The organism is Paenibacillus sp. DMB20 (assembly GCF_000987955.1).
Classification (GTDB): Bacteria; Bacillota; Bacilli; order Paenibacillales; family Paenibacillaceae; genus Paenibacillus_AQ.
In genome coordinates this window covers 57,672-161,818 of the sequence record NZ_LAZU01000018.1, presented here as the reverse complement: position 1 = coordinate 161,818, position 104,147 = coordinate 57,672, and the positions used below count along the sequence as shown (strand labels likewise).

Sequence of the window (104,147 nt, the reverse complement as noted above, 5' to 3'; positions counted from 1 at the left end):
GCCCGCGGCCGGGTTCGCGCCTGCGGCTGGCCCTCCAGCACACGGCGTCAGCAGGCGGCGGAGCCGTCCCTGCAGCTCCTGGTGCTCCTGAAGCCCCGGCAGCCGGCATTCCTTTGGCCTGGCCGGCCTGCAGAGCGTGGCCGAGCTGCTCCTCCAGCGATTGCAGCAGCTGATGAAGCTGCGGTCCGAATACCGCCTGCTGCAAACCTCTCAGACTTTCCGGCGTGATGGGGAGACCCCGGTGAAAAGCGATGGCGGCGGCTTCCGCCCATTCCGCTGCCGGGATCTGAGGCGGTTTCAGGGCCAGGGCCTCTTTGAACTGCGCTAAGCTTTCTTTGGTTAACGGGACCCCGGCGGCCTGCATGGCCCGAATCATTTCCCGGTTTTCCTTGGTATCCGGCAGTCCCGCGAACTCGAGCACTTCGGCCATCGAAGACAGGGACAGCGTCTGGCCCGGCGAAAGACTGAGCGGCTTCAAGACCGGCGTTCCCCCCTCTTCGGGCGGCTGCACTTGAAGCAGTGCCGTCTCGCCTGGCCGCAGCGGCGTTTCCAGCTTCGCTTTCACCTGCACTCCCTGGATTTGCACCACCGCTTCCTGACCGTCTTCCGATACGTTCATGACGACACCGCGAACGACCTGACCCGGTTTCATATCCAACGTTTTGGCGTCTCCCGGTTTTTGTTCTCCCAGAAGTCCGCGAATCAACGATCCGATGTTCACGCTTTGTCCTCCAAACGTCCTTTTTCCTTATATATCGGCAGCAGCCCGCCTTTTCTCAAGGCGGGCTGCAATGAAACTAGAACAGGGACAGCTGCTCTGCCTCCATATTTTTCAGAAAGCTTTTCCGGTGCATGGCGCTAGGTCCATGAATCAACAGCTGTTCCCGGTGGTATTTGGTCGCATAACCTTTATGTACGGCGATCCCGTATTCGGGATAGCGGGCTTCCCATGTCCCTTCGCATAACCGGTCGCGGGTCACTTTGGCGACGATCGAAGCGGCGGCGATGGACTGGCTGTTCGCATCCCCTTTAATAATAGCCAGCTGCGGAATATCGCAATCCACCTTTTCGGCATCCACCAGCAAAAATTGCGGGGTCACCGCCAGCCGTTCAAGCGCCATCTTCATCGCCAGCCGGGCGGCCTGCTTGATGTTGATCCGGTCAATTTCTGCCGCATCCACTTGTCCAACGCCTACGGCAAGCGCTTTTTCCATAATAAGATCGTATAAGGCATCCCGCTTCTTGGCGCTCAGCTTTTTGGAATCGTTAATTCCTTCAATGACCAAGCCTTGCGGCAGTATTACCGCCGCAGCCACCACATCCCCGAACAGGCAGCCGCGCCCAACCTCGTCGATGCCTGCAATATGTATGTAACGCTCTCCGTATTCCCGTTCGTACATTAATAAATCCGTCATATGAAATACTCCTCGATCCCCGTAACGCAAGGCTTTGCCTAGACTCGTTGTACAGCAAACCCATCCCGTATATTAATCTATCGCAAATAAAATGATAACATGACTCTACTAGATTAACATACCTTTCAGGAGGGCGTCATCCTTTATTGGACCTTTCATGAAGGTTCTAGAAGTATATGGGATAAGGCTACCTGCCTCCTCGCCAGCCTTGGGGATAACAACATGCTGCCGTTCGGGATAAACGTGCCTTCTATGCCATATACTATCACTCTATATTCAGCCATCTAAAGGTAATCCACGGGAGAGCTCGGATAATGAAACCGCAAAAATCCTTTCCCGGTCTGGAATAACCAAATCGAGCCTATTGTTTTGACTCTTCTTCCCAAAACAAAAGAAAAACAACCGTCTTTCCGGCAATAGACCGGAGACGGTTGCTCATTTCAATTCCATATAGTTCTTTACCGGACAGGCAACGCTATGCCAACGTTACGGCCCATGGGGTCAATACGGCGCTTCCATCGAGAAGCGGCCCATCTTCCCGGCACGAAGCTCGCGCAAAAAAATACCGGACGCTTTCTCCAAATCTACGCGCCCGCCGCTCACGATACAGCCGCGCTTGCGGCCGATGTCTTCCATGACGGCGACGATTTCGTCCGGATTTTCATAATCCGTCGGACGTTCCTTCAGGTCAAAACGCTCACTCATCGCTTCCCAGTAATACTGGGAGAAATATTTCACGGCAAAAAAAGCAATATCCTCAACGTTCAATATTTCTTCTTTAATCGCTCCGGTTACGGCAAGACGGTAGCCCACGTTCTGGTCCTCAAACTTGGGCCATAGGATGCCAGGCGTATCCAGCAGCTCCATTTCGCCGCCCGTGACCTTGATCCACTGCTGTCCCTTGGTGACCCCCGGGCGATCTCCCGTTGCCGCAATGTTGCGGCCCGCCAAACGGTTAATGAGCGTGGATTTTCCCACGTTAGGTATACCTACGATAAGCACGCGCATGGCACGAGGATTCATGCCCTTGGCAATTTGCTTGTCGATTTTCTCCTTCAGCAGAAGCTTCACTTGGGCCGGAATATCTTTAACTCCCGTACCCGTCGAGGCGTCTACAGGAAAGGCAGGATGCCCCTGCTCCTTAAAATAAGCCAGCCACTGGCGCGTTACCTCGGGATCGGCCAAATCCGCCTTGTTCATGATAATCAGGCGCGGCTTTCCCTGAAGGATATCATCGATCATCGGATTGCGGCTTGAGAGCGGCAATCTGGCATCGATCAACTCAATGACCGCATCGATCAGCTTTAGCTTCTCCTGTATTTGACGGCGTGCTTTTGTCATATGTCCCGGAAACCATTGTATCGTCAACGTCGTCACCTCACTAAATTGCAAGCTTTCGTTATTTCTGTTATTCCCCGCTAGTGATCAATCAAACCAATGTCCTTCAGCGGCCAGAATATGAGGTCCGCCCGTCCGACGATATCCTCCAGCGGAACATAGCCGATCATCCGGCTGTCCGTGCTGTTGGAACGGTTATCTCCGAGCACGAAAACATGCCCTTCGGGCACCTTGCCGTCCGGAACTTGAGCGTTCGGGAAATTGGTGTTATTGTACAGTCTGTCATCGGCATGTGCTTCATCGACGGCTTTCTGTATGTAGGTTTCGTTCACAGGTTCCCCGTTCACGATCACTTTATCGCCCTCAACCTGGACGGTGTCGCCCGCTACGGCTATAACGCGCTTGATAAAGTCCCTTCCCTCGGAAGGCACGTGGAATACGACAACCTCTCCGCGCTGCGGTTTGCGGATATCGTATAAAATCTCGTTGACGATAAGCTTCTGCCCCGTCACGAAATTAGGCTGCATGGACGGGCCTTGTACGATAAACGGTTTAAAGAGAAGCCAGCGAATGAGAACCACGAGAATTAATGCAATAAGAAGGGCTTTCAGCCATTCAACCAACTCGTTCTTTTTCTTCTTGGCCGGTTTTTCAGCTTCTACCGGATCGACTGCCTCCTGATGAGTATCCTGCTGCATAATTCACCGTCCTCTCTCCTGTGATATGTCCTGCTTTTATCGTTTTTTTGGATATACAAAAGGGGCTTGTATATGCGCACAAGCCCCTTTTACCGTCAGTTGATTAACGACGAATTTCTTTAATTCTCGCTGCTTTACCGCGCAGTTCACGAAGATAATAAAGCTTCGCACGACGCACTTTACCACGGCGAGCCACTTCGATTTTCTCGATTTTAGGCGAGTTGATTGGGAAAGTTCTTTCCACACCAACACCGTAGGACATTTTACGAACGGTAAAAGTCTCACTGATTCCGCCACCGCGACGTTTAATTACAACACCTTCGAACAACTGGATACGCTCACGAGATCCCTCGATAACCTTAACGTGCACTTTCAAAGTGTCGCCAGGACGAAAGCTCGGAATATCCTTGCGAAGCTGTTCTTGAGTAATCGCTTGTACGATATTCATCTAGGACTCCCTCCTCTCACACAGGCGTTCTTGCCTCTTCCGGAAAAACCTCTTGTTTTCCATCATTATCCGCAGCGGACCACCGTATTCACAACAAAAGAAATTTTAACACAACTACCGGGCGAAGGCAAGTTATTTGTTCTACCAAAAGCTGAAGATGTTTTGACCGAAACCTTGATGGGAATCAAGAGACGTCCAGCAAAAAACCACTCTTCCGTGTTTGTCAAAAAAACAAGGGAAAGTGGTCATAAAACCTTGCGTCCAGCCTCATTATGTATTGCGAAAAAACCATTGGATGGTTAGATCTTGTGCTGGTCGGAGTAACAGGATTTGAACCTGCGACCTCACCCACCCCAAGGGTGCGCGCTACCAGACTGCGCCATACCCCGACACTGAACCCGCTGGAAAACCGCATAATAACGGGGATTTTCGGCCATTGTACGGAAGCCCATCCGCTATTTTTGCGCCATCCAATATCGTATTCGAGGATATTATACGACATAGCCGCGCACCCTTGCAATACTTTGAGCGCGCACCCCTGCTAAAAATTTCAGCCGTTTTAGCACGGGGAATCGGCGATAAATCAGTATTTTCAACGCGTTGGTTACGGCGATTGAACCCGCGCACCCTTGCTTAGAAAACGCAAAAAAAAAAACGCAGCCCTAACGGACATGTATCCGCTAAAGCTGCGCCTAAATCCATTCATAATATACATTCATCTTATCAATAATGCTATAATTATACAAAAATAAACTAATATTTTCCGGAGGGTCATATGAATTATACTTGTCCTCATTGTAATCGAGACACTACCATTACTGATTCCGATCGTATTGTTGATTATGTCAACTTACGCATCGAAAGCGGCGGTTTAGCAAAGCAATTTGAAATTCAGTATATCGTTTGTCCAAACGTTAACTGTAATAAATATACCTTAACAGCTTCTCTCTACGACGCTACACTAGAACATTATGGTTATTATGCACCGACAGGAGAAGCCCTTTTTATGTGGAATCTTGTGCCCAGCGCCAACATAAAAGTATTTCCTGACTACATACCGCAGCCAATTATTGCGGATTACAATGAGGCATGTCTAATAAAAGAGTTAAGCCCAAAAGCCTCTGCCACACTAGCTAGAAGATGCCTTCAAGGAATGATACGTAACTTTTGGAGTATAAACAAAAAGAGCCTTTATGAAGAAATCAATGCTATTCAGGATAAAGTGGACCAACTGACTTGGGAAGCGATAGATGCTGTTCGTTCAATAGGCAATATTGGAGCGCATATGCAGAAAGATATCAACTGCATGATTGATGTCCATCCAGGAGAAGCTCAGCTCTTAATCGATCTAATTGAAACTCTCCTTAAGGAATGGTATGTCAATAGACATGAAAGGGAGCAAAAAATGCAAGCTATAATTGAGCTAAGTAAGCAGAAAAGCGCTCTAAAGGCTGGGCAGACAGAATAAAACGCAAAAGCGCTCACCCACGGATTTAACTCCGCAAGTAAGCGCTATTTTTTATTCCTCGCTATCCTTCTTCGTTTTGCCTACGTCCGCTGAGTCCGCATCTCCGTTCGCTATGCTCCCTGCGTCAGCTACACCCTCCGCCAGCATGTACGCAACGCACGCGCCAACCGCCCCGATAACGCCCGTTACTTGCAGCGTTACATTCTCGCCAGCACCTCCGGCCGCCAGTACGCTCGTAGCCAGCGCAGCCAACAACGCCCAAAAACTTCCGCGAAGACAATTTCCGTTTCCAATCGATTTTGTTTCCGTTCATATTACTTCGCCTCCTTCGTAGTAATCGTCGCCAGTTTCGCCTTGTTGTCCCACGTAATCGATGCGCCAATCCGTTCGCTTATGTCGCGCAAAGGAACGTACACCGATCCGTCGATAATAACGCCATCTTTCGCCGGCTTACCGTCCACCTTAACCGCTGCTTTTTCGTGCTTCATCTCGGGTTCGTCCGCCTTTCCTTCATTTAATTTCGCAGCAACCCGCGCTTTGAACGCGAACCAACCGGTCCAGGCGCCGCCATCGTACATTAGGCGCGGACATATTTTACCGGACCAGTCGTAATGCCGGCGCAATCGGTCGACGCCCCATCCGCGCTCTTTTAACATTTGCGCAACCAGTTCGACCGCGTTATCGAGCGTCTTGGCATAATTGCCACTCTCGCATATTTCAACGCCAATCGACGTGCGGTTTCCGCTAGTGCTCCCGCTACCGTCGCCGGCGTGCCATGCGTTTTCATTCAACGGTATACATTCGACGGCCTCGCGCTCATCCACGCCGATGTGAAACGAAGCCTGGCGCGTATTCGTCGGATTCGTCAGCCACGCGCGTTCGCCGGCCGCTGATGATTTCGGATTCCCCGTATTGTGAATCGTAATCGTGGACGCGTTCATCGCGTAACCTGGCCGCCGGTTACATGCGGTTGATTTCGGTATATGGTCCTTACGATAATTCATTTGCCTCATTCCTTTCCGCCGGGAAACCGGTCTTTAATATCGCGAAGTTCCGTTATAATTACGTCATATTTATCGCTAAATTTATCGAGAAGGTCCTGTAGCCGCCCCTCGCGTTCCTTATTCGTCTTCATGACGTAAATAAGGAGCCAAACGAATCCGACTGCGAATGGCCCCTGCGTTATGAAGTATTTAACTAGATCCATTTCCGCCATATAGCGGCCTCCCTTGCGTTAAATCTGAACGGCGTCTCCGCTCTCGTTGATTTCGTAGCCTTTTTCATGTAACGCTAGTCTAACAGGCTCTTTGTCCTTTTCGGGAACACTCGCAAATGTCCGCATAGCGTCGATGATAACGTTAGCGTAAACGCGGTGAATAAATTTAACCTCGATCGTTGCCATTACGCTCCAACTCCTCCCGCAAGCATTTCGTATAATTCAAGTGTTGCGCTGTTAGCTTCCGCAATCTTAGCGTCCTGTGCCGCTTGGCTTTCATGTAATTCGATGGCGGCCGCCTGCGCTTCGGATAGTTGCGCCTTTAATTGCGCAACTTGTTCCGAAAGCGGTTGAAGTGTTGGTGGCGGTACTTCGGGGTTATTAGGGTCTCGATAAGTAAACAATAGCTTTTTGGTCTTAGGGTCTACTTGAAAAGAAGAGGCCTCCATAAAATCTTCCATGTACTGACCATATTCCAACTGGAGGACGCCATAGGTTGACCTGTCCCTATCACGTAAGAGTGGGTAATTTTTAATCGTATCCTCAACGGTTCGAACAGGGAAATGTTCAGGATATTCCTGGGCGGGTGTATGCATCAGGACGCGCCCGGTGTCGACCTCGTAGAAGATCATCATACCGATTTTTATCACGGTCCCATCCTCCTAATTAAGTGCAATAATTTCATAGTGATTCCCTACCCTTACGCCGTTATCGTATCCGACCCCATATACAAGAGCATTACCGGGTAGGGTGGTGTTTTTTGGACCATAGACAGCATAACCAGTCACGGGCTCCCAACGCAGGGTATTAGGATTTAGCCAAATGTAAGGGCTCGCTGTATGATCACTCGGCACCATACTTGCCCACATAGGTAAACCGTCGGGGTACCCCTCACGATCTCGCCATATCCGTATCAGGCCAGGATTGAATCCTTCAGGGATTGGTATTATGAGAGCACCGATATTCAGATCAGCCATACCGTAGCCTTTAATGAATGGTCTACCCTCGACTAACGTTCCGATCAAACCCGCAACATTAACCCCGGACCGCAAGTTATTCGCAGTAAGCCCTGGAACTGCGGCCGTTACCCAAGATGCACCGTCATAGTAGCCGTGCGGTGGGCGAATAAAGAAGCGATCACCCGGCCAGACAGTCGGTTCAAGCCCTGGCATATGATTGTTCTCGGCACTTCGGTTAGGCATCTGGCCCGTGAATGGCCCGTTCGCATTCGATGCCGTCTTCCCGGCCAGTACATCCGCCGCCGTCGCGTTCCCGGTCGCACGGATCACCGCCGAAATCTTCGGAATCAGTTGCGCCCATGATTCGCTAGTGGATGCCGGTACCCCAATAGAGTTGAGCGCGGCAACCACATTCGCTTTCTGCTCAACTCCAAGCTGCTTTCCCGCAAGAGCTTCATCGTACGCCGTCTTTACCGCATTTGCCGTCGCCGCCTCGGATACCGACGTACTCGTCACGGTATCGTTAAGCTTGACGATACCCTTTTGCGTTGTCGACGCATCGGGCGGCTGAGTCACGCCTAATTGGTCGGCCGGTACCTTTCCATTCGCGTCAAGCATAGCCAAGCCGTTCGCCACGCCAACCTTTGCGTCAATTGCTTGCGCTAAAGCATTCTCGTCACGCACACGTCCGCGACCATCGAATCGTCAATTAGCGGCAGCCCTAGTTTTGCTGTATTCGCCATACTACGCTATCCCCCGATTCTTTAAATCTTTATACGTTATTCCGAGCGCCTTCAATTCGCCGTACGTCAATCCGCTCGCCTTTAGTTCGCCGTACGTATAAAAACGGAATACGTACTCGATCGCAAGGTGCGCCGGCGTAATATCGCGAACAGCCGCCCGCAACTCCGCCATTTGTTCCGGAACCCCGAGCGTACTCACAAACGTAATCACGATCGTATATTCCGCCGCTTTATTCGTGACCGCAACCTCTCCGTTCGAGTACGCGGACGCAACGTTTTCGATTAATTCCGCCGTTACCGTGCCGACACCGCGCAGCTTTGAGAGTAAGACCTCGCGCCGCTGTTCGTACGTTTTGCCCGGCTCGGCCGTAATTCCAAATATACGCTCCCACCGCGCTAGTCCCCACGTTGCCGTCTCGATAAAAAACTGCGCCAGTACGTCGTCAATGCTGGCGTTAAGTCGCGCCATCTCTTCCGCCTCGCGGTCGAGTATATTCGTAGCGACCGGCATTTCTTCGTAATAGAGAGGCACGGAGTCCCGCATATCACGCGCTATTTCTTCGGCTGTTCTCACGTAACGGTCACCGTCCCTAGTACCGCAACCTCACCGTCCGCAATCGCGACATTCGAAAAGCTGCCGTTAACCGTCAAATTTTCGTAGTCAATAACAGGCGGAATATCGAGGATTACGTTAGCGATCCGTGTAGCACGGACGAGTGGGTCCGAGAAGGCGAGTGAACGCAGGTATTCGCGTACGCCCGTCTCTACCTGCGCCTTGACTTCTTCCGTCGTAGCCCCCGGCGCGAGTGTCACTTTAACCGCAACGTTGATCGGGACCTCTATCGCGCCCGCCACCGTTGCGATTGCGCCAACAGGTGCGACCCCCTGCCCGGTTCCATCTTGCGTTGGATCAATATACGCCTGAACCGCGTCAACAATAACGGAGTCTGGCGCGGTCTTCTCGTCGTCCAGAAGAACGATTTTAACCGTTCCCGGCCCGTTCCATATCGGATATACCTTTGCGTCACTAACGCCGGGAACCTCTAACGCCCATTGGCGGTAATGATTCGCATTGCCTGACGTTGCCGGCCGCCTTGCTCGTTCGAAGTATCGCGCCAACAAGGACGCATCCGACTCCGCATCGACTCCACCCTCGAAATATGACGCGTTGGTTAATGTAAGAATGCCGGCCAAGTCGCCGATAACCGTTGATATCGCGCCCGCCCCGACATTACCGTTTGAGCCACCTGACTGCGCTTCGGCCGCAGCTATTACGGAGCCTTCCGCGCCTGTTCCGGCGATAGTAACCTCCGCCTTGGTTACGAAATAGACCGGGCTCTCCCCGCCAGTACTAACGACCATTCCTGCGGGAATTACCGTTCCGACCGGTCCGCTAAATGTCACGGAACCGACCGCCTTTACCGCAGGCTTGCGGGTTAACCCGTATTCACGCGCAAGCATATCGAGATAGAGACCGTAAGTCGTGTCCGCAAAGCCGGCGTTAAGTACGTTGTCGAGTTCGATATAGGCACGCTCAAACTCGATTGCAGCCGGCGCCGTTAAGTCGTAAGTTACCGAGCCCTGCCGTTTGTCAATATCCGGAGGTGACGCGCCTAGCATCCGTTCGTGGACCGCTGCTTGCGTTTGATCTTCGTACGCCATTAAATCGTCACCTCCATCGGGATAATTTCGTCGTTTATCTCAACGTAAAAAGACACGTAAAGGCGGTCGCCCTCACGCGTCAATTCGAAATCATATACGTCATCAATCCGGTCATCATAAATTAAAGCTTCTTCGATAACCCGTGGTATTTCCGTTTCCAGTAAATCAAGTGTCGCGCTCGATCCGATCAAGTCATCGAGTTCGCAGCCGTAATCGTCGTCGTAAATAACGAACCGGAATCGCGCTGTCTTAATCGCTTTAACGATGAACTGTTTGATCGAATCCAGACCGTCAACATACCCGCCGAGGACGCCGTTATCAAAGTCAAGCGCGTACGTTTTAAGCGGTTGTTCTTCCGCTAGGTCGTTAATTACTTCCGTCTCAATATCGACGGGCTCCAAAGGACTAAGCGCCATTTTCCGCGCCTCCCATCCGATCGAGAATCACGTAACCTTGGCCACTATTGTATGACGCAACGACAACGCGGTCGCCTTTCGCCAGGGCCGCGCCAAACTTAACGTCCGCATCTGTTATAGTAAAATCCGTTATCTTATGTGTGTGGCCCGGGTCGCCGGCCTGCGTCGTCGTAAGCGATATTTTACCGCCACTTATCGTTGCTTTACGAGTGTGTTCCGTTAAGTGTTCGCAAACTACGAAATCGTCTTCGTCAAGTTCGAGCGGCATGTTATTGATCTTAATGCGGAGGGGCGACGCTGATGTTACCGTTGCAAATTCGATATCGACGTCGCGATTATAGCCGACCGCCTTGACGACCGCTTTAAACTGGCTAAACCCATTTCCTTCGATTAGCTCCGGTTTCATACTACGCGCCTCCTTCCGTTCTTTTGCGTATGGTTTCGATAAACATATCCGTAGCACTTTGTTGTTTTTTTCTTTTTGCCTTTTCCTTGTTTTTTCTTCTTCTTTTTCTTTCTTCTTCGCGGCTTCTTTTTTCTCCGGACTTTCCTCATACTCCAATTTCGGCAGATCATCCGTTTTTGAAATCGTAACTTCCATTCGGTGCGCACCGCCCTGGAACGTGTGAGTGTCCGCGTTAACATAAAAACCGCCGACCAAATCCGTCATCGATTCAAAACGCGTAGACGGCTGTCCCTGCGACGACTTCCGTATTGCCAAGCGCCTCGACCGATACCTCTTCGGATACTTTCGAGAGTTCCTTTAAGCGCTGTTTCGCAAGCTGCTCAATGGCTGATTGCGTCTTATCGCTATCTGCCTGCTCAACATGCTGCATAAGCCCGTACTTCTGAATCGCCGCGCCATTCTTTGCCGTCGCAGTCAGCGGCTTTTTATCGTCCCCGCCGATAACCTTCACGGCCGTTCGCATATCGTCAATTGACCGCGATCGGTTTGCGTTAATAATATTGACGCCATCTTCAAGTATCCACCGCACGAGAGCGTCCTTTTTCTCACGTAGATAAAGCTTGCCTTCGCGCGAATAGACGGTAAACTTACGGCCGTTTTGCTTGCGCGTTTGGGTGAGCGCGGTCACGACCATGTCCCATAACGTCATGTTGCGCAGGATTAGCTTTGGAATGACGTAACCGGTCGACGCAATATCGCCGGCCGCAATGTCAAACGCCTTACATATTTCTTTGACGATAGCGCCCGCTGTCATTCCGACGAATTTGCGTGTATCAGCGTTTTTAGTGAGGTACACATTCTCGTCATAGGCGATTACGGTTGCGTCGCCGCGATCATTGATCGTATAGTCGAAAATGATTCCGCGAAACAGGCCGACATTGTCTGCGTAGAAGCGAACCTCTTTGCCAACGTCAATATCGATCGCCTGCTCTTCACCATCGACCGTATTAGACAGTGTCAGTTTCAACGTGCGATGTGGCTGCGCAACCTCTCCGGACCATACCGCTACCTTAACCAACGGCTCAATATAGTACTTTCCGTCGTAAAGAACGCGAATTTCTGTTGCCATTACGGAATCACCAACTTTATGCCGGGCTTTAGCACATTAGGGTTCGGCCCGACCACCTTCTTGTTGGCGTTATAAATCTTGCGCCAGTTATTGCCGTCACCGTATACCTTCGCGCTAATCTTAAATAGTGAGTCGCCGGACTTGACCGAGTAGGATGACGGAACTTCACGCGTATTCGGACGTTGAGCAGCCGCCTGCAATTTCGGTAACGTAGCGCCACCACTTCCGGACTTTTTACCCCCGTCACCCTTCTTTTCGATTTTTTAAGAACGTGTACTCTTTGAGATCAAGCGTATAGTAAATGTCACCGGGCTCGCCGCCCCGTTCTTCATACTCAAAATTGCGGATCGTAACGGCGATGTTAATCGGTGTGTTCGTGACGATGTAACGGACCGGCTTGCCTGACCGTTGCCACCGCTCTATTGTTTTCACGTATTCCCACGGGTCTTTGAGTTTGGAATACTGGCAGAAGGAGGCGTTGTAATCGCGGGGGAACAGTGAGGACAGCGAAAACTCTTTCTGCCGTCCGTTGCCTATAATAGTGTACTCGCCTAGTTTGGCGACTTCGATATCCTCGAAACCGTTCGAGGATACGACGGAGATTGAGTCCGGATTTACCGGTAACCACATTTCTTCCGTGCGGTTGTTAAACTTAAGCCAAAACTGCGGCTTCTCTCGTACCATAGATTCGCCTCCTTACTGCGCCATTTCGTACGCTAATTGTTTCGCAATCTTTTCGATATCGGCTTCTTCACGTACGTAGAAATTATTACCGCTAATAACGACCGGCCGAGCGGACCCGCCACCATTAGCGCCCGGCTCACCGCGATAACGCTTTGCCTCTTCGCGCGTCAATACTTCCTCTCCCTTATGGAGGCGCGCGACCATTCCGTTGTATGGCACGTTATTAATTCCGCCATTAAAGCCGAATGCGCCTTTTACATCGTCCCATAACGTATTCTTTGGTGCCGGGGCTTGCATGGTAGCCTCGCCGCCGAACATCGGAACATTGGGTCCGTTCTTGGTGTTGTGTTCTGACATCGCCGTGTTAAAGTCCACTAGGCGTTGGGATTGCTCGTCCCTTGCGCCAGGTACGAGTGACTTTACTGAATCAGGCAATCGGAACGAGGCGACGATACCCTTAACGATGCCTTCCCCGATAGCAACGCCGAGCTTAATGGCAGCGTCGACCACTGGTCCTGAGTTACCGAGAACGGTTGCGATTACGTCTGTGACATTCTTTGCGATCATCTCAAATTTTGCTTTCCCGCCAGCATCATACCAAGCTTTAAAGTCATTCATAAGCGTGTTAAAAATGAACTTTATTTTAGCTGGGATATCGGGTAGCTTTTGAAACTCCGGATTATCGATAAAGTGCGTTTTAACGTAGTTTTTAGCGCCGTCAACCATCTTCTGTACTCCCGCAACAATCTGCGGTGTATACTTTTCCACAAAATCAGCCGCAGCATTAGCGAGGTCCTTAACAATAGGCAATAGCGGCATCATGCCCGCAATTTGCAACGTCTCAATGGCGCCACTAAACTGTTCTACCGCTCCGGCTGCGTTGTCCATCTTCTTACGCGCCACATCGAGCGCCGTAACTTTCGACATCTCCTCGCGAAACTCTGCTACGCCCTCCGCGCCTTCTTTAAAGAGGATCGTCGCAGCCCGTACCGCGTCCGTTCCGAACATCAGCTTGAGCGCGTGCTGACGCTCCTGATTCGTCAGTTTCGATAAGGATTTGCGCAGCGTTCCGGCGATTTCGTCGAGTGACTTAATATTGCCGGCCGCATCGAAGAACTTGTTAGAACCGTCGGCCGTAACGAGTCCGAGAGCCCGGAATAGTCCGATTTGTTCTTTCGTGACTGGCTGCAATGTTTGGAGCATCGTTTTCAGCGATGTACCTGCGTCCGATCCCTTAAGTCCGCGATTCGCAAACAAGCCGAGCGCGACGTTGGTATCCTTGAAGTTCATGCCGAGGCCAGCCGCAACTGCCGACGTCATCGAAAGGGAATAGCGCAATTCCTCAACGCTCGTCGCGGACGCGTTCGCAGTACCCGCGAGAATGTTCGCAGCCTGGGCCGCCGTCATTCCGTCTTCCTTAAACGCATTAAGCGCGGTCGACATGATTTCCGCAGCCGAAGCGAGGTCCAGTTCGCCAGCTGTCGCGAGGTTAAGCGCAGCCTCAAGACCACCCGCCTGTACCGTGGCCGGCGTTAATCCCGCCTTAAGCAATTCTTCGATACCTTGCGCAGCTTCTAGCGCGTTATATTTCGTATTGGCGCCCATCTGTAGTGCAAGCGCCTGCATTTTCGCCATCTCTGCGTTAGTCGCGCCAGTTAGCGCCGCAATCGTCGACATTTGCGCCTCAAAGTCCATCGCCTTACCCAGCGATTTACCTCCGACATATGCCGCCGTTCCGAGCGCAGCGATGCCGCCAAATAAGGCGCCTTTACCGAGGCCAGCGCCTAAATTCCGGAATACATTTTTCGCCTTGCTGCCGAGTGAGTTCATTGCGCGATAGGCGCCTTTACTGGCGCGCTCAACTCCGTTAAGTTCGCGCGACACTTTTCCGGCTCCGGCTGATACGGCGGACTGTGCGCGACTAAGTTGTGCGTTTGCATTCGAGTACATGGTGGTCGCACGTTTGGCCTGTTCGGTCGCTCTGCTGAGTTGTTCCTGACTCTTACGGACTCGGTCTATTGTTCTTGAAGCGCCGTCATCTTTAAGCTTAATACGCCCAATGAGGTCAAAAGACAATTAACGTCGACCTCCTTTCTGCGCACGATTACGTTGCCTTTCGCCTTGTTTCCGTACTTCCGCCTCTTCCTCAAGCACAAGTAAGTCGGAAGCGTACATAAATATCTGGTGGCGCCTTTCTTTCGCGTAAACTTCGTCAGGCGGGATGTGGTGTCGCTGATAGATCACGTGAAGCAAATACGGAACACCGCCCGCCTTGATTAGTTTTTTGCGTCTTCGATCAGTTCGTCCTCGTTACCGAAGCCGGACAAGTCCAGAACTGCTTGTAGCACCTTCGCCATTTCCCCAGGCAACAGCGCCTTCGATACGCAGTCAACCTCGTCAGTCGCGCCATAATGATCTTTAAGCGCCTTGTCGTTAAAGTTCGGATCGACGCAACCTTTTGCGACAACCATTCCGTTAAAAATATCGTTATCCGTTTGCTTGGCGCCCTTGCCATCGATAACCGTCGCCCGTTCGTTAATCTTGCGTAGTTCCTCGTTACTCAGCGCTTTAACCGTAAAGTGCGTATTCAAGCGCTTGATATAAATTTCTTTCGTCAATTCGAGCGTTGCGCCGAGTAGTGCTTCCAAACCTTTAGCCATGCGTTATCCCTCCGAATTAAATAAGAGCCGGGCGCAATTGTCCGGCTCTCGTATATTTGCGTTAATTAGTTCGGTCTAATTCCGTCAAGTACGTCGTATCCACTAAACACAAACGTATATTCCTGCTCCACGATCGATCCTACCTCGAAATTAATTACCGGAATATTGTCGAATGTGACGTTTTTCAAGCGCACGCGATAGGCCCCGAAGGATTCGGGGTCGTCTAGTTTTACAACAAGCTCCGTAACAAACGGCGAACTGGTGTCATCCGTGACCTGCTTCATCTTTTCGACCCATACGGACGTTACCATATAGCCGCCGATGCTGCCCGAGCCTTTTAGAGTCGTGGTCTTATTGCCTAGCCAACGTGTGCCGGCCGTTCGGATTTCCTCCATGCCGATTTCTATATTTGCCTCGACCGAAGTGACGTTCGACAGCCATTCGCCGTCCTCGTCATAGAGAAATCCGTAGTTGCCGCTAATTACGCGTTTTGCGTCCATTGCTCCTTGTGTCATCTATTTCACCGCCTCTTAAATGTTAACTGTCAAGAAGATGCGCTCGATGCTATCGGTTTCCGTGTAGCTGATTACCAGGAACACGGAATCGCCCACGCTCGGCCGCGATGGGTCCAGCGCAACAACCGGCGAACTCAAAACGCCCTCGTTTTCCAACGTCTCAAGGTACGCCGTTATCGCAACAATAAGCGTCGCCTGACCATCCGCGTTGTTGTTGAGCTTGCCGATATAATGGTCGGTCGCCGTCCGCGAGATATCGGTCGCAATCGCCTGCCTGGCGCGAACACTGCGGATTTTTTGACCGGACGTGGTGACGCCGCTCATAATCTTGACCTTGGCGCCGTCGTGAACGAGAATTAATGATCCGGCCTTGATTGCTGCGCTAATTTGCGCACGGGTCATGCGCTTGTTAACGTCCTCCAACGGCATTGGATCGAACGTGACTGACTCGTTAATCGGCGTGCCTGCGATGTCGCCCGCGATAAATGGCGCGTACTCCGCGGACGTGAACACCTTGCTGCCGACAGAGCCACCGACGGTTAAGTTGACGATATTGTCGTCTTTATTGAGCGTAGTCCGGGCGTCACCTGCCGCTGGGTCTGCGTCGGTTGTTGCGTCACCACCAATAACCACGATAAAGTGCTTACCTTCGTCACGATTACGCTTAACCCACGTCTTGGTCGCTGCCTGTTGATCAACGTTATACTCGCCGTCAAACACAAACACGTTAAACTCTCGCGAATCAAATGCGTCGCGCATGTCCACATAGTCTTGTTCTGCGGGAGTTGCCGGCATTGTGTAGACGAGGACTTCTTTTGCACCGCCTTGGAGCGCAAGTAAGATCGATTCTATATTCGTGATTCCGAACAGGTCCGTAGCTTCTTTTTCCGTCTCAACCGTGTAGAACGTCTTGGCTGTCGCGGTGGACGCGTACGTCAGCAACGGAATAGCGACGACGCCGCGTGCGCCTCCGTTGATTTGGGCGGCCGCTGCTCGTTTGAAGTTGATATAAATGCCGGGAATGTCTGGTAGCGCGGTAGGGTCCCAACTTCCTGCCATGTGAAAACCTCCTTTGGGTAATAAAAAGAGCGCCCCCATTTCGGGACGCCCGTTACATTCGTCGTATATTAACGTGATTAATTTTTGGATATTCCGGCTGAATCCGCGCCTCACGTACGCTAGTGTCCAGCACGCCGATAATCACGAATAGGCCGTTTTCCGTCTTGGCCGGTGGAGATATCGAAAAAGCATTAATGCGAATAGGACCGATTAACTCCGTTTGATACACCGCCGTACTGAGCTTATCCATATTCGCCAGCACCGTATCCGGCCGCTTATCGACATGAACGATTTGGTACGCGCGGTCAACCCGATAGTGGTAGCGCGTCTCTGTCTCCCGATCCTCGTCAATCATGCGGACATAATACGAATTAGGCGGAGGTTGCGCCGGTACGTCTTGTTTGCCGGTAGTCGCGGTCGGGAATAGCGCCTTGATATACGCTTCAATCGCAACAATGTCGTTTATTACGCTCAATTACGCCAGTCCCTTCCGCTTGATTTCCGCCTCGATTGCGTCCTCAATTAACCGCTTGTATTTGGTTTCGTTTTTCCTTAGTGGATACTCAAGGAATTTCTTCACCGTTCCGGGATGTCTAAGCTTGCCCCCGCCTGCGTCATTCTCGTGAATGTAATAGGCATAGTTAAACCGTCCTGACCTCGTTACCTCGATTGCGTTCGCACTAATTTCACCGACGATCTCGCCGTCCTTTATTTTTAAAGGCTCCTGCTGTATGTGCCGGCGAAGTGTTCCCTTATCGAGGGGCGCAACGTCTCGAGATTCGGCCTGCCAGTGGTCGAGTGCGTCATGCATTCCGGTTTTAGCACCTTGGATGATGGCGTCTTCTGCTTCTTCAAGGCGGCCAATAAACTTCGCGATATCGAAGTCTAGTGATATCCCCATTAAACGAACACCTCCGTAAGAATCGCCTTTCCGTTTAAAAAAACGTTTAGGCTGTATGGCGATCGGTTTCCGCTTGACCTGGACACCTAATTCATTCGTGTACAAAATTGTGTCGTCGTGTGAAACATCCGCCAACTTATCGAGGTAAATCGTCATACTTGAAACAGCTTCCTCCCCGTAGACGTTCTTTACAACGCGCGTTTCTTCGGATACTCTCGCCTTAAGAATTACGCTCTCTCCTGGGATAAGGATGCCCCAGCCGTCACGGTATTCCGGCTTCGTGACCGTGATTGTCTGTTTTAAAGGAATCAGCGCCATTACATCGTCACCCACTTCGCCACTTTTCGCCCGAGTTTCACGCCATTCGCCGCGCCGATAATATCCAGCGCTGACTCCGGAATCCACGCCTCTACGCCCGACTTCGCCCAGTCCTTGAACGTAAAGTTAGCGACCCCAGTTACGCCGAATGCCGCAATTCCTTGCTGTTGCAGCCTATTCGTATCGTTAAACGCAATCGCTAGTTCGTTAGCAAACTCGTATACCGCCGCGTCAGGTATCGCATATGTCGGATATTTGTTCGTGAGTGTACGCTCGGCGACGTTTAATATTCGTTGTTTTTTCGCTGCGTCACACTCTACCCAGTCCTCAATATCGATACAATTCGCGTTAATGTATTCGTCCGCTAACGTTATGCTTGCCATTATCGCCACTTGCTCCACCTCCGTTATTTACCGGAGGTTTTGCGCCGGGTTGGCGGCTTATCCTCCGTTTTCGTTTCGGTTCCTTCTGGCGACTCAACCTTCGGAGATGCCGTCTTCGGTTGGTCAATTCGTTTTGCATCCGCCATAGTATCAAGTACCGCGATTACCTCTACGTCATCGGTCGATAAGGTTCCGCTCGAAAAGGCGTGCCTCTCACCGTCGACGTAAAAGGAGAGTTCGCGGTACTTCGATTGAAATACCGCCATTTACTCGTCCTCCTTCCGATTACTTCGCGCCTTTGATGCGGGCGTGTGCGGCCTCTTGCAAAAATTCCAGCGTATATTCACCGACAATTTGTCCTTGGAAATAGTCGCCTTTTTTTGCCGAGGTATTCGTGGCCGAAATCACGACCTTGAAGAGGACGAAGGAAGGCGCGGTTCTTGTCCAAGATGACAATTTCATCTGCGCTCAAATTATCATTAATGGAAACCGGAATCTCACCGAAATCTGTGATCAAACGGTTAACGACTGTACCGCGCTTATCGTCACCGTTATTAATGCGCACCAGGTTGTCACTAAATTTACCAACAACGCGCTTCTGTTTAGCTGGTACGATGATTTCGTAATTTCCACCCGTTGTAAATCCGCCGGCAGTGTAAATAGACTGAAGCGAGTCGTTAAGTACGTCCATTGTTAGATCCTTACCAGCAAGATCAGTAACATTTGTTTGAATCATGCTGCGGATTCCGCCCATTTGGCGGACAACTCCATTCTCATAACGGACACCACCGATATACGCCTTTTCAAGTTGAAGCGCCAGTTCCAGCAGTTTTTTCGCTTTTTCATATTCATATAAATCGTCGATCCCGTAATTGGCTACCGCCGCCGCCGTACCGGAAATATCAACGGTTTCGTCGAAAATCTGCGTAAGGTTGGACTTTCTTACGCGCGGCTTGTAACGTCCGGATCTAGCGTCGGCTCCTTCGGAACCGGCAACATATTGAACTTCAATCACGGCGTTTGCTGTAATATCCGCCGCAGTCGTACCGGCATACCCACGCATTACCGCGAGCTTTTTGCTTACGGGATCAACGCCAGTTACGAGGATAAGCTCTTCGCCTACCTTAACGACTTGGTCAGCTCGGAAAGGCTCAACGTCGGCAACTGATAGGGTAGTTACACCGGCAGCGGCCGCCTCCGTAATTTTGGACTCGTTACCAAACATAGAATCTTCAAACCAAACATGCTCGACCTGTGTTACTGGATTACTGAATCCAAGCATAGAAATGAGGGGCGTCTGATAAGCGTTCAGAAGCAGAAGTTGATCTGTTACTGACTCGCGTTTACCAATAAGTTCGCCAGACAAAATTTTAGACATCTAAAAACCTCCGTAATGTGTTTTTGTGTAAAACAAAAGACGCCCGATAATCGGTACGTCTTCGCTTACATTCCAAGTTCTCGTTTTAACTTCGCGTATGCCGCTTGATCTTCAAGCCGACCACTCTTACGCGCCTTTTCTGCCGCATCCGCAAGCAGCTGTTCCTTCGATTTGTCCGTCGGGTCCGCGCCTCCACTCGCACCGCCGATCTGCTTGGGTTGCGTTTTCTCGGTCAGGTATGGGTGTGTCTCGACAAGCGCCTTAACTGCCTCCTCAACGCCTTGTGCATTTCCGTCTTCATCGACGGTAACACCACTCAAGTCCGCCAATTTCAGCGCAGCGCTCAGCCGATCGGCCGGAATGTTGCCCTCGCGTGCCAACGTTTTTAAATTCCGCATTGATTAGGCGTTGGTTAGCGGCGGTTAGCACCCTATCGCGATCGGCCTTCGCATCTTCCGCGGCTTGAAGTGCGGCAGCTTTCTCCGCCTTCAAGCGCTCCGTTTCCGACAACTTCGCTTTCTCACGTTCTGCTTCCGCCTCTTCAAGCGCGGTCAGCTTCGCTTTGATATCATCGTAATCCTCACGGCCCTTTCGATCTCGCGCGAGTCTCTTCGCTACAATTTCGTCGAGTTCCGCCTGAGTAAAAGTCCTTTCTGGTTCCGGATTAGGTTCCGGATTAGTAGGCGTCGGATTTGGGTTCTCCTCCGCAAAAAGTTGCAGATTCAACGGATATCTAAAGCGAATAGTTTCTTTACTCATCGATACTTCCTCCCGTTTAAGGTCCGTCGACCATATCTTTTGAACCGTAGAGTTTAACGTCATTCCACGTCTGGACAAAACAAAAACACCTAGATGGCGTTAACAGGATCGCGCACTGGTGTTATTACATGGCGACAGCGTGGATGGAAGATTTGCCTACGTGGTAAGTCTCCAATATACGGGTAATCTCCGGGGGCGTCCGGAGTCAGCTTTATTATCCGCCCCTCCCATAGTCGGCAATCATCGGCCGCGCCGTGCCTCGATATCCGGCCGTACATTGCTCCGCGTCCAATCGCTTCGTTCATCGTTGCCTCGCGGTTTGTCTCCGCCAGTTTCGTCCGCGTCACCATTTCAACGTAGACTTCCGGCTTCCATCGGTGGCCGGCTGCGTCGATAATACCGCTATTAACGGAGTCACCGAGCTTTTTCCGCAGTCCGTCGAGAATATCGCGGCTTATAGTTCGCCGGCCGTTAACGCCTTTCGCGAGATTGGCACGCATGGATTCCGCTGTTACTTGTCGGACGGCCGAACGAACACGCCTTTCAACGTTTTTCGTGACCGCCAGTAAGTCTGCCTGCGTGTCCGCCACCGTCGCTGCAACCATTTCGCGATTAATCCGGCTAAACTTCTCGATCTTCTCCGCGTCTTCTACGTCGAGAGATACGAGCGCTGATAATACGCCCTCACGAGCAGCTTTCGGCACGTTTTCGGCAACCCATGCGGCCGATTCTTCGTTAAGGCTCGCAAGTATTTTCGTTACTTCAACGAGGGCCGCTGCTGACTTAGCGCGCGATATGTTCGAGATGTCAATGCGGTCAAGTTCCGCGTATATCGCTTTGACCGCGTCTTTATAAGCACGGACTAACTTTTCGATTTCGCGATCATGGTTCACGCGACTTCACCGCCTGGGCTGCGGTTAAAAATAGTTCCATCAACGACCCCGTTTGCACGAGTCTCGTCTGCGTCAATACGTTTGATACGTTCCTCCGCTGCGGCGTCGTCCACGCCGTCTAGTTCCTTGATTGCGTCGAGTACGGAAGATGTCGGCTTGCCGCCGGTCCGAATGCTCGCCACTTCTGCGGCTTCTTTCGGGTCTTGCGGTATGCCGTCGCGCCAGTTAATCCGCGGATATACTGGTTCATAGGGCTCGAATCCATCTACGTCCTTATTGGCGTAGTTTTCGAGTTGCATTGCGGTCCATATTGCGTCACGAAGAGCGCGGTCAACATGCGTGCGAATTCGGTTAACCTTCGCCAATATCGGCATGAAGCGCGCTTTGATAGCTCCCCCGTCCGTGTGAGATGTGCCGGTTCCACCTTTATCGTTGGCGAGAGTTGTTCCGAATAACCACTGTGGTGTTTCGGACATTTGGTAAACGAGGCCAAGTAGGATGTCCAATTCTTTAAACGCACCCTCAAGCTGGGAATCCCACGTCATATATCCCGGCGTTACGTCGTCCTTTTCCATGGGGATATACTTACCGCCGAAACGCGCTGTGGCCTCGCCGTCTCCGTCAATGTCCGGCCCGTACGCCGTCGGATCGCTATGTTTCCAAAGGATATAGTCAATCTGCGCAAGCCGTTCGTTAATCGCGCTCAATACGCTTTCCAACTTTTCAACGCCGTTAATGCCTTCCCATCGGTCATCTACGCTTTTGTACGGGATATGGTGGACGAGCAAACGGTCGGTTCCGGTAGGTACGATATCCTCATCGCGTCCGGTAGCGACTTTTTTCGCCAATCGTATACGTATCAACAGGGACGCCCCATTCGGTATCGACACCGCGATCCTCCAGTTTGTAGCGTTCATAGACGATGTAACCGGGAATGTGGCGTTCGACATTTAGGTACGGCACCACTGATACAGGGTTACCGGTCAGCCAGCGTATAACCTTTCCGCCCGGTTCAACAATCCAATCAATCCATGCGATATTGATCGCTTTAAACTTTTTCCGCGAGCCTTTCGATAGTTCCGGGAAAACAATATTCGCCGGTACCGCCTCGATAATCGGCTCAAGCGGAGCATCCGGCGCATCCAGACCGAGCGCTTCCGTTTCGCTGACATCGGCGCGCGCAGCATAATACGTCTTGATAAACGAGTCGCCACGGTAGCCGCCGCCGATAACGAGTTCATGCGTCATTTGCGTCAAGTCGTTTTCCTCGACGATCGAGTCCAACCGTTCCTGTTCACGTGAATCAGATCCTTTTCCGGATTCGAACGTTGGCGGCTCGCCGGTCAGCAGGTCCGCCGGCTTCGTAAGCAAAATGTCCATCAGGTTAACTGCGATAAATAGCGTCTTGAGCTGCGCGGCGTGCGGCGTATCTTTGAGCAGCGATGACGCGCGGTCGTAGATTTCCGGATGGCGGCCGTCAAATATGATGCGTCCGCGTTTGTATCGAGCAAGCCGCGGAATGTGCGCCGGGGGCGGATAAATAGCCCCAGGTTGAAACAACTTTTTAGACGTTTCCCAACCCGTACTAACAACACCACTAGGTTCCGTCAGTTCCTCAGATAGCAGTTTTCTCGTCAAGTATGCATCCTCCTTTCATGATGGCTATGCCCATGCGGGCTTTTTGCGCAATTTCTTTCGACTGGTTCTTGCAATGCTAACCGCCATTTCGAGCGCATCCGGCAAGTCATCGTGAGACCCGGATGGGTACATTTCGAATTGTTCAAGCAATAACGCGTGTTTACTCGAAAACTGAATCTCACCGCTCTCGATATCCGGCAGCATGGCCTCGATCCGCAAGTCTTTGCGCGACCGCTGGTGTATTTCCTTAACGCGAGTCTGCGCCGGGTAGCCCGAAGCCCGGAGCGCATCTTTCAGTTGCATAACAAAGAATTCCTGCGCCGCCTGCGCCTCGGCTGCGATCGCGTTCGGCTGATAACGGAGTGCCTTTTCGACGATTACACGCAAAAAAGCGTCCGGCTTAATTCGCTCACCGAACGCGTCAATTACGTATTTTGTTCCGCTCTCTTTGTGGCGTGCGATTACAACGATTGCGGAATAGTCGCCGCGTGTTTTCCCCATCGCAAAGTCAACGCCCATGTAGATGTCGAACATTTCGGTCGGTAGTGGATACTGCGTCAGCAATTCACGCAAAAGGCCCGAGTTCCAGTACGTAAAGGTTTCCGGATTAAAGATCATCGACTCCTCGTCAACCGGATTATTCATATACTCCGTATTAAACGCTTTGGAACCGTTGTCCCATTTCCACGTCATCAGCTTCCATATCGGCTGCGCTTCCGGCCACAATACGACGGCGCCGCGGTCCATTTCCTCGCGGTTGGCTTCGTAAAGGGCGATCGCGTCATTAACACGTTCCTCTTTCGGCCGGTCCGGGTCTTTGTAAACCAGTCGGCACGCTTCCCACAAGTCCATCCGCTCGGGCCATTCGATAATCGCGCGGTAGACTCGCGACTTGAAGTCCGACCGGTTATACAGGACGTCAACAAGAAGAGCCTCATGATGAACCGTCGTTCCCATATAGATAAACGCCGTTTTCTTTCCGCGCGGATCGCCGAGTGGTACGACCGTCTGCGAGAACCAGTCCTTTAGCTTCTTGCGCAGTTCAGGCGTGGCCGCGTTCGACTTGATGTCTTCGAGGTCGTCGCAGATGATAAGGTCCGGCCGTACGCCGTTCCAGTTCCGCCCCCGAAGTGCCTGGCCGGTCGATGCCGCCTCTACCTTCGTTAGCAGCTTCTTCGTGCCGTCTTCGCGCGGTTCCCAGGCGATGAACTCCGAACTGTTATCCTTTACATTCTCCTGTTGTTTCGGCGACAATAACGGGCCGAAGTCAGCGCGCAGTTTCGCGTTGCTCTTAAGTTGCATTGCAATCCAATCGAGGTTAGCGCTAGACACCGCTGGCGTCTCCGATATGATGATTTCGTATTTGCGTTTTCGGTAGCAAATTTCGCGGATCGGAAAGGCCTTAGAAAGATACGTCGACTTGGCGTGAGAGCGCGGCGCTGCTTCCGCCACTTTATCGTTCGTGTGCACGTTTGACACATTGTCCATGAGTGCGCATATTTCCTTGTGAAACTCCGGCGCTTCTTCGTAACACGTAATATCAAAACCGTCCCAATTTCCGTCATTGCCGGGGTTCCGCGATTCCGAAAAGTACTCAAGCGCAAATTCGATTAGGTTCGTTTCGCAGCGGTGTATTCGCGTCAAACGTTCATACTCCGCAAGTTGTGCGTCAATCTCAGCGGTATCGTCCGGCGAGAGAGCGCTGATATCTACGCCTTCAAGTACGTCCAACAACGTCGCTATTTCGTTGATTTTCTCTTCGCGTTCATGTCGCGTTAGCCATTTTCCGTTAACCCAGGCGATAAGTGTGCGCCCTCCTTTCCGTGATTTTACCGAGAAATTAGCGTCTAACTGCGCCAGACGACCGTTTATATTCCGGAAGCACAAAAAACGCCTAAATCAACGGTCAGATTTGGCGTTAGGTATGCGCTTGCGTTTCCGGTTCGAAAAGTCAAAAGTTATTTTTGATACGCGGATTGTAGATACGCCTGAAAACGCCCCCTCGTGATACCCCCTTGGGGGTCTCGCTTCACCGCGTTAAAGCCACGGGGTGATTACGAAATTTCACCGTCTTAGTACCAATCCGTAACCATTACGCTATGCACCGATTATGCACGGACATATGTACAAAATCCTGATTTTGGACATTACCCCTATCCGCAAACCCGCGCCACTACTACGTTTATTCCGAGTGCATAAAACGGCCGTATTCATCGCATATACATTCCCAGCACAGAACACGAATAAACCGCGCCACTACGCTATTCTCCGTTTCTAGCGCTGGTAATTTATACACGTATTTCCCACGCCTGCCCTACCGTTTATGCACCGCCTATACAACGTACATTCGTTCGTATAAGTCGCGATGTAACGCTGTGTTCCGTTAAAGGATTGGAAAATTTCGGGGGGCGGTGCGCGCCGGAAGCCGCTCGTTGATAAAACGGCTCACAAGTCGGAGTTAGTCGCCCTCACCACGCAAATCCCTACCTATATAATGCGCCTATTCCGTATCCCCCGACTTCTGCGCCTTAAACGCCTCAAGTCGCTGCCTCAACGCATCAATGTCAGTGCCTCCGCTATCCTTCGTCTCAACCTCGACCTTCTCCGTAAGCAGACCGTTAATCTGTAGCGCAAGCTTCGCCATGGCCGCGTTACCGTCCCGTATAGCAATGTCCGCCAGTGACTCGATAAGCTCCGGTAGTTTATCCTGGCTATTACGTATCATCTGGCGCTTTAACTCCGCCTCAAATGCGGGATTCTTCTTCCATTCGAATATAGTCGCTCGATGTACGCCAATCTTCTCCGCAAGTTGATCGTAGGTAAGTCCGCCTTTCTTCGGTAAAGCCATATACGCGATAGCATCGTATTGTTCTTGCGTCAGTGATCTCGCCATCTTCGACCCTCCTTATAAAAATAGCGCCTTTCACCCGTTCAGGTACAACGGATCAAAGGCGCTTATATTACATTTCTTTTACTGTAATTCATTGCGGGATCGGTTACTCGTAATCGTTTATGTCAACATTACGCGGCTACCACTTCTCCGTATTCCCATTGCGCAAACACCGCTGCAATCTTTTCCGTTGCTGCCTCGATGTGTTCGTCCACTGACTTTTGCGTTATCCCCATAATCTCCGACACTCTCGCTTGCGTTAAGTCAGCGCCATAAATCAACATGATTGTCTCCGCCTGACGTTCGGTTAGATCGGCGATAGTTATGGCGGAATCTAAGTCCAGCAGAATGTCAGATGCGGACACGTCCCCGTAAAATCTACGTTCAGCAATGTGGTGTCTGTCCTTTAGTAACGCTCTAACGCCAGCGCTGCTATGAAGTGCGTATTTAGCCTCATACTCTCGCGCCTGCTTTTCCAAATCCGTTTTAACTACGCCCATACTATCGCGCCTCCCTGATATATTGGTATAATCTGCGCAAAATATAGAGCGATGGTTAGCGATCCATATTAGCGCAAGGTTACGGGATAGACGAAAAATACGCCCTATAGCGTTATAGAACGTCCTTACTCGCCTACATGAAATAACTACTTGAATAATCATCATGAAGTACCTACTCAGCCAAAGGCTTCGTACTCACATCCTTGCGGATGCTCGTTATCGCGAGTGAAATATTTAATTAATCTTATTTGGTCCGCGAGGTTCAATGAGCGAAGCGAATTTAACCGACGCGGTAATCTTTTGTTTCTCTTTTACGTATTTCTCTCTTAATTCTTTCTATCTTTACCGTGTGTCCAGAACATACTAACCATAGTGTGTCCTGCGCATACTACCGGTAGTGTGCCCTGCACATACTACGCGACCTTTTCTCCTCTTCTCCGTGGCTTGTACACGGCAAAGTCAGGTTTTACAATAACGCCGTCCTCATCGACTATATATCCATCATTAGTTATCCGCGGGCAGTACGACGGAAAGTACCACTTGAATCGGCGTGTCCCTTCGTAATGGTTCGCTGTTCGAATTATCCCGTTGGTATCGAGAATATCCGCAAGTAATTTTACGCGCGGCCGGTCAATCCGTAGGGTCGACATTATTGCCTCGTAGGACAAGAAACACGCCCCGAATCGATCGTTACACGAACCATCTTCCCGCGTATGATTACCGTCAATATACGATTGCAGAAGGAAGTAGAACGCTACAATGTCTCGAATTTCCGGTTTACGCCTTGATCCAGCAAAGACTACGTCATATGCTTCGGAAATTATACGCGGAAATACTTTGCGAATAAGCTCACGATTGTACACCTCGTAACCTCCGGGGCTGTCTAGCAGCGTCCCTTTGTCTCCCGGTAGAGGTTTTCTTGCCGTTTCAACTCCATTTGTCATTTAATTTCCTCCATTCGTTAAGTTGAACTCTGCAATTGCCTCCTGTAGTTCCGGCGTATTCTTGAAAAAGAACACGTTTCGGCCTGGATATCTGTGGTTTTCTCCTATACCCTTAAGCACAAAACCACGCATCATTAAGTGGCCGGCCATCTTTTGCGAGAGCACTACGAAGTGGTTGTTCACGCTACCTCACCCCTTAACTCGTATAGATTAATAGTCTGGCGCCATGGGTTTATGTCGCGTCGCTCGCCTTTCTCCGTAATGACGTGATCCTGATGGATCGCTACTACCTTTTGCAACGAAGTTTTCCGTACCATCATGCTCAAGCTCGTTATCGGAACGCTCCGAATTATCTCTTCGGCTGCCTTCTTCGTCCTGGCGAATACCAGCCGATAACCGTCGAATTGAGTCTCGTAACAGTAGCAGCGCCTGCCTGTTCCAACGAGGCTAACCGTTTGGATTGCATCGAGTACTTCCGTTACAATGTCGCAAACATCATCGCGGGTAAGCCCGTAAACACGTTTCGGATGGGTCTCGCGGCTAAGTTCGATCGCCATTTTGACGATAAACTTTTCGAATGATTCCGCGGAGAGGCTGTGCATCGTAGCAAAGTCAACTTTACGTTTAAGGAACGATTCAGCGTGTAGATAGAAAGTTCGTATATCCGCCACAATATCAGACCCCCATTTGTTAGAGTTTGAAAAGAAAAGCCTACGCTTACCGCGCAGGCACTTCTCAATTATTTATTTTCGTATATGTCATCCTCGCTAAAAATAATCATTCCGCCCTTACGCCGGCCTGTTACCTCCGAGACCATGTCGATAGAGTCATCATATTCTGCGATTTCCCTGCTTCGACGAAGGCTCAGTTCGAGTTCGGAAAGAATCGGATAGTCTCGCGGATCATATCCGGCAAACACCCAAACGTTAAGCCTTTCGCGTTCGAACTTCGGAATATTTTCGCCTGTAACGTACTTATAATAGCCGGATAGATCGTTCGCAGCCGTATGTTTCTCCGCCATTTGCAGGGAAACAACCGTTAATCTATCTATAATTCGCGTCAACATTAACCGATTGTCAGCGCCCACAGTGAATGCGTCTTTCCAAAAATATCCGTTATCCCAAATATCGCGGAGTCCGCCGTTTTCCCGTACAAACGTATTTGCCTGATCTACATGTACCTGAACTACTGCTCCCATTTGTTATCGACCCCTTTGAATTTTGATTATGTAGCCGGTGGACCCCGGCTTCCCTTCCTTACATCTACCTTATATGCAATAATAGGAACGTTTTATAGAGTCCTTTCTCGAATTTTTTCGAAAGTTTTTCGGAGGCTACTCTCCTCAACGTCCAATTTTTTCGCAATGTACCGGAATTTCAAACGATAAGCACCCATTTCGTCAACGCGGTATTCGCCCATTTCCCCGCATCCTGTATCCTGCAGAACTACTTCGTATGCACGTTGCGCGTAGCTACGCTGTGTCTTCGTCAATCGATCGAGTAGTGCGGGCACTTCCGCATCTTTAACACGCCGGTCAAGAACGATACTCCACGCATGAGGCGGCTGAGGGTCGACGTACACGTTGTAAAAGGTTCCATCTTCATAGCGTCTGCCGAGTCGCTTTGTCCCGTTGTAATCTACAAGTAAACGCGTGTACTCCGTCTGAAATGCCCGATTGATATAGCTAACGACTGCGCGCTTTTTTCGGAATGGATCTACGCGGTTTAATGCATGCTCTAGAGCTGGGGTTATTACATGTTTGAGGAGCTGAATAAAATCTAAGTATCCCTCGATGTCGTAGCACAGGGCCTCAAACGCATCCCCTAAATAATCCCGAACAATTCCGGCATTAGCAACCAACGTCTTTAAATCCGGCTCTGCGAAAATGTCGATACCTAGCGCGCTCATAATTGCCCTGCGATATTCCAGAAGTGCAGTTCGTTCGTATCCCAGTGCTTTTAGTTCTGCTTTACAGGCCTTGCCTATCCTATCAGCGATAAAAGTTGTCGGGTCCTTTTCGTTTGGTGCCGACTCTAGGCGGAAGTGACCTAGTATTTCATCTATGATCTCTCGATTACCTTCAGCCTGGTACCGTGCAACCTTTGTTTTGAATTCCTCGCGTAACAAGCCGCTCCCCCTCCCATTTAATAAGGGGGCCGTTAAGGCCCCGTTTCTCTATTACGCATTAATCCGCAGGTTCACCGTAATTTCCTTCGATTTCCTGGGCGCAATAACCACCGTATTATTGCCGATCCCAGCGTCTTGGTTCGCTTGAATGCCGCGCTCTGTTAACGTTTGGTGGATCAATAGTCGCCCAGCCTGCGTCCATCGCGTGTGCAAGACGGTTTTGGTGCCGCCGGTTTCAAGCGGTATCGGGTGCGTGACGGATTTCGTGAGGCCCCGACGGTGATATCTTGCGCATAGTATCCACTGGCCGCCGGACCTCTTCTGTATTCCCGCCTCCTTTAATATCTGATTTAAGCGCTGGGCCGTCAGGCCGTAGTCGGCCGCGATTTGCGAAATATTCAACGTATCCTCTGAGCGCAGGATTTCGTCGAGATACGTAAGGCGCTCCGCTTGTTCTTCGACTTTTTTCGGCGAGAAGGAGTCGTTCGGCTTCGACTCGGTCCCGTTCCTTTCGCTCTTCGATCCAACGCTCGGCACGCGCTACTGGGTCGTCAATCATATAGGAAGGAGCCGAAAGCGACTGTAGTTGCTCGCGCATTCGTTTGAACTCCTCCAAAAAACGGACCTTCATTTTCATAGCGGACGGCGTGATGTATGACATGGCAATAATAGCGAAACCATCCTCAGTCATTTCGTATTTTCGGTATGATTGGCCGTTTTGAGGGTGCGTGTAGTGGGTGTGCCCAAAGTTGGACCTACCCCACTCCCCCTCCCCTGCTTCTTCTAACTTTGCAAGCTGACTGTCGATATCTCTCATCACATGCTTGTGTTCCTTCGCGAACACCTCCGCTACAGTCAGACTGTCCGTTACTGCTCGTCCGTTACTGATAAAAACCAACTGCGTCAACTAACATCGCCCCTTTTTGTTATTAATTCGTCATCTATGTTAACGGCCGAAGCCGGTGCGTCTCGGTCAAAGTGTGTCACATGATACATCGTCATCATGAAAGACAAACTGTTGACGGAACACTCGATCCATGAGACCATCGTCGAACTCCCCTGTTGTCTCGTTGTATATCTTTTGGCTTCTCCTTGCGATCTCATCTTCCGGCCAAGCAGGGCGTTTCCCGTCCGAAAACATCGCTTCGGCTAATCTATCCGTTCTCTGATAAATCTCCCAACGAGCCGGCGCTTCGGGGTCATTCTCCGCCCCCTTTAGCATTCTGTCACGGAGGAAATCAATGTCGCCTGGCTCTAGGCTCTCTATTCTAAGATCGTATTGAAGACAGTAACCGTGGGCCGTAACGGAGAAACTTTCGTATTTTTCGATGTGCACAGCCCAGTGCCCGGTAAATACCGCGATGATCGCCGCCAAGAACCGTTCACGTAGAGCGTCGACCATTCCGGCCACATCACTCACAGTTACCTTACCTTTCGCGGATTTAATTGAGTTCAGGATAGCTTTTTGAAAAAAGTCAAAGGCCGTTTTCTCATCCCCCTTAAAACAGCGTTTTCCGCACAGCCGGTCAATTAAGGCCTCTATTTTGAGTATCTGAACGGCGTGGCCGCTCGATATAACTCCTTCTGCAATTAGGTCCTGCACCTCTGGAATTAGCTTTAGCAACCTTAATTTCGTCGTCACGTAAGTCCGACTCTTGTTGACTTTTTTTGGCGATAGCGTCATGCGTCAGCCCGAGTTCTACATAACGTTGGAATGCGCGAGCCTCCTCCATCTCCGTTAGTTGCTCCCGCTGAATGTTTTCGATAACCGCCAAGTGAAAGGCATCTTCATCGCTTAACTCGCGGACATCAGCCCGTATTGTACCGAGCCCAGCAATCACATGTGCTCGATATCTACGCTCACCCTGAACGATCTCAAAATTTCCGGCTTTGGGGCGGACTAATATCGGAGACTGTAATCCATCCGCCTTAATTGATTCCGCTAGCTGGCGCAGGGATTCTTCATCGAAATGCTTGCGGGGCTGATCCGGATTGACGACAATACTTTCTAAAATTAGCTCTTTGGTCACGATCGATCTCTCCTTTTGGTCAATTAACCTGCGTATTCTTTAAACTGCCGGGCTTTTAATTCCGCGGCTCCTTCGAGATAGCTGTCGTAAAACAATCCGGTCGGACTTTTTCATATGTACCCTCCGTTTCGTTTCCCTATTGTATTATCTACGGTAAATTCGGCGACTGCACACTTTAGGCAGAAATTTATTTTTGCCTTACTATATATGCTCCCTCACACTCCGTACTTACACACTTTTCGCCTCCTTACGCCTTCACAGTTATATACAAAGCTAGTTAACCAGGTTGCGCACCTTTTCACTCTCATTTACATAGACAATTCGCAAGTCCTCCCTCGCACACTTTTCCGCAAATTTCCGCCATTACTAACCTAGATGCCGGCTGATTTAAAAGTGTACACTTTGGTGCGAAATTTTTTTCGTCCTACATTAATCTAGAAAGCTACTTGGACAGTCTGCACACTTTTGCACGTGACTATGACCGCCTCCTTTCGTTTTCGATGTATTATCTACCGTTCCGGAGATTTCCGTACACTTTGGCGAAAATTTTTCCGCTTTCACATACATCAATGCCGGCCGACCGGATTTCGCACACTTATTTTCCTTCGTCACCTGCGCGAGCTGTTCCGTCATATACTTCAACGACAGCCGATCCGATTTCGCACACCCTAGCGAATTTTTGACGTTCATTAACTTAGACGGATGCCGATAGAAAACCGCGCACCTCCCGACCTTATTCTTCACCTTGTATGTTCCCACAGACTACTAATCCACGTGCTTGTGTTTCCGTCTCGCCTGATTATGACCGCCTCCTTTCTGCCTTACACTCCATATGTTCCCGTCCGACCAATTTCCGTACACTTTGGCGAAAATCTTTTCGTCTATATTTACATAGACACCGGTCATCTTGATACTTCACAACTTTTCGATTAATTTTTCTAAAAAATAAGCGACACCTCACTTTAATATAGAAAGCTTGGCCGGCGTTCTTCACATTTCACATGCCTAGACGGACGAGTTTCAAAGCTTTACACTAAAAAATCCTCTTCTTATATGATACGGACACAAAAATCTTGTTTTGGGACATTTATTTATAAAAAATAATGAAACCTCGTACATATGTTCGCGTATTAGATAATATAAAAGGACGACCGGTACCTGATCGTCCCAAAGTTTCATACGCGGAGAGCGTACCTGAATGCGGAGCCTATCCCGCCGCCCATCCGCAAGCTATATCGATAAACGCGGTTTTGAAATGTTGGCCGCACTTCATTCCGCAGGAGTAAGAACCGGCCGATAGTTGGCGCTACCGACCGGAGATACCGCCTGAAACCGTATTCGCGGCGGCAAAGGCCCGCATGGCGATTCTTAACCGCTGGCTAGGCGGCAAGATACGGGCATTGAAGCGGTCCGCATGGCGATCCCTACCGACTGCAACCGGTAGAGTACGGATGTAGGTCACGTTTGGAGCCGCGACCGGTCTAAGTGAATCTAGCGGATTCGTAATGCGCGCACCCCTCCACTCGTCAGCCGCTGCAACGGCCGGCATCATCGGGGAACCGGTCAAATACCGAGATAACGGCGGTGTACGGCCGCCTTATACGCCATCAGGCGCGCATGACGATTGGCTGGCGGCTTCTTGGCGGATCTGCCGACAAAGTAGTCATAGCGGCTGCGTCCGTATTGATTCGCCTTGCGGGCGTAGTATTGGATGCGGTCGATTAACGGTTTCATTACGACAACACCTCCCGCAGGATAAGGCCGAGGAGCCAAGCTAATCCTTTAATAATGGCGCGCTGTGTCTTGCGACTGGTGCGGCGGGATACGGAACGACTACTAAGCGGATAGGACGGCGCTGTATGCATTGGTTGCGGCCCCCTTTCTAATAAAGCCGAGTTCGTCTAGCTGTGCCTCAGTAACGTCCATACATCCGTCCGTCGCCCGCTGGTCCACGCCTGTTATGCGGCAGAAGGCGGCCGGCACGATTGCGATAGTCTGGCCGAGACTTAGCGCGTTGACCTCGAAGTTAGCAGCGTATACCCGGCCGTACTCGTCGTAAACACGGCGCAAAGTATAGCGGATTTGATAGCGGTTCTTGTCCATGATTTCCGCGATGATGCCGAGTCCTTCAAGCTGGCGCTCCGTAGCTTCAACGGTGCCGGCGCATACCTTCCGATTCATTTGCGGGAATACTGCGTAGAATAGCCGGGACGGGATAAAGCGGCGTTGACCGGAAAGGGAAACTTCGTAAAATCCGCGGCGGGATGTGCGTTCGAATGCGATGGTTTGCGTGGGGACAATTATTTTTTTCGTTCATATTTGGAACCTCCAATATATTATTTGCACACTGTAGTGAACATTTAGCTGACCTCAGTATACACACCACAATGTGCGTCGTCAATAGTGTAATTGATATTTTTTACACTCTAACTTATAATTTTCTTATTGAATGGAGGGCCAATATGGGAATCAAAGTTCATCTATCGCGAATAATGGGAGAGAAAAGGATAAAGATTTCCGAACTCGCTAGTATGACCGGACTACATCGGAATGGGCTAACCAAGCTTTATAACGAGGATACGGACGGCATTAAGTTTGATACGCTCGAAAAACTTTGCCGTGCCTTAGGATGTTCGGTTGAGGACCTTATCGAATACATAGAGGATGAAAACGAATGAGGAACTTAAAGGGAACCATCGCAGGGATTATCGTGCTTGCTGCCTTATTTATTGTAATTTACCTTTTCGCTGTTGGACCGTCATGAATATAGAGCGCGAATGCTACTATCTTTCGCAAGACGTCCATTTCTTCGCGGCCGCCCTGTCTCAGGCGCTAATTTCCGTTTGGGAAGAAGATCCGGCCGGAGTATATATCGAAGCTGAACGCGGCTATGTTGACCGGTACACGCCGAACAGCGTCCGCATTCGGAACGAAAAGACCGGCGCTCATACGTGCTACAGCCGCGATGCAGCGATGTTTCAGCGCTTATAAACGAAAAGGCCCCGCCGGCATAACGCCAGTAGGGCCGTTTTTATTTCGTATGTGTCACGTGACACTGCCGCAAATCAAAGCCGGCTTAACGTTCGACGACCGACGAACATGAAAAAAAAAACGCCTAACTGTCGCCAAATATTAGCGGCAAATTAGGCGTTTTCTGTTCGGTGGAGATGTACGCATCGTCAGATGAGAAAACGCAGCTCTCCCGCTTACAGATCGGTAAGAACTGCGTCTTCATCGGTTATTTATTTCGGTCAATCAGTGATATGACGATTTTAAGTATCTCAAAAATTATGAACGCGGTTAAGGTTGCGGCCCCAAGCATAAGCGAGAGAGTGTTATGATCCATATTAATCCTTCGCTCCTTCCCTTAATGAATTAAAAAACACTCTCCCCGATCAAGGAAAAGTGCAGTATGGTCATTAAGTGAAAAGGACTTTGCCCCATTCCTAACCATACACATACTAACCCTTGATAGGGGTTAAAGATGTGTAGGCAGGTTTTCTGACTCGGATCACTTTAGCGGCAATGAAGCCGTCTGCAAGCTGCATATTAATGTAGAAGTGTCCTTACAGTGGCGGGACCGTGATGGATTTTCACCAATCTTCCCTATTAAGTCTAAAGGAATTATCTCATCCTAAGACGCCTAAACAAAGAGTATTTTCTTATACAAATTATATCCCGTTGGTACTTGTTTGTAAATAATCACGGGCGGACTTTAGTAATTAGCCGCAGTTTAAGTACTTAAATTGCGCAGACCTATCCGTAGCGTTCGGGCCTGCGCTTCTTGTCTGATTTAAACTGCTCATCGCCTCAAAATTAAACGACCTGCTCGATTATGGCGATTTGTTTGTTTACAAAATTTAGGAAGGAGCGAATAATTATTCCCCTCACTTCTTCATATGTTGAGGTTATTTCGTATAAACGTCGTTCGCGTTTATCTTTCTTGAATTCCTTCAATTTAAGGTCATTTAACATACTTGAACGGATGTCCTCCTTGTCCGTTGGGGTACTAGAAAATGAAAATTCATAATAAATCCCTTCATGCACGTATTTATTCCTGACCTCGCTAAATATCCTCGCAATATACCCAAGATCTAATTTACCATCGTACCCGCGATCATCTGCGATTGATCTAGCAAATCCTTCTTTAAGTAATTTCTTATCTTGTTGATTTTGTAAACTCCTCGAAAAAGAACTTAATTCTCCCGAGTCTGTTTACTTTCTCTATATCTTCATCGGGGTTCAAAAGATGGAATATTGCTTCAATGCATATTACAAAATGGGCCATCTGAATTCCATGACCGCCTCTTCCGATTGCAGCAGCCTCCCCTATTGAAATAAGTCGATGGACATTGTTGATTATCCTTCTAGGCAAGGGGTTGCTCATTTCATAACACTTTTCTATAAAATTTCTTGTTTCTTTGTTATCTGGAAAAAATGGCTCATAAAATTTGGTCAATTCATCCTCGACATTTGTCCGCATAGTACCGCCCCCATGATTATCAACTTATTTTAAGTGACAACGTCATTGAAATATACAACCTAAATTTTACCATACTTGGTGTTATAATTGGTGAAAACAGCCGAGATAAACGCGTACAAACGGGTCGCCGGCGAAGCTATTTTCGAAATCGGTCGCCGCCTCAAGTCCGTTCGTGACGCTAAATCAGATAGCGCGGATGAAAAAGAACGAAATCTTGCACATCAGCGTGAAGAAGCTGGCGGTTGGATACGGTGGCTTGAGGAACACGTAGACTTTTCGCGAGGACATGCAGACCGTTACATTAAGGTTTGTGAACGAATCGACCCGGACGTCTTGTCGACAAGACACACCCTCGACGCTCTGTACCATATGTCCACGCTCCCTCCCGAAGAACGAACGCGCGGCCACACGCTGAAATCTGGCGCCGTTAAAACTCCGAACGAAATGACCGTACGTGAATTACGTGAAGTCAAGGCGGCACTCAAGGCGGAAAGGGAGGCGCGCTCAAAAGCGGAGCAATGTATTATCAGACAAATGACAAAGATTTCATATTGAAGTTTATTATTTTAATGTATAATATTGATAGATTCCTTATCTTGGGAGTGTATTCATGGACAAAGAAGCAGAGGAGCAAAATTCACTGAATTTAGAAAGTTGTAATGTTATACTTGATACCGCAAAAACTATATACAACGAAGAATATGACAGATTTAAACAGATAGAAACGAAGACTGGGGTAACTATAGGTTTTGTCGGTGTTTTGTTTGGTTTCTTTCTCAATTACTTAATCTCCGCAAAACTCAATAGTAACGATGTCGGCTACTTAATTTACGCTTTCGGGCTAAGATTTATTATTATAGTTCTCTTGACGGTGAGCGCATTAAAGTTCATAAGTGCTATTAAGGTGGGAGAATTTGATCAAATTAATATTGACAATGTTGTTGATACAAACCTTGCTAAGGAGCCTCCCGAAAGTCTGACATTATCTGTTGCAGCTACTTATCAAGACGTTATTCAAAAAAAATGAAGAAAAAAATCAATAAAAAAGACAGATAATTACAATAAGGGACTTAAATTTATGGTATACGGTTTTTTACTTTTCTTAGTACACTTCTTTATAGAGGAGACAATAAAACATGTCTAATTCAAATGGTACTAACGGTAATTTTTCAAGTAATTCATCCAACAAACCACCAAGTTTAGGAACAAGACCTGTTAAGAGGGAAGCATTCTCTACTGGAAACAACAGTCACCCGCCAAAACCTCCTAGTAATCCTAAAAAGTAACAAAAATGCGCAGGTTTTGCGGATTTCCTCCGAAACCTGCGTTTCTTTATATTCGGACGGTGATATAGAGAAATTAGCGCAAGCTAACCTGCGGATAAACGTTTATTCCCATACACCATTAGAACGCCTAATTCTCCGCTCAGATTCGCTAAAACAACGAAAAAAAGCGCCCGACCTACGCGAATGGTGCCGCGTTCGGCTTCACTTCGAGCATGTCCGCGAACTCATAGCCGCTTTGAGTAGTTTGAAGAGTTGCCGACGTCGGCAAGTTTGGGAAAGCGAAATTACTTGAACTTATTACTCTCCCATCCGATGTTGATCGCGGTAAGTTTGTTTCCGAGTCGTACACGATCCCGTATAAGGCGCCACTAAAGCGGTAGACGAAATGACCGTTAGAGAATTGCGCGAGGTTAAAGCGGCACTAAAGGCGGAAAGAGAGGCGCGAGCTAATCTCTTTGTTCGTCGGAAATTCCGACAATTTGTCAGTATAGCGTAACTTCTTACAATTTTTGAACAAGCTATGTTCGTTTTAGTAAAAATTACCGCGATATCAGCGCCTCTAACCTTCGGACGACCGTTAGTACTCCCACGCAATCAGAACGCCTAATTTGTCGATACTATATCTTCAACTCTGATCCACTGCCAATCCCCCGGTGCAATCGCCAGTTTGATCTCTCGTCGAAATGTATGAATTGTAGTTACGATCCCTCTCAGTTCCGTATCTTCATTTTCATCAAACAGCCGTATCGTAATTTTCCGATGATCATGAAATGACTCAGCTAATGCATTTTCAATCAATTCAATCTCCTGAACATCTAGGGACGGTCTACTCTTCCGCCCCTCTTCGTTTTGCTGACGATTTATTGCCTCCTTGTGTTCCGGAAGCATCATACGACTGGATTCCCAAAGGCCGTTACCTTCCAATTTTTTTCTCGTTGTTGTCATTTATAATGCCCTCCTATCTTAGCCGATCGATCGAGCGCCTGACCGGCTGCCGTTTTGGAAACCGCCCTAATTACGATTGAATCCCCATACTTGCGTTTTAGGGCATCGGTTGCACGTTCAAGCGCCATCTGCCTCTCGCGGCCAAGGTCAAACAACGACAACTGGTATTCATTATCAGGAGTAAGCTGCGTCAAGCTGATCCCTACCCGACGGATTGGCAGGCCGTCCCAATGCTGCTCTAGCAGTTTGCAGGCCCACCGAAACACCTGATTGGTGATGTTAGAAGGGTCCTCCATCTTCATTTGCCGCGAGAACCCCGTGGGGTGATCGAAGTCTGCCCCCATACAACCGACCGATACAACATGACCGGCAAAACCAAGTGACCTGCAGCGCTGGCAAACCAACTCCGTGAGTTCCAGCAGTACCACCTTGATTTCTTCCAAAGTCCCGTAATCACGAGGCAAGGTCATCATGTGGCCGACAGATTTAGGAGCGACTTGGTGCGTTCCCGGCCGTACTGGACTATCGTCGATACCGTTAGCGATACGCCAGTACATTTCCGCCTGGATATCCGAATTTTTTTCCGAACTTCCTCCGCATCATTTGTTTCAGTTTTGCAAGGGGTGTCTGAGCTACGCTGCCGATCGTCGGCAAACCCATCACGGTAAAATGACGCGTCATCCGGCTGCCGGCCATAAACATGTCGCTGACGGGTCGTTTCCAGAGTGTGTCGGGAAGCATCTCTTTGGTCAGGGTGTATATGCCAGACGGGTTTTTCTTGGCGTAGTTATCACAGGCCGTCTTGGCAAGAATTTTGGTTTCAGCAATGCCAAAACGCGCGTATACTCCCGTCGCTTCTAGGATGTGATCTTGTATCATAAGAGCGAGTTTCTCGGGCGTACAGTCAAATAGATGCAATGATCCGGTCACGTCCAAAAATTGTTCGTCGATGCTATAGGGCTCAACCAAATCGGTATAACTTTTGTAAATCTCAGTTATCTGCATGGAGACGTCAATGTACTTTTGCATACGGGGTTTGATTACAACGAGCTCTGGACACTTGGCAAGTGCTTCCCCTAACCTCTCAGCTGTTGTAATCCCTTTTGCCTTCGCGAGAGGGCATGCCGCCAGCACAATACCGGAACGTCTTTCCGGATCCCCGGCAACAACTAAAGGACGATCTTTATACTCTGGATGATCCGCTTTTTCTACAGAAGCATAAAAAGACTGGCAGTCGCCTAACATGACAACCCGTTTTGCTGGTTTCATGATAAACACCCCTTGTCTTCAATTCGTAGTCCCAAATATGTGTAGGACCTCTGTTCGATTTCTGCCTCGATCAGTCCCCATAGCATTGACAGCTTATGGCGGTACCCCCTACATAAAAATTCAACCTCAATTCCGAGCTTCGTCCTTCGATCTTCATAAACTTTCAATCCCCGATCACGCATATCACGACGTACTTGTGCCAAATCACTCAAAGCAGCTGCCTGCAATTGATCGATTATAACACTGGTCAGCTCTGTCGTCCTTAAGTCTGCCCTGCAAAGGACCTCCCGATCGCGCTCTAACACATCAAGCAATAGGGGCAATAAGGTGTAGTCCTTCACCAGTTTTGTTTCATTCGGATTTAATCCAAACATAATCACTCCACCTCAATGGGAACGTTTGTTTGTATTATATGCGAACAATTGTTCTTTTATCAATGTGAAAAATTCCCTCCTTAATTCAATATAAATTTGCATATATAGACATTATTGTTTAGACAGCACTTAGTTTAATTCGTATTATGTTTTTGGAAACTCAATTTAAGGGAGATGTACATATGAAGAAGTTTTTTTATGTCTGTTTTATTGTCACTATTCTTGGTTCTTAGCTTCACCAGTAATATTTATGCAGCAAGCATTGGACAGCCCTTAACCAGTCCAGAAGAAGGTTGGAAAAGATATGACGATTCCAATAAAGCAATTGAATACATTGGGGACTGGAATACCCAAATCAATTCTTCATTTTATCAAGGATCAATGCGTTATACACAAACTTATAGTGGGACTAAAATAAAATTCGGGTTTGTTGGTTCCAAAATCAGATACATAGGAGTGGGTCACCCTTCACATTCAACACAATTAGTAATTACGATAGATGGGGTAAGTGAATCGTTTAGTCAAAGAACTAGCGGTGTTACTTATCAACCTCTTGAGTATGAAAAAACAAATTTAGATTTTGGTTATCATACTGTGGAAATAGTGTCTAAAAAATGGTTATGGGCCAAGATTAGATGCTATTGATATTGATGATTCTGGATATTTAGTTGAACCTAATGCTCCACTAAAGCTCAATGCTTCCTCAGGAGATAGCCAAGTAACTCTGAATTGGGATCAAGTGAAGAACGCAGAAAGCTATATTGTTAAGTACGGAACTGAATCAGGTAATTACACCCAAAAAGCCACTGTGACTAAAGACGTATACGGTAAATTCGAAATTCGAGGCCTTACGAATGGTACCACTTACTATTTTGTCGTAGGTTCAGTTATTAATGGAGTAGAATCTGGTTATTCAAATGAAGTAGCCGCAACACCACAAGCAGCTACTCAACCAAAGCCTGAGCCAGAACCGACAGGTAATCGTGCAATTTTGGTTGTTACATTGATTGACGGTATTGAAAAAGAATATGATCTCCCGATGAGTGAAGTGAACGCCTTTATCAACTGGTACGATTCAAAAGATGCAGGAACAGGTCCATCAAAATATGCTATCAATAAACACAGTAATAATAAGGGCCCCTTCAGTAAGCGAACTGATTTCGTTCTATTTGATAAGATTTTAACTTTTGAAGTGAATGAATACTCGGCTGCCTCTACTTCCAAACAATAAAAGCTTGATTAATTCATTGGAAAAGACCACTCTGGCTCAAGCCTCGGTGGTCTTTTCGTCGCACCATGTCGCCAATGTTGCTAGCCTCGCAGCCCTGGTCCGTGTAAATAGTTGGCGTTAAAGCTACCAACATATACCGCCTCTATCCCGCATAGCCTAGCGCTATAATCGGTATAGAGGTGTTTTTATGTTCATCGATCCGATGTTACTCGCAACAGCGCAATCCCCGTTTTCGGACTCGCGCTATATATTCGAACCTAAAATCGACGGTCATCGTTTGATCTTCTCTCAACAAAACGGCATCGTCCGCCTATACACGCGCCATAACAACGACTGTACGCGCCAATACCCGGAGATCGCGGGCGTTCTGTTCCCGCATGACATCGTACTCGACGGCGAAATCGCATGCGTCGATCCGGCGACCGGCACGTCCGACTTTGAGTCAGTTATGGCGCGATTTCAGGCGAAGAAGGCGGATAAGATTGCGGCATTGTCCGTTACTCAACCGGCCACGTTCGTCATTTTTGACGTGCTGCAATATAACGGTAAAGACCTGCGGCGGCTGCCGCTAATGGAACGCAAAGAAATACTCGCGCAGATCCCGTTGACGTCCGCTAGCTTCGGCATTGTACCGTTTATCAATGGCGCTGGCGAAGCGTTATTTACGCAGATACAAGCGTGCGGCATGGAAGGCGTTGTCGGCAAGCGGAAAAATAGCGCGTATGAGACGGGCCGCCGATCGGATGCCTGGCGCAAGGTGATTAACTGGTCGTACGCGGACGTATTTATTACCGGCTACCGTAAAAAGGAGTTCGGATGGCTGGCGGGCATTTACGACAACGCAAAAATACGCCCAGCCGGTATAATCGAGCTAGGCGCGAATCCTACGCATAAAAAGGCGTTTTATAACGTTGTTAAGCCGTTAATTACCGGCGAGGACCGTAATTTTGTGTATGTTGAGCCGCGGATTCGTGCGCGCGTGAAAATGCGGAATTGGACGCGGTCAGGGATGCTGCGGAGTCCGGTGTTTACGGAGTTTATTGTTTAGGTCCAGACTGGCTTGTAACTATAAGCAGCAACTACAGAAATTCTGACCAAATTGTGTAATTTCCCAGGCTGACTTCCTCACCTCAACCCTTGTAGCTGCGCCGCTTGGTTGGGAAGAGTACATTACACGCAGGTCTCTTACTAACTGGTGTTCTTCAAGTGAGCGATAGAACAGATTATTATTAAAGCTACGATTGATATCTATATAAATTAGACCCAGTCTTACCAAGTTATCAATTGAAGCAGAATAACTTAAGTAATTATCTTTATTTAACCCAGGAAGAGGGAAGAAATTATGTACTATAGGTACGTGCCCTCCCTGACCATCAAGTACGTTGAGTACGATCGACCCGCAACCTATACTATTCCTGTTGTTCGATAGAAAATGTAAAGTTCTTGCGTCTAAGGGAGATAATTGCTTAATGACTTCAACAAAGGAAGGATGCGCGACTTCTATATGGCCCTTATTCATGGAAGCCGCGATTAATTTTGCGAACATTTTTCTCAATTCCTCGTGTTCAATGTAATACTTTGCTGCCTCAAGTGCTGGGCCTGCGATGTTCAATTCAGGCTCAATCACATCACACGAGGGAACCTTAGCCAACTCTTTTTCAATATTTTCTTTGAAAATCTTTATCTCGGTTTCCTTTTTTTATTTTAGCTTTAAGGAGAGGAGAGAACACTAAATAGAAAAGGTTCCCAAAGCCTTCTCCAATTTGCTTTGCTGTGGGCTCTAATGACGCTTGAGTTATTTCCGCTGGAACCTTTATGCTCTTGCTTAAATCATCGAGAAAATTTGACATTCTAAATCCACTCCCTGTCAACTCGCATATTTAAACGTACAACTCACGCGAAGATAACGCTTGTCCCCGATCTTGACGCTATTCTCCGTTATTTCTTCGATTCTCCCGGCGCCAATCAACTCGCCACCTACGAAAACAACGATAGGCGACCGATCCAATTTCGCGGTGTAGAGGTGGATATCGGAGGATAACGTCTTCATAAAACGACTCATTTCGTTTCACCTCGCGCTTTTTCACGTTCTTAACCGAAATTTTACCATACTCCGCAAAAATTGTCCGTATTTTAAGACCGCTAATCGTTAAGTAATTAGCGGTCCTTGGTTTACTCTATTAACTTGTTTAGCGGGCTTGCTTTTACGTGGTCTGCCTTAAGATCCTCATCTGCCAGTGCTACGTATCGCTTAGTCATTGTAATATCCACATGACCGAGGGTTTTTTGAAGACTAAAGGCAGAGGCACCGCCGCGTATAAATTCAAGCGCGAAAGCGTGTCGTAGGGCGTAAGGTGTGATGTGAACGCCAACTTTTTTACTGTGACGTTCAAGACGATCACCCCATGTATGACGATTTAATTTATTTCCTGACTCTGTACTGAATACAGGGACTTTATTTGCCCATGATCGTGGACGCATCCTTATAAATCGCTTCAACGCATCTACTGTAACAGGGGATATGTTTAATGTACGTGAAACTCGTGTCTTTGCTGCGCCATCTGGTATTCGTAACCATCCAGAAATTAGATTAAAGTCGTTAGGTCGTAGTGCAAGTGCCTCTGAAGGCCGTATACCAGTATCCAAAGTCAGAAGAATTAACGTATAATCTCGCATTCCTGTAAATGTATTCTGATCTGGTACTTTCAGAAGTTCTTGGAGTGTTTCTATGCTGATTGCAACGATACGAGACCCTTCTTTTTCGTTTTTTTAATCTTAGCAAGTGGATTCTTTTTGAGATACCCTTTTTCAACACACCAATTAAAAAATGTCCTCAAATAAGTTAATCGACTATTAAACGTGGCGGGAGCAATATCTTTCTGCCTAAGGTGGTCTTGGACGGCTTCCTCCAACTTAAAATAAGATTCCCAAGCATCTGGATACCTTTTAAAAAGTAATTCGACTGAGCGAACATAGTCGTCATGTGTACTTTCACTAATGCCATTGAGTAGCTTAAATCTAAGGAATTCCTCTAAAACGTTCCGCCAATGCCTGCTAGTTATTTGTGTTGTTCTTCTGTGTCTCAGCATCTAAAATCTCCTTATGTTTTTTCTAATATTATACTAAATACGAAAAAAATACGAACAAATATACGCAGTGAACGATGAAATTCACGTAATATCACTCGCTAAACGCGGCTCAGATTCGCTAAAGCAACGTAAAAAAAGCGCTCGATCTAACGGGATGATATCCGCTGATCGAGCGCTTTTATTTAACCTAACCTAATGCTAACCGGTATTCCGTTGAAGAGGATGTACAAAAGGACTGCCGCGATAACTATTCCGAAAAATATGCCGGTCATTGTGTCTGCCGTCCCTACCGGTTCCGGCTCGTCCAGTTTATTCGGATCTTCCATAGCTGCGCCTCCGTTCCGTTTTTCCTAAATTGTACCATAAGCGTAATTTAACGAAAAAACACGATTTATTTCGCGTAAAATAGCGCCCAACCAACGGAATGAATGCCACTGATAAGGCACTACTTCTACTGCTTACGCTTTTTCTGAAGATTGCTGATGACGTTATTCATTGGCGAAAATTCATCATGCTTTTCTTTGATAGATTTTTGTGAAAGATGAGTATAACGTGAGACCATACGCAAATCAGAGTGACCCATAATCTCCGCCAGATAGCGCTCTGTTCCGCCGTTTTCCAAAAACAGCGTAGCCGACGTATGCCGAAATAGGTGCGGGTGTATCCGGATGTTAATTCCGACTTTTTCTGCGTAATTCTTCAAACGATCCCGAAAACGATCATCACGCAAAGGACCGCCGTAGTTTGTTAAAAACACGTATTCCGAGTCAAACTCCTCGCATTCCTTTATCAATTCTTGTATAAGTCGCATCGTCCGTCTTTGAAGCGGAACGGTTCGTCCCCTTCTCGATTTGGCCACAATTTCATTAATGTAAATTGAATCATGATCAAAATCCACGTCTGATCTTTTTAGCGACAGTACTTCGTTAATACGGCAGAATGAATCGATGAGTACGTTTATTATGACGTAATCGCGAAAGCCGGCGTATGTCTTTTGATTAGGTGCCGCCATCAGCTGCTTCATCTCTTCAACGCTCATAATGGTTATTTGCTTCTCTGGTTCCTTGACTTTTCTAATCCTCGCGGAAGGATTCCGATCAATAATTCCTTCTTCCTCCAAGAAGTTGAACATTGTTTTTAACGTCTTCATTTTCGTGTTTACCGTTACCGGCGAAAGACCGACCGTCATGTCCCGTTCATGTTTGTGCGGATGACCGTCCCACTTGCGTTTGCTATGTAGTAGCCATGCAACGTACTTGCGGAGCAAATCCGGCGTTACTGCGGTAATCGTCCTCTCTACGTCTACCTCAGTCATGTATGCACAAAAATAACGATAACTCTCGTTGTATAATTCTAGTGTGCGGGGCGATCTCCCTTCCGCAACTTTTGCCGCGTAGAATATATCGAATAACTCATCCAGCGACTTATCCGCGCCTCTCTCATTGCGGCCGTTTTTATACCGTTTGCCCATCCGATTGTCCAAATAAAAAACGCCTCCTTTCGTAAAATTGAATACGATAAGGAGACGCAAACCCTTCGACTTTTTAGGCGCGCACACATGCGTTACATTGTGCGGAAAGCCCATCGTTAAAAACGTTGATATAGCGCGGTTTATAGCGGATATTTTACGTGAGGAAACCCCAAGGGTGCGCGCTACCAGACTGCGCCATACCCCGACACTGCTTCAGACTAAAATTGCGTCAAGACAACGTATTGCCTGCGTTAGCTACAACGTTTATCCTGCGCCTAACTCTCGTTCAACGTTATTATAACGGATAGGCGCGCACCCATGCAAGAGTTAAGCGCGCGCACTACTGCAGAGATTTTAGAAGCAACTCTGTCGTGGATTTTCCGCTGCAAGCACGCCCCGATGTTTCAAGCTATTCACTGGTTTACTTCAATCCCTCTTTCCCATACGCTCTATTCCTTGACGCTCCCTACGGTCATCCCTTTGACGAAGTATTTTTGCAGGAATGGATAAACCACCATAATCGGCAGCGCACCCATGAAAATTTGGGCCGTGCGCAGCGTTTTCTCGCTCAGGTTTTCCATTGCCTTGATCTGCTCGATCGAAATGGAGGTCAGCTGGGAATTAATTGACATGATCAGGGTGGACAGATAGGTTTGAAGCGGGTATTTTTCGGGCGAATTCAAGTACAGGATTCCATCGAACCAGGCATTCCAATGTCCCACGATGGTAAACAGTCCAATGGTTGCGATGGACGGCAGGGATACCGGCAGGTAAATGGACCATAACACCCTCCAGTGTCCCGCACCGTCAATCGTTGCCGCTTCATCCAGTTCCTTCGGAATGGTTCTGAAAAAATTCAGCATCAGCACCATGTTCCATACATTCAGCGCACCGGGCAGAATCAGCGCCCAAATGGAATCGATCAAGCCCGTATTCTTCACGATAATATAGGTGGGGATCAACCCGCCGCCGAAAAACATCGTGATGGCAAAAAACCACACATACGGCGTTCTGTACTTAAACTGGCTGTTGGATTTCGAAAGCGGGAATGCGGTAATGAACACAAGAAACATATTTACGACGGTCCCCAGCACCACCCGTTCAACGGACACCCACAGCGAGCGGAAAAATTCAACCTTTTCGCCCAGGTATCTATAGGCATCCAGATTAAAGCCGACCGGCCAAAGCTTCACCTCGCCGGCCATGGCGGCCGTATTCGAGCTGAGCGAAATGGAGAGCAAGTGGATGAACGGGATGATGCCGAGCAGGGTGATTGCGGTGAGCAGCAGCGTATTCATTATCACGAAAAGCCTTCTGCTGATTGTTGGTCTGTGCATCTTTCTACCTCCAGCCTAAAAGATCCGGTAATTGTTATATTTGTAAGCCGCATAGTAGGTCACGGACACGAGAACCAGCGAAATCACGGATTTAAAAAAGTCCGACGGCGGCGGCTGGTCCAAATTGTTGGCTAAACATTCCGAGCCGGTAGACGAAGGTATCGATCACGTCCGCACCCGCGTAAACCGTTGGATTATACATGATCAGGATTTGCTCGAAACCTGCATTCAGGATTCCGCCGAGGCTTAACACGCCAAGCAGGATCAAAATGGGGGCCATCCCCGGAAGCGTAACATGGAGCATTTGCTTCCATCTTCCTGCACCGTCAACCTCGGCCGCCTCGTATAATGTCGAGTTAATGCCCGTAATGGCGGCAAGCATGACGATCATGTTATAACCCATCCCTTTCCAGACGTCCGACCCGATCACGATCCCGCGGAACCATTGATTATCCAGCATGAACATGACGGGCTCCATGCCCAAAGCGCCGAGCAGCCCGTTGACCGGCCCGTTCAAGGAGAACAGCTCGATGATCACGCCGCCAAGAACCGTCCAGGAGAGAAAGAACGGCAGGAAGATGGCGGATTGTATGAAACGCGAGAACCATCTTCTGGCGACCTCGTTAAGCAGCAATGCCAGGATCAGGGGAACGAGCAAGAACAGCACCATTTTGGAAATGGAGATAATAATCGTATTTAAGAGTACCTGCTTAAAATCCGGCAGTTCGAACACATACCGAAAATTATCAAATCCGACAAACTCGGAGTTGAAAAAACCTGAAAAGCGGCTCGAATTGCTGGAAAGCCATCACAAGGCCGGCCATGGGGCCATAGGCATAAATCAGCGTGACGATGATTCCGGGCAGCAGCATCAAATGCAGCGGATATTCTTTTTTTAAGCGTTTTCATGGCTGAACCTCCGTTTATTTTAAAACGGGAGGGATTTGCCGATTTTCCAGGCTCATCCTCCCCCGTTTCGTTTCAATTCCCAAAAAAATTATTTCGCAGCCTGCGTGCTGTACCAATCATTGACCTCTTGGGTAATTTTGTCGCCGCCCAGGGTTTTCCAGCTTTCCGCGAACTTATCGAATTCATCCAGAGGAGCGCCCATAATAATCTTGGTAAAGGTCTCCTGCATCAGCTTGTCCAGCTGCGATCCTTTTTCCACTTGGGTTTCCGTAGGCAGGCCATAAAATTCGTTGTTCACAAACGCTTGGCTCTCTTTGATCTGACGAGTCATGCCCCATCCGCCGTCTTTCGCCGCACGGCTGAAATACTGCCCCCAGTTTACCCCTTTGGTAGCATTCGCCGTATTGCCCGCAAGGTAATCCTTGGTTGCTTTGAACACGTCGGCCACGTTCTTGTAATTTTCGTCATCCAGCGTGATTTCCGTCTGATTCGCATCCAGCGCCTTGTTGACTTCCGTAAAGATCGTATCGATTTGGGCTGGGTTATAAATCCGCGGGTTGAACCAATTGTAGACATATCCTTTTTCGGCTTTATTCTGGTCCATGTATTTCTTGTTGCCCATTTCTATATAGAAGTTGATCATTTTAATCGCCGCTTCCGGATTTTTCGATTTCTGGTTTACGGCGAAAATCTTGCTGCTCCGGATTTTGGGAACCAGCGACTTGCCGGGTCCGTCCACACCGGGGATCTGAACCGCAATCCAATCCGCCTTCGGATCCTTGTCGACGTTCAGGTTCAACGGCCAGTTCGGATACCACCATTCGCCGTAGGAAATGCCGACTTTGCCTGCCGTGATGTCTTCAACCGACTTGTTCTCATCCTTCAGCGCAAATTCTTTATCCAGAATGCCGTCCTTGTACCAGGATTGCAGTTTGCCGAGCGCCGTTTTGACTTCCGGTTGAATGATGCCCGGAATCAGCTTGCCGCCGCTGTCCTTAATCCAGGCCGTCTGATTGTCGCCGATGGACGGATAAGCGCCGAACCCGTTGAAGAAGCCTCTCAGATCAAAGCCCCAGAAGAACAGATTCTTTTGCATCGCAATGCCGTAGGTGTCGTTTACGCCGTTTTGATCCGGGTCATTTTGCACAAAAGCCTTGGCGACCTTCTCCAGATCATCCATCGTTTTTGGCGGCTCCAGCTTCAGGTTGTCAAGCCAGTCCTTCCGTATCCATAGAAGCTGCGTTGACAGGAAAGGATCCTCGAATGCCGGAATCCCTAATTGCTTGCCCTCCGAATTAAACGTCTTCATGGCAAAACCGCCGTCGGACTCCATATACTTCTTAAGCGTCGGAGATGCGTAATCGTTATAGGCTTGCGTAAGATCGGCCAGCATATCCTGTTTCTTCAGTTTCTCGAAATTTTTCGGGTCCAGCTCGATGATATCCGGCAGATCGGCGGATGCCATGGCTAATGAGAATTTCTGCTCGAACTGGCTCGACGGAACCGTCCATTTGTATTTGACTTCAATATTCAACATATCTTTTAAATCTTTGAGATACGCATTCTGTTCGGGCGTTATGCCCTTAGGCGTCCGCGGATCTTCGGGCGGATTGTAGCCGAGCACCTCCGTTACCGTTACCGTTTCCGGGTATTTGCCCAGCGGTTCGGGTGGTGCAGCGGTTTGGTTCTCCTCCTGGGAAGAGGTCTGGGGAGTTGAGCCGGCAGGCTCGTTTCCTTGACTTGAACAGGCGGATAATACCGATAGCGTCATCGCGGCAATCAAAATCATTTTCCATGGTTTGAGTCGTTTCATGTTGAAGGCCTTCCCCCTTTTGCGTACCGTAATCGTGTTAACCGTGCTTCATGCATTCATTATAAATCCCAAGGGAAAGCGCTAACAATTTTGAGTTTTTTACATTGCTATCACTTTTTTTTACTTATATGGAGTTCCGGTATTCCTGAGGGGAAACGCCCATTTTTTTTCTTGAAAAATGTAGTGAAATAAGAATGCGAATCAAAACCGACCCGGGCGGCAATCTCGTTCAACTTCAGGTTGGTATGCAGCATCAGATGAAGTGCGGCTTCCAGTTTTTTCGTCTGAATAAATTCCAGCAGATTATGGCCCGTCATCTGTTTGTAGTACCGTGAGAGGTAAGACGGGTTAAAATGCACCTCATCCGCTATCGCGGTCAGGGAGACATCGCCCGATAAATGCTTCTGGATGTACCTATGTATCTGATCGATTACCATTGATTTCATCTCATCCTGCTGCATTCGGCCGTGCTGAACCAAAGCCTCTTCATATTTGACGGCCTGTTCAATGTCAACGATGACCATGCACTGGCCAAGTTCGGCCCTGCGCTGCAGGATGGACAGCAGAGTTTCATACTGCCGCCGGATCGAATCCCACCGTCCCTTCAGGTTATGGGATATCCCGAAGGATACGGAAACCCCGAGCAACTCCTCGCACTCGTTTTGTACAAGCTCCAGAATTCCTTTTATATAGGCCGCTATCCCTTTCCAATCCAGCTCCGACTCCGGACCATTATCCTGAAAACGGCCGAGCAGCTCCGAATCGGGTTGAAGCAGCCATATCAAAGAATGATGTTCATATACAACATGCTCATTGACAAACGAGGAGGGCAGATAATTTTGAAACGTCCCTTGAACCGACTGGACCGCTTCCTTGGTCATGACCTCCAAGTTATCGATCCGGCCGACCAGAAAGAAGGAAGGCTGGTCAACATGGATACGGAAGTTCAACTCCTCATAACGGGACTCGGACAAAAGAGTTGGAACCGGCTCACCGTTCAGCATCCTCTCTACAAGCTCGTTTTTCAAAAAGCGCTCGGCGATTTGAAAATGTTTCTTTGCCTTCTCTTCCTGAATTCGGCGGCGGTTCTCCTCATCAAGCTTGCAGGAAGCCTCTTTCACCGCCTGAAAGATCGGCTCGATGCCTTCCGTTTTCAGGATATAATTGTCTGCATTTTTGCGCAGGGCCTCATGCACAAATTCAAATTCGCTGTAGCCGGTAAGAAAAATAATCCTGCACAGCGGCCAATAGTATGTGATTTCGTCAACGAGCTGCAGACCGTTCTTTTGGGGCATGCGGATGTCGCTGACAAGAATGTCCAGCTTCATTTTCCTGGCGATCTCAAGCGCCTCCCTCGCGGAATAGGCTTTGCATACATCAAGTTCAAACTGCGGATTCTCCTGAAAAAGCTGAACCAGGCCGTTGGTTATAGCCGGTTCGTCGTCTACGATTAACAGTCGATACATGGGTTATGCCTCCTCTTTTCCAGTAAAAACGATCAGATCTATCCTTAATCCGCCATAAGAGCTCCGCGAGGCGAATAGCCCGCTGCCTGGCCCGTATTTAAGCTGAAGCCTGTTATTGACATTGATTAGTCCCGTTTTTTCAATATGCTTGGAAGGGGTTGCGAGCTTTTCGCGCAAATGTTCGATCTTCGCATCGGTTGCCAGATTTCCGTTATCCTCCACGGTGACCCGCAATCCGCCATCCCGGTACTCCGCATGAATATAGATCATCCCTTCCCGGGCATCATCTTCGAAAGCATGTTCGAAGATATTTTCGACAATGGGTTGAATGATCAGCCGCGGTACGGTAATGGCCGGGGGGATATCCGCGATTTCCCCGTATTCATAAGCAATCCGGTTCGAAAAACGGATGCACTGAATATCGCAGTAATCCAGCGCATGACGGTATTCTTTATAAAACGGAACCTGATCCGCGCCGCTTCTGGTGATATATTGGTAATAACTCGCCAGCTTTTGCGAAAGCTCCGCGGCACCGTCCGCGTCTCCGACCTTGCACATCATGTAAATGTTGAAGAAGCTGTTATACAAAAAATGCGGATTGATCTGGGATTGCAGCTGCTTGAGCTGGGAGTGCTGCAATGCTATTTTTTGCTCATAGTTTTCCTCGATCGAATTCTTCAATTTAAGCGCCATATTGTTAAAGCTGTTGAACACATAATGAAACTCATCCTTTGATTTGGATTCGATCATGATATTCAGATTATCGGTTTCGAGCATATGAAACGCCTTGACCAGTTTGGATAAAGGCCTGTGGATCATGAGATTGACCGAGAAGGAATACAGAATCATGACGATAAGGGCTATGAAAAACAATGCGTAAAACCAAGTCGTGAATTGGCTTAGGGGACGGGTGATTTCATTCTGGTTCACGTACATGATGAGCGATAAATTCAGTGAACCGACTTCATTTTGGATAATATAATAGCTGATGCCCTTCATTTTTTTTGATCATTGGCGTATCGGAGTCATGCATTTCCTCTCCCTCGGCAAGGCCCAGAATTCCGGCGGATTCTCCCGGTTCCCGCGCTGTCGTCAACACGGTGCCCCATTCTTCATTGCCCAGCAATACTTCAGATTCCGGATACAGCTTTGCGATTTCGGTTAATGCTTCCAGCAGCCTCGGCTTGGAGATCTCAATGTATGACCAGATGCTACCGTTATTTTCGGTTTCAATGAAAAAGATCCGGTCGCCGCTTCTGTAAAAGGAGGGTTTGGGCGTAGCCGACATAAGCGACGATATCAGCCTCATTTCATCGTTTGGTATATTGGTAACGCCCGAAACCGTGGAGATGGTTTTGCCGATATTTTCAACGTAAACGCCGGCATTCACCACATATTCGCTCGATACCGTTAGCATGGTCAGCCGGTCCCTGGCCTGCTCTATCAGTTCCACCTCTTCGTAATTCTCCAGCATGCCGCCGCGGAAGCTGAGTTTCTGAAGATCCTTGTCGTTCAACAGCTGCAGCTGCAAATTCCGAATAAAATACATTTCTTTATCCAGCTGTTTGGAGTAAAACGACGCGCCTGCCAAAGACGAGTTCAGAATGGCATGTTTGGTCGTGGACATCCCCTTGTAATTAAGCCAAATATTCATGGAAATGAGAGGAAGCAATAATAAGACGAACACAACGACGATTTTTTGATACACGAACCACCGGGATGCTTTTCCCGCAGCATGAAGTTTCATGTTCTCCCCCCCAGATTAACCCCCATATTGGTACAGGTTCCACTATCATCAAGTATAGTGATTAACAAAAAAAAGAATCATCCCTAAGGAAGATTCTTTTTTTGGGGCTTGCCCTGGAATTTAAGAAGGTACAAGCCCTTGGATTGCGCATTTCTTAACTATCACAAATAGATTACCGATTATAGTACATTTCCAGCTCATTGATCGCGAAATTGCCCCATTTCAGGTTCGCTCCGCCCACTTTCAACCTGAACTTGGCAGCGGTCGTCGGGTCGAAATCAACCGTTTGGGTTTCGTTCGTCTGGTCGCCGTACTTCCAAACCCATTGGATGCCTGTCTTTAACGGTACCCAGTCCGTGCCGTTAAAGTACTCCAGATCAAGCGTGGTGATGCCTTGGCCCGTTCCGAATCTTGTTACGATTTTCAATTGATTGGCGGTTACAGGCTTCGTTCCAAAATCAAGCGTGACATAGTTCGGAAAGGTTACGCCCTTGTCCACGCTGGACCAGGCTCTGTCGTAGGAGCCGTCAGTCAGCCATTTGATGGAGCTGGTGGACAAGGTTGCAACCGATGCCGTTGCGGTTGCGAGCGGCGCCAGATTTCCCGGAGCGGGTCCCGGCGGCGTCGGCATCGGCGTGATCGGCGCCGGCGTATAGGTGATCGGGGTTTTACCGGTGGCGGGAGGTACGGTTCCCTGATACTCAAACGCTCCGATATCCGGATCCCCGTTATACAGCGGATTGCCGAAGTAATCCCTTCCTCCGTTATCGGCAATCGGAACCCCCGCGCCAATCAGCGGAGAATCGCTTTGAAGCCGGTAGCCGTCAACCGTATCCATTCCGGTTCCTCCGCTGCCCGGATTCACGAATTTCGGATTTGCCGTCACCTTATGGGCATCGGCGCTAACCAACGTTTTGCCGCCGAAATAGGCGTTATTGTCAAAGGTTTGGCCCGTTAGCGTCCAGCCTCTGTCCCCGACGCTGTAGTACGCGTTGTTATAATTTTTGATATTCTTCGGACTGCCGGAGGCTTTGGTGAAGTAATCGCTCATCACCGGATTCCCGGAAGCAGCCCCGACATAAATGGTGTTGTTGTAATTCAGCACCGTATCGATGGAGCCGCTGTAGCGGAAAATACGGGCCCTGTCATTTTGGCTGATGTTATATCTTACAATCGTATTGATCGTGTTATAGGTGTCATTAACATAGAGCATGAAACCGCCGGCATTATCATGGCTGTAATTGTATTGGACCAGGGAGCCCAGATTGCCGGCATCCACATCGAAGCCCGTACCGTCTTCCGAACCGTTGCGGCTGGCAAACGATTCATTATACTGGACTACGTTGTTGTCGGCATAAGCCCACCAGATGGAAGCATTGGTCGCCAAATAAGTGGCTTCCTGAACGGTATTATGCTCCACCACCGCGCCATCCGTTACATTCCAGGCGATGCCGCCGGTTGCCGCGCGAACTACGGTATTGTTTGAGATCTTTACGCCGGTTGACGGCGTCCAAGCCCCGTACGGTTTGGGCACCCATTCCCACAAATCGCCCATGCCGTATCGAACGATGCAGTTGGAGCCGATGTAAATTCCATACGCGTCCACATCGGTTAACGTATTGCCGTCAATGAGCACATCGTTAAAAGCGCTTGGCACCCATGAACCCACGGAGTCGAAAATGATCCCTCCGGACCGGGTCGTATACACGCCATCGACATCATGGACGTCAAGATTTTTGATATGGATATGGTTCAGAATTCCGCCTTCCTCATTCAGGATGTAGACGCCTCGCCGCTCTCCGCGGGCACCCTTCCAATCTCTCGTAAACGGCTCGGACGATGGGTTCGTCACTTCCAGATTGTTAATTTCCCAGTACTGCTGATTCTTTAAAAAGACCGTTTGGAGTTCCGAGGTCACGCCGGAGATAAGCGGTTTGTTCCCTGTCCCGTACATGTCGATGACGATTGGGCTGCCCTCGGCCCCAGACCCCTTGGGCCACAGCTGTCCCTGCCAGGTCCCACCTGCTTTGAACAAAATGCGATCTCCCGGGGCAAAGGTCGTCGCGTTCACCTTCCCCAGCGATTTCCACGCTGCATCCGGGTTCGTTCCCGAATTGTTGTCGTTCCCGCCGGCATGATCCACGTAATACGTAGTCCCTGCGACGGTTTCGGCCTTGACCGGCACCGCGCTGACCGTGAGGCCCGAGATCAAAACGAGGGACGTCATCATGCCGATTACTTTTCTCGCTGTCCTCTTAAACATGCGTTTATCCTCCTTTTAAAGGAATGTTTGACGGAATTCGGAGTTATCCCCGGACCGCCTTTATGTAATGGCTCCACATTTTTTTGTGAAGCGCTTACAAAAAATGCCGGATACCTCGACTATTCATGGGCCGTCCAGGATCGATACAGCGATTCATTGACTTCGACATGGGCTTGGTCCATTTTTTTTCGTACCCAAACTTCATATTCGCTATCGATATAATCCTTGAGCACCTGCTCTTCTATCTCCGGATAAGGGGCGTACATGGAGCCCGGCTCGGTTTTCTCCGTACATTTCATTAAATACAAGCTTCCGTTCTCCTCAATGATGCCGCTTGTTTCGCCTGTTCTCATCTTCTCCGCAGCCCTGGCGACAGGGCTTCTGGAATTGTGCCGGGAATTTCCCAGATGGAACACAAGCTCCTGCTGAGCCTCTTGATCCGAATAGATTTTGGCGATATCGCTGAAAGTGGCCCCTGATTCCAGTTCGGCGTATGCCTCTTCCAACTGCTTTTTAGCCTGAACTTTTTTCGATGGATCGGCATTGCGATCGGAATCCAAAAAAGAAATGGACATGCTGACTACCTTTACGACGCCCGGAGTCTGGTACAGCTCATCCTTATGCAACTCGTAAAATGCTTTGAGCGCCCGTTCGTCCGGCTTCGATTCGTCATCAAGCTGCATTTTTTGCTTCACGGCCGTCGTGGCGTTAGTCATGATGTACTCAAAATACGTATTTTCGTTGTATCGGACCGGTCCATAAATCACCTGCCGGTTAGCGACCGCTTTGGCCCTGCGAGCATTTTCCTGTTGAAGCTGCTTCAAGAACTCTGGATAGCCGATATGCTTCAAAATACCTTGGTCCATGGCAATCCACTGTCTGACCTTAATTCTCACGCTGTCATCCAATGCCTTTTTCTTTAACGCGTCCAGAGGGACTTCTCCGCCATAAGCGGTTGTCCAGAACCCGGATGTCTGTTCCGCGCCGTATTTTTCATGGAAATAATTCAATATTCCGGACTTGTTCCTTTGCGCTGCCCTACTGAATTCCGGCAGCGTGATCGGGATTCCATCGACGGTCGCGATCACGTCATATGTCTGTTCATCTGCCTGAAGCTTTCCCTTGATCAACGCGGCAGTCGTGCAGATCGACAGCACAAAAAAGCCGGCAATGACCCATTTATATTTCGAACGTGGACGTCCAGCTTGCTTCATAACCTGCAGCACCTCCTGAACAAATCGATGTATTTCGGCATTTGCTTTGTCGGTTGTTCAAATTATAGACCTGATTTCAAAGCCAAGACAATTTCAAATCATTTACTTTGGCTTTCAATATTTTTACACGATTTGGATATGGCCCGTTGTTAAAAGAAAAATGACTCCGAATCCGTCAGGAGTCATTTTCCCTAATTAGTATCGAACAACGATTACCCTCTATCCTCGGTTAGGCCACCACATCCGATTTTCGCAGCCGACGGATGGCTGCCGCGCTGATTGCCGCCATGTAAAGCAGATTCATCACGTAAAATGTTAGATGATCACCCGGAGTGAGGCCCTCCTGACTGAGCACCCCCATTCCGGTGGTTAACAGCGAATTCGGAAAAAACAAGGAGAGTTTCGCCACGTACATTCCCAACCCCAAAAATGCAGCGCATAGGCTGATTCCAACCGGTGCCGCAAAGCTGCGGATCCGCATGGAAAGCGCCAGTTGAAAAACGCTGATGGCAAGGGCCGCTATCCAGCCGCGAAATAACCATCCGGGTAATTCCGGGGGAAGCGCAGCAGACAGGCCTGTTAGTTTACCACCAAGGAAATACAGCAAAAAAAAAGAATCCTTGCACAAATATGAGAAGCGTGCCGGCCACCATCAGTTTGGCTATGAAAATATACGCTGCGGGTACAGGGGCGGTCATGACCATATTCCAGTTTTTGTTGGCATGCTCCAGCCTGCACAGAAACGCATTGCAAATGGCGATGAGAATCGGAAGAAAAAACTCCCCGTAAAACAGGCCGACCTGCGACCACAAGCTGTACCATTCCTTTTGCAGAGCCCCCTGATTCATGGCGAAATTCGCGCACCCGATGAACACGCTGACCAGCGGCAAAATCATCAGTATCATCCATATGCGGGAGTGGCGGAGCTTCAGCCATTCCGCAGAAACGCAATGTCTTAACATCTTCATTCCTCCTATACTTCCTGTCTGGATACATGCAGGCTGCCAGCCGCATAAATCGCAAATCCAGCCGCGATCAGCATCCCCGTCACGGGCAGGGCTTCACCCCAATCGCGTACGATGAGCTGCATTTCTTCGCTTGCATACTTTTGCGTAATCGGGCTTAAGCCCGTATAGTAAGTCCACGCAAAAAATCTCCTTACCGTCGCCGGGAACAAATCGCCCACCAACCCGATAAAACCGCCAAGCATGCCAAGACAGAGCGCAAAAGCCTGATTTTTGACGGCCATGGACATCCATTGCTGCAATGCGATAACGACCATATTGGTCACCGCAACGCCTATGAGAAAACGAACCAGAAGGAAGATTGGAACAGGCTCAATAAAATCATTCATGACTCCAAAGGCAGCAATGGCAAGCACTTGCAGCAAGCACGCACACAGCATGATTAAACAGGCACATATATATTTTGCCGCGTAAAGCTGCCCTCGCCTCACGGAAGCCGACAACAGCAGCTTCCATGTATTCCCCTTATGCTCCATATCGCAAATGCGGGATACGACAATCGCTGAAAGAATGGGCAAAAACAATCCGTTCATCGAAGATAGCATGACAATGACCGGCTCCCATCCGGCTCGGCCGGGATGGCGGGAAAACGACATGCCGGCTGCAGCAAACGCCCAAACGATTTCTGCGCAAAGGAACAAAACCGTCATCAGAAGCAGGCGTTTGCGGCGCAGTTTATAAAATTCAAGGCGAATCATTCTCATTACAGGCTGTTCTCCTTTCCTGTAATCGCGAGGAATATGCTCTCCAAATTCCGCTTATGTTCTTCGATCCGCAGCACATCGATATGGGCTCCCGTCAAATCTCTGTTGGCCTGCGCTACCTGCGAATCCGTGAGATGTTCAAACACCAGGCAATCCTTTTGTAGTATGGGAAAAAGGCCTTTTCGAACAAGCACTTCATGTGCCGAAGCGTTGTTCCTCGTCCTGATCCTAATGGTAGGTTGGCTTTTGCGCTGCAGCTCCTCCATGCTCCCCTGGAACAGCATTTTTCCGTTGTTGATAATGCCTACCGAAGTTGCCATCTGTTCAATTTCTGAAAGAAGATGACTGGACAGCAGGACCGTCATTCCATAACGCTGCGGCAAAGACCGAATCAGTTCCCGGATTTCGCCGATCCCGGCAGGGTCAAGGCCGTTAGTCGGTTCATCCAGGACAAGGAGCTTCGGAGACGCAACCAATGCCATGGCAATGCCCAAACGCTGCTTCATGCCAAGGGAATACAACGCAACTTTTTTATCCTTGTGATTTTCAAGCCGGACGATTTTCAGGGCTTCCAACACATTTCGATCGGGAACATCGCGAAGCCGCTGGACGATGCGCATATTTTCCAACCCCGTCAGATGTCCGTAATAGGAAGGCGATTCAATGAGCGAACCGATTTTTTTTTAGAATGGAACGACGGTTGGTTTCCAAGTCTTTTCCAAAGACCGTTATTTTGCCATCCGTAGGCTTGACCAGTCCCAAAAGCATTTTCAAGGTGGTGGATTTGCCGGCCCCGTTCGGGCCTAGGAAACCGTAGATGGCCCCTTCGTCAACGGATAAATTTACCTGGTTTACAGAGAAAGCGTCCCCGTAACGTTTAGAAAGATTGTGGGCAGAAACGATTTGGTTCATACTTTTTAGCTCCCATCTATATGGCATTTGCCTGATATGACCAAAATTATTGCAGCCGGGTCTTTCGCCAACCTGACGCTAACCTTAAGCCAGCCTTAAATCATGAAACACGACCGGATTTATAGGTGAAATAAGATGAAAAATTGGTATATTGGTAATGGGTGATTTGAATATGGAAGAATTGAAAAATAAAAAAGCTGCTCATTGTGGATGATGAGCAAGATATAAGGGATATGGTGGATGGATTTCTGCGCAAGGAGGGGTTTACTCGCATCTATCATGCAGCCGACTGCGCGGAGACATTAGAGATTTGCCGGTCGGTAAAGCCCGACATTGCTATCCTCGATGTCATGCTGCCGGATGGGGACGGATTTTCCTTACTGCCTTCCCTGCGTCAAATATCAAATATGCCGATCCTTTTTCTGTCAGCGAGAGGAGAGGATGAAGACCGCATATTGGGGCTGGGACTTGGCGCGGATGACTACATTGTAAAACCGTTTTTGCCGCGGGAGCTCGTTTTGCGTTTGAAGGCCGTCCTGCGCAGGGTTTATTCTCCGCCAAATCAGGAAAAGCGCCCGGCCTTCCGTTTGGGAACGCGCTATATTGATTTGGAAAGCGGCATCATAAAAAAGTGAAGAGGGCGAATGTCCTATGACGGCAAAGGAGCATACGCTGCTTTCCAAGTTTTATGAAAACCGGAACCGCATTGTAACCAATGATGCCCTTTGCCAGGCCACATGGGGAGATGATTATTACGGATACGAAAATACGCTGATGGTGCACATCCGCCGCATCCGCGAGAAAATCGAGCCGAATCCCTCCAATCCGGCATTTTTATTAACCGTCCGGGGATTGGGATACAAGCTGATCGTGAAGGAGGATTAAGGTGGAAGGGACGGTACGCATCTTAAAAGCGCTTTGTCAGCTCAACCATGCTCATCTCCATTTTTCTGCTTGTCCTCAATTTTATCGTGCTGTCTGTCTGGATCGGAAAAGGAGTGAACGAAGGAAAATCTCCGTCCTTTGTAGTACGAAGCGTCGCAGAGGGATTGCATCGTTCGTCCCATGCCTATTCCTTGAACGCCTCATCCCAAAAGCTGCTGGATGAACATCGGGCATGGGCGATGCTGATTGGCGAACAAGGTCGGGTGACATGGAATTACAAGCTGCCGAGTGAACTGGAACAAACTTATTCGCTGACGGATGCGGCCAAGTTTTCCCGCAGCTACTTGAGGGACTATCCGGTTTTTATTTGGGAGCATAGCGAAGGATTGGTGGTTGTCGGGTACCCGAAAGGAACCCTTGCCAAATACGAGCATGTCCTTTCGGTAGGATTGGTGGAAAACCTGCCGTTAAAAGCATTGATTCTGCTGGCGGGAAACATTGCATTGGCCTTGTTTTTGTCCTTGTTGATCGGTTCCAAGCTGATCCGCTCCATCCGTCCGCTGACGCATGGCATACAAGCCCTGGCTGAAGACAAAGAAGTATTTGTAGAGCCGAAGGGAATATTGGCCAACCTTGCACTAAGCATCAATCACGCATCCGCATTGCTGAAACGGAAAAACAATGCCTTAAAAAGCAGGGATGAAGCCCGATTGAACTGGATTGCCGGCATTTCGCACGACATCCGCACGCCCCTTTCCATGGTGCTGGGCCACGCAAGCGATTTAGAAGAAAATGACGCCGTGCCTTCAGATCAGCGGCGTCAGGCGGGAATCGTCCGGAAGCAGGCAGAAAAGCTGCGCTCTTTGGTCCATGACTTGAACCTGGTCTCCATGTTGGAATATGACATGCAGCCGCTCGGCAAGAAACCCGTCCGGCTGTCGGCATTGGCAAGACAAGCCGCGTCCGAACTGCTGAATAACGGCTTGGACGAACGGTTCACGCTGGATGTGGCGATTTTGGATGAAAGATCAAAAGTGAACGGGGATGAACGGCTGCTGCTGCGCGCCATGACCAATATGGTGCAAAATAGCATTTTTCACAATCCGGACGGCTGCCGAATCCGTTTGCAAACCTCCTTTGACGAAAGCCGTCATATCTGCCGTTTTACGGTATCCGATAACGGTAAAGGAATCTCCCGAAGCGAACTTCCCGATTTGCTTGAACTTCCTTATTCATCCAAAAGAAAACACCCGCGCCAAAACGGGCACGGGTTGGGGCTGCCGATGGCAGCGCGAATTGCAAAAGCGCATCACGGTTGCTTGGTTTTATCCAGCGATGCCGGACAAGGTTTTCACGCGAATATCGAATTGCCTGTGATCGAGCCGGAATGAACCTGCCATATATGTTTAAAACGCCTTCTACGGATATACAACCGCAGAAGGCGTCCAATTTTCCGGATGGAAACGGTGTTGTGAACCCCAGCATCAACTGAGAATTATTAACGGGGTTGGCTTGTCGCGTCTATTAGTTTAGGGGTTTCTCGGACGGGTTGGGATTCGTTCCTTGACGGCTGCTATAGTAATCTAAAATATCGTCTACCGTTCGAAATGTAACCTCATCTTCCTGTTCGTTAAAACGTTTATAGGGGTGATCGCTTTGAGTGTTCTTCATGTGTAAATCCTCCTTACAATCCTTCATTTAACCCGTTATATTATTACCCGTTTGCTATCGATTTGTACCTGCTTTTTAAAAAAAAATTGGACACCTTGCCCGCAAAACGGATGTGCCTTCCATATTCGTAAGCGCTTTCATTATTTCGGAGAGCCGTGCGTCGGCTCTTTGGCTTTCACACGAATTTCATGAATCGAGTTTGCCATTGTCGTCTTTACGCGCCGCTCTCAGCTTATCCAAGAACATCCGGTCCTTTTGGGACAGTTCCAGGCTGTCCAGCAGTTCCGGTCGCCGCTCCCAGGTCCGCTTCAGCGCCTGCTCCCGCCGCCACACGTCAATGTTCGCATGATGCCCGCTCAGCAGAATATCCGGCACCTTCCAGCTGCGGAATTCCGCGGGACGCGTGTAGTGGGGATATTCCAGCAGCCCGGTACTGAACGAATCCGTTACCGCGGATGTTTCATTGCCAAGAACACCGGGGAGCAGCCTTACGACGGAATCAATAATGACCATCGCGGGCAGTTCTCCGCCCGTAAGCACATAATCTCCGATCGACAGCTCATCCGTAACCAGAAACTCGCGAATCCGCTCGTCGTAGCCCTCATAATGGCCGCAAATGAATACCAGGTGCTCTTCCTTCGACAGCTCCTCGGCCTTCTTCTGCGTAAATGTTTCTCCTTGAGGGCACATCAGAATGACGCGCGGCGCTTTGGTTTCGGCGTGAGCCGTTTCGCCTGCGTCCAGACCGGCCTGAGCCGTGGCGATTTCCATACCTTCAGGTGTCCGGGTATCTGAAGCCGTGTCGGCATCCGCGGCAGTCTCTGCAGGCCTTTCGCCTTGCCCCGCCTGCGTTACACCCGGATTAAGCAAATCCTCAACGGCGGCAAAAATCGGATCGGGCTTCAGCACCATGCCTCCGCCGCCGCCATATGGCGTATCGTCCACCTGGCCGTGCTTGTTTCCGGCGTACTGCCGGAAATTAACCGCATTCAGCGAGACGATGCCTTTCTCGGCGGCCTTCCCCAAAATGCTGGAATGGAAGACCCCGTCAAACATTTCAGGAAACAGTGTCAACACATCCACCTTCATGCTACAACAACCCTTCCATCAGATGAACGCGTACGATTTTCGCCTCTTTATCCACGTCCAGGATGACATCCGGAATCGAAGGCAGCAAAACCTCTTTTCCCTTCGGTGTTTTAACCACCCATACGTCGTTTGCCCCCGGCGTCAAAATCTCCGTGATCGTCCCAAGCTCTTGGGCAGGCTCGTCGTCCGTAACAACCCGGCACCCGATAATTTCATGGAAATAATATTCGTTATCCGGCAGTTCCTCCTGAAGATCCTCACTGATTTTCAAAAGACTTTCCTTATATTTCTCCGCATCGTTTATGCTTGCGATTTCTTTCAGCTTTATGATGTACATATTTTTATGAAGACGGGACGACTCCACCGTCACGGGAATCGGGGCGCCTCCTTTGGTCAGAACGATAAACAACGGGCTGTTTTTGGCAAAACGCTGTTCTGCAAAATCCGTATGCGGCATCACCTTGATTTCGCCGCGAATGCCGTGCGTGTTCACAATTTTTCCTACGGTAATCAACTTCTGGGACATGGTCTTCCTCCTGCATCAAACGTAATAAGCACCAGCTTGCATTTCTAGCCTAACGGTTTTCTTCAGCATGTACGAAAAAGGGCTAGGACATGCATCCTAACCCCCTTTCGTATATCTTTAAGAAAAAGTCTCTTAAGAATATGCTTTTTCGATAATCTTAAGAAATGATGTCAACGGTCACCCGTTTATCCATTTTGACTGCCGCCGATGTGACGACCGTGCGCAGCGATTTGGCGATACGCCCCTGCTTGCCTATGACCTTCCCGACATCGTCAGGATGCACGTGCAGCTCATACACAATCAGATGCTCCTTCTCCACCGTCTTCACGGTCACATCTTCCGGATGATCCACCAAAGCCTTAGCGATAACACGAACTAATTCTTCCATAGATGACCCTCGCGATCAGTCTTATTTCTGATTCTTAAGCTCGTGGAACTTCTTCATCACGCCCGCCTTGCTAAGCAAGTTGCGAACAGTGTCGGATGCTTGAGCACCGTTTTGAAGCCATTTGAGCGCTTTTTCTTCATCGATTTTAACTTCAGCCGGTTGAGCAACCGGATTGTAATAACCGATTTCCTCGATAAAGCGGCCGTCACGCGGAGAACGGGAATCCGATACCACCACGCGGTAGAAAGGGGCTTTGTGAGCACCCATGCGTTTCAGACGAATACGTACTGCCATTGAAAAATTCACCTCCTTCAAAAAATGTCAAACCTATCTAAAGCTTAGCGGAAAGGAAATTTCATTCCCTTGCCAGCCAGACCTTTTAACTGCTTCAAGGCTTTGTTCTTGCCGCCTTTCGGCCCCATCATATCGGAGAACTGCTTCATCACGCGGCGCATTTCATCAAACTGCTTGATGAGACGGTTAACCTCGGCCAGCGAGGTTCCGCTGCCGGCCGCAATCCGCTTCCGCCGGTTATGGTTGATGATGTCCGGCTGCTGCTTCTCTTCCGTGGTCATCGACTGCACGATGGCCTCGATCCGGCTCATCTGCTTCTCGTCCACCTTGAGATCTTTAGCCTGCTTCATCTTGCCCATGCCCGGGATCATGTCCATCAGCTGATCCAATGGACCGAGCTTTTTCACCTGATCCATCTGCTCCAGGAAATCCTCGAACGTAAATTCCGCATTGCGCATCTTCCGTTCCATTTCCTTGGCTTTCTCGGCATCGATATTCGACTGGGCCTTCTCGATCAAGGACAGCATATCGCCCATCCCGAGAATACGGGAGGCCATGCGTTCCGGATGAAACGGCTCCAGGGCATCGATCTTCTCGCCAAGCGCGGCAAACTTGATCGGACAGCCGGTGACGGCCTTGACCGACAATGCCGCACCCCCGCGGGTGTCGCCGTCCAGCTTCGTTAACACGACCCCGGTCAGCTGCAGCTGTTGATTGAAGCTCTCCGCCACATTGACCGCGTCCTGGCCTGTCATGGCATCGACCACAAGCAGAACTTCATCCGGCTTCACTTCGCTGTGAATCTGCTTCAGTTCCTCCATCAGCTCTTCATCGACATGAAGGCGTCCGGCCGTATCGATAATGACATAGTCATGGTTGTTGTCCTTGGCATGCTGCAATCCCTGCTTCGCGATCTCCACCGGGCTTGTCTTATCCCCCAGGGAGAAAACGGGAACCTTGATCTGCTCCCCCAATACCTGGAGCTGCTTGATCGCCGCCGGGCGGTAAATGTCTCCCGCTACGAGCAGCGGCCGGCTGTTCTGCTTCTGCAAAAGCTTGGCGAGCTTGCCGGAGGTCGTCGTTTTACCCGCCCCCTGCAGGCCAGCCATCATGATGACCGTCGGAGGCTTGGTGCTCTTTGCGAGTTTGGCCTGGCTTCCGCCCATCAATTCCGTCAATTCCTTGTTGACGATATCGATGATGACCATTCCCGGCGTGAAGCTGTCCATCACTTCCTTGCCGACGGCTTTCTCTTTGACTTTGGCCACAAACTCTTTTACCACTTTGAAGTTGACGTCGGCTTCAAGAAGCGCCAGGCGAACCTCGCGCATGGCTTCCGTTACATCTTCTTCGGACACCTTGCCTTTGCCGCGAAGCTTGCTGAACACGTTCTGCAGCCTGCTGGTCAATCCTTCAAACGCCATATTCGCCACCTCCGTCCTGCTTTATTAATCCCATATCATTAATTGATTCAACTTGTCGTTTATTAATTTCCTGTCTTGGTCCTTCCCGACGCTGCCGTCCACAAGACTGCGCAGCTCTTCGATCCGGCGAAGCCGCTCCTCGTGCTTTTTCAAAAGCCCCAGCTTTTCCTCGTAGATTTCGAGGGCCTGTTCGGCGCGCTTGATATGCTCATACACGGCCTGGCGGCTGATTTCAAACTCGGTCGCGATTTCCCCCAGGGAAAAATCCTCATGAAAGTAGTGCTTTAAAAAACGTCTGCTGCTTCTCGGTAAGCAGTTGTTCATAGAAATCGAACAGCAGATTGATCCGGTTCGTTTTCTCGAGCCGGTTGTCCTGACTCATTTTAAGGCACCCCCTCGTCAAGGGAAAACACTTTACAGTTCACTTGACGAACCTTATCATACAAAAAACAATGAAGGATGTCAAGCATTTATCCTTGTCATCCTTCATCAGTCAAACGGGCAGACAAATCAACCCGGTTTGCTCCCACTCGCCTCGGTTAACCGATGGGAAGCAAGTAAAGCAGTACGGCGAAAAAGTGAAGCACGCTGCCCGCCAAAACGAATAAATGCCAAATGGCGTGGTGGAACGGAAATGCCCTCCATACGTAGAAAATCGTCCCGATCGTATACAGCAGGCCTCCGCCAACCAACAGGTTCATTCCTTGAGGAGCCACGACCGAAGTCAGCGGGTTCCAAGCAATGACGATAAGCCACCCCATCGCGATATAAAATACGGTCGACATAAACAGGAATCGTTTCACGAAAAAACGCTTTGAAAATGCAGCCGAACAGGGCGATTCCCCAGATAATGCCGAACAGGGTCCAGCCCAGGGTGCCGCGGATCGCGACAAGCAAAAACGGCGTGTAAGTCCCCGCGATGAACAGATAGATGGAGGAATGGTCGAGAAACTCAAAGATATCCTTCGCTTTGCCTTCCTTGAAGCTGTGGACCAGGGTGGAGTTCAAATACAGCAGCAGCATCGTCGTACCGTAAATGGTAAAGCTCACCACATGCCATGCCGTTCCTTCCAGACTCGAAAAAACGATCAGCAGCACAAGGGCGGCCACGCTGAGAGCGGCCCCGATCCCGTGGGTAACGGCATTGGCTATCTCTTCACGGCGGGGGTAGGTATGCGTATTCGCCATAATCCAAATCCTTTCGTCCTAATCTTTATCATTATTATAAGCCCTCGGCGAATCCAAATCCAGCGAGCGCAAGAACCTGATCCAGCAGCTCCCTATGCTGAACCGAAACGCACACGACCGGCCGGTATCCCGGCGCTTTCTCCGATTCTTTGATCAAAGGGGCCATCTCAATGGCTTCCGGCCTGGTTCCGAAAATAAACAGCGCCTTTCTCTCATCCATTCCTACCATTCCTTAAGAAGTCATATATTTTATGGATACGCTAGTTTCAAAGAATGGCCTGGTTATTGCGGTATAACGGAAAAAATTCAATCTTTTTTTTCAAAAAGGTTCATCCATCCAGTTCTATGAAGCTATCAATGCATATACTGCTGACAGAACGAGGAAAGGAGGAACAGCCATTGGCCGTCATTATTTATCCGAAAACCATGAACTGGTCTTATATGAAGCAGCGTCCGCAGCAGTTGATGACACAGCTGGGCGCCCTGGGACATCAGGTGTATTTTGAAAACCTGGCCCCGCTCGACCGGGAGTTCCGCGAAGTCGAAAAAAAACGTGTACGCGTTCACGGATATCAAAACATTTCTCTACCGTAAACTCCCCCGGCTCCGCAAGGAACATCCCGTCGTGGTCTGGACCACCTGGTCCAAGCTTCGCACCCGGATTCAGACCCTGTACAGCCCGGATGCCGTCATCTATGATTGCTGCGATGAATTTCCCCACTGGGCCAAATTCGAACCGAAAATGATTGAGGCCTCCGATCACCTTGTCTGCACCGCAGAGGTTATCCGCTCAAGACTAAATCTGGCCCATCCCGATAAACCGCTGACCCTTATTCCGAACGGCGCGGATCCGTCTTTTTTTTGAGCTCCCCGAACAAGGCAGACCCTCCGACCTTCCGGCCGGCCCGGTCGCGGCTTATATCGGCGCTTGGGCTTACTGGGTGGATCACGAGCTGTTTGCCAAATGCGCAGCCGCTTTTCCGCAGGTACTGTTCGTTTCGATTGGCGCTCCCTACGGAAGCACCGGCGACTACAGGCATTTGCCAAACGTCCATGTCCTGGGCGAGAAGCCTCACGGGGAATTAAAAGCGTACCTGAAACATGTGGACGTAGCATTGATTCCTTTTCAATACCACCCGATTACCCTGGCCACCAACCCGGTTAAAGCTTACGAATACATGGCTGCCGGCGTAAGGGTCCTGTCCACGGCGCTTCCGGAATGCATACGGATGGAGCCTCATGTCACCACCGCCACCACCCATGATGAATTTGTTGCCAAGCTTGCCGGCATGCTGGCGACGCCGGACGATGACGACAAGAAAAAGGCACGCGTGGAATATGCCCGGCAAAACCGCTGGATCGAACGCGGAATGCAGGCGGATCAAGTCATTCGGAGCGTGCTCGCCGCCAAAGGGATGAATTCCCTTTGAGCGCCGTTAAAGTCTTGCGGGTTCGGCCGTCCGGCTTCAGCCCGGACGACGTCATCCGCTACCGCGACGAAGTTTTGCAGGGCGCGAGGCAAGCGGCGGGGGAGTGGGTTTACTGGCCTTTGGGCTCTATCCCTCCCTGCAAAGGACCGCTCCCGGGGAATGCAGAGCTAAACCGTACAGCTCCGGCGGCGGTAGACTGCATTCATGCTGGCGGCATTCCATGCCTCTGGAGGAGAGAGCGGCTGATCCGCCGTCTGGCGAACTGGAACGGCCGGCTGCCTGCGGCACGGTTTCTGCCGTTTGATCTGGCTGCCGGGCAAGGACTCACTACTCATGCCGAAGAGCAAAAAACAACCGCTTCTTCTCCGGCAGAGCTCCCGGATCTCGGAACGGTTCGCAAAATCTCGCCGCCGGGCAGCCGCGGCTTTCATGAGGCCGAACTGGCCCATATATCTCCGGTCCTTTTCAGGACTCCCTGCGGCGGACCGCTTTCCGAAGCTTGCGATGAATGGAGCCGTTCGGAGAGCCCGGGAGCTTCCACGCCCAAGGTCTCCGTCCTGGTCAGTGTTTACAACATGCAAAACACGCTGGGCTGGACCATCCGTTCGGTGCTGGCCCAAACGTATCGAAATTGGGAACTGTGGATCGGCGATGATGCGTCAGACGACGGCACGGTTCGGGAAGCGCTGTTTGCGAGAGACCAAAGGGTTCATGTTCTCGAGGGAAACGCCAACCGGGGGAAAGCCTGCATGATGAACCGTTTGCTGGAGCAGGCGACAGGGCGTTACATTATGGAGCTTGACGGGGATGACTGGCTCCCTCCCGACGCGATCGGGAAGTTGGTAGCGGCCATGGAAGCCGCACCCTTGGCCGGAATCGGGACGGGCCATTACGGCTGTTGGTTTCGGAGCCGCCAGTTGGGCTGCAGCTGGAGAGGATGCGTGATTCCCGATGAGGAGAAGCAAAGCTCTGCCTTGATCACGAACCCGGAGCATGACAAGCGGCACCGTCCTCATCCCCCCCGTTCCCCGCTTCTACCGAAAAGCAGCCCTGGAGGCGGTGGGTGGTTGGACGAAGCGGGAAGACGCGTGGGGGCGGGTGTTCGAGGATATCGAGATTACGTCAAGACTGTTGAGCCTATACCCCATGGTTCGGATTCCCAAGCTGCTTTACCACCGCGTACTGCATCCCGGAAGCATAAGCCAGCGCAGCGGGGAACGTTTTTGGCGACTGGATGAAAATACAAGACAAAGGAGGTTGATCGCAATGAAAATTGCCGTTTCGGGATATTACGGGATGGGGAACTTTGGAGACGATTTATTTTTGCATACCCTGCGACAAATCTTCAACGACCATCACGTTTATCCCTGGACCCGTTATCTGGATCCCGGACTAACGGATGCCGTGATTATCGGCGGAGGCGATCTCATCACCCCGTATTCCTTCAACAGCTATTATTTCCCCCCTGTTTTGAAAAAACGTCCGACTTGGGTATACGGCGTAGGCATTGTCGACGCTTACCCGGAACACACCTGGCCGGCAGACCAGGTCGCTCAGTACCGCTCCTTCATTTCCGGCGCCAAACGGGCGATATTCCGCGACGAACGCTCCACGGATATCGCCAGAAGAGCCTGTTTCCACGAAAATGCCGAGACCGCTCCGGACATCGTGTTCGGTTACCGGGAGCCGTCCATACCCGTAAAGCGCTTTTCAAAGAAAAAGACCATCGGCGTTTGCGTGTTCGCATACGATTCTTTTCCGGTTCAAAACATGACGGACCTGCTGCTTCACCTCATCCGGCTCGGATACCACATCGTCCTCATCCCCGTCATTCACCATCCCGGAAACCAGTTTGCGGACCATCAGACCTGCCTGCGGCTTCAAAAAAACATCAAGGAAAAAAATCCGGGATCGTCCATTGAAACGCTTCCGTTCCTGCAGGATCTGGAACTGACCTACAGTTATATCCAATCCGTCGATTATTTGATCACCTTTAAACTTCATCCGGCGCTTGCCGCGCTGCGCGGCGGGGTACCGGTACTGGCCTTCAGCCGGATGAACAAGGTCAAAAGCCTTCTCGGCTCCTTTGGGCTGGATCGGTATTTCCACGATTACGGACTTCCGTTGGAATCGATGATTGAGCAGGCCGAGACGTTTTTTGAAAGAAAGTCCGGCTCTCGTCCATCAAGCGATGCCCAAGATCCGCACGACGGAACAGATCAGCAGGGCTTCCCTGCACCAATTAAAGAAAGACATTGAATTCCATATGACCTGCGAAAGGAGGGATTAACCCATGTGCCGATTCCTTTTCTGCGGCCGTTTGGCCGCCAAAGTGAAAAAATTGTCCCGCAAGGTCGACGTTTTATCCGAACAAACGGAATTGCTGGCGGACCGCGTTGAGGAGCTGGAGGATCAAGTCATGACCGGACTGGTTGTCATTCCGGAACTTATCGATTTCTTCAGCAGCCGGACCGGACAATCCGTTCAAATCAACACCACGTTTGCCACGCTGAAAGGCGTCGTGCTGGCTACGGCGGTCGATGCCGTCCAAATTCGGGAATCTTCGGGAGACCTTGTGCTCATTCCGTTCTCGAGCATCACAACGGTTTACTAAATTCTGAAGGGAAAGGAGGATGGCTATGCGTTATACCGATTGGCTTAAGGGCTTTATAGGCTCGGATGCGGAAGTTACGGTAGCCGGCGATGTCATTGTTGGAACCGTAGCGGGGGTAAGCGGCGGAACCCTTTCGCTGAAGGTCCCTCCCATCATTTACGGGCCTCCGACGGACCTTGCTATCATACCGCTTCGTTCCATCGAGTTTGTTCGCATTGTTTCATCCTGATTCGCGAAAAAAGAGGACCGGTTTTTACCTTACCGGTCCTCTTTTTGCGTTAAAGCGCAACTAAGTCAGATCCTTATACGGATTCTTCATTGCCCTCTTCTTCTTTGATCAATCCTGCAAAGAGCGCATGCACGAATTGTTCGGAATCAAATGTTTGCAGATCGCCCATTTTTTCGCCCAGGCCGACGAGTTTCACGGGCAGGTTAAGCTCTTGACGGATCGCCACGACGATGCCGCCCTTGGCCGTTCCATCAAGCTTGGTCAGCACAAGCCCCGTTACGCCGCTTTTCTCGCCGAAAAGCTTGGCCTGGCTCAGCGCATTCTGGCCTGTCGTAGCGTCCAGCACCATCAGCACCTCATGCGGAGCGCTTGGAATTTCCCGCTGAATGACGCGGAAGATCTTATTGAGCTCCTCCATCAGATTCGTTTTGTTCTGAAGCCGTCCCGCCGTATCGCACAGAAGCACGTCAGCCTGCCGCTGCTTCGCCGCCTGTACCGCATCGAACATAACGGCGGCCGGATCCGAGCCGGGCTGCTGCTTGATTACCTCAACCCCGACGCGTTCCCCCCATACTTCAAGCTGCTCGATCGCCCCTGCGCGGAACGTATCGCCGGCGGCCAGAAGCACTTTTTTGCCTTCTTGCTTGAATCGGTGGGCCAATTTGCCGATGGTTGTCGTCTTTCCTACCCCGTTGACGCCGACAAACAGAATGACCGTAATCCCGTCCGGGTTCATTCTCAGCTCGGTGTTATTGTCGCCGCGCAGCAGCTCCATAAGCTTCTCCGACAGCACCGGCTGAAGATCGGCAGCATCCTCGATGCGGCGTTTCTTCACCTCCGCGCGAAGGTCGTCCATGAGGTCCATGACCGTATTCACGCCGACGTCGGCCCCGATCAGAATCTCCTCAAGCTCCTCGTAGAACTCTTCATCGATTTTTTTTGCGGCGGATGATCAGGTCCGATACTTTCTCCACCAGTCCTTTGCGGGTCTTCTCCAGACCGTCGCGGAACTGCTTCGTTACGCTTTCGGTTTTACTGGAAATGCTCTCTTTCAATTTCTTAAAAAAGCTCATACGTCTCCTCCATGTGGTTTATATTAGGATCTCTATCAGGCGATCTCGGGTTCTTCGTTTTCCAGCTTGACGGATACAAGCTTGGAAACTCCGCCTTCCTCCATCGTAACGCCGTACAAAACATCCGCTTCCTCCATCGTGCCTTTGCGGTGCGTAACCACGATAAACTGCGTTTGCTCCGAAAATTCGCGCAGATACTGGGCGAAACGAACGACGTTCGCTTCGTCCAGCGCCGCTTCCACCTCGTCCAACACGCAGAACGGCACCGGCTTGACCTGAAGGATGGCGAACAGCAGCGCCATGGCCGTCAAGGCGCGCTCCCCGCCGGAGAGCAGCTGCAGGTTCTGAAGCTTCTTGCCCGGCGGCTGTGCCACGATGTCGATGCCCGTCTCCAGCAGCCGGTCGGGATCGATCAAAATCAGATCGGCCCGTCCGCCGCCGAACAGCTTCGAAAATACGGTTACGAATTCCTTCCGGATGGCGTCAAAAGTCGTTTTAAAGCGCTTGGACATCTCGTCGTCCATTTCTTTGATGACCTGGTACAGGGTGGTCTTGGCTTCGACGAGGTCAGCCTTTTGCTCGCTCAGGAACTGGTACCGCTCGTTCACCCGTTGGAATTCCTCAATGGCACCGAGGTTCACTTCGCCAAGAGCCGATAAACTCCGCTTCAGATCACGCACTTCATTCTGCGCGGCAGGCACATCCTCCGGCACCGGATACCGTTGCTTCGCCAGCTCATAGCTCAGCTCGTAATCCTCGCTCAGCTTTTTAAGAATGTTCTCCAGCTCCACATCCAGCCGGTTCACGCCGATCTCCGTTTGGCGCAGCTGGTCTTCAACCGCCTTCAGCTGGTTCCGCTGCTCCCGGGTCTCGTTTTCTTCAAGCTCCAGCTTCTTGCTGAGCTGAGCACGGGAGGCGCGCTTAAACTCAAGCTGCTTCGAGGCCTCTTCCTTCTTCAGCCGGTATTGATTCAAGTCTTCTATTTGCTTCACGCTTTCGGCGGCATTTTGCTCCAGCTCCGCCAGAACCGAGGACAGCATCGTCCGGTTCTGGCGCTGCTCCTTTTCGTGGTTGTCCACGTCGGACTGCAGCCGTTTCAGCTGATCCTCCAGCGAGAAAATTTCCTGATCCAGCTTGCCTTCCCGCACCTTCAAGGTGGTCAGCTGGCTTTGAAGTTCTTCTTTTGCCGATTCATTCGCTTTACGGGCGAATTCGGCAGCCTGGATGGCCTGATGGGTCGCCTTTTCCTCATTCTCGAGATCCGCAAGCTGCTTCACGGCACGCTCCCGGCTTTCGCGGATCTCCTTCGCTTCCTGCTCATGGTTGGTCTTCTCCTGGCCCGCAAGCTCGGCCTGCTCCAGCACATGACGGAGCTCGTGCTCCAGCTGCTTGCGGTCGCTCGCAGCCTGCTGCTCCTCCAACCGCTTGTCATCGCCGGCTTTTCGCAGCTGGTCGAGCTTATCCTGGGACTCGGTCATTTGGCCGCGAACCTGTTCGATTCCCTGGCGGAGCTTGACGATCTGCTTTTCCGTCTCGGCAATTTCCTGGTCCAGCTGATCCAGCTGACGTTTGCGGCCAAGCAGGTTGTTGCTTTTTTTTATGATGGCTGCCGCCCGTCATGGAACCGCCGGCATTGACGACATCCCCTTCCAGGGTGACGACGCGGTAACGGTACTGGAAGCGGGCAGCGATTTTGTTGGCCTGCTCTAGCGTTTCGGCTATGACGACATTGCCGAGCAGGCTCCCTACAATATTGCTGTATTTCGGGTCGTACTGCACGAGCTCGGACCCGAAGCCGACAAACCCGGCTTCTCCCTCCGCCATGGAACGGTCAGAGGGAGATACATGCCGGGGACGGATCACGTCCAGCGGAAGGAACGTTGCCCGGCCGAGCTGCCGCTGCTTCAGAAAGGAAATCGCCTGACGGGATACGGCTTCGTTCTCCATGACGATATGCTGCACGGATGCGCCCAAGGCCGTTTCCATGGCAAGTTCCAGCTTTTCCGGGACCCGGATCAGTTCGGCTACGGCGCCGTGAACGCCCTGCAGCGCAGACTTGCGGGAAGCCTTAAGCACTTCCTTGACGCCCAGCATGAACCCGTCAAAATCATCCTGCATTTCCTTCATCGTATCCCGGCGGGCAATCTGCGCCTCCCGTTTCTGTTCCCATTTGCGGAGTGCTCCCTGGCTTTCGTCCAGAAGTTTCTGCAGCGATTGGTACCGTTCGCTCTCCGTTATATATCCGCTTCGCAGCTCCGCAATTTCCTTGCCGAAGCGCTCCACGCTGCGATCAATCTGCTCCTTGCGGCGAAGAAGCTCCTCCTTCTGGACATCCCATTTGCCGGATTCCTCCCGTGCCCGGTTCATCCGGCGCTCCAGCGCCTCCTGCTGCTGGTCCGCGTAGCGGATCTCATTGCGCGCCTGCGCCATCTGGTTCATGAGCTCCAGGAGATTGCCTTTAAGGCTTTCCTCCTGCTGCTGACTGATGCCTCCGGTCACGCCGACCAGCTTGGCTTCCTCGGCCGACAGCTGATCGCGCAGCTCCGTCAATTCCGTTTGCAGCGCGGCCAGTTTGTCCTTCATCCGTGCAAGCTCTTCTTGGCGTTCGGTTAACCGCGAATCGCCGGTATCCACGCTCTGCGAGAGCTGCTCCCGCGTACGCTCAAGGTTGCGGCGCCGCTCTTTCAGCAGCTCGCCGTAACCCTCGCTTTTCTCAAAGGCTTCGCTGAACTGCAGCAGCTGATTCTGAATCGTTTCCACTTCGTCCTCCAGCTGGCGCAGCGCCGAACGGTCGCTCTCCAGCTTGGCATCATGGGCGGATACAACCGTGGACAGGGCCAGCTGCTCTTCCTTCAGCTTCTCCAGCTTCTCGTTCGCTTCGCTCCATGCCCCGTGGATCTGCTCGATCTGATACACGTAAAGCGAAATTTCCTTCCGCTTGAGCTGTTCCTTTAGCTCTTTGTATTTCAGCGCTTTCTCGGATTGCTCCTTCAGGGGACCGATCTGATCCTCCAGCTCCGTGACCAGGTCATGAATCCGAAGCAGGTTCTGCTCCGTCTCGTCCAGCTTCCTGACGGATTCCTTTTTGCGCGATTTATATTTAACGATCCCGGAGGCCTCTTCAAATATGCCCCGGCGGTCTTCCGAACGCGTGCTCAATATTTCTTCGATACGGCCTTGTCCGATGATCGAATAAGCCTCTTTGCCGATGCCCGTATCCATGAACAGCTCGGTAATATCCTTCAGCCGGCATGACTGCTTGTTGATAAAATATTCGCTGTCTCCGCTGCGGTGAACGCGGCGGGTAACGGTCACCTCGTTAAAATCCAGGGGAAGCACATGATCCCCGTTATCCAGGGTCAGCGAGACTTCTCCATAGTTAACGGCCTTCCGGGCGTCGCTGCCGGCAAAAATAATGTCTTCCATCTTGCCGCCGCGAAGTGATTTTGCGCTCTGTTCGCCCAGCACCCAACGTATGCCGTCGGAAATATTGCTTTTTCCGCTTCCGTTCGGTCCCACCACGGCGGTGATTCCCCGCACAAATTCCATTTCGGTCTTATCGGCGAACGATTTGAAACCCGCTAATTCAATCCGTTTCAAAAACATATATCCCAAATCACCTCTACCGTTATTGTACCATATCGGCTCATCCCAATCTGCCGCTGACATCCTTTAAAAGGAAGCGGCGCGCTGCCGGTGAACCATCCGTCATTTAACAACGCAGGACAACGAAAAAAGAGCAAAAAAACAGTCGTAGCCTCGGCTCTCAGGTTATCCGCTTGACTGATCTTTGCTCTTTGTTTGTCCTCCAAGGCGGCCCGCTTACGCGTTAGCGCGCTTCAGCTGCTTTAAAGCAACCGCTGCTGCCTGCTGCTCAGCTTCCTTCTTGGATCGGCCGCTGCCGCGTCCAAGACATTCGCTTCCCATAAATACTTCAGAGACAAACTCACGTTCATGCGCAGGTCCCCGTTCTTCAACAATGCGGTATTCCAGCGTACCCATACCGTGATGCTGCGTAAGCTCTTGAAGCTCGGTCTTATAATCACTCATATGAGGGCGGCCGTTCACGGTAACCGATTGGAACACATGGTCACTCAGGAAGGCACGGACGGCTTCCAACCCTTGATCGAGATATAGCGCTCCCACAAACGACTCGAACACGTCGGCAAGAAGTGCCGGGCGGGTACGCCCGCCCGTCATTTCTTCTCCTTTGCCTAATAGCACATACCGGCCAAAATCAAGTCTTTCCGCAAATTTGACCAGCGAGGGCTCGCATACGATCGCAGCCCGGAGTTTTGTCAGTTCCCCTTCCGGCCGGTCGGGGTACAGGTTGTACAAGAACTCGCTCACGGTGAGTTCCAGTACCGCGTCGCCCAAAAACTCTAGACGCTCGTTGTCCTGACTTTGGCTAAAACGATGTTCGTTGACATATGAAGCGTGGGTAAAGGCCTGCTTCAGCAGCATTCCGTTACGAAACTGGATATGAAGTTTATGCTGTAACTGCTTCAGATCTCCACTCAACACACTGTCCCCTTACTTACGCGAATTTTTTCAGGATTATGGTGGCGTTATGACCGCCAAATCCGAACGAATTGGACATCACGACGTCCAACTCGGCTTTCCTTGGTTCATTCGGCACGTAATCAAGATCGCATTCCGGATCCTGATCCTCCAGGTTAATGGTAGGAGCGATGATTTGGTTTTTAAGGCTCAGCGCGCAAATAATGGCCTCTACGCCGCCAGCCGCACCAAGGAGATGGCCCGTCATCGATTTGGTTGAGCTCACGGCTACCTTGTAGGCATGGTCGCCAAGCGCCATTTTGACCGCTGCCGTTTCCGAACGGTCGCCGACCGGCGTGGATGTGCCGTGCGCATTGATATAATCAATGTCTTCCGGCCGGATGCCCGCATCGCGGATCGCCATCTTCATGCAGCGGGCCGCACCGTCCGGGTCCGGCTCCGTAATATGGTAAGCGTCGGCGCTCAAACCGTATCCGATGACCTCGGCATAAATTTTGGCGCCCCGTTTTTGGGCATGCTCAAGCGATTCAAGAATCAGAACGCCGGCGCCCTCTCCCATGACGAAACCGTCGCGGCCGGTATCGAACGGCCGGCTGGCCTTTTCGGGTTCGTCGTTGCGGGTTGACATCGCGCGCATCGCGCAGAAGCCTGCCATGCCCGTTGGACGAATGGTCGCCTCGGCGCCGCCGCATACCATGATATCGGCATCCCCCCGCTGAATGATGCGCATGGAATCTCCGATGGAGTGGCTTCCTGTTGCGCATGCCGTTACCTGGGTGGTGTTCGGGCCTTTAGCGCCCAGATTGATCGACATTTGGCCGGATGCCATATTCGCGATCATCATCGGAATGAAGAACGGGCTGACACGCTTCGGTCCTTTTTCCAAAAGCACGTTGTGCTGGTCTTCCCAGGTTCCCAAACCGCCGATCCCCGAACCGATCGATACGCCGACGCGTTCCGCATCCGCATTCTCGCCGATTCTAATCCCGCTGTCTTCCAGCGCCTTGCTGCCGGCCGCAACCGCAAACTGAACGAACCGGTCCATCTTGCGCGCTTCTTTGCGGTCCATGTAGTCTTCCGGATTAAAATCCTTCACCGATGCGGCAATCCGGGTCGGATAATCGCTGACGTCGAAAGCCTCGATGTGAGACACGCCGGATTTGCCGTTCATCAAACTGTTCCAAAATGTTTCGATATCCTGACCCAAGGAGGTCATGACGCCCATACCTGTAACAACCACTCTTTGTTTCAAACAGACTCACCTCTATATGGACTGCCTTGACTTTCCCAAAGTCCGGGGCCTCAGGCAGCAATAATCTATCAGTACTTACATTTGAACATGAGAACCGATTTCTCGAAATGAGGAGAAGTCCCGCCTTTCAAAAAAAGAACGGGACTTAACTTTATGACTTAGGTATGAGATTGTATGTACTTCACAACTTCACCTACGGTCGTAATTTTCTCCGCATCTTCATCAGAGATCTCCATATCAAACTCATCTTCCAATTCCATCACCAATTCTACTACGTCGAGAGAATCAGCACCAAGGTCATCTTTGAAAGATGCTTCAAGTGTAACGTCGGCTTCGTCAGCACCCAGGCGGTCGACGACGATGCGTTTCACGCGTTCCAATACATCGGACATCCGGCTCACCTCCTCTTTGGTAATTATACGAGATATGAATTCAAATTGCCATAGAAGGCATTTGAAAACGTTTTTTTGTTCCGGCCTCTGCATCTGCAATGCCAAAAGGCCGGGGTTTACATGTACATGCCGCCGTCCACGTGAAGGGTTTGTCCCGTCACGTAAGACGCTCCGGATGAAGCAAGGAATGTAACGACTTCAGCGATTTCCTCCGGCTTTCCAAGACGCGCGAGCGGGATGTCAACCATCATCTTCTCGCGCAGATCCTCCGGCAGCTCCCGCGTCATATCGGTGTCGATAAACCCGGGCGCGACGGCATTCACGGTAATTCCGCGGGACGCAAGCTCCCGGGCCGCCGATTTGGTCAGTCCGATCACCCCCGCTTTCGCGGCAACGTAGTTGGCCTGACCGGCATTGCCCAGGGCTCCGACAACAGAGGAAATATTGATGATGCGGCCGTAGCGCTGCTTCATCATCGGACGGGTAGCCGCCTTAAGGCAGTTGAATACGCCCTTGAGGTTCGTCTCAATCACTTGGTCGAATTCTTCCTCTTTCATCCGCATGATTAAATTATCTCTTGTAATCCCGGCATTATTCACCAGAATATCGATTCTGCCCCATGTATCGACAACCTGCTTCACCAGGGCATCCGCTTCCTGGCTGTTGCCCACGTTGCCTTTCAGGGCGATGGCCTCTACACCTTTGGCACGGATTTCCTCCACGACCTCGGCGGCTGCCGCTTCATTGCCGGAATAATTGACGGCGACGTTCGCTCCCTGCTCGGCCAATGCAAGCGCAATGCTCCGGCCAATCCCGCGCGAGGCGCCGGTTACAAGAGCAGTCTGCCCATTCAAAGGTTTTGTCATAATTATACCTCCTTTCCCCGAGTTTACCCGGCATTCGGGACCTTTAGGCGGCTTAGCCCAATGCTTCAAGCTCCCGAATGCTGTCTAGGCTGTTGATATTGACCAGCTTTACGTTTTTGTCGATCTTCTTGATCAAGCCCGTAAGGACGCTTCCCGGTCCGATTTCCACGAAAACGTCAACCCCTTCGCCGATCATCCATTCCACGCTGTCCTGCCACAAAACCGGCGAGTAGACCTGCTCGACGAGCAGCGACCTGATCTGCCCGGAGTCGCTTGCCGGACGAGCGGTCACGTTGGCGACGACAGGCACGGACGGCTCAGCCAGCTTAACTTCCTTCAACTTAACCTCAAGGCGTTCCGCCGCCGACCTCATCAGGGAAGAGTGAAACGGTCCGCTGACTTCCAGCGGAATCGCCCGCTTCCCTCCGGCTTCCTTGACGCGCTCGGAAGCGGCTGCCACACCTTCAGCCGTGCCCGAAATGACAATTTGCCCGGGACAGTTAATGTTGGCGAGCTCCACCGGCTTGCCTTCGGAGGTAATCCCGGCGCAAAGCCCGCTCAAAGCCTCGCGATCCGCGCCGAGGACGGCCGCCATGGCTCCCTGTCCGCCGGGGACGGCTTGCTCCATGAATTCGCCGCGGGCGCGGACGACGGCGACCGCCTCCGCCGGCGTCATCACGTCGGCCGCCACGAGGGCGCTGTACTCGCCAAGGCTGTGACCCGCTACATAGTCGGGAGAAATCCCTTTTTCACGCAAGGCCTCCAAATAAGCCACGCTGGCGGTCAGCAGCGCAGGCTGCGTATTGTAAGTTTGCTTCAGTTCCTGCTCCGGGCCTTCAAACATCATGGAACTGAGCGAAAAACCCAATATTTTATCCGCTTGATCGATAACCTTCCGGGATGACGGAATAGATTCGTACACATCCTTTGCCATGCCTACGGACTGGGCGCCCTGCCCAGGAAACACAAATGCGATTTTACCCAAAAGAACGGCTCCTTTCAGCTTGCATCAAACTTTTCTACGGTGAAGCTACCATTTGAGAACGGAAGCGCCCCAGGTCAAGCCGCCGCCGAAGCCGACCATCAGAATGGTATCGCCTTCCTTGATCCGGCCTTCCTCAAAAGCCTCCACCAAAGCCAGAGGCACGGAAGCGGCTGAAGTATTCGCGTACTTGTCCACGTTGATGACAACCTTCTCGGGCGGCAGGTTCAAACGCTCCATCGCCGATTGGATGATGCGTATATTCGCCTGATGCGGGATGAACAAGTCAATGTCTTCTTTGGACGTACCCGCTTTGGTCAAAACATGCTCGGTAGCGGAGCTCATCACGCGAACGGCGAATTTGAACACCTCGCGGCCGTTCATGTAGATCGCATGCTTCTTCGCTTCCACCGTCTCGGCGGAAGCCGGCAGACGGGAGCCGCCGGCCTCCAAATACAGGTGGGCGCCGCCGGCGCCCTCAGCGCCGAGATCAAACGCCTGGAAACCGCGCCCTTCCGGCACTTCGCCCAAAACAACGGCGCCGGCGCCGTCACCGAACAGCACGCAGGTATTCCGGTCGGTGTAATCCGTGATCCGGGACAAGCAATCCGCCCCGATGACTAATGCGTTGTTGTACATTCCGGTCTGCAAGAAGTTTGTGGCAGTCGCAAGACCGTACACAAAACCCGAACAGGCTGCGGACAAATCGAAGGCCGCCGCTTTTTTTGGCGCCGAGCCGGTCCTGCAGCAGGCAGGCCGTCGAAGGGAAAAACATATCGGGCGTCACCGTGGCCACGATGATCAGATCCAGATCCTGACCGGACATTCCTGCGGATTCCAGGGCTTTGAGCGCCGCCTGGTAAGCCAGGTCCGAAGTCGCCTCCTCCTTCGATGCGATGTGCCGTTCGCGGATCCCCGTTCGGGAAACGATCCATTCATCCGAGGTATCCACCATTTTTTCCAAATCGCTGTTGCTTAATATTTGTTCAGGGACGTACTTGCCTGCCCCTACAATTCCGACCGGACGTAAATTGTTGTTCATGTTCTCACTCACTTCCCGCTGATTTCGCTTGAAATGCTTTCGACCAAGCGATTTTGCATAGCTGTCCGGGCTTGGCGCACGGCATTCTTAATCGCGTTTCCGTCTGATGAGCCATGGCTCTTCATGACAAGCCCGCTTAATCCAAGAAGGGGCGCTCCCCCGTGCTCCTTGTAGTCCATGACGGATTTCAGGTTCCGGAGCTGGGGCATCATCAAGGCAGCAGCCAGCTTCGTTTTGAGGGACTGTCCGAACTGCTCCTTCAACAAAGAAAAAAGCGCGCCCGCCGTTCCTTCGATCGACTTCAAAAGGATGTTCCCGGCAAAACCGTCGCACACAAGCACGTCGCATACGCCATTCATGACGTCGCGGGCCTCGACATTGCCGACAAAATGAATCGGCAGCTGCTCCAGCAGCGGGAACGCATGCTTCATCAGCTCGTTGCCTTTACCTGGTTCCGTGCCCACATTCAGAAGCCCGACCCGGGGTTTGGATACGCCATGGACCTTTTCACGGTACAGGCTGCCCATTAGGGCGTACTGCTGAAGATGCTCCGGCTTCGCATCCATGTTCGCGCCGAGGTCAAGCGCCAGCACGCCTTTCCCGTCCAGCGTCGGAATCATGGGTGCCAGCGCCGGGCGCTCGATGCCCGCCATCCTGCCCACGACAAGCAATCCCGTCGTCATGAGCGCTCCCGTGTTCCCCGCGGAAATCATGGCATCCGCCTCGCCTTCGCGAATCATTCTGCCCGCAACCACCATTGAGGCATCCTTCTTGCGCCGGACCGCCTTCACGGGCTCGTCTTCCGCTTCAATCACTTCGCCGGCATGACGCAGGACCAGATTGGACGGCTTGTCCTGGATCAAAGGCCCGATCTTGGCCTCATCCCCGACCAGGATGATCTCCGTGTCTTTCCATTCCCGCGCCGCAGCCAACGCGCCTTCCGCATTGCTCTGCGGCGCGTTGTCGCCGCCCATGCCGTCTATAGCAATTCTCATGCAGCTTCCTCCTTCGCTTTGTCACTCGCCGGCCGACCGGTAGACGACAAAATTCCCTTGAAACACCATCTCGTCGCCGACATAGGTGAACACTTCCACTTTCGCCTTGGCCTTCTGTCCCGCGTGGGAACGAACATACGCTTTCGCGATACACTTCTCTCCCAGCCGAACCTGCCTCAAAAAACGGATGTCGGCCGACGAAGTCAACGCGATCTCATCGTTAATGACCGCGACCGCCAGCGAGTTCGCCTGGGCGAACACGTAGTGGCCCCGGGCGATTTTCGTTTTGCTGAATACATGCTCCTCGCGGATTTCGAATATCGAAATGCCGCTCTTGTCCAACTGCAGGTCGACCACATCCCCGATCACTTCCTCCAGGGAAAGCGAACGGACCTGATCGTAGGAGTGCTCGGCCATTTGCTTCATCCGCTCTCGCAGCTCGGGGATTCCCAGCTCCATCCGGTCGAGGCGTATCGTCTGAATGCTTACTTTAAGCTGACGCGTCAGCTCACGGTCGGTGACAAAAGGGTTATCGTCGATCAACTGGATCAAACGCTGGTGACGGTCTTTTTTTCGATAGACGTTCGATGACGATGCAACTCCTTCTGCCGCGGGGGCGCCATTCTATTCTATGTAAAAATTAAACCTTAATATTAGAACCTGGTACTAAGAATTAGTATAAAGGATGTCAGCTTAAAAAGAAAGAGCCGGACAAAAAAATAGCACCTCACCAAAGATGAAGTACTACTTGTAATAAAACTATTGTTTGATGATCTCTCTTGCTTTGTACGTTCCGCACACTTTACATACGCGGTGAGCCAGTTTCAATTCTCCGCACTGTTCGCATTTCACCATGCCCGGCACAGCCAGTTTAAAGTGAGTACGACGCTTGTCACGACGTGTTTTGGACGTTCTACGTTGAGGTACTGCCATGTTCCCACCTCCTTATCAGGTCAACCCGCAAAACGGGATGTCAAATCCATCATCATTTAAAAAAAGTCCTTCAGCCCGGCCAGCCTCGGGTCGATCACTTCGGTGTCGCAATCGCAGGAGCCTTCGTTCAAGTCCCTGCCGCAGTTCGGGCAAAGGCCTAGACAATCCTCGCTGCACACCGGGGCCAGCGGCAGATAGAGCAGCAATGCTTCCTCCACATAGTGAGTGAGATCCACACTCTCGCCTTGCACGTATGTGATGTCGTCATCCTCGTCCTGAACGCTGTCAGGATGGTCTACCGGCTGGAATACTTCATGAAAAGGGATGTCCACATGCTCGGTAACCGGCTTGAGACAGCGGGAGCATTTCATCTCCAGTCTGCCCTGCAATCGGCCACGAACGTCTACCGAACCGTCGACGGAAGGCGTCGCTTTCAGGTCCGCCGTAAGCGGTTCTGCCGCGATAATATCCTTCCTGCCTTTCAAGGCCTGGCTGACATCCACAGTTTGATGGAACTGTAACGGTTGATCGCTGGTTGTCAATTTTCGAAATTGAATAAGCATATCCATCACTCCAAACAAACAAAGATTATTATACCGATCCATCCGGGCTTTTGTCAACAGGATTCACTGCAAGTTTGCGCTCCGCAATCATGTTTTCCAGTATATCACGTACCGTGAGGTTGTGTTGCTTCAATTTGTTCTTGCGGTACAACGATATCCAATTATGATATATTTTTAGGACAAGCTCAAAAAAACCGGAATTTTCTTTCTGGATAACCTCATTTAGCAAGGAGTCGAGGTTTTGTGAAAACAGTCGGAATCATCGTGGAATACAATCCTTTACACAACGGGCATGTGCTTCACTATACGCAATCCAAGGCAATCACGGGAGCCGATTCCGTCATAGCCGTCATGAGCGGTCCGTTCCTGCAGCGGGGAGAGCCCGCCCTGGTCGGGAAGCGTGCCCGGACGGAAATGGCGCTTCGCATGGGCGCCGATCTTGTGATCGAGCTGCCGACGGCTTACGCCGTGCAGCCGGCCGAGTGGTTTGCCCACGGGGCTGTGGCTCTTCTCGCAGCAACCGGCGTGGTGGACAGCCTCTGCTTCGGATCCGAGAGCGGTTCGCTCGATACGCTGCTTCCCCTGGCGGACAGCCTGGCTGAGGAAAGCGAAAAGCTTCGGGAGGAAATAGCCCTCCGCATGTCCTCAGGCATCAGCTTTCCGAACGCCTACGCCGCCGCTGCCGCCGCCGTTTCCGGATCAAAGGCGTCCGCAGACACCATCGCGGAGCAGCTTGCAAAGCCCAACAATTCGCTCGGACTTCATTATCTGATCGCTCTTAAGCGGCTTGGAAGCGAAATCGTACCTTATACGATTCCCCGGAAAGGCGCTCAATATCACGACCAGGTTCCTGCCGTCTCTTCGATTGCCAGCGCCACTTCCGTGCGCAGGCTTATTTTGGAGCAGGGTCTCGAAGCCGCTTCCCCTTATATCCCCGGCTATGTTTACGAAATACTTCGGAGGGAATTTGACGCCGGCCAGGGCCCGAATGATTGGGAAAGCTTCCGGCTGCCGCTGTTTCATGCGCTGCTGACCCGATCCCCGGGCGAGCTCGATCAGCTTCATGAGGTCAGCGAGGGGCTGGAATACCGCATCCAAAAGGTATTGCCCCTGCTTGGCGAGCCCAAGGTCGGCCAATTGATCGACGCCTTGAAAACCAAACGGTACACCAGAACGAAACTGCAGCGCATGCTGCTTCATATTTTGCTTAACCACGCCAAAGGTGAAATGACGCGCGAACAGCTGGCCCAGGGGCCGGGCTATTTACGCGTTCTTGGCTTTACTTCAAAAGGACAGGCTTTGCTGAAGCAGATGAAAAAGACGGCTTCATTACCTGTCATAATGAAACCGTCCGTGTTAGACCATCCCCAGCTCAGGCTGGATCTGCAGGCCTCGGCCGTCTACGGGAACGCATGCCCCCGTCCGTCCGTTTCTTTCATATACGGCGACTATCTTCTGCCTCCGGTTACCCTTTAGGAGGCAGGCCGTTCATATAATCCAGAGCGTCTTGAAGCTTGTCAATCGGAATCAGCTTCATCCCGGTGCCGATTCGGTCGGCTCTTCCTTTCGCTTCGTCATAATTCTTTCGGGGAACGAAGAAATACTCGGCACCCTTTCGGTCGGCTGCAACAATCTTATGCTTGACGCCGCCGATCGGCCCCACGATTCCTTCCTTATCGATCGTCCCCGTGCCGGCCACCCGGTAGCCCTTGGTCAAATCCCCGGGGGTAAGCTGGTTATAAATTTCCATCGTAAACATCAAACCCGCGGAAGGTCCACCGATTTCGGTGTCCGCAAAAGCAATCCGGTCATCGGGATTTTGCGGCTCAATCTTCTGCATGGTGGCGATCATCACACCGAGTCCCGGCCGTTCCGATCCCGTCTTATCGTCCTTGATCGGGATGAGGGGCACATCGGCCGCCACCGGCTTGCCGCCTCGCTCCAGCTTCACTTCTACCACATCCCCAACCTTCAAGGCCGACAATTGCTCCGCAAGCTTGCCGTTATCCGTAACCGGATTGCCGTCCACCGATATCAGCTTGTCGCCTGGATGAAACCATTTACGGTTGGCGGAATTCTCCGGAACCGAAATGACAAACATGTAATCTGGGACGATACTGTAGCGAATGCCTGCGGCATGATAAGCCGCTTCCATGGCAAGCGACTGGGACGAGTTCATGTAATATACTTGTGTGGCGGCATACTCTTCCTTGCTTTGGTTTCCGAGTTTCTCTTCCTTTTCCACGATCTCGGAGTTGGAGTTGAACGCCGACATGACCAGCAGTGCTATATTGGCATAGCTTGCGGACACGGTGGTCAGCATGAACGTCCCTTCCTCCTCGGGATCTCCTTTTTCCACCGTGATCATCGGCTTGACTTCCTCGGCGCTTCCAGGCTGATAAATCAAATAGGGCGTAGGCATATAGACAACCACATACAATAAAATTGCAATAAGCAGCAGATATACAAGTACTCTCAAGCCACTTGGTCTAACGGATTTTCTCATTCTTTTCCCTTCCCTCCGGAATGTCTCATGCCACTTCCCGGCACACGGCGTTTGGTCTGATGGTTGTCTCTCCTGCATAAAGTGGTACTAGCCATGTTTACGCGGAGAGGAGAATCCTTATGAATAAAGGCAACGCCGTTACCCGGTCTTCCGGCCTGTGGACCACCATTCTGCTCGGAGCGGCAGCCTTCCTGCTGGTGCTGGCTGTCGTCAGCGCACCCGAATCCGCCTTTCAAGCCTCTCTCCAGGCTTTAAAGCTTTGGTGGAATATCGTGTTTCCCGCACTGCTTCCATTTTTGGTGCTGGTGGAAATTATATTTGCTTACGGCTGGGCGCACGGGGCGGGGGTATTTCTGGACCCCTTCATGCGCAAAACGTTCAATCTTCCCGGCGTAGGCGGCTGGGTTCTCATTACCGGCATGACGGCAGGGTTTCCCGCAGGGGCCCAAGCGTCCGCAACCATGGTAAAACAGGGCCACTTAAGTCCGGAGGACGCGGGAAGGCTCGCCGCCTTGTCACACTTCTGCAACCCGATGACCATCCTTGTCGTCATCGGTACCGGTCTGCTTCACCAGCCGGCCGCGGGTTACCTGCTTCTTGGCGTTCACTGGGCGGCAGGCCTTCTGGCTGGATGGACCCATTCCCTTAAACGTAAAAAAAGCGCCGGTCGGCAATATCGAAGAATCTTCCCTCTCCAAGCCGGCAGGACTGGTTTCCCCTCGGGTTTCCATGCTGAAACGGGCGGCAATTGCCGCTTCCGAGGCGCGGGCCAGAGACGGCCGAAGCTTTGGAAGGCTTCTGGGGGATTCGGTCTCCCGCTCGGTTCAGACCCTGATGATGACCGGCGGCTTTATCATGATTTTTGCCGTCATCGTCAAAGTGCTTTCCGGTTTTTTTCTGTCCCTTGTCCCTCCATTTGTCGCCGCCGGACTGCTGGAAATGCATATCGGGGCCAAGGCCGTCAGCGAAGGCTATTTTACCGGCTTGGGTTTGCAGATGGCCCTGCTGTCCGCCGTGCTTGCCTGGAGCGGAATCAGTGCCCAACTGCAAAGCTTGTCCGCATTGAAAATAAGCGGTCCCGCCTGGGGCGTTTTTGCAATAAAACGGCTATGGCATGCTTTCTACGCCTTCTGCCTGACCCTGATTTTATGGAAGCCGGCAGGCTCCCTGACCGCAGCGGTTCTTCCGGCCTTTGGAGCCGTACCGCACGAAACGCTGCTGCAGGAGCGGCTTTTTGGTTTGTGGAGCGGATTCCACATCCTGCTGCAGTGGCAGATCCTGACTTTCGTCTTGCTTACGATCCTGTTTTGGATCGTTTCAAGGGTTATCTCCCGGCGTTCCCTTTGAATTTCTCCCGCAGCGCCAGATCAACTTCTGGGCTTACCAGATCCGTGGTGTCCCCGTTAAAATGGGCGATTTCCTTAACTAGGCTGGAGCTGAGGTAGGAGTACTTCGGGTTGGTCATCATAAAGATGGTCTCCGCATCCGGATTCAGCTTGTGGTTTGTCGAGGCAAGCTGAAGCTCATATTCGAAATCCGTAACGGAACGGATGCCGCGGACGATGACGTTCGCATTCTTTGTTCTCACGTAGTTCGCCAGCAGATCCCGAAAACTGTCGATTTGCACGTTCGGCAGATGGGACGTCACGCGGGAAAGCAGGTCTTTTCGTTCCTCCACGGTAAACAGGGGGTTTTTGCTGAGGTTATTCAAGACCGCCACGATCAGCAGGTCAAACTGCTTGGACGCTCTTGTAATAATGTCCATGTGCCCCATCGTAACCGGGTCGAAGCTGCCGGGATAAACGGCTATTCTATATGTACTTTGCTGTTCTGTTGTCATGAATGCGGTACCTCCTCGCCGGACGTTTCCGGCTCTCTTTCCATTCCTTCGAATTTATATATCGATACGGCGGTCTCGCCGTATTCGGCTGTTCGCATATGCAGAAAGCCTTCCATGTCTTTCGGATAGGCATAATCGGACTCATATTCCAACACCAATAAGGCTCCTGTGCGAAGCAGCCCTCTGGTTGCCATTTCCATCATTAACGCATCGCCGTTTTTCATCCGGTAAGGGGGGTCGAGGAAAACGAGATCAAATTGATATTTCCTCTTTTCCAGTACCTTTAATGCCCGTCCCGCCTCGTTCCGGAAAACTTCCGAACGGTCGCCGAAGCCGGTTGCCTTCAGATTGGCCCGGACCGTTTCGATGCTTTTCGGTTCCATATCGATAAAAATCGCCTTGTCGATTCCGCGGCTCAAACTTTCGATGCCGAGTCCGCCGGTACCGGCGAATAAATCAAGCGCGGCCCCCCCTTCAAAATAAGGGCCGATCATGCTGAATATCGCTTCCTTCACTTTATCCGTCGTAGGACGGGTACCCATGCCGGGGACGCTCTTGAGCGGCCGGCCCTTGGCACTTCCCGATACTACTCTCACTGCAACTCTCACCCGTTCCATGTCTAAATGTGTAGAATGCCGTTTAAAAAAGGCATTTTATGAGATTATCGTAACACAATCCTCCCGTTTATAAAAATGATTCGATGATCATCCAAGTTTTTTCAATTTTCAGGTATAGACTGCGCTGGAAAGGGCATCCTAAAATTATCGACATCAAAAATGTCGTAGACAACCGCGGAGAAGACTTACGTTTCCCCATAAGCTCTTCGTCCGGTTTCTCCTCTCCCATGAAGGGCGCTCTGAAAAGGGCGCCCGAATTTTATTTTCCTGCAGTAATTCGAATTCTCACATATGAATCCCAAATTCGAAGATGTTGCAACCCCTTGGAATGAAACGCCTATATGAAAAAAAAACCGCCGGGCTCCCGGCGGGGCTAACATGTTCCTATCCGGTTTGTCAGCAAGGCGCGGTTCGCCCAGACCAACCAAAGTTTGAAGTAAGGGTTAGATGAATGCGCGTGTAATAATCACCAACAAAATAAACAGTACCAGAACGATACCTACAGTAGAGGCATATCCGTAACCTACTCCGCTCACATTAATCCCTCCCTTTTTTGAACATACCACATGTTATGCCCTTCGGTCCGAAACGAACTGGGCCACTGCCTTTTGTCGTCAAGAATGATGAATGGGCCCAATTTCGGAGGCGTTCGGGAATCGGAAGTTTTCTTTTCATGGACAAGGTGCAAAAGTCATGCCTGGACTATACTTTCCGCTCTCACAAAAAAAAGCGCAGGACCTTAGGTCCGTACGCTACAGGAACATTCATGGCAACCGCGTTTCTATTCCGATCCTTCATTCACCGGGAGGACTTGGTTGTCCTCAGGCCGTCTTCTGCGGTCAATCAACCCTTCTTCTCCGAACTGCCGGTATTTGCGCATCCAAATTTTCAGCCGTCCGAGATCGGAAATCTCTAATGCCGAAGCAACTTCTTTCTTGGTCATTCCATCCAGCCGCATCGCGACTGCCTTTTTTTTTGGTTTCCAGGCTGTAATATTGAAATGTTTGTCCCTTCTTTGCCATAGAAATCACCTCTAAATTTATATATCGGCTGTCTATGGCTGTTTTTCAATATGTAAGCGCTAAATGCCATGGCTTAAGGCAGCAAGTACCCTCTTTCCACCGCTTCGGCAATCAGCTCTTTCGTCCATTCGCCGAGCGCCGGGATGGAGTCGGTGATGCTTTCTGCACGGGAAAGCACTTGTCTTGACGTCACCCCATGCTCCCGCCACGATTTGCCTTCCGTAGCGAAATTGTGCAGCATCGGATGCAAACGGTCGATGGCATTCGCGAATTTGGCCTCGACCGTGGCGCGCTCCTCGAACTCGAGCCACAAATTCAGCATCTCCCGGCCCTGGTCTTCCGGCAAAATGCCAAAGATGCGCTCGGCCGCCGCTTTTTCCCTGTCGAATTTCCCGACGTATCCCTTCACGTCATAAGCAAACGTATCTCCCGCATCGATCTCGACAAGATCGTGTATAATCAGCATTTTCAATACATGGAGCAGGTCCGGCTGGGCCCCGGGAACATGCTCGGCAATCACGGAGGCCATCAGCGTGATATGCCACGTATGCTCCGCGTCGTTTTCCCTTCTGCTCCCGTCCATGAGGTATGCTTGCCGTACGATGCCTTTCATCTTGTCGACTTCCCGTATAAAGTCCAGCTGTTTTAAAAATCGCTCGTTCATCTGTCGTACCTCCGTCATTATCCTGCTGTTTTCGTTGGATTGAATGATCTGCGAAAAACACCTTTATCCATCTTATCCTTTTTTCGTGCAAACAAAAAGGACAGACGGCTTAAACTCGGCCGCCTGCCGCTTTAACAAATGATATACCCGTCTTCCGGCATGGCCGGGCATCATGGTATACCGCCCCGGTTGCTAAAACTGATGATCTTTAAAGATGGATATCCCGCGATTGGTTGGATTCCGCCTGATCCTTCACGCCGAAAGGCCACCAGTTCGCTTGCCCGAACAGTTTGACCATGACAGGCACGAAGAAAGGCAGGAATATCAATGCATACAGGAACAGTCCGGTAAGCACGACCGTTGCAATTTGCATCATCGACAGGACCCCCGACGGATACATCGCCGCAAAGGTCCCGCCCAAAATCACGACGGCGGACAGAATTACGGTTCCCATATTCCGCATCGCATGGTAGATGCCTTCCTGTACGTCCATCGTTTTGTTTTCGTTGAAACGGTCCATGAGGAAGATGCTGTAATCCACTCCCAGGGCGGTAAGCATAACAAAGCCGAAAAACGGAGTCGCCCAGGTAACGCCGGAATATCCGAGCACATCCACAAACACGAATTCCGTCATTCCCATGGATACGTAATACGTAACCACCAAAGCGACCATAAGATACAGAGGCATGATGACGGAGCGGAGCAGTACGATCAAAATGAGCAGAATGCCGCCCAGCATCAGGACAACCGTCCGGCTGTAATCTTCGTCGGATATCCGCTTTAGATCCGCATGCGTACTCGTTACGCCGCTGATGGCGATCTCTGCGTTTTCGAGTTTGCTGTCTTTGACCGCACGCGCCACGGAATCCTCAAGGCTCTTAATGCTACCGAGCGTTTCGGCCGCATACGGATTTCCGTCAAAAACGACATCCAATGTCATGATTTTTCGATCCGGCGACAAGTAGTTGTCGAAAGCGCGCTGCATATCCGGATTTTCGAGCGCCTCTTGCGGAATGAAGAAACCGGTCAGTTCTTTGTCCGGCGCGCTTTGAATTTGCGTAAGGTAATCCTGGGCCGAATTCAGGCCGCCGCTAATCTCGGCGAGGCCCTTGGCACTCTTGTCAAGTCCCGCCGTCAATTCTCCAAGCTGTCCTGACAGCTGTCCAAAGCCTTCCTGAATCTGCTTCTGACCACCCTCCAGTTGGGTCATTCCTGCTTGAATGGACGGCAGTTTGCTTACAACCTGGCCTTGCCCGGCTGCAGCTTGATCAAGTCCGTTCTGCAGAGCCGATATTCCCGCGATCAGCCGGTCGAAGCCCCCCGCCAATGCTTTTTGACCGGAAGCTGCAGCAGCGAAACCTTCGTTGGCCTGCTTTAAGCCGTCAGCCGCCTGCACCGTTTGCTTCTGCATCTGGCCCAGTCCCGCAGCGAGCTGTGAAGCCCCTTTGCCCGTTTCGCCCACCGTTCCGCGGATCGTTAAATAATCCGGGTCTTGGAGCAGTTCGGGCCGGGCCGACTCCAATCGTCCGAAGGAGGCCTCAAGCCCGCTTAAAGCCCGGGCAACGCCGTTCAGCTGCTGCTGGACGTCTCCCATGGCTTTGCCGAGGGCACCTACGCCTTGAGCTGCCTGACGGTATCCTCCAAGCAGCTGCTCATTGGCAGCCGCAAGCTGCTGCGCGCTTTTCTTCGCCTGCTGGAGGCCGCTTTTCAGCTCGCCGGCTCCGGCAGATCCGCTTTGAATTCCGTCCTGAATCTTCCTTAGCGCATCCTCCAGCCGGCCGATGCCCTGCTTAAGCTCGGCGGTTCCCTGCGTCAGCTTGCCGCTGCTTTCGGCAGCCTGTTTAAGCTTCGGTTCGTTCTGGCTCAGCTGCTTGCTGGCCTCGGAAAGCCCTTTTTGAATTTCGGACAAGCCGCCGTTCGTCTGGTCCAGTCCTTCGCCTAAGGTTTCCACCTGCTTGGAGATTTGAAAATCCTTTATTTCGTCCCCCGCCGGACGGGAGAGGCTGCGTACGGCATCAACCCCGTTCACCTTGAGCAGTTCGCGGGAGATCTTTTCGGTTAAAGCCATATATTCTCCCGTATCCATCCGGTCATCGTTCTTTATCACAACCGTAGCCGGCATGGATTGGCCTGCGCCGAATCCGGCTTCGATCAAATTAAACCCTTTGACGGACTCATAATCCTCGCTGATCTCCTCCATGCTGTTAAAAGAAAGCTTTCCGTCATAGGTGACCAGGAAAGGCAAACATATGGCGGCTACAATCAAAAGCGCCGCAAGCGGGCGTTTCAGCGAGAACGAGCCGGCAAGGCCCCATACGCGGCTTTCTTTATGCTCAAGCGAACCCTTGGATGGCCAGAACAGCTTGCTGCCGAGCACCGCCATGAAGAACGGGACGACCGTAAACAGCGCCGCGAGCATAACCGCGATTCCGACGGCCACCGCAACAGCCGAACGGTAAAGAATAAACTGCGACAGCCCGATGGACAGGAAGCCGATCAGGACGGCCAGCCCCGAGAAAAATACCGTTTTTCCGGCGGTTCTGTATGTTTCCACAATCGCGGCAGACGTGCTTTCCCGGCGCATCAACTCCTCTTTGTACCGGCTGATCAGCAGAATGCAATAGTCGGTACCGATCCCGAACATCACGGCCACCATAAAGATTTGCGTAAAGGTAGACAGCGGAAAATCCACGGTATCCACCAAAAAACGCCACAAGCGACTGCGATACCAAATAACTGATCCCTACGGTCAGGAGCGGAACCAGCGGAGCCACGAAAGAACGGAAAACCGCAAACAAAATGACGAGAATGAAGATAATCGTAATATATTCCGTCTTTTTGAGCCCGTCTTCCGAGCCTTGAATCGTATCCTCGTTAATCAGCTCGCTTCCCGTCAAATAATAATCAACGCCGATATCCCCGAGGGATTCATGGATTTTGGCCCGAAGCTTCTTGACGGGCATTTTATCGGTGTCTGCGGAGATAGCGATCATGATCGTCTTTCCGTCTTTGGAAATCATCTTGTCTTCCAGAGCCGGCTCGTCAAAAGGGTTCATGATGGAGTCGATGCCAAGTTCTTTCCGATTGGCCTTCAGATCCGCGACCGCCCGCTTCACCTTGTTCTTCCCGTCTTCCCCCAAACCGTCAGCATCGTAGAACACCATCGCGGACTGAACCAAATGCGCGCCGCCCTTGTCGGCATTCATCTCTTTCAGGATTTCGGCGGCATGGGCCGAGGTATAACCGTCCGGCACGCGCAGCTGTCCCTTCTCCCGGACGAGATCGCTCATGGACGGAGCGGTAAACAGCAATATAACGGTTGCGGCCAGCCAAAGAACAATGACCGCCCATTTAGCCTTAAGTATCGTTTTCATGTCCCTGCTCCCCTCCCTGCTCCTGCAAAAGCATCGCCAGCTTCTCATACAGCGTAATAAAATGCTCGACTTCGCCTTCATCGAAATGGGTCAGATAAGACGCCACCAGCGACTGGAGATGCAGCTCGGCCTTGCGGTGGATTTTCCGGCCTTCCTCCGTCAGCGTCAAATAAACGACTCTTCGGTCGCCTTCGTCACGTTCCCTTTCTATCCAGCCCCGCTCCGCCAGGCGATTGACAATGGACGTAATCGAGCTCTTCCCGACAAACAGAACATCCGCCAAAAAAAGTGGACGTGCACCGTTCGCGATTGTGAATCAGGCACAGAACCTGGTGCTGCTCCCTCGTGATATCAATGCCGATCGCTTCGCGGATATCGGCATTAATGCGCCTGCTTACCTTCATGTCCGCGTCGATGTAACGTTTGATCCAGCTTTCCGCGTTGTTTAAATGAATGGTGTTTCCCTCCCGGACAAGTAGTTTTATATTCAAACTATTTCATCTTGAAACTATATATCTTTCCAAATGGAATGTCAAATATTTACCATACGTCCTCACCAAAAAGAAAAAACGTCTATCGACGTATTTTCTCAGAAGACAGACCGCATTTAGCGGAAGTTTTTCTTGCGATCAGGAAGGCCCATGCTTCGAAGTTTATACTTTCTGATATCTAAAAAAAAAAACGCCTTACGGCGTCCTTTTCAAATCATGCTTATTCAGCTCTATCCGATATGCAATCAGGCAATCGTGCTGCGGGTACCGGTCTGTCGTTATTGACCGTTAGCTTTCTTCTTCCTCCACTTCGTACACGCAGCGAAACCTCTCCACACCAGGAAAGCGTTCGCCCAGGCTGTAAATCTGAAAGCCGATGCTGCGGTAGAAACCGACCGATTCTTCATCGGTCTCCGCAATGACCACATCCGGTTTTTTCTGAAGCATCAGTTCCATGATCATGCCGCGTCCGTAATCCTTGCCGCGGTTTTCCGGCGTAACCGCTATATGCTTGATGGTCATCTCCTTGTCCGTCAGATCGACGCCGATCAGCCCAACCAGAACGTCCTCTTCCTCATACCCATAAAGTTCAAGGCCATTCGGCTTACGATACGCTTCAACGGCCGTTTCCAGGGATTCCGGATCAGGAAAAACGGCGTAGGCAAGCAGCTCCTTGACTTCCAAATCATCCAGCCGGTAAGAAATATCCTTAATCATATCCATTCACCTTTCGTTTCATTATGTTATCGCAAAGGATTGTTCTGCGCGGTTGTGCCGAGTTTCCGCAGCAAAGCCGCAGCCTGCCGCTTTTCCTCCTCGGTCAGTCCGCTGACCGCTTCCTCGATTTTCTTTTTGTGTCCCGGAAATATACGTTCGAACAGCCGGGTCCCCTCCTCCGTCAGTTCTGCATATATCACGCGGCGGTCCTCCGAGGAGGCTCTGCGTACAAGCAAATTTTTCTTCTGCAATTTATCGACGACATACGTAATATTTCCGCTCGAGATCAGTACCTTTTCACCAATCTTCTGCAGAGGCTGAGGTCCTTTATGATAGAGCACATCCAGCACGCCGAATTCGGTCGAATTCAAACCGTGGCTTTGGATGCTGCGGTTGGAGTGGCCCATGACCGAGTTATAGGCACGGGCGAGTACCACCAACAAATATAATGACAATTCTTCATGCTCTGAATTATGCGACATCCACCATTACCTCCGAATAATCAATCCTCTGTTTAAATGCCCTGTTTACGGTAAACCTCGACTTCCCCGCTTGCGCGGCCGATATACGCCAAGTCTGCCATGCCAAGAAACAGACCGTGCTCAACGACCCCCGGAATGAGGCTTAGTTGTTTTTGAAGCTGCTCGGGAGAACTTATAACATCAAAATGACAGTCCGCGATGTAATTGCCGTTATCGGTCCTGTACAATTGGCCGCCGTCTTCTCTTCGCAGGCGAACGGTGCATCCTAAACGCTCGATCGCTTCACTCGTCCACTCCTTGGCAAAAGGAACGATTTCTACCGGCAGAGGGAAGGCCCCGAGAACGGAAACAACCTTATTTTCATCGGCAACGATAATGAGCCTGTCGCTGTGAAAGGCGGTGATCTTCTCCCGGAGCAGGGCCCCTCCGCCTCCTTTGACCAATCGCAGCTGCGGATCCAGCTCGTCCGCCCCGTCAATGGTCAGATCCAGCCGCCCGATCCGCTCCAAAGGGGTCAACGCAATCCCCTGCTCCACGGCAAGCTTCTCCGAAGCGATGGAGGTGGCCACAGCTTGGATATGCAGGCCGGCCCTTACGAGCTCGCCTATTTTCAAAATGGCCCAATAGGCGGTTGAACCGGTGCCCAGTCCGATTTTCATCCCATCTTTAACGAGTTCGACAGCCTTGTCGGCAGCGATTTTTTTTCATGTTCATCCGAATCCCTCCTTGTACATGCATTGCCTATAGTTAAACATTGCCCCATCCGGAGGTATAATAGACTAGATCCCAAACGATACGAAAGGATGTTAGCGATGAGAACCGCGAATCAAATCCAATCCAAAATCAATGAATTGACCCAACAAAAGAAAATGCTTCAGGCCCGGCTTGAACCTCTGCCAGAGGAAAGCGCGGAACGCCGCAATCTAAACCAGCAAGCCGCCCGGCTGGAGGATATGATCATGATGCTTGAATGGGTGCTGAACGAACCGGACGGCAAATACCATATGTAATTACTTTTAATGGAACGGTATCCGAAGGACACCTTCTATGGCCGAATCCCGCCAAATTCAACCCAATGCATACCGGTCCAGCCGATTAGCGTATAATTCGGCATTTTCCGTATCAAAGCAGATAAAGTCAACTCTCTCCAGCCGATTATCGGCTTGGTCCTCCCTTAGATATTCGGTTACCGCTTTTAACGCAATATCGCAGGCAGGAGCCTTTGGATAGCCGTAAATCCCCGTGCTGATGTTGGGAAAAGCGATGCTGCTGGCACCGACCTCATTTGCAAGCTGCAGGCTGCTGCGGTAACACTCCGCTAATACAAGCTCTTCCCCATGCCCGCCCCCTTCCCAGATCGGGCCTACCGTATGGATGACGTGTTTGACGTCCAGGTTGCCGGCGCTCGTGATGACGGCATGCCCCGGCGGGCATCCCCCCTGCAGTTTGCGGATTTCCTTGCATTGCTCCATGATTTCCGGTCCGCCGGCCCGATGAATGGCTCCGTCGACGCCGGTTCCGCCAAGAAGGCCGGAATTTGCCGCATTGACAATGATGTCGCCTGACCAGACCGTAATATCGCCCGCAAGAACGGAGACCGATGTCCTTCCGATTATTATCGTTTTCATCCGGGTATTCTCCTTTCGGCATTATCCTTTCATTACCCTGCAGGAGGGGAATCTGACCCCGTTTTCGTAATGTTATTTCATTTCGCGGCGGCTTCCGCCAAACGGTCTGCCATTTTCCGTTCGGCATCGGATGTTAAAGCCTCCGTTTCCGAGCGGTAGGAAATAAAGGTTCCTTTTTCACGGGCCTGCCGGATATGGCGCAGGAGCATCATTCCCGCTTCCTCAAGCTTTAAATCGCCTTCGCTATCGTGCCGTATCCTGCACAATCCGGCTTTCTTGACGCCGTCCGCATCCCGGTATTCCATGAACCCGAGCGGCACCAGGGTCTTCAGATCCTCTTCGGAAAATTCCGTTGTCATATAAACGGTATATTCAGACGAAGGCGGCGGAATGTATGAATCCTGTTTCATTTCGGCAATCAACCTTGAATTCCGGTATGCCAAATAACCCGCTGCCCCCAGCATGATCAAACATACGGCTATTCCAACCTCCAGCATGACCCCTTCTCCTCTCATCCATCAACCGGTGTTCTATTGATAATCGCAAAAAAACATGTGATCGAACCAAAACCTGTATCCGCTTTCCGTTCGAATCTGCCACCCCTGTTATTTCAGCCATTGAACCGCCGCGATCACCGCCAAATGGAGCGGATAAAAGGATCTCCATACCCACGGGCTGACTCTCACGCTCTCAAGACGATGCGCTATCCAAGGACCGTAGGCAATCATGAGGGTCGGAAACAGGCTCCACATTTGCAAGTCCCAGCCGTTTAAGAAAAGGTACAGCACGTTGAGCATCAGGTGCCAAAGGACAAGCATGTGCGAACGGGCGTAACGGAATATCACGACCAACAGCAGACCGTAGGCTCCGTAATCAAATGGCAGCAGATCCATCACAACCCCCGCCGTGCTTACGATCACGGCAGACATCAGGAAAGATCCGGTACGTTCCAGTACCTGCAATACGAGCGCCCCGGCGAGTAGAGAGACAACCACATTCAGGCCGTCAGGATTAAGCGCAAGCTGGTAGGGGATTTGAGATACCGTGGCGATGACTCCCAGACGATACAGATAACGAGGGCGAGACGAGGTTCTCTCATAACCCAGGACCAGCGCATAAACATACAGCGGAAAAGAAATGCGTCCGATAATTCTCCACAATTCCTGCTCCGGGAAAAAAAACAAGTCCGACATGATCAATCAGCATCGTCAGCATGGCAACAAGCTGCACAACATTCCTCCATGTCAACCCCGTTTGGGGCTTGGTTTCTATGTATGCACACTTCATTATTATGGATTTGTTTTCAATATGCCGCAAGGTCCCATGCTCCTATCCTGCCATTGGCTGCCGGAAGCCGGGTTAAAAACGCTCCGTTGTCCTATGAAATGGGGACGATGGCGTTTTTCGAGAGAAAAACGCCCGCTCCTTAAAGGAACGGGCGCCAGCCTTATTAATGCGGCATTTCTTCTATTATAACAGCTCCTTGCGAAGCTGCTCCGCCGATTTCGGCGAGAGCATTCCGAACGGAATATCAAAGACGGTTTTGGCTCCCGATTCGCCGGCTTGTCCCAACTTATAGGCGGCACGGGCATATGCCACAAGCACGCTAGCCGTAAATTCCGGGTTGCTGTCAAGCGTCAGCCCGAATTCGATAATTTGCTTGCTGTCTTCTCCCGTACGTCCGCTTCGAAGCACCATGCCGCCATGCGGCATGCTGGAGTGATCGCGCTTCAACTCGTCCTCGCTGATAAAGTTGACGATGGTATCGTAGTCTGCAAAATAGTTTGGCATTTCCTTAATTTCACGTTCGATCGCGGCTTGGTCGGCCCCCTCTTCGGCAACCACAAAGCATTCGCGGAGATGCTTTTCGCGGGTGCTGAGTTCAGGGTTCTCCCCGCTGCGTACGCGCTGAACCGCTTCTTCGCGAGGAATGGTGTACTGGACGCCGTTCTTTACGCCGGCAACGCGGCGGATCGCGTCGGAATGGCCTTGGCTGACGCCTTTGCCCCAGAAGGTATATTCCTTGCCTTCCGGAAGCACCGCTTCAGCCAGAAGTCTGTTCAAGGAGAACAATCCCGGATCCCATCCGGTCGAGATGACGCTGACTTTTCCGCCCTGGCGCGCGGCAGCATCCACACTTTCGTAATAAGACGGAATTTTGGCATGGGTATCGAAGCTGTCAACGGTATGGAACCGGCCGGCCAATGCAGGTCCCTGCTCCGGCAGATCCGTAGCCGAACCGCCGCAAAGAATCAGAACGTCGATTTGATCCTTGTAGCTTTCCAACTCGGATATATGTACGGCTTTCGCTTCCGAGGCTACCCCTTCAGGATTGCGCCGGGAAAATACGGCCGTCAGTTCAACATCGGAATTTTGCTTGATGGCCTTTTCTACCCCGCGGCCAAGGTTACCGTATCCTACAATCCCCACTCTTATCTTTTGTGTCATATTACGCCTCCTTATATTTGACTTCCGCTATTGTACCAAGAGTTTGACCATTTTTAAATAATGACCAGGGAAATTGTCGGATTTTTTTTTGAACGGCTTTTGGGGCTACTTTAAGGTTGCTTGAATGGAAACGACATCCCCGCTTCTTACCGCTTCGGCCAGCTCCCCGGAGACCCTGTTCCCCTTCACGGCAATCTCGCTGCCATCCCTTGCTCTCAGTTTCATGTCCGAGACGACGGCCGCTTGCGGACCGAACGTGTCCGCCTTGCGCTCATTCCGGTATGTCACGGCCACGCGGCCAAGGAATTTAAACGACACCTCGCCCCGCTCGTCGAACAGCCAGCCCGGCAGGATCGGCTGCAGGGTCAACTCCAGCCTTCCGTTTTCATAGCTGAACATGCTTTTTCCGGCCATCATCAGAATCCACATGCTTAGAAACTCTGCGGTAGAACCGCTAAGCCTCGATACGAATCCTCTCCCGTGTACGCCCGGATCCGGATTCACGCCGCTGGCGATAAAGGAAGAATTCTCAAGCGTGCTGCGGCCGTACACCGCCGGATCCAGAAACGGAATCAGCGAAGAACGGATTTCCTCAAAGAAAGGCCCGTAAAGACCTGTTTTGAGAAGGGACAGCAAGTATTTGTAAGTCATATGGAGGAACACGGACTCTCTTTCCAGCCACCCGGCGGTAAATGCCCGGATACGCCCGATTTCGTCTCCCTCTCCGTTCAGACTGACTGAAGTTTTATACATCCCAAGCTTCCGGTCATACAAATCGGTGGCTTTGATCCGGTCGTACATCTCTTTTGCTTGCTCGGCATCGTCCATCAGCTTCATTCCCCTTGCGGGCGCTTCCAGAAAATGCGGCAGGGCAAAGGCCTTAAAGCTTGTTACCTTTACGGCCGGAAGCCCATACGGGGTCATCATATCCTCACCGTTCCCGTCCTTAAGCCGTTCAAAACGCTCCGCCTCAAACCGGAAGTAGGTAGGCACCACGCCCCCGCCCATGTTTTCGGCCCGCTTGATGCCCAGATCGATTTTCCGCAAAAATGAATCGAACACATTCGCCAGATCCCTTACAACTGTTTTCTTCTCTTGCCCGGTGATGCCGAAGCGAATGCGCTCCCGGTACGCTTCGCGGGCCGAGGACGTCCGGTCCCAATACTGGAAATCATCCCGGCTTCCACGCTCATGCTCCATGACCCCGTTATGAACCTGTTTCAGGAAATCGGCGATTTCCTCCGGCAGATCTACCGCTTGATCCCCGAACTGCCGAATGGCCTCCTGCATAAAGAGCATTAACCGTTTCAATTCGAAGGTTTCGCTCATGCCCGAACCGAATAATCCCGGCAGCCCGTTCATGGCATCATTCCAGCCCGGTTTATTCGCCTCCATCTCCACGCCCATGCCGTAGGGATCCAATGTGGCGAATTTGTTCAAGGATAGAGAAAGCATCTTCACAAACAGATTCGTATGGTAGATGTCGCCTCTTCCTCCTTCGGTCCGCAGCCATTCCGTGCCATTTTTCCGGCGCCCGAGCTTCTCGAGCTTTTCATGATCCTCGCGGACAGCTCCATATTGCCGTGCTTTACCGGTGGAAACACCGTATTTTTGGGAACGAGGCAGTACAAACACCGGACTGTCAAAAAACGTATAGGCGGGGTCGCCGAACAACAGCTCTTCTTTTTTATCCGGATAGATCCCCAGGTATCCGTCTACCAAGTCCATATTGTACGTCCAATGATCGGACCAGAAGCCTTCCCCGAAACTGGCTTCGATATGCTGCCGGGACAGCGATAGCAGTTCCTTCAGAAATTGCTCTTCGCTTAAACGCAGCGATATCCCTTGGTCGGCAATGCCGTTCACGATTTTTCCGGGGGTGTATTTGCCGCTGCATAGCGCATCCAGCATACGCTGCGCCCTGTTTCCGTCTGCCGCTGCCAGGATCAGTTTTTGCAGGTCTTCACCGCGGTCCTCGGCAACTTGGAAGCTCGTCCCCTCCACGCTGAGCGGATTGTATCCGTCCGCCTGAATCAGGCTATAAAAACATGCGGACGTTAAAAGAACCGACCATCGGATGGAAAAACACGTCGTTTCGACGGTTTTGGTTCATATCCCGAAAATTGCCGTTCCCCTGGGAGTAATACTCGGGCGCCAGCGAGAAAAAGTTGTAGTCCCGTTCCAGATCGCCATGTTTGCGCGAGTACAGGTGCACCACAGCGCCTTCGTTTCCGTTATCAAAAATAAAGGGGTAACCGCCGCGGAGGAAATTGTCGAGATACGATTGTCTGCAGTATTCATCAAACAACGGAAAAGCCGTCCGGGTGTCGATATCATCCGTCAGGGTCCGGGTCAGTGCCGCAGCTTCCTTCCGTTTGCGCTCCATATATTCAAAGGAACACAGCCGTTCCGTCCTGTCGTTGATTTTGCGGATGTCGTTCACATGCCCGATCAACGTATAAATTTTGACCGATCGGCCGGGCTCCAGTATGGAAGACAAGCCTGTGAACCCGCAGGGCACTTTGTTAACCGCATATTGAGGTCGCTGCAGCATTTCATCCACGGACATTCCGGCAAAGCCTTCAGGATGAGACAATGAGGTGTTGCCGCCGAAAACAAGCTCAAAATCGACGATCGGCGAATGATGCGCCCCCTCCCGACTGAACGAGAGATAAAAGTGGCCGCTGCTGACTTCGCTCACCTCGGCCTCATCGTGCGTGCTTGACCGGACTTTGTAGAACGGTATCCCGTTCTCCATATTGCCCACTTCCATCCAGCTCCGGAGAAGGTTGCCCACTTCCTTATACCCGCCGTTCTCCACTCCGTAAGGCAAAATTTCCGGCATCCCGTCAAGTATTTCCAGCGCCGCAGCCGTGCCGGAGATGTTGGTGATTTCCGCTTCCCTGACCAAGGCCGCAAAATCTTCGCCGGGGAGATGAAAATAGGAAACCGTGGTATTCAAGCCTTTATTCGAATGGGACTCCTGAATCGACAACTCATTCTGGCTGATGCGCATCACCCTATGGGCTGCCGGATCCGGTTGGAACGATTGAAACGGTTCATATATTCCGTCTTTTCCCTGTATTTTGATGAAGGTACGGAAGCCATTGGCGGAAACCTGCTTGTAAGTAATGTTGGCCGGCGAAAATTCCATGATCGGAGAGTTTTTATCCCGAATGCCGAAACTGGAAACGGCCTGCCCCCTGTTCACATAGAAAGTCCACATCGGAATTCCTTTCAAGCCTGCCATCCCGGGCAAAAAGCTGGAAAAAGGCTTGGCTTGGTCAAACTCTTCGATCACAAACGTCTCCCGATCAAATGAATAGGTTGGCACAACCATCATCTCCTTAAATAATGTTGTAATTCATTAAATTCATTGAGTCCAATAAATCGAAACCGGTTTCGAAAATGGGCGAAAAGCGATCCTGCCTTCCTGTTCCTCATTCAAGCGGACGGCAGGATTCCCGGATGATAAGTTCTACGGGAAGTTTGACGGATTGGACCGCTCCTCCATTGTTCTCGATGGCGGCGGTTAAAATATCGGCGGCGGTACGGCCCAAGCTATCCGTATCCTGGCGGATGGTCGTCAGCGCAGGCGTCAGGTACTTCGCCATCTCGATATCGTCAAAACCGATGACGGAATAGTGGTCCGGCACCCGCAAACCGCGGTCCTTAACGGCACGGACGGCACCCAAGGCAAGAAGATCGCCTGCGGCATAAACCGCGGTTGGCGGGCACTCCGAATCCATCAGAACCTTCATGGCGTCATAACCGCTTTCCATGGAAAAGAAACCGCTGTCCGCGATATATCCTTCCCCGATCTCGAGACCGAGCTTTTCCATCGCCGCCTCGTATCCCTGCTGCCGCGTACTTCCGGCAAAGGTTCCGGTACCTCCGGAGATGTGCGCAATGCGGCGGTGACCCAGCGAATGCAGATATTCCACCGCTTTCATGCTGCCGGAAACATTGTCCGAATATACCGCATGAACCGGCCCCTGCGAAGCGTCAAGAATTACGCAGGGAAGCCCGCTGTCCAGAAGCTCCTGAAAATCCGGATCGTCATTGCTGGACAATATCACGGCCACTCCGTCAACGCCCCGGATTTTGCAATGCTCCAGATAACTGCTCTTTCGGCCGCCGACGTCCTTGGAAATAAACATCAAGTCGTAACCTTTGGACACGGCCACCTTCTTGAAACTTTCGATGACGGCGCTGAAATAAGGATGCCTGATCCCCGCTCCGGTCGCCTCAACGAACAGAATTCCGATCGTCCAGGAACGTTTGGTCGTCAGGCTTCGTGCATTGGCATTCGGCAGATAGCCCATTTCCTTCGCGGTCTCCAGAATATGGCGCCTTGTTTTCTCCCTGACGTCGGAGTAATTGTTGAACGCCTTGGATACCGTCGTTGGGGAATATCCCGTTTTTCTGGCTATATCGTAAATGGTCGTCAATCCGCGGATCACCTCCCGTCATTCTGTTCGGCGTAATCACCCATGCTCATTTTCTGATTATAGATTCTACCTTTTGAAGCCTCCCTCCGTCAATGCGGGAAAGCACTTTCACAAGGCGGAGTCCCGCTTGACTCGGTTTCCTTAGGATGCGGCCGCGGCAGGTGAATCGTCAGAATGCATGACCGTTTCCTTATGGCGGATCATCGAGACGCAGACCAAGGCGATCAGCATGCTTCCCGCCGCGCAATAGAACAGGACGGGATACCCGAAACCATCGATCAATTGGCCCAACAGAGGCGGAGAAATGATCGCTGCGAGAGACGAAACGAGGTAATACATCCCGGTACGCGTTCCGATGCTCTCTTCCGAGCCGGTCGATACGATAAACGGGTAGGAATTGATGTTAATGCAGGCCCAGAACAGTCCGCCCACGGT

116 protein-coding genes, 1 tRNA gene, 14 pseudogenes and 1 riboswitch (1 of these 132 only partly in view) are annotated in these 104,147 nt (G+C 50.9%); of the genes and pseudogenes, 22 read left to right on the top strand and 109 right to left on the bottom strand.

Annotated features, from left to right (window positions below; translation table 11 throughout):
- The 5 genes and pseudogenes from XI25_RS07030 to rplS form a co-directional block, all read right to left on the bottom strand.
- Window positions 1–721: pseudogene (locus XI25_RS07030) on the bottom strand (hypothetical protein); the annotation flags it as partial.
- A 76-nt stretch (window positions 722–797) separates the two neighbouring features.
- Window positions 798–1,415 carry a ribonuclease HII gene (locus XI25_RS07025; RefSeq protein ID WP_046677955.1) on the bottom strand — a complete coding sequence of 206 codons (618 nt, stop codon included), beginning with the start codon at window positions 1,413–1,415 and terminating at the stop codon, window positions 798–800.
- Between the two features lie 501 nt (window positions 1,416–1,916).
- Complete coding sequence (gene ylqF / locus XI25_RS07020) at window positions 1,917–2,783, bottom strand: ribosome biogenesis GTPase YlqF (RefSeq protein WP_046677954.1); 867 nt, start codon at window positions 2,781–2,783, stop codon at window positions 1,917–1,919.
- A 50-nt stretch (window positions 2,784–2,833) separates the two neighbouring features.
- Window positions 2,834–3,451 carry a signal peptidase I gene (gene lepB / locus XI25_RS07015; protein ID WP_046677953.1) on the bottom strand — a complete coding sequence of 206 codons (618 nt, stop codon included), beginning with the start codon at window positions 3,449–3,451 and terminating at the stop codon, window positions 2,834–2,836.
- 103 nt (window positions 3,452–3,554) lie between these two features.
- The gene (gene rplS / locus XI25_RS07010) at window positions 3,555–3,899 is read right to left on the bottom strand and encodes a 50S ribosomal protein L19 (protein ID WP_046677952.1); all 345 of its coding nucleotides are present in this window, start codon (window positions 3,897–3,899) and stop codon (window positions 3,555–3,557) included.
- A gap of 30 nt (window positions 3,900–3,929) precedes the next feature.
- On the opposite strand from rplS, the gene XI25_RS32830 reads away from it, so the two are divergent.
- Window positions 3,930–4,202, top strand: coding sequence for a hypothetical protein (locus tag XI25_RS32830; protein WP_152669079.1), 273 nt, complete (start codon window positions 3,930–3,932; stop codon window positions 4,200–4,202).
- Window positions 4,203–4,211: 9 nt separating this feature from the next.
- Here the strand turns inward: XI25_RS32830 and XI25_RS07005 are convergent.
- Window positions 4,212–4,288 (bottom strand) — tRNA-Pro (locus XI25_RS07005).
- Between the two features lie 386 nt (window positions 4,289–4,674).
- Here XI25_RS07005 and XI25_RS07000 point away from each other — a divergent pair.
- On the top strand, window positions 4,675–5,367 hold the full coding sequence (locus XI25_RS07000) for a DUF4145 domain-containing protein (protein WP_046677951.1): 693 nt from the start codon (window positions 4,675–4,677) through the stop codon (window positions 5,365–5,367).
- A gap of 51 nt (window positions 5,368–5,418) precedes the next feature.
- On the opposite strand, the gene XI25_RS06995 is transcribed toward XI25_RS07000, so the two are convergent.
- From XI25_RS06995 to XI25_RS06825, 41 genes and pseudogenes are all read right to left on the bottom strand, one after another.
- Window positions 5,419–5,622 (bottom strand): hypothetical protein, encoded by a 204-nt coding sequence (locus XI25_RS06995; RefSeq protein WP_235439721.1) that lies wholly within the window; start codon window positions 5,620–5,622, stop codon window positions 5,419–5,421.
- 59 nt (window positions 5,623–5,681) lie between these two features.
- Window positions 5,682–6,371, bottom strand: a complete 690-nt coding sequence (locus XI25_RS06990) for an N-acetylmuramoyl-L-alanine amidase (protein WP_052759486.1) — start codon at window positions 6,369–6,371, stop codon at window positions 5,682–5,684.
- Window positions 6,372–6,376: 5 nt separating this feature from the next.
- Window positions 6,377–6,583, bottom strand: a complete 207-nt coding sequence (locus XI25_RS06985; RefSeq protein ID WP_046677949.1) for a BhlA/UviB family holin-like peptide — start codon at window positions 6,581–6,583, stop codon at window positions 6,377–6,379.
- An 18-nt stretch (window positions 6,584–6,601) separates the two neighbouring features.
- Window positions 6,602–6,769 (bottom strand): hypothetical protein, encoded by a 168-nt coding sequence (locus XI25_RS33280; RefSeq protein ID WP_160308886.1) that lies wholly within the window; start codon window positions 6,767–6,769, stop codon window positions 6,602–6,604.
- Window positions 6,769–7,233, bottom strand: coding sequence for a hypothetical protein (locus XI25_RS06980; protein WP_052759485.1), 465 nt, complete (start codon window positions 7,231–7,233; stop codon window positions 6,769–6,771). The genes XI25_RS33280 and XI25_RS06980 overlap by 1 nt, the downstream gene beginning before the upstream one ends.
- 12 nt (window positions 7,234–7,245) lie before the next feature.
- Window positions 7,246–8,226 (bottom strand): phage tail protein, encoded by a 981-nt coding sequence (locus XI25_RS06975; RefSeq protein WP_046677948.1) that lies wholly within the window; start codon window positions 8,224–8,226, stop codon window positions 7,246–7,248.
- A gap of 60 nt (window positions 8,227–8,286) precedes the next feature.
- Complete coding sequence (locus tag XI25_RS06970) at window positions 8,287–8,859, bottom strand: putative phage tail protein (RefSeq protein WP_235439720.1); 573 nt, start codon at window positions 8,857–8,859, stop codon at window positions 8,287–8,289.
- Window positions 8,856–9,947, bottom strand: a complete 1,092-nt coding sequence (locus XI25_RS06965; RefSeq protein ID WP_046677947.1) for a baseplate J/gp47 family protein — start codon at window positions 9,945–9,947, stop codon at window positions 8,856–8,858. Before XI25_RS06965 ends, XI25_RS06970 begins: the two co-directional genes overlap by 4 nt.
- A complete protein-coding gene (locus XI25_RS06960; RefSeq protein ID WP_046677946.1) occupies window positions 9,947–10,363 on the bottom strand; it encodes a DUF2634 domain-containing protein in 417 nt (138 codons plus the stop codon). Before XI25_RS06960 ends, XI25_RS06965 begins: the two co-directional genes overlap by 1 nt.
- Window positions 10,353–10,964, bottom strand: a complete 612-nt coding sequence (locus XI25_RS31940) for a DUF2577 domain-containing protein (protein ID WP_200901396.1) — start codon at window positions 10,962–10,964, stop codon at window positions 10,353–10,355. Before XI25_RS31940 ends, XI25_RS06960 begins: the two co-directional genes overlap by 11 nt.
- Window positions 10,965–11,037: 73 nt before the next feature.
- Entirely contained in the window at window positions 11,038–11,898 is an 861-nt protein-coding gene (locus XI25_RS06950) for an XkdQ/YqbQ family protein (RefSeq protein ID WP_200901395.1), read from the bottom strand.
- Window positions 11,899–12,141: 243 nt separating this feature from the next.
- Window positions 12,142–12,582 carry a hypothetical protein gene (locus tag XI25_RS34275; protein WP_052759483.1) on the bottom strand — a complete coding sequence of 147 codons (441 nt, stop codon included), beginning with the start codon at window positions 12,580–12,582 and terminating at the stop codon, window positions 12,142–12,144.
- Window positions 12,583–12,594: 12 nt separating this feature from the next.
- Window positions 12,595–14,658, bottom strand: a complete 2,064-nt coding sequence (locus XI25_RS31100; RefSeq protein ID WP_052759482.1) for a phage tail tape measure protein — start codon at window positions 14,656–14,658, stop codon at window positions 12,595–12,597.
- 200 nt (window positions 14,659–14,858) lie between these two features.
- Window positions 14,859–15,242 (bottom strand): phage tail assembly chaperone, encoded by a 384-nt coding sequence (locus tag XI25_RS06935; protein WP_046677945.1) that lies wholly within the window; start codon window positions 15,240–15,242, stop codon window positions 14,859–14,861.
- Between the two features lie 65 nt (window positions 15,243–15,307).
- Window positions 15,308–15,757 carry a phage tail tube protein gene (locus XI25_RS06930; protein ID WP_046677944.1) on the bottom strand — a complete coding sequence of 150 codons (450 nt, stop codon included), beginning with the start codon at window positions 15,755–15,757 and terminating at the stop codon, window positions 15,308–15,310.
- Between the two features lie 15 nt (window positions 15,758–15,772).
- Window positions 15,773–16,816, bottom strand: a complete 1,044-nt coding sequence (locus XI25_RS06925) for a phage tail sheath subtilisin-like domain-containing protein (protein WP_046677943.1) — start codon at window positions 16,814–16,816, stop codon at window positions 15,773–15,775.
- A 52-nt stretch (window positions 16,817–16,868) separates the two neighbouring features.
- Complete coding sequence (locus XI25_RS06920; RefSeq protein WP_046677942.1) at window positions 16,869–17,291, bottom strand: hypothetical protein; 423 nt, start codon at window positions 17,289–17,291, stop codon at window positions 16,869–16,871.
- Window positions 17,292–18,035 carry a hypothetical protein gene (locus tag XI25_RS34270; protein WP_052759481.1) on the bottom strand — a complete coding sequence of 248 codons (744 nt, stop codon included), beginning with the start codon at window positions 18,033–18,035 and terminating at the stop codon, window positions 17,292–17,294.
- The gene (locus XI25_RS06910) at window positions 18,035–18,418 is read right to left on the bottom strand and encodes a hypothetical protein (RefSeq protein WP_046677972.1); all 384 of its coding nucleotides are present in this window, start codon (window positions 18,416–18,418) and stop codon (window positions 18,035–18,037) included. Before XI25_RS06910 ends, XI25_RS34270 begins: the two co-directional genes overlap by 1 nt.
- Before the next feature lie 23 nt (window positions 18,419–18,441).
- A complete protein-coding gene (locus XI25_RS06905) occupies window positions 18,442–18,684 on the bottom strand; it encodes a hypothetical protein (RefSeq protein ID WP_046677941.1) in 243 nt (80 codons plus the stop codon).
- A 19-nt stretch (window positions 18,685–18,703) separates the two neighbouring features.
- On the bottom strand, window positions 18,704–18,772 hold the full coding sequence (locus tag XI25_RS36745; RefSeq protein ID WP_442950362.1) for a hypothetical protein: 69 nt from the start codon (window positions 18,770–18,772) through the stop codon (window positions 18,704–18,706).
- Window positions 18,762–19,796 carry an SU10 major capsid protein gene (locus XI25_RS06900; protein ID WP_327204738.1) on the bottom strand — a complete coding sequence of 345 codons (1,035 nt, stop codon included), beginning with the start codon at window positions 19,794–19,796 and terminating at the stop codon, window positions 18,762–18,764. Before XI25_RS06900 ends, XI25_RS36745 begins: the two co-directional genes overlap by 11 nt.
- Window positions 19,797–19,861: 65 nt before the next feature.
- Entirely contained in the window at window positions 19,862–20,116 is a 255-nt protein-coding gene (locus XI25_RS31090) for a hypothetical protein (protein WP_052759480.1), read from the bottom strand.
- Window positions 20,094–20,555, bottom strand: a complete 462-nt coding sequence (locus tag XI25_RS06895; protein ID WP_052759479.1) for a hypothetical protein — start codon at window positions 20,553–20,555, stop codon at window positions 20,094–20,096. The genes XI25_RS31090 and XI25_RS06895 overlap by 23 nt, the downstream gene beginning before the upstream one ends.
- An 89-nt stretch (window positions 20,556–20,644) precedes the next feature.
- A complete protein-coding gene (locus XI25_RS06890; protein ID WP_046677940.1) occupies window positions 20,645–21,448 on the bottom strand; it encodes a phage minor capsid protein in 804 nt (267 codons plus the stop codon).
- Window positions 21,445–22,338, bottom strand: a complete 894-nt coding sequence (locus XI25_RS34265; protein ID WP_235439719.1) for a phage portal protein — start codon at window positions 22,336–22,338, stop codon at window positions 21,445–21,447. The genes XI25_RS06890 and XI25_RS34265 overlap by 4 nt, the downstream gene beginning before the upstream one ends.
- Window positions 22,265–23,008, bottom strand: a complete 744-nt coding sequence (locus XI25_RS34260) for a phage portal protein (protein ID WP_235439718.1) — start codon at window positions 23,006–23,008, stop codon at window positions 22,265–22,267. Before XI25_RS34260 ends, XI25_RS34265 begins: the two co-directional genes overlap by 74 nt.
- Before the next feature lie 102 nt (window positions 23,009–23,110).
- On the bottom strand, window positions 23,111–24,820 hold the full coding sequence (gene terL / locus XI25_RS06880) for a phage terminase large subunit (RefSeq protein ID WP_327204737.1): 1,710 nt from the start codon (window positions 24,818–24,820) through the stop codon (window positions 23,111–23,113).
- Between the two features lie 766 nt (window positions 24,821–25,586).
- A complete protein-coding gene (locus tag XI25_RS06875) occupies window positions 25,587–25,979 on the bottom strand; it encodes a phBC6A51 family helix-turn-helix protein (protein ID WP_046677939.1) in 393 nt (130 codons plus the stop codon).
- 128 nt (window positions 25,980–26,107) lie between these two features.
- Window positions 26,108–26,476 (bottom strand): sigma factor-like helix-turn-helix DNA-binding protein, encoded by a 369-nt coding sequence (locus tag XI25_RS06870; RefSeq protein ID WP_046677938.1) that lies wholly within the window; start codon window positions 26,474–26,476, stop codon window positions 26,108–26,110.
- Window positions 26,477–27,420: 944 nt separating this feature from the next.
- On the bottom strand, window positions 27,421–27,603 hold the full coding sequence (locus XI25_RS36740; RefSeq protein WP_046677936.1) for a DUF5659 domain-containing protein: 183 nt from the start codon (window positions 27,601–27,603) through the stop codon (window positions 27,421–27,423).
- The gene (locus tag XI25_RS06855) at window positions 27,600–28,091 is read right to left on the bottom strand and encodes a hypothetical protein (protein ID WP_046677935.1); all 492 of its coding nucleotides are present in this window, start codon (window positions 28,089–28,091) and stop codon (window positions 27,600–27,602) included. Before XI25_RS06855 ends, XI25_RS36740 begins: the two co-directional genes overlap by 4 nt.
- Before the next feature lie 68 nt (window positions 28,092–28,159).
- A complete protein-coding gene (locus XI25_RS06850; RefSeq protein WP_046677934.1) occupies window positions 28,160–28,618 on the bottom strand; it encodes a hypothetical protein in 459 nt (152 codons plus the stop codon).
- A 92-nt stretch (window positions 28,619–28,710) separates the two neighbouring features.
- Window positions 28,711–29,547: a hypothetical protein gene (locus XI25_RS06845; protein ID WP_046677933.1), complete on the bottom strand. Its 837-nt coding sequence runs from the start codon at window positions 29,545–29,547 to the stop codon at window positions 28,711–28,713.
- A gap of 51 nt (window positions 29,548–29,598) precedes the next feature.
- Window positions 29,599–30,084, bottom strand: coding sequence for a phage antirepressor KilAC domain-containing protein (locus XI25_RS34250; protein ID WP_235439717.1), 486 nt, complete (start codon window positions 30,082–30,084; stop codon window positions 29,599–29,601).
- Window positions 30,085–30,126: 42 nt separating this feature from the next.
- Window positions 30,127–30,454 (bottom strand): annotated as a pseudogene (locus XI25_RS34245) (Rha family transcriptional regulator); the annotation flags it as partial.
- A gap of 66 nt (window positions 30,455–30,520) precedes the next feature.
- Window positions 30,521–31,189 carry a hypothetical protein gene (locus XI25_RS31085; protein WP_152669078.1) on the bottom strand — a complete coding sequence of 223 codons (669 nt, stop codon included), beginning with the start codon at window positions 31,187–31,189 and terminating at the stop codon, window positions 30,521–30,523.
- Entirely contained in the window at window positions 31,074–31,577 is a 504-nt protein-coding gene (locus XI25_RS06835; RefSeq protein WP_052759477.1) for a ParB/RepB/Spo0J family partition protein, read from the bottom strand. The genes XI25_RS31085 and XI25_RS06835 overlap by 116 nt, the downstream gene beginning before the upstream one ends.
- A gap of 1,306 nt (window positions 31,578–32,883) precedes the next feature.
- A complete protein-coding gene (locus tag XI25_RS32825) occupies window positions 32,884–33,129 on the bottom strand; it encodes a hypothetical protein (RefSeq protein WP_152669077.1) in 246 nt (81 codons plus the stop codon).
- A gap of 11 nt (window positions 33,130–33,140) precedes the next feature.
- Window positions 33,141–33,311, bottom strand: a complete 171-nt coding sequence (locus XI25_RS33275; protein WP_160308885.1) for a hypothetical protein — start codon at window positions 33,309–33,311, stop codon at window positions 33,141–33,143.
- Window positions 33,312–33,413: 102 nt separating this feature from the next.
- Window positions 33,414–33,758 carry a hypothetical protein gene (locus XI25_RS06825; RefSeq protein ID WP_235439716.1) on the bottom strand — a complete coding sequence of 115 codons (345 nt, stop codon included), beginning with the start codon at window positions 33,756–33,758 and terminating at the stop codon, window positions 33,414–33,416.
- Between the two features lie 281 nt (window positions 33,759–34,039).
- Between XI25_RS06825 and XI25_RS06820 the strand changes: the two genes are divergently transcribed.
- Both XI25_RS06820 and XI25_RS06815 read left to right on the top strand, forming a co-directional pair.
- The gene (locus XI25_RS06820; protein ID WP_046677930.1) at window positions 34,040–34,255 is read left to right on the top strand and encodes a helix-turn-helix domain-containing protein; all 216 of its coding nucleotides are present in this window, start codon (window positions 34,040–34,042) and stop codon (window positions 34,253–34,255) included.
- Window positions 34,256–34,337: 82 nt separating this feature from the next.
- Window positions 34,338–34,568: a hypothetical protein gene (locus tag XI25_RS06815; RefSeq protein ID WP_046677969.1), complete on the top strand. Its 231-nt coding sequence runs from the start codon at window positions 34,338–34,340 to the stop codon at window positions 34,566–34,568.
- 483 nt (window positions 34,569–35,051) lie between these two features.
- A riboswitch (cobalamin riboswitch) is annotated at window positions 35,052–35,239 on the bottom strand.
- Window positions 35,240–35,736: 497 nt separating this feature from the next.
- Here XI25_RS06815 and XI25_RS06810 read toward each other — a convergent pair.
- Window positions 35,737–36,060, bottom strand: coding sequence for a hypothetical protein (locus XI25_RS06810; protein ID WP_046677929.1), 324 nt, complete (start codon window positions 36,058–36,060; stop codon window positions 35,737–35,739).
- A 90-nt stretch (window positions 36,061–36,150) separates the two neighbouring features.
- Here XI25_RS06810 and XI25_RS06805 point away from each other — a divergent pair, with 90 nt between their 5' ends.
- Window positions 36,151–36,615 carry a DUF3102 domain-containing protein gene (locus XI25_RS06805; protein ID WP_235439715.1) on the top strand — a complete coding sequence of 155 codons (465 nt, stop codon included), beginning with the start codon at window positions 36,151–36,153 and terminating at the stop codon, window positions 36,613–36,615.
- A 55-nt stretch (window positions 36,616–36,670) separates the two neighbouring features.
- Window positions 36,671–37,087, top strand: coding sequence for a hypothetical protein (locus tag XI25_RS06800; RefSeq protein WP_046677927.1), 417 nt, complete (start codon window positions 36,671–36,673; stop codon window positions 37,085–37,087).
- 862 nt (window positions 37,088–37,949) lie between these two features.
- On the opposite strand, the gene XI25_RS06795 is transcribed toward XI25_RS06800, so the two are convergent.
- From XI25_RS06795 to XI25_RS06785, 3 genes and pseudogenes are all read right to left on the bottom strand, one after another.
- Window positions 37,950–38,291: a YolD-like family protein gene (locus XI25_RS06795; RefSeq protein ID WP_046677926.1), complete on the bottom strand. Its 342-nt coding sequence runs from the start codon at window positions 38,289–38,291 to the stop codon at window positions 37,950–37,952.
- Window positions 38,288–39,560: pseudogene (locus XI25_RS06790) on the bottom strand (DNA polymerase IV). Before XI25_RS06790 ends, XI25_RS06795 begins: the two are co-directional and overlap by 4 nt.
- Window positions 39,557–39,934, bottom strand: coding sequence for a hypothetical protein (locus tag XI25_RS06785; protein WP_046677925.1), 378 nt, complete (start codon window positions 39,932–39,934; stop codon window positions 39,557–39,559). Before XI25_RS06785 ends, XI25_RS06790 begins: the two are co-directional and overlap by 4 nt.
- A gap of 198 nt (window positions 39,935–40,132) precedes the next feature.
- Here XI25_RS06785 and XI25_RS32820 point away from each other — a divergent pair, with 198 nt between their 5' ends.
- From XI25_RS32820 to XI25_RS06775, 3 genes are all read left to right on the top strand, one after another.
- Window positions 40,133–40,579 (top strand): hypothetical protein, encoded by a 447-nt coding sequence (locus XI25_RS32820; RefSeq protein WP_152669076.1) that lies wholly within the window; start codon window positions 40,133–40,135, stop codon window positions 40,577–40,579.
- Window positions 40,580–40,673: 94 nt separating this feature from the next.
- Window positions 40,674–41,165, top strand: a complete 492-nt coding sequence (locus XI25_RS31080) for a fibronectin type III domain-containing protein (RefSeq protein WP_235439714.1) — start codon at window positions 40,674–40,676, stop codon at window positions 41,163–41,165.
- Window positions 41,166–41,352: 187 nt separating this feature from the next.
- Complete coding sequence (locus tag XI25_RS06775) at window positions 41,353–42,213, top strand: ATP-dependent DNA ligase (protein WP_046677924.1); 861 nt, start codon at window positions 41,353–41,355, stop codon at window positions 42,211–42,213.
- A gap of 18 nt (window positions 42,214–42,231) precedes the next feature.
- Here XI25_RS06775 and XI25_RS06770 read toward each other — a convergent pair whose 3' ends face one another.
- The 17 genes and pseudogenes from XI25_RS06770 to XI25_RS06700 form a co-directional block, all read right to left on the bottom strand.
- Window positions 42,232–42,816: a DUF4393 domain-containing protein gene (locus tag XI25_RS06770; RefSeq protein ID WP_268794476.1), complete on the bottom strand. Its 585-nt coding sequence runs from the start codon at window positions 42,814–42,816 to the stop codon at window positions 42,232–42,234.
- A gap of 7 nt (window positions 42,817–42,823) precedes the next feature.
- Window positions 42,824–43,015, bottom strand: a complete 192-nt coding sequence (locus tag XI25_RS06765) for a hypothetical protein (protein ID WP_046677923.1) — start codon at window positions 43,013–43,015, stop codon at window positions 42,824–42,826.
- Between the two features lie 17 nt (window positions 43,016–43,032).
- Entirely contained in the window at window positions 43,033–43,227 is a 195-nt protein-coding gene (locus XI25_RS06760) for a hypothetical protein (protein ID WP_235439713.1), read from the bottom strand.
- Between the two features lie 110 nt (window positions 43,228–43,337).
- Window positions 43,338–43,841, bottom strand: a complete 504-nt coding sequence (locus XI25_RS34240) for a tyrosine-type recombinase/integrase (protein ID WP_235439712.1) — start codon at window positions 43,839–43,841, stop codon at window positions 43,338–43,340.
- A 50-nt stretch (window positions 43,842–43,891) separates the two neighbouring features.
- Complete coding sequence (locus XI25_RS34235; RefSeq protein ID WP_235439711.1) at window positions 43,892–44,254, bottom strand: phage integrase SAM-like domain-containing protein; 363 nt, start codon at window positions 44,252–44,254, stop codon at window positions 43,892–43,894.
- Between the two features lie 451 nt (window positions 44,255–44,705).
- Window positions 44,706–45,737 carry a tyrosine-type recombinase/integrase gene (locus XI25_RS06750; protein ID WP_235439710.1) on the bottom strand — a complete coding sequence of 344 codons (1,032 nt, stop codon included), beginning with the start codon at window positions 45,735–45,737 and terminating at the stop codon, window positions 44,706–44,708.
- Between the two features lie 437 nt (window positions 45,738–46,174).
- Window positions 46,175–47,062: a carbohydrate ABC transporter permease gene (locus tag XI25_RS06745; protein WP_046677922.1), complete on the bottom strand. Its 888-nt coding sequence runs from the start codon at window positions 47,060–47,062 to the stop codon at window positions 46,175–46,177.
- A 15-nt stretch (window positions 47,063–47,077) separates the two neighbouring features.
- Window positions 47,078–47,934 (bottom strand): annotated as a pseudogene (locus XI25_RS06740) (ABC transporter permease).
- 125 nt (window positions 47,935–48,059) lie between these two features.
- On the bottom strand, window positions 48,060–49,784 hold the full coding sequence (locus XI25_RS06735; RefSeq protein ID WP_046677921.1) for an extracellular solute-binding protein: 1,725 nt from the start codon (window positions 49,782–49,784) through the stop codon (window positions 48,060–48,062).
- Between the two features lie 110 nt (window positions 49,785–49,894).
- On the bottom strand, window positions 49,895–51,250 hold the full coding sequence (locus XI25_RS06730; protein WP_152669075.1) for a response regulator transcription factor: 1,356 nt from the start codon (window positions 51,248–51,250) through the stop codon (window positions 49,895–49,897).
- A 3-nt stretch (window positions 51,251–51,253) separates the two neighbouring features.
- Window positions 51,254–52,249, bottom strand: a complete 996-nt coding sequence (locus XI25_RS34230; protein ID WP_235439709.1) for a sensor histidine kinase — start codon at window positions 52,247–52,249, stop codon at window positions 51,254–51,256.
- Window positions 52,215–52,997 (bottom strand): hypothetical protein, encoded by a 783-nt coding sequence (locus XI25_RS34225; RefSeq protein ID WP_235439708.1) that lies wholly within the window; start codon window positions 52,995–52,997, stop codon window positions 52,215–52,217. Before XI25_RS34225 ends, XI25_RS34230 begins: the two co-directional genes overlap by 35 nt.
- Window positions 52,998–53,169: 172 nt before the next feature.
- Window positions 53,170–55,260: a right-handed parallel beta-helix repeat-containing protein gene (locus tag XI25_RS06720; RefSeq protein ID WP_200901394.1), complete on the bottom strand. Its 2,091-nt coding sequence runs from the start codon at window positions 55,258–55,260 to the stop codon at window positions 53,170–53,172.
- Between the two features lie 119 nt (window positions 55,261–55,379).
- On the bottom strand, window positions 55,380–56,474 hold the full coding sequence (locus XI25_RS06715; RefSeq protein ID WP_046677920.1) for a peptidylprolyl isomerase: 1,095 nt from the start codon (window positions 56,472–56,474) through the stop codon (window positions 55,380–55,382).
- 229 nt (window positions 56,475–56,703) lie between these two features.
- Window positions 56,704–57,436, bottom strand: a pseudogene (locus XI25_RS06710) (ABC transporter permease).
- Window positions 57,437–57,447: 11 nt separating this feature from the next.
- Window positions 57,448–58,203, bottom strand: a complete 756-nt coding sequence (locus XI25_RS06705; RefSeq protein WP_046677919.1) for an ABC transporter permease — start codon at window positions 58,201–58,203, stop codon at window positions 57,448–57,450.
- Window positions 58,203–59,115: pseudogene (locus tag XI25_RS06700) on the bottom strand (ABC transporter ATP-binding protein). The gene XI25_RS06705 and the pseudogene XI25_RS06700 overlap by 1 nt, the downstream one beginning before the upstream one ends.
- Before the next feature lie 233 nt (window positions 59,116–59,348).
- Here XI25_RS06700 and XI25_RS06695 point away from each other — a divergent pair.
- Both XI25_RS06695 and XI25_RS06690 read left to right on the top strand, forming a co-directional pair.
- Window positions 59,349–60,000 (top strand): annotated as a pseudogene (locus XI25_RS06695) (response regulator transcription factor).
- A gap of 47 nt (window positions 60,001–60,047) precedes the next feature.
- On the top strand, window positions 60,048–61,391 hold the full coding sequence (locus XI25_RS06690; protein WP_046677918.1) for a sensor histidine kinase: 1,344 nt from the start codon (window positions 60,048–60,050) through the stop codon (window positions 61,389–61,391).
- A gap of 133 nt (window positions 61,392–61,524) precedes the next feature.
- Here XI25_RS06690 and XI25_RS33270 read toward each other — a convergent pair whose 3' ends face one another.
- From XI25_RS33270 to XI25_RS06650, 9 genes and pseudogenes are all read right to left on the bottom strand, one after another.
- The gene (locus XI25_RS33270; RefSeq protein ID WP_160308884.1) at window positions 61,525–61,671 is read right to left on the bottom strand and encodes a hypothetical protein; all 147 of its coding nucleotides are present in this window, start codon (window positions 61,669–61,671) and stop codon (window positions 61,525–61,527) included.
- A 186-nt stretch (window positions 61,672–61,857) separates the two neighbouring features.
- On the bottom strand, window positions 61,858–62,760 hold the full coding sequence (trmD, locus tag XI25_RS06685; RefSeq protein ID WP_046677917.1) for a tRNA (guanosine(37)-N1)-methyltransferase TrmD: 903 nt from the start codon (window positions 62,758–62,760) through the stop codon (window positions 61,858–61,860).
- A gap of 1 nt (window position 62,761) precedes the next feature.
- Complete coding sequence (rimM, locus tag XI25_RS06680; protein ID WP_046677916.1) at window positions 62,762–63,286, bottom strand: ribosome maturation factor RimM; 525 nt, start codon at window positions 63,284–63,286, stop codon at window positions 62,762–62,764.
- A 157-nt stretch (window positions 63,287–63,443) separates the two neighbouring features.
- Window positions 63,444–63,674: a KH domain-containing protein gene (locus XI25_RS06675; protein ID WP_007132100.1), complete on the bottom strand. Its 231-nt coding sequence runs from the start codon at window positions 63,672–63,674 to the stop codon at window positions 63,444–63,446.
- Between the two features lie 21 nt (window positions 63,675–63,695).
- On the bottom strand, window positions 63,696–63,968 hold the full coding sequence (gene rpsP, locus XI25_RS06670) for a 30S ribosomal protein S16 (RefSeq protein ID WP_046677915.1): 273 nt from the start codon (window positions 63,966–63,968) through the stop codon (window positions 63,696–63,698).
- A gap of 44 nt (window positions 63,969–64,012) precedes the next feature.
- Window positions 64,013–65,392 carry a signal recognition particle protein gene (gene ffh / locus XI25_RS06665; RefSeq protein ID WP_046677914.1) on the bottom strand — a complete coding sequence of 460 codons (1,380 nt, stop codon included), beginning with the start codon at window positions 65,390–65,392 and terminating at the stop codon, window positions 64,013–64,015.
- Between the two features lie 24 nt (window positions 65,393–65,416).
- Window positions 65,417–65,774 (bottom strand): annotated as a pseudogene (locus XI25_RS06660) (putative DNA-binding protein).
- 157 nt (window positions 65,775–65,931) lie between these two features.
- Window positions 65,932–66,580, bottom strand: a pseudogene (trhA, locus tag XI25_RS06655) (PAQR family membrane homeostasis protein TrhA).
- Between the two features lie 34 nt (window positions 66,581–66,614).
- Window positions 66,615–66,800: a hypothetical protein gene (locus XI25_RS06650; protein ID WP_046677913.1), complete on the bottom strand. Its 186-nt coding sequence runs from the start codon at window positions 66,798–66,800 to the stop codon at window positions 66,615–66,617.
- 179 nt (window positions 66,801–66,979) lie between these two features.
- On the opposite strand from XI25_RS06650, the gene XI25_RS34220 reads away from it, so the two are divergent.
- From XI25_RS34220 to XI25_RS06625, 7 genes are all read left to right on the top strand, one after another.
- Window positions 66,980–67,174 carry a hypothetical protein gene (locus XI25_RS34220; protein ID WP_235439707.1) on the top strand — a complete coding sequence of 65 codons (195 nt, stop codon included), beginning with the start codon at window positions 66,980–66,982 and terminating at the stop codon, window positions 67,172–67,174.
- Window positions 67,175–67,205: 31 nt separating this feature from the next.
- Complete coding sequence (locus tag XI25_RS34215; RefSeq protein WP_235439706.1) at window positions 67,206–67,445, top strand: hypothetical protein; 240 nt, start codon at window positions 67,206–67,208, stop codon at window positions 67,443–67,445.
- 76 nt (window positions 67,446–67,521) lie between these two features.
- Entirely contained in the window at window positions 67,522–68,010 is a 489-nt protein-coding gene (locus tag XI25_RS34210; RefSeq protein ID WP_235439705.1) for a glycosyltransferase, read from the top strand.
- Entirely contained in the window at window positions 68,007–69,248 is a 1,242-nt protein-coding gene (locus XI25_RS31075; protein ID WP_052759475.1) for a glycosyltransferase family 2 protein, read from the top strand. The genes XI25_RS34210 and XI25_RS31075 overlap by 4 nt, the downstream gene beginning before the upstream one ends.
- Window positions 69,249–69,276: 28 nt before the next feature.
- Window positions 69,277–70,269: a polysaccharide pyruvyl transferase family protein gene (locus XI25_RS06635; protein ID WP_235439702.1), complete on the top strand. Its 993-nt coding sequence runs from the start codon at window positions 69,277–69,279 to the stop codon at window positions 70,267–70,269.
- A 34-nt stretch (window positions 70,270–70,303) separates the two neighbouring features.
- Complete coding sequence (locus XI25_RS06630; protein ID WP_046677912.1) at window positions 70,304–70,624, top strand: hypothetical protein; 321 nt, start codon at window positions 70,304–70,306, stop codon at window positions 70,622–70,624.
- A gap of 25 nt (window positions 70,625–70,649) precedes the next feature.
- Complete coding sequence (locus XI25_RS06625) at window positions 70,650–70,853, top strand: hypothetical protein (protein ID WP_046677911.1); 204 nt, start codon at window positions 70,650–70,652, stop codon at window positions 70,851–70,853.
- A gap of 73 nt (window positions 70,854–70,926) precedes the next feature.
- Here the strand turns inward: XI25_RS06625 and ftsY are convergent.
- The 12 genes and pseudogenes from ftsY to XI25_RS06565 form a co-directional block, all read right to left on the bottom strand.
- Window positions 70,927–71,926: pseudogene (gene ftsY / locus XI25_RS06620) on the bottom strand (signal recognition particle-docking protein FtsY).
- Window positions 71,927–71,961: 35 nt separating this feature from the next.
- Window positions 71,962–75,532: pseudogene (gene smc / locus XI25_RS06615) on the bottom strand (chromosome segregation protein SMC).
- Window positions 75,533–75,748: 216 nt separating this feature from the next.
- Window positions 75,749–76,447 carry a ribonuclease III gene (gene rnc / locus XI25_RS06610; protein ID WP_046677910.1) on the bottom strand — a complete coding sequence of 233 codons (699 nt, stop codon included), beginning with the start codon at window positions 76,445–76,447 and terminating at the stop codon, window positions 75,749–75,751.
- A 16-nt stretch (window positions 76,448–76,463) separates the two neighbouring features.
- Window positions 76,464–77,699 (bottom strand): beta-ketoacyl-ACP synthase II, encoded by a 1,236-nt coding sequence (fabF, locus tag XI25_RS06605; protein ID WP_082112240.1) that lies wholly within the window; start codon window positions 77,697–77,699, stop codon window positions 76,464–76,466.
- Between the two features lie 158 nt (window positions 77,700–77,857).
- Entirely contained in the window at window positions 77,858–78,091 is a 234-nt protein-coding gene (gene acpP, locus XI25_RS06600; RefSeq protein ID WP_046677908.1) for an acyl carrier protein, read from the bottom strand.
- A 116-nt stretch (window positions 78,092–78,207) separates the two neighbouring features.
- Window positions 78,208–78,957: a 3-oxoacyl-[acyl-carrier-protein] reductase gene (gene fabG / locus XI25_RS06595; protein WP_046677907.1), complete on the bottom strand. Its 750-nt coding sequence runs from the start codon at window positions 78,955–78,957 to the stop codon at window positions 78,208–78,210.
- 52 nt (window positions 78,958–79,009) lie between these two features.
- The gene (gene fabD, locus XI25_RS06590) at window positions 79,010–79,942 is read right to left on the bottom strand and encodes an ACP S-malonyltransferase (RefSeq protein ID WP_046677906.1); all 933 of its coding nucleotides are present in this window, start codon (window positions 79,940–79,942) and stop codon (window positions 79,010–79,012) included.
- A gap of 45 nt (window positions 79,943–79,987) precedes the next feature.
- Window positions 79,988–80,981 (bottom strand): annotated as a pseudogene (locus XI25_RS06585) (beta-ketoacyl-ACP synthase III).
- 8 nt (window positions 80,982–80,989) lie between these two features.
- Entirely contained in the window at window positions 80,990–81,976 is a 987-nt protein-coding gene (plsX, locus tag XI25_RS06580; RefSeq protein WP_046677905.1) for a phosphate acyltransferase PlsX, read from the bottom strand.
- 21 nt (window positions 81,977–81,997) lie between these two features.
- Window positions 81,998–82,528 (bottom strand): transcription factor FapR, encoded by a 531-nt coding sequence (fapR, locus tag XI25_RS06575; RefSeq protein WP_046677904.1) that lies wholly within the window; start codon window positions 82,526–82,528, stop codon window positions 81,998–82,000.
- A gap of 207 nt (window positions 82,529–82,735) precedes the next feature.
- A complete protein-coding gene (gene rpmF, locus XI25_RS06570) occupies window positions 82,736–82,909 on the bottom strand; it encodes a 50S ribosomal protein L32 (RefSeq protein WP_006211382.1) in 174 nt (57 codons plus the stop codon).
- Between the two features lie 56 nt (window positions 82,910–82,965).
- Window positions 82,966–83,472 carry a YceD family protein gene (locus XI25_RS06565; protein ID WP_046677903.1) on the bottom strand — a complete coding sequence of 169 codons (507 nt, stop codon included), beginning with the start codon at window positions 83,470–83,472 and terminating at the stop codon, window positions 82,966–82,968.
- Between the two features lie 243 nt (window positions 83,473–83,715).
- Between XI25_RS06565 and XI25_RS06560 the strand changes: the two genes are divergently transcribed.
- A complete protein-coding gene (locus XI25_RS06560; RefSeq protein WP_046677902.1) occupies window positions 83,716–84,948 on the top strand; it encodes a nucleotidyltransferase in 1,233 nt (410 codons plus the stop codon).
- Here XI25_RS06560 and XI25_RS06555 read toward each other — a convergent pair.
- A complete protein-coding gene (locus tag XI25_RS06555; protein ID WP_046677901.1) occupies window positions 84,938–85,978 on the bottom strand; it encodes a SepM family pheromone-processing serine protease in 1,041 nt (346 codons plus the stop codon). The genes XI25_RS06560 and XI25_RS06555 overlap by 11 nt on opposite strands.
- Window positions 85,979–86,097: 119 nt before the next feature.
- On the opposite strand from XI25_RS06555, the pseudogene XI25_RS36140 reads away from it, so the two are divergent.
- Window positions 86,098–86,448 (top strand): annotated as a pseudogene (locus XI25_RS36140) (nucleoside recognition domain-containing protein); the annotation flags it as partial.
- A gap of 127 nt (window positions 86,449–86,575) precedes the next feature.
- Window positions 86,576–87,325: a hypothetical protein gene (locus tag XI25_RS34200; protein ID WP_235439700.1), complete on the top strand. Its 750-nt coding sequence runs from the start codon at window positions 86,576–86,578 to the stop codon at window positions 87,323–87,325.
- On the opposite strand, the gene coaD is transcribed toward XI25_RS34200, so the two are convergent.
- The 11 genes and pseudogenes from coaD to rpiA all read right to left on the bottom strand — a co-directional run bounded on the left by coaD (window position 87,303) and on the right by rpiA (window position 95,883).
- On the bottom strand, window positions 87,303–87,818 hold the full coding sequence (coaD, locus tag XI25_RS06545) for a pantetheine-phosphate adenylyltransferase (protein WP_046677900.1): 516 nt from the start codon (window positions 87,816–87,818) through the stop codon (window positions 87,303–87,305). The genes XI25_RS34200 and coaD overlap by 23 nt on opposite strands.
- The gene (gene rsmD / locus XI25_RS06540; protein WP_046677899.1) at window positions 87,815–88,414 is read right to left on the bottom strand and encodes a 16S rRNA (guanine(966)-N(2))-methyltransferase RsmD; all 600 of its coding nucleotides are present in this window, start codon (window positions 88,412–88,414) and stop codon (window positions 87,815–87,817) included. The genes coaD and rsmD overlap by 4 nt, the downstream gene beginning before the upstream one ends.
- Window positions 88,415–88,878: 464 nt before the next feature.
- Entirely contained in the window at window positions 88,879–88,977 is a 99-nt protein-coding gene (locus XI25_RS31915; RefSeq protein ID WP_152669080.1) for a sporulation protein YjcZ, read from the bottom strand.
- Window positions 88,978–89,216: 239 nt separating this feature from the next.
- A complete protein-coding gene (locus tag XI25_RS06535) occupies window positions 89,217–89,393 on the bottom strand; it encodes a helix-turn-helix domain-containing protein (protein ID WP_235439699.1) in 177 nt (58 codons plus the stop codon).
- A 137-nt stretch (window positions 89,394–89,530) separates the two neighbouring features.
- Window positions 89,531–90,121 carry an HD domain-containing protein gene (locus XI25_RS06530; protein ID WP_046677898.1) on the bottom strand — a complete coding sequence of 197 codons (591 nt, stop codon included), beginning with the start codon at window positions 90,119–90,121 and terminating at the stop codon, window positions 89,531–89,533.
- A gap of 208 nt (window positions 90,122–90,329) precedes the next feature.
- Window positions 90,330–93,495 (bottom strand): annotated as a pseudogene (locus XI25_RS06525) (MMPL family transporter).
- A complete protein-coding gene (locus XI25_RS06520; protein ID WP_235439698.1) occupies window positions 93,479–93,778 on the bottom strand; it encodes a MarR family winged helix-turn-helix transcriptional regulator in 300 nt (99 codons plus the stop codon). Before XI25_RS06520 ends, XI25_RS06525 begins: the two are co-directional and overlap by 17 nt.
- Window positions 93,690–93,986, bottom strand: coding sequence for a hypothetical protein (locus XI25_RS34195; RefSeq protein ID WP_235439697.1), 297 nt, complete (start codon window positions 93,984–93,986; stop codon window positions 93,690–93,692). The genes XI25_RS06520 and XI25_RS34195 overlap by 89 nt, the downstream gene beginning before the upstream one ends.
- Before the next feature lie 288 nt (window positions 93,987–94,274).
- Window positions 94,275–94,703, bottom strand: coding sequence for a GNAT family N-acetyltransferase (locus XI25_RS06515; RefSeq protein ID WP_046677897.1), 429 nt, complete (start codon window positions 94,701–94,703; stop codon window positions 94,275–94,277).
- Between the two features lie 26 nt (window positions 94,704–94,729).
- Entirely contained in the window at window positions 94,730–95,185 is a 456-nt protein-coding gene (locus XI25_RS06510; RefSeq protein WP_046677896.1) for a MarR family winged helix-turn-helix transcriptional regulator, read from the bottom strand.
- Window positions 95,186–95,217: 32 nt separating this feature from the next.
- Window positions 95,218–95,883 (bottom strand): ribose-5-phosphate isomerase RpiA, encoded by a 666-nt coding sequence (gene rpiA, locus XI25_RS06505; protein ID WP_046677895.1) that lies wholly within the window; start codon window positions 95,881–95,883, stop codon window positions 95,218–95,220.
- 114 nt (window positions 95,884–95,997) lie between these two features.
- Between rpiA and XI25_RS06500 the strand changes: the two genes are divergently transcribed.
- Window positions 95,998–96,195 (top strand): hypothetical protein, encoded by a 198-nt coding sequence (locus XI25_RS06500; RefSeq protein ID WP_046677894.1) that lies wholly within the window; start codon window positions 95,998–96,000, stop codon window positions 96,193–96,195.
- A 57-nt stretch (window positions 96,196–96,252) separates the two neighbouring features.
- On the opposite strand, the gene XI25_RS06495 is transcribed toward XI25_RS06500, so the two are convergent.
- From XI25_RS06495 to XI25_RS34190, 8 genes are all read right to left on the bottom strand, one after another.
- The gene (locus tag XI25_RS06495) at window positions 96,253–96,813 is read right to left on the bottom strand and encodes an O-acetyl-ADP-ribose deacetylase (protein WP_046677893.1); all 561 of its coding nucleotides are present in this window, start codon (window positions 96,811–96,813) and stop codon (window positions 96,253–96,255) included.
- Between the two features lie 77 nt (window positions 96,814–96,890).
- On the bottom strand, window positions 96,891–97,310 hold the full coding sequence (locus XI25_RS06490; protein WP_046677892.1) for a hypothetical protein: 420 nt from the start codon (window positions 97,308–97,310) through the stop codon (window positions 96,891–96,893).
- 108 nt (window positions 97,311–97,418) lie between these two features.
- Window positions 97,419–98,006: a TraX family protein gene (locus XI25_RS06485; RefSeq protein WP_327204736.1), complete on the bottom strand. Its 588-nt coding sequence runs from the start codon at window positions 98,004–98,006 to the stop codon at window positions 97,419–97,421.
- A 277-nt stretch (window positions 98,007–98,283) separates the two neighbouring features.
- Window positions 98,284–99,261, bottom strand: a complete 978-nt coding sequence (locus XI25_RS06480; protein WP_046677891.1) for a diaminopimelate dehydrogenase — start codon at window positions 99,259–99,261, stop codon at window positions 98,284–98,286.
- A gap of 105 nt (window positions 99,262–99,366) precedes the next feature.
- The gene (locus tag XI25_RS36135; protein ID WP_327204735.1) at window positions 99,367–101,265 is read right to left on the bottom strand and encodes a hypothetical protein; all 1,899 of its coding nucleotides are present in this window, start codon (window positions 101,263–101,265) and stop codon (window positions 99,367–99,369) included.
- A gap of 34 nt (window positions 101,266–101,299) precedes the next feature.
- Window positions 101,300–102,595, bottom strand: coding sequence for a hypothetical protein (locus tag XI25_RS36130; RefSeq protein ID WP_327204734.1), 1,296 nt, complete (start codon window positions 102,593–102,595; stop codon window positions 101,300–101,302).
- A gap of 106 nt (window positions 102,596–102,701) precedes the next feature.
- Window positions 102,702–103,712, bottom strand: a complete 1,011-nt coding sequence (locus XI25_RS06470) for a LacI family DNA-binding transcriptional regulator (protein ID WP_046677890.1) — start codon at window positions 103,710–103,712, stop codon at window positions 102,702–102,704.
- 141 nt (window positions 103,713–103,853) lie between these two features.
- Window positions 103,854–104,147: the 3' portion of an MFS transporter gene (locus XI25_RS34190; protein WP_235439696.1), read on the bottom strand. Its footprint extends 198 nt past the window's final position; only the last 294 of its 492 coding nucleotides appear in the window; the start codon falls outside the window, past its right edge — the gene reads right to left on this strand; its stop codon occupies window positions 103,854–103,856.

What these genes read in the sequence shown, in the direction of transcription:
- XI25_RS07025 (WP_046677955.1), bottom strand. Translation starts at nt 1,415, where the DNA reads ATGACGGATTTATTAATGTACGAACGGGAATACGGAGAGCGTTACATA.
- lepB (WP_046677953.1), bottom strand. Translation starts at nt 3,451, where the DNA reads ATGCAGCAGGATACTCATCAGGAGGCAGTCGATCCGGTAGAAGCTGAA.
- rplS (WP_046677952.1), bottom strand. Translation starts at nt 3,899, where the DNA reads ATGAATATCGTACAAGCGATTACTCAAGAACAGCTTCGCAAGGATATT.
- XI25_RS07000 (WP_046677951.1), top strand. Translation starts at nt 4,675, where the DNA reads ATGAATTATACTTGTCCTCATTGTAATCGAGACACTACCATTACTGAT.
- XI25_RS06990 (WP_052759486.1), bottom strand. Translation starts at nt 6,371, where the DNA reads ATGAATTATCGTAAGGACCATATACCGAAATCAACCGCATGTAACCGG.
- XI25_RS06985 (WP_046677949.1), bottom strand. Translation starts at nt 6,583, where the DNA reads ATGGCGGAAATGGATCTAGTTAAATACTTCATAACGCAGGGGCCATTC.
- XI25_RS33280 (WP_160308886.1), bottom strand. Translation starts at nt 6,769, where the DNA reads ATGGCAACGATCGAGGTTAAATTTATTCACCGCGTTTACGCTAACGTT.
- XI25_RS06965 (WP_046677947.1), bottom strand. Translation starts at nt 9,947, where the DNA reads ATGGCGTACGAAGATCAAACGCAAGCAGCGGTCCACGAACGGATGCTA.
- XI25_RS06960 (WP_046677946.1), bottom strand. Translation starts at nt 10,363, where the DNA reads ATGGCGCTTAGTCCTTTGGAGCCCGTCGATATTGAGACGGAAGTAATT.
- XI25_RS31940 (WP_200901396.1), bottom strand. Translation starts at nt 10,964, where the DNA reads ATGGAAGTTACGATTTCAAAAACGGATGATCTGCCGAAATTGGAGTAT.
- XI25_RS06950 (WP_200901395.1), bottom strand. Translation starts at nt 11,898, where the DNA reads ATGGCAACAGAAATTCGCGTTCTTTACGACGGAAAGTACTATATTGAG.
- XI25_RS34275 (WP_052759483.1), bottom strand. Translation starts at nt 12,582, where the DNA reads ATGGTACGAGAGAAGCCGCAGTTTTGGCTTAAGTTTAACAACCGCACG.
- XI25_RS06935 (WP_046677945.1), bottom strand. Translation starts at nt 15,242, where the DNA reads ATGGCTAAAGGTTTGGAAGCACTACTCGGCGCAACGCTCGAATTGACG.
- XI25_RS06930 (WP_046677944.1), bottom strand. Translation starts at nt 15,757, where the DNA reads ATGACACAAGGAGCAATGGACGCAAAACGCGTAATTAGCGGCAACTAC.
- XI25_RS06925 (WP_046677943.1), bottom strand. Translation starts at nt 16,816, where the DNA reads ATGGCAGGAAGTTGGGACCCTACCGCGCTACCAGACATTCCCGGCATT.
- XI25_RS34270 (WP_052759481.1), bottom strand. Translation starts at nt 18,035, where the DNA reads ATGGCGCTGATTCCTTTAAAACAGACAATCACGGTCACGAAGCCGGAA.
- XI25_RS06910 (WP_046677972.1), bottom strand. Translation starts at nt 18,418, where the DNA reads ATGGCAAGCATAACGTTAGCGGACGAATACATTAACGCGAATTGTATC.
- XI25_RS06905 (WP_046677941.1), bottom strand. Translation starts at nt 18,684, where the DNA reads ATGGCGGTATTTCAATCGAAGTACCGCGAACTCTCCTTTTACGTCGAC.
- XI25_RS06900 (WP_327204738.1), bottom strand. Translation starts at nt 19,796, where the DNA reads ATGTCTAAAATTTTGTCTGGCGAACTTATTGGTAAACGCGAGTCAGTA.
- XI25_RS06895 (WP_052759479.1), bottom strand. Translation starts at nt 20,555, where the DNA reads ATGAGTAAAGAAACTATTCGCTTTAGATATCCGTTGAATCTGCAACTT.
- XI25_RS06875 (WP_046677939.1), bottom strand. Translation starts at nt 25,979, where the DNA reads ATGGCGAGATCACTGACGCAAGAACAATACGATGCTATCGCGTATATG.
- XI25_RS06870 (WP_046677938.1), bottom strand. Translation starts at nt 26,476, where the DNA reads ATGGGCGTAGTTAAAACGGATTTGGAAAAGCAGGCGCGAGAGTATGAG.
- XI25_RS06850 (WP_046677934.1), bottom strand. Translation starts at nt 28,618, where the DNA reads ATGGGAGCAGTAGTTCAGGTACATGTAGATCAGGCAAATACGTTTGTA.
- XI25_RS32825 (WP_152669077.1), bottom strand. Translation starts at nt 33,129, where the DNA reads ATGATGCCGGCCGTTGCAGCGGCTGACGAGTGGAGGGGTGCGCGCATT.
- XI25_RS33275 (WP_160308885.1), bottom strand. Translation starts at nt 33,311, where the DNA reads ATGAAACCGTTAATCGACCGCATCCAATACTACGCCCGCAAGGCGAAT.
- XI25_RS06825 (WP_235439716.1), bottom strand. Translation starts at nt 33,758, where the DNA reads ATGAATCGGAAGGTATGCGCCGGCACCGTTGAAGCTACGGAGCGCCAG.
- XI25_RS06820 (WP_046677930.1), top strand. Translation starts at nt 34,040, where the DNA reads ATGGGAATCAAAGTTCATCTATCGCGAATAATGGGAGAGAAAAGGATA.
- XI25_RS06815 (WP_046677969.1), top strand. Translation starts at nt 34,338, where the DNA reads ATGAATATAGAGCGCGAATGCTACTATCTTTCGCAAGACGTCCATTTC.
- XI25_RS06810 (WP_046677929.1), bottom strand. Translation starts at nt 36,060, where the DNA reads ATGCGGACAAATGTCGAGGATGAATTGACCAAATTTTATGAGCCATTT.
- XI25_RS06800 (WP_046677927.1), top strand. Translation starts at nt 36,671, where the DNA reads ATGGACAAAGAAGCAGAGGAGCAAAATTCACTGAATTTAGAAAGTTGT.
- XI25_RS06795 (WP_046677926.1), bottom strand. Translation starts at nt 38,291, where the DNA reads ATGACAACAACGAGAAAAAAATTGGAAGGTAACGGCCTTTGGGAATCC.
- XI25_RS06785 (WP_046677925.1), bottom strand. Translation starts at nt 39,934, where the DNA reads ATGTTTGGATTAAATCCGAATGAAACAAAACTGGTGAAGGACTACACC.
- XI25_RS32820 (WP_152669076.1), top strand. Translation starts at nt 40,133, where the DNA reads ATGTCTGTTTTATTGTCACTATTCTTGGTTCTTAGCTTCACCAGTAAT.
- XI25_RS06775 (WP_046677924.1), top strand. Translation starts at nt 41,353, where the DNA reads ATGTTCATCGATCCGATGTTACTCGCAACAGCGCAATCCCCGTTTTCG.
- XI25_RS06765 (WP_046677923.1), bottom strand. Translation starts at nt 43,015, where the DNA reads ATGTCAAATTTTCTCGATGATTTAAGCAAGAGCATAAAGGTTCCAGCG.
- XI25_RS06760 (WP_235439713.1), bottom strand. Translation starts at nt 43,227, where the DNA reads ATGAGTCGTTTTATGAAGACGTTATCCTCCGATATCCACCTCTACACC.
- XI25_RS34240 (WP_235439712.1), bottom strand. Translation starts at nt 43,841, where the DNA reads ATGCGAGATTATACGTTAATTCTTCTGACTTTGGATACTGGTATACGG.
- XI25_RS34235 (WP_235439711.1), bottom strand. Translation starts at nt 44,254, where the DNA reads ATGCTGAGACACAGAAGAACAACACAAATAACTAGCAGGCATTGGCGG.
- XI25_RS06745 (WP_046677922.1), bottom strand. Translation starts at nt 47,062, where the DNA reads ATGCACAGACCAACAATCAGCAGAAGGCTTTTCGTGATAATGAATACG.
- XI25_RS06735 (WP_046677921.1), bottom strand. Translation starts at nt 49,784, where the DNA reads ATGAAACGACTCAAACCATGGAAAATGATTTTGATTGCCGCGATGACG.
- XI25_RS06730 (WP_152669075.1), bottom strand. Translation starts at nt 51,250, where the DNA reads ATGTATCGACTGTTAATCGTAGACGACGAACCGGCTATAACCAACGGC.
- XI25_RS34230 (WP_235439709.1), bottom strand. Translation starts at nt 52,249, where the DNA reads ATGAAGGGCATCAGCTATTATATTATCCAAAATGAAGTCGGTTCACTG.
- XI25_RS34225 (WP_235439708.1), bottom strand. Translation starts at nt 52,997, where the DNA reads ATGAAACTTCATGCTGCGGGAAAAGCATCCCGGTGGTTCGTGTATCAA.
- XI25_RS06720 (WP_200901394.1), bottom strand. Translation starts at nt 55,260, where the DNA reads ATGTTTAAGAGGACAGCGAGAAAAGTAATCGGCATGATGACGTCCCTC.
- XI25_RS06715 (WP_046677920.1), bottom strand. Translation starts at nt 56,474, where the DNA reads ATGAAGCAAGCTGGACGTCCACGTTCGAAATATAAATGGGTCATTGCC.
- XI25_RS06705 (WP_046677919.1), bottom strand. Translation starts at nt 58,203, where the DNA reads ATGAGAATGATTCGCCTTGAATTTTATAAACTGCGCCGCAAACGCCTG.
- XI25_RS06690 (WP_046677918.1), top strand. Translation starts at nt 60,048, where the DNA reads ATGCTCATCTCCATTTTTCTGCTTGTCCTCAATTTTATCGTGCTGTCT.
- XI25_RS33270 (WP_160308884.1), bottom strand. Translation starts at nt 61,671, where the DNA reads ATGAAGAACACTCAAAGCGATCACCCCTATAAACGTTTTAACGAACAG.
- trmD (WP_046677917.1), bottom strand. Translation starts at nt 62,760, where the DNA reads ATGAAGGTGGATGTGTTGACACTGTTTCCTGAAATGTTTGACGGGGTC.
- rimM (WP_046677916.1), bottom strand. Translation starts at nt 63,286, where the DNA reads ATGTCCCAGAAGTTGATTACCGTAGGAAAAATTGTGAACACGCACGGC.
- XI25_RS06675 (WP_007132100.1), bottom strand. Translation starts at nt 63,674, where the DNA reads ATGGAAGAATTAGTTCGTGTTATCGCTAAGGCTTTGGTGGATCATCCG.
- rpsP (WP_046677915.1), bottom strand. Translation starts at nt 63,968, where the DNA reads ATGGCAGTACGTATTCGTCTGAAACGCATGGGTGCTCACAAAGCCCCT.
- ffh (WP_046677914.1), bottom strand. Translation starts at nt 65,392, where the DNA reads ATGGCGTTTGAAGGATTGACCAGCAGGCTGCAGAACGTGTTCAGCAAG.
- XI25_RS06650 (WP_046677913.1), bottom strand. Translation starts at nt 66,800, where the DNA reads ATGGATGAGAGAAAGGCGCTGTTTATTTTCGGAACCAGGCCGGAAGCC.
- XI25_RS06635 (WP_235439702.1), top strand. Translation starts at nt 69,277, where the DNA reads ATGAAAATTGCCGTTTCGGGATATTACGGGATGGGGAACTTTGGAGAC.
- XI25_RS06630 (WP_046677912.1), top strand. Translation starts at nt 70,304, where the DNA reads ATGTGCCGATTCCTTTTCTGCGGCCGTTTGGCCGCCAAAGTGAAAAAA.
- XI25_RS06625 (WP_046677911.1), top strand. Translation starts at nt 70,650, where the DNA reads ATGCGTTATACCGATTGGCTTAAGGGCTTTATAGGCTCGGATGCGGAA.
- acpP (WP_046677908.1), bottom strand. Translation starts at nt 78,091, where the DNA reads ATGTCCGATGTATTGGAACGCGTGAAACGCATCGTCGTCGACCGCCTG.
- fabG (WP_046677907.1), bottom strand. Translation starts at nt 78,957, where the DNA reads ATGACAAAACCTTTGAATGGGCAGACTGCTCTTGTAACCGGCGCCTCG.
- plsX (WP_046677905.1), bottom strand. Translation starts at nt 81,976, where the DNA reads ATGAGAATTGCTATAGACGGCATGGGCGGCGACAACGCGCCGCAGAGC.
- rpmF (WP_006211382.1), bottom strand. Translation starts at nt 82,909, where the DNA reads ATGGCAGTACCTCAACGTAGAACGTCCAAAACACGTCGTGACAAGCGT.
- XI25_RS06565 (WP_046677903.1), bottom strand. Translation starts at nt 83,472, where the DNA reads ATGCTTATTCAATTTCGAAAATTGACAACCAGCGATCAACCGTTACAG.
- XI25_RS06555 (WP_046677901.1), bottom strand. Translation starts at nt 85,978, where the DNA reads ATGAGAAAATCCGTTAGACCAAGTGGCTTGAGAGTACTTGTATATCTG.
- coaD (WP_046677900.1), bottom strand. Translation starts at nt 87,818, where the DNA reads ATGACAACAGAACAGCAAAGTACATATAGAATAGCCGTTTATCCCGGC.
- XI25_RS06535 (WP_235439699.1), bottom strand. Translation starts at nt 89,393, where the DNA reads ATGCGGCTGGATGGAATGACCAAGAAAGAAGTTGCTTCGGCATTAGAG.
- XI25_RS06530 (WP_046677898.1), bottom strand. Translation starts at nt 90,121, where the DNA reads ATGAACGAGCGATTTTTAAAACAGCTGGACTTTATACGGGAAGTCGAC.
- XI25_RS06515 (WP_046677897.1), bottom strand. Translation starts at nt 94,703, where the DNA reads ATGATTAAGGATATTTCTTACCGGCTGGATGATTTGGAAGTCAAGGAG.
- XI25_RS06510 (WP_046677896.1), bottom strand. Translation starts at nt 95,185, where the DNA reads ATGTCGCATAATTCAGAGCATGAAGAATTGTCATTATATTTGTTGGTG.
- XI25_RS06500 (WP_046677894.1), top strand. Translation starts at nt 95,998, where the DNA reads ATGAGAACCGCGAATCAAATCCAATCCAAAATCAATGAATTGACCCAA.
- XI25_RS06495 (WP_046677893.1), bottom strand. Translation starts at nt 96,813, where the DNA reads ATGAAAACGATAATAATCGGAAGGACATCGGTCTCCGTTCTTGCGGGC.
- XI25_RS06490 (WP_046677892.1), bottom strand. Translation starts at nt 97,310, where the DNA reads ATGCTGGAGGTTGGAATAGCCGTATGTTTGATCATGCTGGGGGCAGCG.
- XI25_RS06485 (WP_327204736.1), bottom strand. Translation starts at nt 98,006, where the DNA reads ATGTCGGACTTGTTTTTTTTCCCGGAGCAGGAATTGTGGAGAATTATC.
- XI25_RS06480 (WP_046677891.1), bottom strand. Translation starts at nt 99,261, where the DNA reads ATGACACAAAAGATAAGAGTGGGGATTGTAGGATACGGTAACCTTGGC.